The 115,343-nt window shown below is 40.2% G+C and carries 96 protein-coding genes, 2 tRNA genes and 2 pseudogenes (1 of these 100 running past the window's edge); 57 read left to right on the top strand and 43 right to left on the bottom strand.

All coding sequences use genetic code 11. The annotated features are described in order from the left end of the window. The 3 genes in view from H6G73_RS05385 to H6G73_RS05375 are tightly spaced (at most 58 nt apart) and all read right to left on the bottom strand, a layout consistent with a single transcriptional unit that may run on beyond the window. Positions 1-981, bottom strand: partial view of an MFS transporter gene (locus H6G73_RS05385; RefSeq protein ID WP_242034122.1) — the 5' portion only. Its footprint begins 243 nt before the window's first position; the window shows 981 of its 1,224 coding nt (coding positions 1-981); it begins with the start codon at positions 979-981; its stop codon lies off the left edge, out of view. A gap of 47 nt (positions 982-1,028) precedes the next feature. Then, a complete protein-coding gene (locus H6G73_RS05380) occupies positions 1,029-2,042 on the bottom strand; it encodes a glycosyltransferase family 2 protein (protein WP_190602007.1) in 1,014 nt (337 codons plus the stop codon). Between the two features lie 58 nt (positions 2,043-2,100). Beyond that, positions 2,101-2,805, bottom strand: a complete 705-nt coding sequence (locus H6G73_RS05375; RefSeq protein WP_190602005.1) for a C40 family peptidase — start codon at positions 2,803-2,805, stop codon at positions 2,101-2,103. A 9-nt stretch (positions 2,806-2,814) separates the two neighbouring features. On the opposite strand from H6G73_RS05375, the gene H6G73_RS05370 reads away from it, so the two are divergent. Beyond that, entirely contained in the window at positions 2,815-3,753 is a 939-nt protein-coding gene (locus H6G73_RS05370) for a serine hydrolase (RefSeq protein ID WP_190602003.1), read from the top strand. Positions 3,754-4,149: 396 nt separating this feature from the next. Further along, the gene (locus H6G73_RS05365; RefSeq protein WP_190602000.1) at positions 4,150-4,350 is read left to right on the top strand and encodes a hypothetical protein; all 201 of its coding nucleotides are present in this window, start codon (positions 4,150-4,152) and stop codon (positions 4,348-4,350) included. 382 nt (positions 4,351-4,732) lie between these two features. Here H6G73_RS05365 and H6G73_RS05360 read toward each other — a convergent pair whose 3' ends face one another. The 3 genes from H6G73_RS05360 to H6G73_RS05350 form a co-directional block, all read right to left on the bottom strand. Further along, positions 4,733-5,353: a phospholipase D-like domain-containing protein gene (locus H6G73_RS05360; RefSeq protein WP_190601999.1), complete on the bottom strand. Its 621-nt coding sequence runs from the start codon at positions 5,351-5,353 to the stop codon at positions 4,733-4,735. Positions 5,354-5,357: 4 nt separating this feature from the next. After that, positions 5,358-5,606, bottom strand: coding sequence for a hypothetical protein (locus H6G73_RS05355; RefSeq protein WP_190601997.1), 249 nt, complete (start codon positions 5,604-5,606; stop codon positions 5,358-5,360). A gap of 198 nt (positions 5,607-5,804) precedes the next feature. Then, a complete protein-coding gene (locus H6G73_RS05350; protein WP_190601995.1) occupies positions 5,805-6,935 on the bottom strand; it encodes a Rid family detoxifying hydrolase in 1,131 nt (376 codons plus the stop codon). Between the two features lie 375 nt (positions 6,936-7,310). Between H6G73_RS05350 and H6G73_RS05345 the strand changes: the two genes are divergently transcribed. Continuing rightward, a complete protein-coding gene (locus tag H6G73_RS05345; protein WP_190601992.1) occupies positions 7,311-7,733 on the top strand; it encodes a phosphomannose isomerase type II C-terminal cupin domain in 423 nt (140 codons plus the stop codon). A gap of 47 nt (positions 7,734-7,780) precedes the next feature. On the opposite strand, the gene H6G73_RS24725 is transcribed toward H6G73_RS05345, so the two are convergent. Beyond that, complete coding sequence (locus H6G73_RS24725; protein ID WP_256443782.1) at positions 7,781-7,909, bottom strand: hypothetical protein; 129 nt, start codon at positions 7,907-7,909, stop codon at positions 7,781-7,783. Positions 7,910-7,936: 27 nt separating this feature from the next. On the opposite strand from H6G73_RS24725, the gene H6G73_RS05340 reads away from it, so the two are divergent. The 7 genes from H6G73_RS05340 (at position 7,937) to H6G73_RS05310 (ending at position 14,438) form a co-directional block, all read left to right on the top strand. Further along, entirely contained in the window at positions 7,937-8,263 is a 327-nt protein-coding gene (locus H6G73_RS05340) for a HesB/IscA family protein (RefSeq protein WP_190601990.1), read from the top strand. 138 nt (positions 8,264-8,401) lie between these two features. Further along, positions 8,402-8,785 carry a 30S ribosomal protein S12 gene (gene rpsL / locus H6G73_RS05335; protein WP_015140400.1) on the top strand — a complete coding sequence of 128 codons (384 nt, stop codon included), beginning with the start codon at positions 8,402-8,404 and terminating at the stop codon, positions 8,783-8,785. Between the two features lie 360 nt (positions 8,786-9,145). Then, positions 9,146-9,616: a 30S ribosomal protein S7 gene (rpsG, locus tag H6G73_RS05330; protein ID WP_190601988.1), complete on the top strand. Its 471-nt coding sequence runs from the start codon at positions 9,146-9,148 to the stop codon at positions 9,614-9,616. Between the two features lie 139 nt (positions 9,617-9,755). Next, positions 9,756-11,834 carry an elongation factor G gene (gene fusA, locus H6G73_RS05325; protein ID WP_190601986.1) on the top strand — a complete coding sequence of 693 codons (2,079 nt, stop codon included), beginning with the start codon at positions 9,756-9,758 and terminating at the stop codon, positions 11,832-11,834. A 22-nt stretch (positions 11,835-11,856) separates the two neighbouring features. After that, a complete protein-coding gene (gene tuf, locus H6G73_RS05320) occupies positions 11,857-13,086 on the top strand; it encodes an elongation factor Tu (protein ID WP_190601984.1) in 1,230 nt (409 codons plus the stop codon). A gap of 185 nt (positions 13,087-13,271) precedes the next feature. Next, positions 13,272-13,589, top strand: a complete 318-nt coding sequence (gene rpsJ, locus H6G73_RS05315; RefSeq protein ID WP_015117212.1) for a 30S ribosomal protein S10 — start codon at positions 13,272-13,274, stop codon at positions 13,587-13,589. A 198-nt stretch (positions 13,590-13,787) separates the two neighbouring features. Continuing rightward, entirely contained in the window at positions 13,788-14,438 is a 651-nt protein-coding gene (locus H6G73_RS05310) for an LON peptidase substrate-binding domain-containing protein (RefSeq protein ID WP_190601982.1), read from the top strand. A 108-nt stretch (positions 14,439-14,546) separates the two neighbouring features. On the opposite strand, the gene pheA is transcribed toward H6G73_RS05310, so the two are convergent. Continuing rightward, positions 14,547-15,416 carry a prephenate dehydratase gene (gene pheA / locus H6G73_RS05305; RefSeq protein WP_190601980.1) on the bottom strand — a complete coding sequence of 290 codons (870 nt, stop codon included), beginning with the start codon at positions 15,414-15,416 and terminating at the stop codon, positions 14,547-14,549. A 138-nt stretch (positions 15,417-15,554) separates the two neighbouring features. On the opposite strand from pheA, the gene H6G73_RS05300 reads away from it, so the two are divergent. Continuing rightward, positions 15,555-16,139, top strand: coding sequence for a DUF1997 domain-containing protein (locus H6G73_RS05300; protein ID WP_190601978.1), 585 nt, complete (start codon positions 15,555-15,557; stop codon positions 16,137-16,139). A gap of 1 nt (position 16,140) precedes the next feature. Here H6G73_RS05300 and H6G73_RS05295 read toward each other — a convergent pair whose 3' ends face one another. The 4 genes from H6G73_RS05295 to H6G73_RS05280 all read right to left on the bottom strand — a co-directional run bounded on the left by H6G73_RS05295 (position 16,141) and on the right by H6G73_RS05280 (position 22,902). Next, positions 16,141-16,812, bottom strand: a complete 672-nt coding sequence (locus tag H6G73_RS05295; protein WP_190601976.1) for a ribonuclease HII — start codon at positions 16,810-16,812, stop codon at positions 16,141-16,143. A 9-nt stretch (positions 16,813-16,821) separates the two neighbouring features. Continuing rightward, positions 16,822-18,933, bottom strand: a complete 2,112-nt coding sequence (locus H6G73_RS05290; RefSeq protein WP_190601974.1) for an Rne/Rng family ribonuclease — start codon at positions 18,931-18,933, stop codon at positions 16,822-16,824. Between the two features lie 814 nt (positions 18,934-19,747). Beyond that, positions 19,748-22,384, bottom strand: coding sequence for a TIGR03960 family B12-binding radical SAM protein (locus H6G73_RS05285; protein WP_190601972.1), 2,637 nt, complete (start codon positions 22,382-22,384; stop codon positions 19,748-19,750). A gap of 158 nt (positions 22,385-22,542) precedes the next feature. Further along, positions 22,543-22,902: an STAS domain-containing protein gene (locus tag H6G73_RS05280; protein ID WP_190601970.1), complete on the bottom strand. Its 360-nt coding sequence runs from the start codon at positions 22,900-22,902 to the stop codon at positions 22,543-22,545. A gap of 475 nt (positions 22,903-23,377) precedes the next feature. Between H6G73_RS05280 and H6G73_RS05275 the strand changes: the two genes are divergently transcribed. After that, the gene (locus H6G73_RS05275; RefSeq protein ID WP_190601968.1) at positions 23,378-23,569 is read left to right on the top strand and encodes a hypothetical protein; all 192 of its coding nucleotides are present in this window, start codon (positions 23,378-23,380) and stop codon (positions 23,567-23,569) included. 148 nt (positions 23,570-23,717) lie between these two features. Here H6G73_RS05275 and H6G73_RS05270 read toward each other — a convergent pair whose 3' ends face one another. Beyond that, positions 23,718-24,071, bottom strand: coding sequence for a hypothetical protein (locus H6G73_RS05270; protein WP_190601966.1), 354 nt, complete (start codon positions 24,069-24,071; stop codon positions 23,718-23,720). Between the two features lie 177 nt (positions 24,072-24,248). Between H6G73_RS05270 and clpS the strand changes: the two genes are divergently transcribed. The 3 genes from clpS (at position 24,249) to H6G73_RS05255 (ending at position 25,933) form a co-directional block, all read left to right on the top strand. Next, on the top strand, positions 24,249-24,530 hold the full coding sequence (gene clpS / locus H6G73_RS05265) for an ATP-dependent Clp protease adapter ClpS (protein WP_190601964.1): 282 nt from the start codon (positions 24,249-24,251) through the stop codon (positions 24,528-24,530). Between the two features lie 205 nt (positions 24,531-24,735). Beyond that, positions 24,736-25,569, top strand: coding sequence for a CPBP family intramembrane glutamic endopeptidase (locus H6G73_RS05260; RefSeq protein WP_190601962.1), 834 nt, complete (start codon positions 24,736-24,738; stop codon positions 25,567-25,569). A 73-nt stretch (positions 25,570-25,642) separates the two neighbouring features. Next, the gene (locus H6G73_RS05255; protein ID WP_190601960.1) at positions 25,643-25,933 is read left to right on the top strand and encodes a hypothetical protein; all 291 of its coding nucleotides are present in this window, start codon (positions 25,643-25,645) and stop codon (positions 25,931-25,933) included. 153 nt (positions 25,934-26,086) lie between these two features. Here the strand turns inward: H6G73_RS05255 and H6G73_RS05250 are convergent, their stop codons facing one another. The 3 genes from H6G73_RS05250 to H6G73_RS05240 all read right to left on the bottom strand — a co-directional run bounded on the left by H6G73_RS05250 (position 26,087) and on the right by H6G73_RS05240 (position 29,831). Next, a complete protein-coding gene (locus tag H6G73_RS05250) occupies positions 26,087-26,725 on the bottom strand; it encodes a pentapeptide repeat-containing protein (protein ID WP_190601958.1) in 639 nt (212 codons plus the stop codon). Positions 26,726-26,758: 33 nt separating this feature from the next. Then, a complete protein-coding gene (locus tag H6G73_RS05245) occupies positions 26,759-28,141 on the bottom strand; it encodes a DICT sensory domain-containing protein (RefSeq protein WP_190601956.1) in 1,383 nt (460 codons plus the stop codon). A gap of 115 nt (positions 28,142-28,256) precedes the next feature. Next, entirely contained in the window at positions 28,257-29,831 is a 1,575-nt protein-coding gene (locus tag H6G73_RS05240) for a photosystem II high light acclimation radical SAM protein (protein ID WP_390839213.1), read from the bottom strand. 585 nt (positions 29,832-30,416) lie between these two features. On the opposite strand from H6G73_RS05240, the gene H6G73_RS05235 reads away from it, so the two are divergent. The 4 genes from H6G73_RS05235 (at position 30,417) to rppB (ending at position 33,715) form a co-directional block, all read left to right on the top strand. Next, positions 30,417-30,812, top strand: coding sequence for a DUF1830 domain-containing protein (locus H6G73_RS05235; RefSeq protein ID WP_190601953.1), 396 nt, complete (start codon positions 30,417-30,419; stop codon positions 30,810-30,812). A 362-nt stretch (positions 30,813-31,174) separates the two neighbouring features. Further along, complete coding sequence (locus H6G73_RS05230) at positions 31,175-31,624, top strand: DUF4079 domain-containing protein (RefSeq protein WP_190601951.1); 450 nt, start codon at positions 31,175-31,177, stop codon at positions 31,622-31,624. An 85-nt stretch (positions 31,625-31,709) separates the two neighbouring features. Beyond that, entirely contained in the window at positions 31,710-32,396 is a 687-nt protein-coding gene (rppA, locus tag H6G73_RS05225; RefSeq protein WP_190601949.1) for a two-component system response regulator RppA, read from the top strand. Then, a complete protein-coding gene (gene rppB, locus H6G73_RS05220) occupies positions 32,396-33,715 on the top strand; it encodes a two-component system sensor histidine kinase RppB (protein ID WP_190601947.1) in 1,320 nt (439 codons plus the stop codon). Before rppA ends, rppB begins: the two co-directional genes overlap by 1 nt. On the opposite strand, the gene H6G73_RS05215 is transcribed toward rppB, so the two are convergent. Then, positions 33,675-34,979 (bottom strand): hypothetical protein, encoded by a 1,305-nt coding sequence (locus H6G73_RS05215; protein ID WP_190601945.1) that lies wholly within the window; start codon positions 34,977-34,979, stop codon positions 33,675-33,677. The two genes, rppB and H6G73_RS05215, sit on opposite strands and share 41 nt — an antisense overlap. Position 34,980: 1 nt before the next feature. After that, the gene (locus H6G73_RS05210) at positions 34,981-36,066 is read right to left on the bottom strand and encodes a PLP-dependent cysteine synthase family protein (protein ID WP_190601943.1); all 1,086 of its coding nucleotides are present in this window, start codon (positions 36,064-36,066) and stop codon (positions 34,981-34,983) included. 200 nt (positions 36,067-36,266) lie between these two features. Between H6G73_RS05210 and H6G73_RS05205 the strand changes: the two genes are divergently transcribed. Together H6G73_RS05205 and H6G73_RS05200 are read left to right on the top strand one after the other, a co-directional pair. Further along, positions 36,267-36,827, top strand: coding sequence for a hypothetical protein (locus tag H6G73_RS05205; RefSeq protein ID WP_190601941.1), 561 nt, complete (start codon positions 36,267-36,269; stop codon positions 36,825-36,827). Between the two features lie 6 nt (positions 36,828-36,833). Further along, positions 36,834-37,592, top strand: coding sequence for an ABC transporter ATP-binding protein (locus H6G73_RS05200; RefSeq protein ID WP_190601939.1), 759 nt, complete (start codon positions 36,834-36,836; stop codon positions 37,590-37,592). 51 nt (positions 37,593-37,643) lie between these two features. On the opposite strand, the gene H6G73_RS05195 is transcribed toward H6G73_RS05200, so the two are convergent. Then, complete coding sequence (locus H6G73_RS05195) at positions 37,644-38,414, bottom strand: response regulator transcription factor (protein WP_190601937.1); 771 nt, start codon at positions 38,412-38,414, stop codon at positions 37,644-37,646. Positions 38,415-38,973: 559 nt separating this feature from the next. On the opposite strand from H6G73_RS05195, the gene H6G73_RS05190 reads away from it, so the two are divergent. The 3 genes from H6G73_RS05190 to H6G73_RS05180 all read left to right on the top strand — a co-directional run bounded on the left by H6G73_RS05190 (position 38,974) and on the right by H6G73_RS05180 (position 42,922). Beyond that, positions 38,974-39,222, top strand: a complete 249-nt coding sequence (locus tag H6G73_RS05190) for a DUF6761 family protein (RefSeq protein WP_190601935.1) — start codon at positions 38,974-38,976, stop codon at positions 39,220-39,222. An 895-nt stretch (positions 39,223-40,117) separates the two neighbouring features. Next, positions 40,118-41,302, top strand: a complete 1,185-nt coding sequence (locus H6G73_RS05185) for a LeuA family protein (RefSeq protein ID WP_190601933.1) — start codon at positions 40,118-40,120, stop codon at positions 41,300-41,302. 120 nt (positions 41,303-41,422) lie between these two features. Then, positions 41,423-42,922, top strand: coding sequence for an MFS transporter (locus H6G73_RS05180; RefSeq protein WP_190601931.1), 1,500 nt, complete (start codon positions 41,423-41,425; stop codon positions 42,920-42,922). Positions 42,923-42,979: 57 nt separating this feature from the next. Here the strand turns inward: H6G73_RS05180 and grxD are convergent, their stop codons facing one another. From grxD to H6G73_RS05165, 3 genes are all read right to left on the bottom strand, one after another. Further along, positions 42,980-43,303, bottom strand: a complete 324-nt coding sequence (gene grxD, locus H6G73_RS05175; protein ID WP_190601929.1) for a Grx4 family monothiol glutaredoxin — start codon at positions 43,301-43,303, stop codon at positions 42,980-42,982. 94 nt (positions 43,304-43,397) lie between these two features. Then, a complete protein-coding gene (locus tag H6G73_RS05170) occupies positions 43,398-43,649 on the bottom strand; it encodes a BolA family protein (protein ID WP_190601926.1) in 252 nt (83 codons plus the stop codon). 294 nt (positions 43,650-43,943) lie between these two features. After that, complete coding sequence (locus H6G73_RS05165; protein ID WP_190601925.1) at positions 43,944-44,498, bottom strand: hypothetical protein; 555 nt, start codon at positions 44,496-44,498, stop codon at positions 43,944-43,946. Positions 44,499-44,675: 177 nt separating this feature from the next. On the opposite strand from H6G73_RS05165, the gene H6G73_RS05160 reads away from it, so the two are divergent. Next, positions 44,676-46,778 (top strand): S8 family serine peptidase, encoded by a 2,103-nt coding sequence (locus H6G73_RS05160; RefSeq protein ID WP_190601923.1) that lies wholly within the window; start codon positions 44,676-44,678, stop codon positions 46,776-46,778. A gap of 253 nt (positions 46,779-47,031) precedes the next feature. Beyond that, positions 47,032-48,105 carry a class II fructose-bisphosphate aldolase gene (fba, locus tag H6G73_RS05155; RefSeq protein ID WP_190601921.1) on the top strand — a complete coding sequence of 358 codons (1,074 nt, stop codon included), beginning with the start codon at positions 47,032-47,034 and terminating at the stop codon, positions 48,103-48,105. Positions 48,106-48,387: 282 nt separating this feature from the next. Here fba and H6G73_RS05150 read toward each other — a convergent pair whose 3' ends face one another. Together H6G73_RS05150 and H6G73_RS05145 are read right to left on the bottom strand one after the other, a co-directional pair. Beyond that, a complete protein-coding gene (locus tag H6G73_RS05150) occupies positions 48,388-49,200 on the bottom strand; it encodes a carbon-nitrogen hydrolase family protein (RefSeq protein ID WP_190601919.1) in 813 nt (270 codons plus the stop codon). A 224-nt stretch (positions 49,201-49,424) separates the two neighbouring features. Then, entirely contained in the window at positions 49,425-51,206 is a 1,782-nt protein-coding gene (locus H6G73_RS05145; protein WP_244997465.1) for a ShlB/FhaC/HecB family hemolysin secretion/activation protein, read from the bottom strand. A 478-nt stretch (positions 51,207-51,684) separates the two neighbouring features. On the opposite strand from H6G73_RS05145, the gene cobS reads away from it, so the two are divergent. Continuing rightward, on the top strand, positions 51,685-52,473 hold the full coding sequence (cobS, locus tag H6G73_RS05140) for an adenosylcobinamide-GDP ribazoletransferase (RefSeq protein ID WP_190602179.1): 789 nt from the start codon (positions 51,685-51,687) through the stop codon (positions 52,471-52,473). Positions 52,474-52,678: 205 nt separating this feature from the next. Here cobS and H6G73_RS05135 read toward each other — a convergent pair whose 3' ends face one another. From H6G73_RS05135 to H6G73_RS05125, 4 genes and pseudogenes are all read right to left on the bottom strand, one after another. Continuing rightward, positions 52,679-53,134: a PPC domain-containing protein gene (locus tag H6G73_RS05135; RefSeq protein WP_190601917.1), complete on the bottom strand. Its 456-nt coding sequence runs from the start codon at positions 53,132-53,134 to the stop codon at positions 52,679-52,681. Between the two features lie 385 nt (positions 53,135-53,519). Next, a pseudogene (locus H6G73_RS24355) lies at positions 53,520-53,747 on the bottom strand (type II toxin-antitoxin system VapC family toxin); the annotation flags it as partial. 18 nt (positions 53,748-53,765) lie between these two features. Beyond that, the gene (locus tag H6G73_RS24350; protein ID WP_242034121.1) at positions 53,766-53,933 is read right to left on the bottom strand and encodes a hypothetical protein; all 168 of its coding nucleotides are present in this window, start codon (positions 53,931-53,933) and stop codon (positions 53,766-53,768) included. Then, entirely contained in the window at positions 53,926-54,162 is a 237-nt protein-coding gene (locus tag H6G73_RS05125) for a hypothetical protein (RefSeq protein WP_190601915.1), read from the bottom strand. The genes H6G73_RS24350 and H6G73_RS05125 overlap by 8 nt, the downstream gene beginning before the upstream one ends. Here H6G73_RS05125 and H6G73_RS05120 point away from each other — a divergent pair. After that, the gene (locus H6G73_RS05120) at positions 54,154-54,453 is read left to right on the top strand and encodes a hypothetical protein (RefSeq protein WP_190601913.1); all 300 of its coding nucleotides are present in this window, start codon (positions 54,154-54,156) and stop codon (positions 54,451-54,453) included. The genes H6G73_RS05125 and H6G73_RS05120 overlap by 9 nt on opposite strands. Positions 54,454-54,540: 87 nt before the next feature. On the opposite strand, the gene H6G73_RS05115 is transcribed toward H6G73_RS05120, so the two are convergent. Beyond that, positions 54,541-57,441, bottom strand: coding sequence for a Calx-beta domain-containing protein (locus tag H6G73_RS05115; protein WP_190601911.1), 2,901 nt, complete (start codon positions 57,439-57,441; stop codon positions 54,541-54,543). A 385-nt stretch (positions 57,442-57,826) separates the two neighbouring features. Here H6G73_RS05115 and H6G73_RS05110 point away from each other — a divergent pair, with 385 nt between their 5' ends. The 3 genes from H6G73_RS05110 (at position 57,827) to H6G73_RS05100 (ending at position 63,302) form a co-directional block, all read left to right on the top strand. Beyond that, a complete protein-coding gene (locus H6G73_RS05110) occupies positions 57,827-60,712 on the top strand; it encodes a Calx-beta domain-containing protein (RefSeq protein WP_190601909.1) in 2,886 nt (961 codons plus the stop codon). Between the two features lie 397 nt (positions 60,713-61,109). Next, positions 61,110-62,048 carry a phosphoribulokinase gene (locus H6G73_RS05105; protein ID WP_190601907.1) on the top strand — a complete coding sequence of 313 codons (939 nt, stop codon included), beginning with the start codon at positions 61,110-61,112 and terminating at the stop codon, positions 62,046-62,048. 333 nt (positions 62,049-62,381) lie between these two features. Beyond that, positions 62,382-63,302, top strand: a complete 921-nt coding sequence (locus H6G73_RS05100; protein WP_190601905.1) for a bestrophin family protein — start codon at positions 62,382-62,384, stop codon at positions 63,300-63,302. A gap of 206 nt (positions 63,303-63,508) precedes the next feature. Here H6G73_RS05100 and pyk read toward each other — a convergent pair whose 3' ends face one another. Further along, the gene (gene pyk, locus H6G73_RS05095; RefSeq protein WP_190601903.1) at positions 63,509-65,275 is read right to left on the bottom strand and encodes a pyruvate kinase; all 1,767 of its coding nucleotides are present in this window, start codon (positions 65,273-65,275) and stop codon (positions 63,509-63,511) included. Positions 65,276-65,636: 361 nt separating this feature from the next. Between pyk and crtR the strand changes: the two genes are divergently transcribed. Together crtR and H6G73_RS05085 are read left to right on the top strand one after the other, a co-directional pair. Further along, positions 65,637-66,536 (top strand): beta-carotene hydroxylase, encoded by a 900-nt coding sequence (crtR, locus tag H6G73_RS05090; protein WP_190601901.1) that lies wholly within the window; start codon positions 65,637-65,639, stop codon positions 66,534-66,536. Between the two features lie 260 nt (positions 66,537-66,796). Further along, positions 66,797-67,459: a class I SAM-dependent methyltransferase gene (locus tag H6G73_RS05085; RefSeq protein WP_190601900.1), complete on the top strand. Its 663-nt coding sequence runs from the start codon at positions 66,797-66,799 to the stop codon at positions 67,457-67,459. On the opposite strand, the gene H6G73_RS05080 is transcribed toward H6G73_RS05085, so the two are convergent. Further along, positions 67,456-69,630: a sensor histidine kinase gene (locus H6G73_RS05080; protein WP_190601898.1), complete on the bottom strand. Its 2,175-nt coding sequence runs from the start codon at positions 69,628-69,630 to the stop codon at positions 67,456-67,458. The genes H6G73_RS05085 and H6G73_RS05080 overlap by 4 nt on opposite strands. A gap of 485 nt (positions 69,631-70,115) precedes the next feature. Here H6G73_RS05080 and H6G73_RS05075 point away from each other — a divergent pair, with 485 nt between their 5' ends. Continuing rightward, positions 70,116-70,664 carry a late competence development ComFB family protein gene (locus tag H6G73_RS05075; protein ID WP_242034120.1) on the top strand — a complete coding sequence of 183 codons (549 nt, stop codon included), beginning with the start codon at positions 70,116-70,118 and terminating at the stop codon, positions 70,662-70,664. On the opposite strand, the gene H6G73_RS05070 is transcribed toward H6G73_RS05075, so the two are convergent. Continuing rightward, complete coding sequence (locus tag H6G73_RS05070; RefSeq protein ID WP_190601896.1) at positions 70,661-72,769, bottom strand: sensor histidine kinase; 2,109 nt, start codon at positions 72,767-72,769, stop codon at positions 70,661-70,663. The genes H6G73_RS05075 and H6G73_RS05070 overlap by 4 nt on opposite strands. A gap of 781 nt (positions 72,770-73,550) precedes the next feature. On the opposite strand from H6G73_RS05070, the gene pstS reads away from it, so the two are divergent. From pstS to H6G73_RS05030, 8 genes are all read left to right on the top strand, one after another. Beyond that, complete coding sequence (pstS, locus tag H6G73_RS05065) at positions 73,551-74,591, top strand: phosphate ABC transporter substrate-binding protein PstS (protein ID WP_190601887.1); 1,041 nt, start codon at positions 73,551-73,553, stop codon at positions 74,589-74,591. A gap of 84 nt (positions 74,592-74,675) precedes the next feature. Continuing rightward, a complete protein-coding gene (gene pstC, locus H6G73_RS05060) occupies positions 74,676-75,674 on the top strand; it encodes a phosphate ABC transporter permease subunit PstC (protein WP_190601884.1) in 999 nt (332 codons plus the stop codon). A 78-nt stretch (positions 75,675-75,752) separates the two neighbouring features. Next, positions 75,753-76,634 (top strand): phosphate ABC transporter permease PstA, encoded by an 882-nt coding sequence (pstA, locus tag H6G73_RS05055; protein WP_190601882.1) that lies wholly within the window; start codon positions 75,753-75,755, stop codon positions 76,632-76,634. Positions 76,635-76,664: 30 nt separating this feature from the next. Next, the gene (gene pstB / locus H6G73_RS05050) at positions 76,665-77,444 is read left to right on the top strand and encodes a phosphate ABC transporter ATP-binding protein PstB (protein WP_190601881.1); all 780 of its coding nucleotides are present in this window, start codon (positions 76,665-76,667) and stop codon (positions 77,442-77,444) included. A gap of 130 nt (positions 77,445-77,574) precedes the next feature. Then, positions 77,575-78,168, top strand: a complete 594-nt coding sequence (locus tag H6G73_RS05045) for a chromophore lyase CpcT/CpeT (protein ID WP_190601879.1) — start codon at positions 77,575-77,577, stop codon at positions 78,166-78,168. A gap of 135 nt (positions 78,169-78,303) precedes the next feature. After that, positions 78,304-78,375: transfer RNA gene (locus H6G73_RS05040), tRNA-Cys, on the top strand. 315 nt (positions 78,376-78,690) lie between these two features. After that, entirely contained in the window at positions 78,691-79,020 is a 330-nt protein-coding gene (locus H6G73_RS05035; RefSeq protein WP_190601877.1) for a type II toxin-antitoxin system RelE/ParE family toxin, read from the top strand. Further along, entirely contained in the window at positions 79,013-80,107 is a 1,095-nt protein-coding gene (locus H6G73_RS05030; protein ID WP_190601875.1) for a HigA family addiction module antitoxin, read from the top strand. The genes H6G73_RS05035 and H6G73_RS05030 overlap by 8 nt, the downstream gene beginning before the upstream one ends. 75 nt (positions 80,108-80,182) lie before the next feature. Here the strand turns inward: H6G73_RS05030 and H6G73_RS24345 are convergent, their stop codons facing one another. The 4 genes from H6G73_RS24345 to leuS form a co-directional block, all read right to left on the bottom strand. Then, a complete protein-coding gene (locus H6G73_RS24345) occupies positions 80,183-82,558 on the bottom strand; it encodes a diguanylate cyclase domain-containing protein (protein ID WP_190601873.1) in 2,376 nt (791 codons plus the stop codon). Positions 82,559-83,199: 641 nt separating this feature from the next. After that, a complete protein-coding gene (locus H6G73_RS05020; protein ID WP_190601863.1) occupies positions 83,200-84,153 on the bottom strand; it encodes a hypothetical protein in 954 nt (317 codons plus the stop codon). A gap of 20 nt (positions 84,154-84,173) precedes the next feature. Then, positions 84,174-85,862, bottom strand: coding sequence for an AAA family ATPase (locus H6G73_RS05015; RefSeq protein ID WP_190601861.1), 1,689 nt, complete (start codon positions 85,860-85,862; stop codon positions 84,174-84,176). A gap of 23 nt (positions 85,863-85,885) precedes the next feature. Beyond that, a complete protein-coding gene (leuS, locus tag H6G73_RS05010; protein ID WP_190601859.1) occupies positions 85,886-88,453 on the bottom strand; it encodes a leucine--tRNA ligase in 2,568 nt (855 codons plus the stop codon). 213 nt (positions 88,454-88,666) lie between these two features. On the opposite strand from leuS, the gene H6G73_RS05005 reads away from it, so the two are divergent. The 3 genes from H6G73_RS05005 (at position 88,667) to H6G73_RS04995 (ending at position 90,440) form a co-directional block, all read left to right on the top strand. After that, positions 88,667-89,491 (top strand): DNA adenine methylase, encoded by an 825-nt coding sequence (locus H6G73_RS05005; protein ID WP_313947065.1) that lies wholly within the window; start codon positions 88,667-88,669, stop codon positions 89,489-89,491. 28 nt (positions 89,492-89,519) lie between these two features. Then, entirely contained in the window at positions 89,520-90,356 is an 837-nt protein-coding gene (locus tag H6G73_RS05000) for a hypothetical protein (RefSeq protein WP_190601857.1), read from the top strand. Then, positions 90,342-90,440, top strand: a tRNA-OTHER gene (locus H6G73_RS04995). Before H6G73_RS05000 ends, H6G73_RS04995 begins: the two co-directional genes overlap by 15 nt. A 30-nt stretch (positions 90,441-90,470) precedes the next feature. On the opposite strand, the gene H6G73_RS04990 is transcribed toward H6G73_RS04995, so the two are convergent. After that, a complete protein-coding gene (locus H6G73_RS04990; protein WP_190601855.1) occupies positions 90,471-91,604 on the bottom strand; it encodes a TRAP transporter substrate-binding protein in 1,134 nt (377 codons plus the stop codon). 310 nt (positions 91,605-91,914) lie between these two features. Here H6G73_RS04990 and H6G73_RS04985 point away from each other — a divergent pair, with 310 nt between their 5' ends. Continuing rightward, positions 91,915-92,538: a TRAP transporter small permease subunit gene (locus H6G73_RS04985; RefSeq protein WP_190601854.1), complete on the top strand. Its 624-nt coding sequence runs from the start codon at positions 91,915-91,917 to the stop codon at positions 92,536-92,538. A gap of 19 nt (positions 92,539-92,557) precedes the next feature. Then, a complete protein-coding gene (locus tag H6G73_RS04980; RefSeq protein ID WP_190601853.1) occupies positions 92,558-93,901 on the top strand; it encodes a TRAP transporter large permease in 1,344 nt (447 codons plus the stop codon). Positions 93,902-94,030: 129 nt separating this feature from the next. On the opposite strand, the gene aroH is transcribed toward H6G73_RS04980, so the two are convergent. The 3 genes from aroH to H6G73_RS04965 form a co-directional block, all read right to left on the bottom strand. Then, positions 94,031-94,444, bottom strand: coding sequence for a chorismate mutase (aroH, locus tag H6G73_RS04975; protein WP_190601852.1), 414 nt, complete (start codon positions 94,442-94,444; stop codon positions 94,031-94,033). Between the two features lie 66 nt (positions 94,445-94,510). After that, on the bottom strand, positions 94,511-95,332 hold the full coding sequence (gene sppA / locus H6G73_RS04970) for a signal peptide peptidase SppA (RefSeq protein ID WP_190601851.1): 822 nt from the start codon (positions 95,330-95,332) through the stop codon (positions 94,511-94,513). A gap of 310 nt (positions 95,333-95,642) precedes the next feature. Then, positions 95,643-95,939 (bottom strand): hypothetical protein, encoded by a 297-nt coding sequence (locus tag H6G73_RS04965; protein ID WP_190601850.1) that lies wholly within the window; start codon positions 95,937-95,939, stop codon positions 95,643-95,645. 364 nt (positions 95,940-96,303) lie between these two features. On the opposite strand from H6G73_RS04965, the gene H6G73_RS04960 reads away from it, so the two are divergent. From H6G73_RS04960 to plsY, 4 genes are all read left to right on the top strand, one after another. After that, positions 96,304-97,086, top strand: a complete 783-nt coding sequence (locus H6G73_RS04960) for an MlaE family lipid ABC transporter permease subunit (RefSeq protein ID WP_190601849.1) — start codon at positions 96,304-96,306, stop codon at positions 97,084-97,086. Between the two features lie 58 nt (positions 97,087-97,144). Further along, a complete protein-coding gene (locus H6G73_RS04955; protein WP_190601848.1) occupies positions 97,145-97,531 on the top strand; it encodes a DUF3119 family protein in 387 nt (128 codons plus the stop codon). A 72-nt stretch (positions 97,532-97,603) separates the two neighbouring features. After that, the gene (locus tag H6G73_RS04950) at positions 97,604-98,854 is read left to right on the top strand and encodes a DUF3086 domain-containing protein (protein WP_190601847.1); all 1,251 of its coding nucleotides are present in this window, start codon (positions 97,604-97,606) and stop codon (positions 98,852-98,854) included. A 182-nt stretch (positions 98,855-99,036) separates the two neighbouring features. Further along, the gene (gene plsY / locus H6G73_RS04945) at positions 99,037-99,717 is read left to right on the top strand and encodes a glycerol-3-phosphate 1-O-acyltransferase PlsY (protein WP_190601846.1); all 681 of its coding nucleotides are present in this window, start codon (positions 99,037-99,039) and stop codon (positions 99,715-99,717) included. 40 nt (positions 99,718-99,757) lie between these two features. Here the strand turns inward: plsY and H6G73_RS04940 are convergent, their stop codons facing one another. After that, complete coding sequence (locus tag H6G73_RS04940; protein WP_390839193.1) at positions 99,758-100,462, bottom strand: response regulator transcription factor; 705 nt, start codon at positions 100,460-100,462, stop codon at positions 99,758-99,760. 304 nt (positions 100,463-100,766) lie between these two features. Between H6G73_RS04940 and H6G73_RS04935 the strand changes: the two genes are divergently transcribed. After that, positions 100,767-101,222 (top strand): rhodanese-like domain-containing protein, encoded by a 456-nt coding sequence (locus H6G73_RS04935; protein ID WP_190601844.1) that lies wholly within the window; start codon positions 100,767-100,769, stop codon positions 101,220-101,222. Between the two features lie 16 nt (positions 101,223-101,238). On the opposite strand, the gene H6G73_RS04930 is transcribed toward H6G73_RS04935, so the two are convergent. Then, positions 101,239-102,144, bottom strand: a complete 906-nt coding sequence (locus tag H6G73_RS04930; protein WP_190602173.1) for a hypothetical protein — start codon at positions 102,142-102,144, stop codon at positions 101,239-101,241. 492 nt (positions 102,145-102,636) lie between these two features. On the opposite strand from H6G73_RS04930, the gene H6G73_RS04925 reads away from it, so the two are divergent. Together H6G73_RS04925 and H6G73_RS04920 are read left to right on the top strand one after the other, a co-directional pair. Then, the gene (locus H6G73_RS04925) at positions 102,637-102,777 is read left to right on the top strand and encodes a hypothetical protein (RefSeq protein WP_190601843.1); all 141 of its coding nucleotides are present in this window, start codon (positions 102,637-102,639) and stop codon (positions 102,775-102,777) included. Positions 102,778-103,431: 654 nt separating this feature from the next. After that, complete coding sequence (locus H6G73_RS04920; RefSeq protein ID WP_190601842.1) at positions 103,432-106,314, top strand: glycerol-3-phosphate acyltransferase; 2,883 nt, start codon at positions 103,432-103,434, stop codon at positions 106,312-106,314. A 90-nt stretch (positions 106,315-106,404) separates the two neighbouring features. Here H6G73_RS04920 and H6G73_RS04915 read toward each other — a convergent pair whose 3' ends face one another. Continuing rightward, positions 106,405-110,679 (bottom strand): chemotaxis protein CheB, encoded by a 4,275-nt coding sequence (locus H6G73_RS04915; RefSeq protein WP_190601841.1) that lies wholly within the window; start codon positions 110,677-110,679, stop codon positions 106,405-106,407. Between the two features lie 916 nt (positions 110,680-111,595). Here H6G73_RS04915 and H6G73_RS04910 point away from each other — a divergent pair. The 3 genes and pseudogenes from H6G73_RS04910 to H6G73_RS04900 all read left to right on the top strand — a co-directional run. Beyond that, a complete protein-coding gene (locus tag H6G73_RS04910) occupies positions 111,596-112,972 on the top strand; it encodes a CmpA/NrtA family ABC transporter substrate-binding protein (RefSeq protein ID WP_190601840.1) in 1,377 nt (458 codons plus the stop codon). 68 nt (positions 112,973-113,040) lie between these two features. Continuing rightward, positions 113,041-113,871 carry a nitrate ABC transporter permease gene (ntrB, locus tag H6G73_RS04905; protein ID WP_190601839.1) on the top strand — a complete coding sequence of 277 codons (831 nt, stop codon included), beginning with the start codon at positions 113,041-113,043 and terminating at the stop codon, positions 113,869-113,871. A gap of 120 nt (positions 113,872-113,991) precedes the next feature. Beyond that, positions 113,992-115,236: pseudogene (locus tag H6G73_RS04900) on the top strand (nitrate ABC transporter ATP-binding protein); the annotation flags it as partial. Positions 115,237-115,343 lie beyond the last annotated feature (107 nt).

Raw genomic sequence — 115,343 nt, 5'->3', positions numbered from 1 at the left:
TGCTCTATCTGCCATCATTGCTGACATTGTGGGAAAGATGGAACCAGCAGCGGCACCTTCCATGAACCCCCCCAAGAAAAATTGAGCAGGAGTAGTTGCTAAATAGATACAAGCTACAGCCAAGGTGTAAACGATTAAGCTGAGGGTGACAAATAAACCTCGTCCATATTTATCAGAAGCGCGACCAGTAAATAACCTGACACCAAAGCTGGCAATAGCCGCAGCAGTAAAGAATAAACCACCGTTGAAATCCACTCCTGTGGATTTGATAAATAGAGAAATGAAGGTATGCACAGATCCTAAGGATAAGCCCATTAAAAACAAGACAATAGCAGGGACACGGACACGGGGACTAAGTAATAGTTGCCAAAATCTATTGTCTATTTCGTTTTGCGGTGGTTTATTGATGACTGGATTAACAACGGGGAAAAGACAAAGGAACCCTAAACTAGCTGAGGCTGCACAGGATAAAAATAGTGCAGTATAACCATAACTAGCATGTAACAACCCTCCTATAGCTGGGCCAATAGCTGTGCCGATAGGAGTAGTTAAACTCATGTAACCCATGATTTCACCGCGTCGGTGTTCTGGTGAAAAATCTGCGGCTAATGCCGTGTAACCTGTGGCAAAGGCAGCAATAGAAATCCCATGAAAAGCCCGAACAGCCATGAGAGGAATTATGGATTTAGCAAATAAGTAACCCAAGGGTGCGATCGCTGCTACCACCATCCCAATTAACAATACTATTTTTCTGCCCTGGCGATCGGCCAAAAAACCAAATTGCGGACGAAACAGCAACATCCCCACAGCAAAGCTACCCATGACAATGCCAATTTGTTGCTTCGTCGCTCCAGTTTCTTCAATATATAGTGGCAAGGTAGGCAAGAAAGCCGATAACCCTGACCAGAATAATAAACCTGCTGCAAATAGCATCAGCAGATTACGTCGCAGTTCAGGATGCAAACCATCAAAAGCTTTCAAGGCAAATACTTCGTTAATGCTAAGAGAGTAATATTTTTATTGTTACGTTACTTAACATTTTTTGCCACTACTTCCCGCACCCGATAAATAGGTCGTCCCTGGGATTCATGGTAAGTACGCATCAGCAATTCTGCTAACAAACCAAAGCAAAATAACTGTACACCGGTTACCAACAATAAAACTGCTAAAATTAGCAACGGACGATTGCCAATATCCACATGGAAAAATAATTTGACGAAGGTTAAATAAATTCCTATTCCCGACCCAAATATCATTGAAACTAAACCCAACAAACCGAAAACGTGCATTGGTCGGGTGAGAAACTTTTTCATAAATAAAATAGTGAGCAAATCCATTAGCACCCGAAAAGTCCGGGAAATACCATATTTACTCTGACCAAAGCGTCGGGCATGATGACGCACAGGTAATTCTGTAATTCTTGCACCTTCTATATATGCAAGGGCAGGTAAAAAGCGGTGCAGTTCACCGTAAAGATTCATATCAGCAACCAGTTCTGCCCGATAAGCTTTGAGAGAACAACCATAATCATGTATATGTACGCTAGTAGTGCGACGAATCAGCCAATTAGCAATTTTAGAAGGTAATAGCCGATTTATTGCCCCATCTTGCCGATTCTGTCGCCAACCACTGACCAAATCATAACCCTCATCCAACTTGGCCAATAATATAGGTATATCCGTCGGATCATTTTGCAAATCAGCATCTAAAGTCACAACAGCCTTACCTATGGCATAATTAAAACCAGCCGCCATTGCCGCCGTTTGTCCATAGTTGCGCCGCAAAATTACCGCTTTGAGGTCAGTGCGAATTTGTGCCTGTTCCTTGAGAAGTTCCGCAGAACCATCCGTAGAACCATCATCAACACAGATAATTTCATAACTTAACTCACTAGCAATTAAAGTAGAAGAAATTGCCTCTAGTAATAACGGCAAGCTCTCTACTTCATCTCGCACGGGGACAACAACAGAAACATTTGGCACCACTGGTAAAATAACTTCATCTTCTCCCACAACTTGCTGAGAAATTAAACTACTTGGCATAAGCTACTCAAAATTTACTGATGGTTGAAGGGTTCACGGCGAGAGTATTTGTGCTAAATTATCCCCTCTGTGGTTCATAACTTTTTACAACTCTACCAGCCCCTCGTAGTTGTTTATAGTATGACTGACTAACCTCATCTCCCTGTTCAGAAAGTTGGTCTATCCCGATTCCATTTCGTCCTTGGTCTTTACCAGAACTGTGGATATAGCGACCATCTCCCAGATACAATGCCACGTGGGTAGCTTTTTGAGGAGTTCCGAAGAAAATTAAATCTCCTGGTTGTAACTCGTTGATCTCAATAGGGTGAGTAAAACTTTCCTGTTGATAAGCATCCCTTGGTAGCCAAACACCCACAGATTTAAAAGCTGCTTGCATTAAACCAGAACAATCATAATTTGGCCCTACAGTCCCACCCCATAGATAAAAATTAGCTTCCTGCATTGCCTGTTGAGTAAAAGCAATTACCTGTGGTAGGAGTTGTTTAATTTCTGCTGTAGATAATAATTGAGCCTGATAAGCTACAGTAGCAGGTTGGAGATAAGTTAAATCTTTGACTGATACCCAACCTGGATAATCATCTTCACACAAATAAACCTCAATAGCTGCATCTTGATGGTTAGAAGTTAAGTGTAAATTTCGACCAGTAGCGGCTTGAGTTGCCAAGCGCTTACACTCAGGAGAATCATATAAATTTAGATCCACTGTACATTGATATTCTCCCGTTGGGGAATGGGGAATTTGAGAGTTTAAATTATAGGACATTATTCACAAATGGTTTTTTTTAATCACAACGGACAACTGGAAAATCTTGGTAATGAAATTTTAGAAGCAACTTGGTCTGCATTTCCGAGTTTAAATCATAACCAAATTGCTTTGACTTGGATAGTTTATGATCCTCCTGTACCAGTTAATACTGGTGGTGCATTGACACCAAATGCTTTTTGGAAACATTCTGTACGGGGTTATAGTTATCGTGGTGAAGAGAGAATTTACCCTGCTAGTGTGGTGAAGTTGTTTTATGTGGTAGCTGTTCAGGAATGGTTAGCTAAAGGGATGGCCCACTCTTCTCCAGAGTTGGAAAGAGCGATGAAGGATATGATAGTAGATTCCAGTAATGATGCCACTAGCTTAATTGTGGATATCCTCAGTGGTACTACTTCCGGCCCAGAATTACCCACAGGGCCGTTTGAAACCTGGAAATATCAACGGCAAATTATCAACCGCTATTATCAATCTTTAGGATGGGAAGAATTAGCAGCGATAAATGTTTGTCAGAAAACTTGGGGTGACGGGCCCTATGGACGGGAAAGAATTTTTTACGGTGAAATGTTTGAAAACCGAAATATGGTGACTACCAATGCCACTGCCAGATTATTACATAGTATTGTGGGCGGGGTGGCTGTGTCGAGTGAGCGATCGCAATCCATCATGGCATTACTCAAACGCAGTCTGAACCCTGACGATTTACCCAAAGATGTAGAGGAAGACCAAGTTACAGGCTTCTTAGGCGCTGGATTACCAGAAAATAGTCAAATTTGGTCAAAAGCAGGTTGGACAAGCTCAGTACGCCATGATGCTGCTTATATTGAACTATCAGACCAACGTCCTTATTTGTTAATAGTGTTTACAGAAGGAAAAGCCCAAGCTAAAAATCGCGAAATCCTACCTTTTGTTTCTAGAAAAATAGCCACAGCAGTGAGTAATTTATAAATGTAGAATTTATCAGAAAACTGGGTATAAAACCTCTCCCTAAAAGGGGGAGGTGATTTTTGATTCACTTGAATTTACCAAAAACAGGGTTTGAGGTGTAATCCCTGTTCTGTCACTCTCCGAAAACATTTGCCATTTCTGAATTCTAGAGTCTTTGCATAGGAAGCGATCGCACAATTTTTTGCTAATCACAAATGCAACACCCATTTTTTTCTAATAGGATAGCTTGTATGGATGGACTGATAAAGCTTTCAGAGATTGCCCTCCCGGAAAGTGACAGAAGAGGGATAAGGGTTAAAATAAAAACTTCTGCAACTAGCTAGTGATAATAATATATAATGATATCACGGTAAGCGTGTCTACGTAAAAATCAAGTATCGCAGGGAGAAATAAATTGTGGAAGAGATAATGCAGAAAGTATATATATTGATATATGAAGCTTGCCAAGATATTAATAAATCACAAGATATATCTAGTAAAATAGTCGGTTTACCGGAAAAAAGTTTTGATGATATTCTAGCTATTCTTCAAAATGAAGGATTTAATAATATAGGATCTAAAATACTCGCAAAGGAGGTATTAACTCTCTTTAAATAATTCTCAATAACAAAAGTTATCATAAAATTATAGTTGCGTAAAAACTACCACATATCAAAAATTTGAGAGTAATTTATCAATCGTAAAAATTACTTGGTGGTTAGCTACACTAGTTGTGTGTGATTGCAGAAACCACAACTTTGAGTGACCAGAAGTGAAGCAGGAGCAAGTCAAAAAAATGGTTCTTCGGTACTTTTTATGGAGAACCCAGTTCCAAATCATTGAAAACCTTATTGTGTAGGCATTTCATTAAAAATATTACGCATAATAGTTTATAAGCCTTGCACCGTAAGGGTTTTGTGGTAATCAATCTTCAATTACCATAAAATCTACGCAAGAACCAAAAAAATAAGCTGCCATTTCCCTTTAATTCATAATTCAATTAATATGAAAAAAATTGATCCATATCAGTGTAGTAATCAGTATATTCATCAGTCGAATAATTAGGTATATTCCGGCTTAATTCATCAATGCAATCTTCAATCCAATATTCTTGACAGGTTTTTTCTCTATCTACAATAGGCTTTGTATTATCGTAATGCTGTATCAATTCTTGAATAATTTTTTCATCAGTTGTGTAAACTCCTATTTCTTTTATTTTCGTGTTTTTTGAGCTTAAAAAATTGTGACTTCCTATCATTGCAAATTTATCATCACAAATCAAATACTTTTCATGAGTTCCGATAAATTTTAATTGAAAATATGTTTTATATTCGACTTCCAAAGTATAGATATCTTGTAACCCACTATATTCCTTTCTTTTAATCAAATTGTAAAATTCTATTTCAGGTAAAGAATCAGGAATATCTGATGTATATCCACAGGCTATATCAACCCGTATACCACGTTCTAATAAATTTCTTATTGCCTGAACTTTACTGTTATCAACAATCTGCTTCCTTACCCAAAGACAAACCATAATCAATCTATCTTGTACCTGCTGTAATGCTTGATTTAAAACACTCAAACTTTCATTTGTATCATATACGAGTTTGTAAATCATATTTTTATAAAATTTTTTGAATCATTAGTAGCTCAAGGTAGGCATCTTCCATTTTATTACTAACTTTACCTCCTGTATATTTGCTATTTAAAAATCTAATGATTCTAGTAGGGCTGGAAAGTTTATTCTTGACTTGGAATTTACAAACATTACTGACTACAAAATATAGTATTTTAAATTCAACAATAAATTCGCCTATTACATAATAAAGATTAGCAGTTTCGCCTTGGTAAAATTTATTTTCATAGTTCATATTTTTAGTTTTAAAAAACTAGAATTATTTTCTATGGAGTATTACAGATTAGCAACATAATTAAATATTGATAATAGTCAATAATAAAAAAATATAAAACTTACGCATTAAGTAAAAATTGTAGTAGCAATTTGTGAATATAACTACTAGAAACTCTAACTTATTGCGTAAGTCATCAAATATCTAAATATCCAACATTTAAGTATTAGATATCACAGCAATACATTCAATTTCCACTAATACATCTTTAGGTAAACGAGCAGCTTGCACACAAGCACGAGCAGGTGCTGTATCTTCAGGAAAATATTGAGCATAAACCGCATTCATTGCAGCAAAATCCTTCATATCTGCTAAAAATACACTAGTCTTGACAACATCTGCAAATGTTGCTCCTGCTTCAGTCAAGATAGCTTCTAGATTTTTCATTACCTGTTCGGTTTGCTTTGTCACATCATCAGTATAGACAACATCACCCAACCGAGGATCAATGGCAATTTGTCCAGCTACAAACAACATTTGCCCAGAAGCCAGAATTGCTTGATTATACGGCCCCACTGGTGCAGGTGCTTTGTCAGTACGAATTACTTTGCGAGTCATGGATATCTCTGTTCCTAAAATAGTTACTGGTTGTCCGAAATCTAAATCAGTAGATGTCGGTTTGTATACTTCTCCATCAGGCATTATCGCACCAGTTAGGTCAGCACCTTTAAAACTTGCCCCATAAATATTTGCACCGTTTAAATTGGCTTTTCTCAGATTTGCACCATCAAAGTTTGCCAGCATTAAATTAGCATCTGATAAACATGCCCTTTCTAAATTGGCACCTTGTAAATAGGCATATTTAAGATTAGCTTCTCCTAAATATACGCCAACTAGGTCTGCGGCGATAAAATTCAAATTTGATAAATTAAATTTCTCTAAACTAATACCCCGTAGGATAGTTTTATAAAAAATTGCACCTTGAAGGTTTGCACCATTCAACTCTGCTTGAATCAGATTAGCTCTAGTGAAATCTGCACCTTGTAGATTAGCATTAATTAATTTTGCACGGCTTAAATCTGCATTACTTAGATCGGCATAACTTAAATTAGCTGAACCACCTTGGATTCCTGCGAGATTGCTACCTTTTAGAGATACTCTCGCTAGACTCGCTTCCCAAAAGTTGGCTTTTACTAATGTAGCATCACTAAAATCTGAGCCATTCAAGTTTGCTCTATATAAATCTATCTGACTTAAATCTCTTCCCTTCAAATCTATACCTTTAAGATTAATTCCATGAAATTTACGTTCTCCTTGGGCGTATTTTTCTAAAAGTGCTTTAACATCCATAACAGAAAATCAAATAATAGGTTTATTCACGAATATTTCATTAATTGACTGCAATTCTTTTTTAGCTAATATTCATTCAAGGATATAATTGTATCAAAAATAGCAGTAATAAAACATGTTCCTGTTAGCGAAAATTTTGGAAAATATAAATTTTGTAGTTATTTTTTGAAGCTCAGAAAAAGACGGATTGTTTTTGATAAAGACTTGGTATAGATAGGTAAACCGGTATAGCAACCTTTTACACAAACAGATTTGTTTTTGCTATGTTTAGCTAGGTGAAATTACATTTCTGACCATCGGCAGCGTCAAAACGCCCTTGATCCATACATTGTTAAAAATAATCACAGCTTTGTGATGTCTCTACATGAGGTAACTATGGCTAAACTTTCTGAAACCACACTGAACAATTCTCTACCAATGTCTCCAAATATTAGTGCTAATAAGAGTGTTGCTGCAACTGAATTGCGTCCTTGGGGTTCTTTTACGGTTTTGGAAGAAGGGCGGGGATACAAAATTAAGCGCATAGAAGTTAAACCTGGACATCGCCTCAGCTTGCAAATGCACCACCATCGTAGTGAACACTGGATTGTGGTTTCAGGAACAGCTAAGGTAGTTTGTGGCGATCGCGAAATTTTGTTGAGTAATAATCAGTCTACCTATGTTCCGCAATGTACAGTCCATCGTTTAGAAAATCCTGGTGTCATTCCTTTAGTCTTAATTGAAGTCCAAAATGGCGAATATTTAGGCGAAGATGACATTATTCGCTACCAAGATGATTATGCCCGCACCCAGAAGTAGTAATTAGGGCATAGAGAACGGGAGACAGGTAAAAAATTTCTTGCTCTTCATCTTCCTGTCTCCTCTAGTTCACCCCCAGCGATCGCATCTTGAGTCCCAACCCACTCAATGTTGTCACCCCAAGCTATGATCAAAGTGACACTCCTAAACTCCCGAACTCCTGTAACATAAATCATGGAGTTGACCTCTGTCACAAACATTCCATGATTCAATTGAGTCCATCTGCTACCAACGAAATCGGGCGATTAAAATCAAAACAGCCTGCCAATACTCTGCTTCGTCTCCGGGTCAAATCTGGAGGTTGTGCTGATTGGTTTTATGATCTCTGTTTTGATGAAGCAACAACAGTTGAGGATCAAGTTTTTAACTTGCATGGTATTCAAGTTGTTATAGATACCCAGAGCCTAAATTATATTAATGGATTAACATTAGATTATTCTGAGGATCTCATGGGTGGGGGTTTTCGTTTTCATAACCCACAAGCCATCAGCACCTGTAGCTGTGGTAATTCTTTCTCCATTAGTCAGTAGTCAATGGTCGTTTGTCAGTTATAATGGACTGTCAGCCAGTGACAACTGACCACTAGTGATTGACAAAAAATCACAAAAAACGATATAATCAGGATTTGTTAAAACTTAGACCATAAGCAGCTTCACGCGCTGTAACTCATGCCAACCATACAGCAGCTAATACGTAGTGAACGCGAAAAAGCGCGTCAGAAAACCAAGTCCCCGGCTTTGAAACAATGCCCTCAACGTCGCGGTGTTTGTACCAGAGTCTACACGACTACACCTAAAAAACCCAACTCAGCCCTCCGCAAAGTAGCGCGGGTAAGATTGACCTCTGGATTTGAAGTCACCGCTTACATTCCAGGTATCGGTCATAACTTACAAGAACACTCTGTGGTCATGATTCGAGGTGGTCGGGTCAAGGATTTACCTGGCGTGAGATACCACATTATCCGTGGCACCTTAGATACAGCCGGAGTGAAAGATCGGAAGCAAGGTCGTTCCAAATATGGAACTAAGCGTCCGAAAGAAGCGAAAAAATAGGAACAAGGCGATTAATCCTACTTAAATTGATTAATCGTCTTACTTCAACCGCCACTCCCAAAGAACTCAAAGGCGACCTATTTTTGTCAGCAATCAAATTGCACCCCACACTAAGCGAGCAAGTGCCAGGGTGTGAAAAAAAACCTATCCGCGATAGCAGCGCTTTAATCTAAATATTAAAGTTTCTTATGTTGTCGCCTTGTGTATCTGGTAGCGGTTTGGAGGTCAATTCTTTTCGCCTCGCTGCATCTAGAGACAAAAAATAGAGGAAAATCAGCGGGACATTAAACCGCTTTTACTTTCCGGTGTTCTGATAGCATATAATTTCGTTGCCAAATTTCCGAATTTTAAGGATGAAGTATGTCTCGTCGTGGTGTTAGTCAAAGGCGCGCAGTTCCGCCTGACTCAGTTTATAATAGTCGCCTTGTCAGCATGATGATGAGGCGAGTAATGCGTCATGGCAAGAAATCTCTTGCGGCTAGAATAGTTTATGACGCTTTAAAAACTATTGAAGAACGTACTGGTGCAAATGCGCTAGAAACCTTTGAAAGAGCAGTGCGGAACGCCACACCTTTAGTAGAAGTGAAAGCCCGTCGTGTTGGTGGTGCGACCTATCAAGTACCAATGGAAGTACGCTCAGAGCGTGGTACTACCCTAGCATTGCGCTGGTTAGTGCAGTTCTCCCGTCAACGTCCTGGCCGTACCATGGCCAGCAGATTAGCCAACGAGTTAATGGATGCGGCTAATGAAACAGGTAGTGCAATTCGCAAACGTGAAGAAACGCACCGCATGGCCGAAGCTAACAAAGCATTTGCACACTATCGTTACTAAAAAAATCACCGATATATCGCCCAATGGATCGCGGTATATCGCTAATTTTCCCTAAGAAGACGGTTTCCCGTAAAAGTATAGAATCTTAACAAAGAGTAATATACAAGATATCATGAGGCAAAAACTATAGGAGGCTACTGTGGCACGCACAAACCCGCTGGAGAAAGTACGCAATATCGGTATTGCGGCGCACATAGATGCGGGAAAAACAACAACAACAGAGAGAATACTATTTTACTCTGGAATTATTCATAAGATTGGAGAAGTTCACGAAGGAACTGCTGTAACAGACTGGATGGAACAAGAGCGGGAGCGGGGAATTACCATCACCGCGGCTGCCATCAGTACCAGTTGGAAAGATCATCAAATTAACATTATCGATACTCCTGGGCACGTTGACTTCACCATCGAAGTTGAACGCTCCATGCGTGTGCTAGATGGTGTAATTGCCGTCTTTTGTTCAGTAGGTGGTGTGCAACCCCAGTCTGAGACTGTATGGCGGCAAGCAGACCGCTATAAAGTGCCTCGGATTGCCTTTATTAACAAGATGGATCGCACTGGTGCCAACTTCTATAGAGTGCATGAGCAAATGCGCGATCGCCTGCGGGCAAATGCGATCGCCATTCAATTGCCAATCGGTAGCGAAACCGACTTCAAAGGCATTATCGACTTGGTACGGATGTGTGCATACATGTACAACAACGACCAAGGTACCGATATTCAAGAAACAGAAATTCCTGCCGACTTACAAGAACAAGTCGCAGAATACCGCAACAAGCTGATCGAAGCAGTAGCGGAAACCGATGACGATCTGATGAACAAGTACTTCGAGGGTGAAGAACTGACAGAAGAGGAAATTCGGACAGCCCTACGCAAAGGTACAATCGCTGGCACTATCGTCCCAGTGCTGTGCGGTTCAGCATTTAAAAACAAAGGTGTGCAATTAATGCTGGATGCAGTAGTAGATTACCTACCTGCACCCATTGATGTACCAGCTATTCAAGGTACATTACCTAATGGTGAAACAGTAGAGCGTCGTTCCGATGACAACGAACCTCTCGCTGCTCTAGCATTCAAGATTATGGCTGACCCTTACGGTCGCTTAACCTTCATTCGCGTCTATTCTGGCGTACTGAAAAAAGGTAGTTACGTTCTTAACGCTAGCAAAGATAAAAAAGAACGTATTTCTCGCCTAGTGCTCATGAAAGCAGACGAGCGTCAAGATGTTGACGAACTGCGGGCTGGTGATTTAGGAGCAGCAGTAGGATTAAAAGACACATTAACAGGTGATACCCTATGCGATGAAGGATCACCCGTTATTCTTGAATCCCTGTTTATTCCTGAGCCTGTCATCTCGGTTGCGGTTGAACCCAAAACCAAGAACGACATGGACAAATTGTCCAAGGCACTACAAGCCCTCTCTGAAGAAGACCCCACTTTCCGCGTCAGCGTTGACCAGGAAACCAATCAAACCGTAATTGCCGGTATGGGCGAATTACACCTAGAAATCCTGGTAGACCGGATGTTGCGCGAATTTAAAGTGGAAGCCAATGTTGGTGCACCCCAGGTAGCTTACCGTGAAACCATCCGCAAAGCTGTGACTAGAGTTGAAGGTAAGTTCATTCGTCAAAGTGGTGGTAAAGGCCAATACGGTCACGTTGTGATTGATTTGGAACCAGGAGAACCAGGTACAGGCTTTGAATTCGTTTCTAAGATTGTTGGTGGTGTTGTACCTAAAGAGTACATTGGACCAGCAGAGCAAGGAATGAAAGAGTGCTGTGAATCTGGTGTCATTGCTGGATATCCACTCATTGATGTCAAAGCAACACTAGTAGACGGGTCTTACCACGATGTAGACTCTTCGGAAATGGCTTTCAAAATCGCTGGTTCAATGGCGATGAAAGAAGCAGCACATAAAGCTTCTCCCGTACTTCTCGAACCAATGATGAAAGTAGAGGTAGAAGTACCTGAAGACTTCATGGGGACTGTGATCGGTGACTTAGTTTCCCGTCGCGGACAGATTGAAAACCAAACTACGGAAAATGGATTGGCGAAAGTAGCATCAAAAGTGCCATTGGCAGAAATGTTTGGCTACGCCACTGATATCCGGTCTAAAACTCAAGGTCGCGGTATCTTCTCCATGGAGTTTAGCCACTACGATGAAGTGCCTCGCAACGTAGCTGAGGCAATCATAGCTAAAAGTAAAGGGAACGCTTAATTAAAAAAGGAAACGAGCATTAATGGCACGCGCAAAGTTTGAACGGAATAAACCCCACGTTAACATCGGTACTGTTGGACACGTTGACCACGGTAAAACAACTTTAACAGCAGCTATTACCATGACCTTGGCTGCTTTGGGTAAAGCAGAAGCTAAAGCTTACGACCAAATCGACAACGCACCCGAAGAAAAAGCACGGGGTATCACCATCAATACCGCTCACGTTGAGTATGAAACTGAAAAGCGTCACTATGCTCACGTAGATTGTCCAGGCCACGCTGACTATGTAAAAAACATGATCACTGGTGCTGCACAAATGGACGGCGCTATCCTCGTGGTAGCTGCTACCGATGGCCCTATGCCCCAAACCCGTGAACACATCCTCTTAGCACGTCAGGTAGGTGTTCCTAAACTCGTAGTCTTCTTGAATAAAGAAGATATGATGGAAGACGCTGAATTGCTCGAATTAGTAGAACTAGAATTGAGAGAACTACTAACCGAGTATGGCTTTGATGGTGATGAAATCCCCATCGTTAGAGGTTCAGGTCTTCAAGCTTTGGAAGCAATGACCAAGAACAACAAGATCCAAAAGGGAGAAAATCCTTGGGTAGATAAAATCTACGAACTGATGGATGCTGTAGACTCCTACATCCCCGACCCTGAGCGTGACATTGATAAGCCTTTCTTGATGGCTGTAGAAGACGTGTTCTCCATCACTGGTCGTGGTACAGTAGCAACCGGACGGATTGAGCGCGGTAAAGTTAAGGTCGGCGATAACGTTGAATTGGTAGGTATCAGAGATACTCGCGCTACCACCGTCACTGGAATTGAGATGTTTAAGAAGAGTCTTGAAGAAGGTATGGCTGGAGACAACGCAGGTGTATTGCTCCGGGGTATTCAAAAGACCGACATTGAACGGGGTATGGTAATTGCTAAACCCGGTTCTATCACTCCTCACACCCAATTTGAAGGTGAAGTTTACGTACTGACTGAAAAAGAAGGTGGTCGGAAAACACCATTTTTCTCTGGCTACCGTCCTCAGTTCTATGTACGGACAACTGATGTAACTGGTACAATCAAAGCTTTCACCGCTGATGATGGTGGTGCAGCCGAGATGGTGATGCCCGGAGACCGCATTAAAATGACAGTAGAACTGATCAACCCCATTGCGATTGAGCAAGGTATGCGTTTCGCAATTCGTGAAGGTGGTCGCACCATTGGTGCAGGTGTCGTTTCTAAGATTCTTAAATAACACCCACCTTTTTGCTCTCATGAACAAGGAGCGGAGATACTAAAATACATCTCTGCTCCTTTCGCTTCCCCCAACCAAATTTTGGATTCTATATTTTGGATTTGGGATTGTATCTAAAATCTAAAATCTAAAATCTCAAACCTTCAATTTAAAGTCTAAAATTCACAGAACCAGGAAAACTAAAGATGGCAACTCTACAGCAGCAGAAAATTAGAATTCGCTTAAAGGCTTTTGATCGACGTTTATTAGATACATCTTGCGAGAAGATTGTAGACACCGCTAATCGTACCAACGCTACAGCAATTGGGCCTATTCCTCTACCAACCAAAAGACGGATCTACTGTGTGCTGAGATCGCCACACGTTGATAAGGACTCTCGCGAACACTTTGAAACCCGTACCCATCGCCGCATCATTGATATTTATCAACCTTCTTCTAAAACTATTGATGCTTTGATGAAGTTGGATTTACCTTCTGGTGTAGATATTGAAGTCAAACTTTAATTTAGTCATTATTGGTCAGTAGCAAAAAACAATGAACTATTGATTACTGAAGTTTTGGCATTGATTTTTTACTAAGCCCTGGGAAAATTTCTCTCAGGGCTTTTTATTTAGCTGGAAAACAAATGATAAGATGTTAGCAAGTACGGGGAAAATAGGAAAAACCAAATTTTAAGAAGTAAATTTTATACCCAAGTAACAATGACATCATCTTCTAAAATCGCAGTTCGTGAGCTACCCCTGTTCCCCTTACCGGAAGTGGTTCTTTTTCCCTCCAGACCCTTACCTCTGCATATCTTTGAATTTCGCTACAGAATTATGATGAACACGATTTTGGAGAGCGATCGCCGGTTTGGAGTGTTGATGGTTGATCCAGTCAAAGGAACAATTGCCAATGTTGGTTGTTGTGCAGAAATTGTTCACTACCAGCGTTTGCCCGATGATCGGATGAAAATGTTAACTTTAGGGCAGCAAAGGTTTCGTGTTTTAGAGTATGTCAGAGAGAAACCTTATCGTGTTGGTTTAGTAGAGTGGATTGAAGACCAACCTCCCACCAAAGATTTACGTCCTTTGGCAGCGGAAGTACAACAATTATTGCAGGACGTTGTGCGTCTTTCTGCTAAATTAACGGAACAAAAGATTGATTTACCAGAAGATTTGCCGGACTTGCCCACAGAATTGTCTTATTGGGTTGCTAGTAATCTCTACGGTGTGGCTTCAGAACAACAATCTTTACTAGAAATACAAGATACAGTGGCAAGGTTAGAGCGAGAAGCAGAAATTTTAATTTCTACGCGCAACCATTTAGCTGCACGTTCTGTCCTCAAAGACACCTTTAATGAAATGGGTTGAGATACATTGAAAATCACAAATTCAAAATGCTTGTAGTATTTCTAACAAGCATTCTGAATACTCATTTCACTCTCAGTTATTAGCTTCTGATTTTCCACATCAAGGGGTTTAACCGGGAATTGATAAAATATTATAACTACCAAAAATTTTCAAAATTTCCGTAAAATTATTTAACTCAGTTAACGCTGTTTGCATTACAGGTGCATCAGCATCTGCTTCTAAATCGATAAAAAATAAATATTCTCCCAATGACCGCTTGGTGGGACGGGATTCAATCCGGCTGAGATTAATGCCTTGTTGAGCAAACACTTGTAAAGGTTGCACTAAGGCACCTGGGATGTTAGCAGCGACACTAAAAGCTAAAGAGGTACGTCTGGGGTTGTCCAAAAATAGGTGCGGGATATCTGGATTGTCACCTTGAGTGATGACCCAAAACCGAGTACAGTTTTCTGGATAATCATTAATTCCTGTAGCAAGGATAGGCAGATCATAAAGGTTTGCCGCGCGACTAGAAGCGATCGCTCCAATCGTGTCATCTTGAGCAAGTAGCTGTAAAGCTTCTGCTGTAGAGTTAGCGGGAATTAAATTGACATTTGGTAGAAACTCTCCTAACCACTTCTGACATTGGGCTAAACCTTGGGGATGAGAATAAACAGTTTGAATACTTTTTAAGCTAGTTGCACAAGAAATGAGGTTGTGGGTAATAGGTAATACCAGTGCCAGTTGAATTCGCAGATTATCCAACTGCCACAGGGTATCTACAGTCATACTCACACCTCCTTCAATGGAGTTTTCTACAGGAACCACAGCTAAATCAGCCTTTTGGTTAGCTACAGCTTGTAGAGACTGGGCAATGGTGGGATAGGGTTGCAAACCAGCTTCTATACCTTGATGGTTTTTGAGCCAGTTGAGATAGAAAAAAGCTGCTTGTTCTGCATAAGTACCAGGAGGTCCCAAATGTGCAATAGATAGAGTCATGCTTGTCGATGCTAGTGAAAAATTTGATTGATTAATCACCAATTTTGATTGATGATTAATAAAGTTAGTGATTTTTGATGATTCACTCTAGTTTATTAAAAAATATTAAAATTAGAGAATAAATATTGTGATTACCTCATGGCTACCAAGTTTCATGCTTCTCAATCAGTGGTAATTGCTGTCCCCAAGCAGCCTATTCCGATTCAACATTACTTGCGTCAGCCCCAACGTTTAGTTAGTGCCTTGGCTGATAATAGCCGCATTAAACAAATGTCTGAGGACATATTTCGCCTGAAGATGCGCCCCTTAACTTTTATGTCTTTAAGTATACAACCTACTGTTGATATGAGAGTTTGGGCAGATTCCCAAGGTACTATTTATTTACGCTCATTAGGCTGTGAAATTTTGGGCTTTGAATATGTTAACCAAAGATTTGCCCTGAATTTAAAGGGCTATTTGTCTCCCGAACAAACTAGTAGTGGCACAACACTGGAAGGTAGGGCTGATTTAGAAGTACAGATAGATTTGCCAATGCCATTTTCCCTCACCCCTAAGCCAATTTTAGAAACCACAGGTAATGGATTACTCAAAAGTGTCCTGTTAACGATTAAACAGCGATTACAGCATCATCTGCTAGCAGATTATCTTCATTGGGTTAGTCAAACCTATACACAAGGAATCGAAGATGATTCCTCAGAATTAACCATCTTGAATTTTGAGTAATTTAAACTGTGGATATTTCTGATGTGACACAGCAAGGTCTAAAAGATTGACGATGTAGACGTGAGGGGCCATATTTCTGCAACGCCAGCAGATGTTGCTGGCTTCCATAACCCTTGTTTCGCTCTAGATGATACATAGGATATTTAGCAGCTAGCCGCAGGACTAAATCATCGCGCCATACCTTAGCCATGATACTAGCAGCGGCAATATTGAGCGATCGCTCATCTCCTTTAATAATAGTTTGTTGTGGTATGGGTAAATCCCTGACTAACTGATTACCATCCACTAAACACAGTGCTGGCTCCACCTCCAACTTCAAGACAGCCCGCTTCATTGCCAATAAAGTAGCTTGTAAAATATTTAACTGGTCAATTTCCGCCGTAGAGGCATAACCAATCCGCCAATCTAAAGCTAAGTCATCAATTTTCTTAGCTAATTGCTTTCTTCTGGCAGCAGATAACTTTTTACTGTCATTAATTTTTGCTGCCATCAATTCTGGCAAAGCTTGTACCGGCAAAATTACGGCAGCAGCAACTACAGGCCCAAATAATGAGCCTCGTCCTACTTCATCGACACCAGCAACCAACCCCTGAATCTCAGACATTTCTAGCCAAATCGATTCACTTTTCGGTGCTGGTGACGACACAGCAGATATTAGCTTTTTGTTTCCCATAGGGTCAGGCTAAAAGTCTTCCGGTTGAGATGTATCTGATTCTACAGCTGAAGAACGACGACGACGGCGACGATTAATCATGGTCGCTGTGTTAGCCTCAGTTTCATCTCCTACAGGACTCAAGCTTTCCGGTGCAACTGTGGCAGGAAATAAAGACTCTTGTGGTTCTATCGTCTGGGTTTGGATTTTGACTGGTCGAAGATCAGAAATAACTTTTTCTGGGGTAGTTACTTCTGGAGTTGGCTCAGTAAAAGCAGAGGGAGCTTGGCCAGGTTGAATAATGTTAATAATTAAATTCCTGGTGTTCTTCACTTCCCGATCTAACTTGAGTAAGGGAGAAACGCCCATTTCCGCGTACTGGTCTTGTTCTTGATTCGTCATCTCCACAGAGACAATCTCTGGTGGTTCAACGACAGATTTAATGGGGTCTAACTTGACCTTTGTCCGTTCTGGTCTTTCTGTCCAACCAGATTTACCCAATCCAGGAGAGGGAAGTTCTGGAGGTGGTAAATCCACATCATTATCTAAATCTAAATCCTGTTCGTTGATAAAGCCTAAGGAGTTACCACCTAAGCGAGGTTCATCTTTACCATTTACCCCATTAATACCAATACGACTACGACGGGTACGGGTGCGACGCTTGCTACTATCCCCTAATTCCTGATAGCTGGGATGGTTGATTAAGTGCATAGCATTGAAGCCAGTGTCATTTTCAAACACTTCGCCAAAGCCTTCGTAGGTTTCCCGTGGTTCTGGCAGTCGGGTATTGAGGATACGTGGTTCTCTTGCTTCTCTTGCTTCTCTTGGTTCTCTCTCTCTTTGGGGTTGGGGAACTACAAATCTTTCAGGAATATCTGTAGCTGGAATAGGCATTCGGTTTTCTGTCTCTCCTGGTAAGCGGACAGTATGACCTAAACCACCACAAGTGGAGCAAGTTTCTCCAAATAGTTCGTAAATGTTTTGACCTTGACGTTTCCGGGTCAGTTCTACTAATCCCAGTTCGGTCAGTTGAGCGATTTGGGGACGGGCTTTATCAGCTTTGAGGGCTTTATTAAAGTGTTCTAAAACTTGCAATTGGTCACGGCGTGATTCCATATCAATGAAATCCACGACGATTACACCAGCAATGTTTCGCAAACGTAACTGGCGAGCAATTTCTGTGGCAGCTTCACAGTTTGTCCACAGCACGGTTTCTCTCGCGGTTGCCGATCGCGTAAAGGAACCGGAGTTTACGTCAATTACCGTTAATGCTTCCGTTGGCTCGATAATGATATAACCCCCAGAAGGTAGGTCTACTCTGGGTCGGAGAGCTTCCCTAATTGCCGCGTTGATGCGGAAGTATTCTAAAATGGGGGAGCGATCGCGATGGTGATCAATCAGTAATCCCTGTGGTGTTTGACCACCACTCCAGTTTTGTAAATACTGTTTTACCCGCTTCAAGCCGGTACTGGAATCAACCACAATCCGATTGACATCAGCACCATACATATCTCTTAAGACACGCTGGATAAAATCATCATCTCGGTTGAGTAAAGCTGGTGCGCGGGTGGAGACTGCTTCTTGCTGAATGGCTTCCCATTGCCGTTGCAGCACTTCCAAATCTTCAATAATTGCTTCTTCGGGTTTTCCTTCTGCTTCGGTGCGGACTAGTAAGCCCATACCCGCTGGTTTAATCAAAATCGCTAAGGCCCGTAGTCGGTTACGCTCACTTTCACTTTTAATCCGTCGTGATAAATTTACACCCCGACCATAGGGCATTAATACAACATAGCGTCCAGGTAAAGTAATGTTACCAGTGAGCCTTGGGCCTTTGGTTCCCGTTGGCTCCTTCATCACCTGTACCAAAACTTTTTGCTGGGGAGTCAAAAGTTCTGTAATGGCGGCAGAACTGCGTCTTAATCGCAGGGGGCCTAAATCAGTCACATGAATAAAACCATTACGTTCTGGGTCGCCAATATTCACAAAAGCAGCGTCTATCCCAGGCAATACGTTTTCGACTACTCCCAAATAGATATCACCAATTTGGTGATGACCTGTAGCAACAACAAGTTCTTGTATTTGATCTTCCGAAAATACAGCAGCGATTTGATGCTGCTCCGCGATGATAATTTGTTTTGGCATTCAATTTCCTCAAAAACTGGTAGCACCTAAGGGGTTCGTGGAGAAAGCTCTCTGTTATACCTCTCGCCCCTACCGGCAGCCCTACATGGTGCTACGGATCATAAAAATTGCAAATTTGAGCTTCAAAGTTAAGGAGCAATTGACACTGTAATTGCGTTTACACGCCTGATTCTTCCAGAACGGCTGCATATTGTTTAAATAGTTAAATCAACCGTCCTTGGTTGATTTCTGATGCAATACCTTCACCACTTTGGGTAATGGTATTCAGCAGGTATTGTAAAAAGTATAGAGAGAAGCCAGTGCGCTGATATTAGTGATTGATTCACAAAGTAGCTGTAGAGAGCGTGTTTTTAATCTGCCACAGTTTGTCTGGGATACGATCCTAGAGTTTGCTCTCTTCTATTTTTGCTCTTGCTTCCTGAATCTCAGGGTTGCGAATCAGTCCATGCAATGCAGCGCCAGAAAATTTCTCTTCAATTCATTCTAACGCAACCTTGCTAAAAATCAATTCCCGTGATGTCCTACATCAGGATAACTACTAGCAAGTTGCCCTTGACAAATTATTTGCGCTGGATTTGCGCCATCTCAGACTTACTCAAATTAACTGAATAGGGACTGAGTGTTGATTTTTGCTGCTTGCTGCCAAGGACTTAGGAGTCTTCTTGTCTACAAGCATCAAGGTGGGAATAATTTCCCTAGAGAGAAAATTTTGCTAACTCAGCAGTGTAGTCAAATTAGCTGCTGGGGGCTGATTTTAACACTGCTGGATTTTCCTGAATTGAGTCAGGAACGAACAAGTGTCAATTGTTGAGATTTAGACCAACAAAGATGGATTTGGGGCTGACGGCTTTAGCCCTAAAACTAGTTGGCGACGATGGATGTGCAAGAGGTGGAATTCTGCATCAGCCACTGTCTCCAGCATAGACAACATTTGTTCAGGACGCAATATTACACCATCATGACGACAACTGCCTAGATAGCGGCAAACAATTTGAGATTCTGTGGTGGTGATTTGGTGAGAGATGAACTCTAACTCAAATAAGCGATCGCGCAGATTTATCAGTTGCTGTTTCCCAGATTTAGTGGTGTGTTCAGTCCAGATTTCCTTGGTGGCTAAGATGTTCTCCAGCCAGGTTTGCCATTGTTCAGCACTTACCTCTCCTGGTGTGGCAATTGTCAATAAATACTCGGCAGCTTCGAGAGATTGGTTGGCTGCGGGGGATTTTAAATCTATTTCTGCCACATGATACACAGGGATATCTGGAGGTAGCTGACTCAACAATTGGCTGCGAAAATCTGCTACATCCATGGGTTGAGTTAACTCAAAATCCACTATTTCCCCACTACTCGTGGCTCCTAGTGCCAAGGCACTGGCTAAGGAAATGCGGGGAGTGGGATGAAAGCCACCGGTAAAGGCAACTGGTAACGCTGCACGACGTACTACTCGGTCAAACAAGCGCATTAAATCCAGGTGGCTAACTAAAGCCATATCTCCTTGTTTACCAAACCAGACGCGGAGACGTTGGGTTTTGGTGGTATTAGGAACGAATTCCCCAGCAAATTCGGGAATAGGTGGGGGTGGAATGACGATATTGTGACCAAAATCGGTACCGCACACACCACAGTGGGAACATCCTTCAAAGGAGCAATCGGGTACAGTTGCAGCTTCTAGGGCCAGTTTCAAGTCTGCTTGCAGCCACTGTTTTTCAATGCCGGTATCCAGGTGGTCCCAAGGCAGAGGCACATCTAAAGGTGAAATTGTGGTTTGTTCACTGTTGTCTACAGAAAACAGATTCCATTCACCATTTTCCACTTGCCGATATTTCCAGTCTAGTCCAGCTTCGGCGATCGCTTGTCCCCAAGCATTAAAAGCTTTGTCTACACTGTCATACCAAGAGTCCATGCCCGCACCCAATTGCCAAGCACGATGTAAAACTTTCCCTAAAGTGCGATCGCCCCGGCCAATAAAATCTTCCATAGCGGAAATGCGGATATCTGTGAAATTAACCTTCACATTTCGCATTCGCCAAAACTCTTGCCTGAGTAATTCTTGTTTGCGTTGAAACTCAGATGTAGATACTGAATGCCATTGAAAAGGTGTATGGGGCTTAGGTGTAAAGTTAGAAATTGTCAAGTTAAAGTTGATTGGTTTTCTACCTTTACCTCGACATTCTCTTTGTAACCACCGCACGGTTTCCGCGATGCCTAAGACATCGGCATCTGTTTCTCCCGGTAAACCAATCATGAAGTACAGCTTGATTTTATCCCAACCTTGTTCCCAAGCTGTTTTCACGCCCCTGAGCAATTCTTCATTGGTCAACCCTTTATTGACGATATCTCGCATTCTTTGAGTGCCTGCTTCTGGGGCAAAAGTGATACCCCCTTGGCGGATACCTCCAAGAATGTTGGCGATATTCTCATCAAATCTATCTACACGTTGACTAGGCAAGGACAGGGAAATGTTTTCATTTTTTAATCTATTCTTGATTTCCATCCCCACTGCGGGTAGGGCTAAATAATCAGAACAACTCAAAGATAACAAAGAAAACTCATTGTACCCTGTAGCTGCCATACCTCGCTCAATGGCTGTAACCACCTGGTCTGGTTCTACATCCCGTGCTGGTCTGGTTAACATCCCTGGTTGGCAGAAGCGACAGCCACGAGTACAACCACGGCGAATTTCTATGGTCAAGCGATCGTGTACGGTTTGCACATAGGGGACTAGACCAATGGAATAGGCAGGAATAGGAGTAGCAACTCGCCGCAAAATCCGTTTTGGCACATCTGGATAAAGAGGATAGACTGCACCTACAGCTTGCATTTCATAAAACTGGGGGACATAGACACCTGGTATCTGTGCCAAGTCTAGTAAGATTTCTGTCCGACTCTGCCCTGCCTTTTTCCCTTCTTCTAAGACCAAACCAATTTCTGGTAATAATTCTTCACCATCTCCCAAGGCGAAAAAGTCGAAGAAATCGGCATAAGGTTCTGGGTTAGAAGTTGCCGTTTGTCCACCTGCAAAAATCAACGGGTGATTACCTTGTAATCGTTCTGACCATGTGAGTGGAATTCCTGCCAAATCCAACATTTCTAAAATGTTGGTTGCACCTAACTCATAACTGAGACTAAAACCCAGAATATCAAATTCTGTCAGCCAGCGTTTAGATTCGACAGCAAACAATGGTGTATGCGTAGCGCGGAGTTTGGCGGCTAAATCGGTTCCTGGTAAATAAGCGCGATCACACAACTGACGCGGCTGGGCATTCAGGATGTTATAGAGAATGATATGCCCTAAATTTGACGCACCCACTTCATAAACTTCCGGGTAAGTTAACACCCAGCGTATTGTGGCCGAATCCCAAGGCTTGTGTACTGCTAAACGCTCGTTCCCTAGATAACGGGCAGGTTTTAAAATATCTGATGTAATTAATTGTTCAACTAAAACAGCCACCGATGCTCTCTTCTAGCTACCCTAAATTACAGCTAATCACCTCCAACATTAGCATTGATTAGGTCTTTCAACTGCATTGTTCTCGGCAACTTATCACACTTTTACACAAACTTACTCTCTACTGAGGGCAGAAGGCTGTGACTAGGGATTGCTCATAGCTAGTATGAGCACGACACTACTAGATGATTTTTGAGTGTGTCCTCATCTGATCCAGATGCTGATTTTGCAAACACCCTGTCTAGTTGGGTTAATTCCAAAATAATTTTTACAGCCGGAGATACATCACCTAATCGCCAACTCCAGCCTAAACTATCTGCTAGCTTAAACCCAGATACCAATGCCATTAAACCTGCGCTATCGATAGATTCTACTAATGCCAGATCCACTAGTAACATGGTGCGTGGAGCCTTAGTTAGTAATGCCGTTAAATCCCTTTCAAATTCCCAAGCGTTTGTGGCATTCAAGCACCCTGCGGGACGAATTACCGTAATATCGCTATTGTTGAAGATTTTTGGCATATTTACATCCTGATTTTCAGCTTTACAGCCTTAAAGTTGCCGATTATTTGACCATAAATCCTTATGAGCAAATTGACTATAAGTTTATGGTCTCTTTGTGGAATCTTTACTTGTTTAGCACCTCTGTTTAAAGATTGTCAAAACTCCAAGTCAAAATGTGCTGATCTATACTTTTTTTTGCCAGCAGTTACAAAACAATCAACATAGACTGACTAAATGCAGATTAATCATCTGTAACAATGGTGTATACTTCTACTTAAGCCTTAAATTAAGAAGGTTTAAGCAACATTTAGTTGCCATCAAGCCCTAAACTTTCACCCTAAGTCAGGGGAAAAATTAGAGTGATTAGCGATCGCCCATCTACCCAAGACAGTGATGTAGATCACAGCCAATCAGGTATCTTGATCACATTTTATACTGAGTTTGACTTAGATAATAAGTGGAAATCACATTTAGTTTATTCAGTTTATGTCTTATGAAACCTCGCTATGTCATTCGTCAATTAGTAGAGAAAGCCCTCTACATTAAAAAATTAACTCCAGAAATAGAAAATGAAATCAACTCGGAATTAACCAAACTAGGTTACATCTCCGATGTCGATTATGAAGCACTAGAATTATTGATGGCAGAGATGGATGCTGGAAGAGTCCAACTTGTTCCTAGCTGAAAATCATCATCTAGCTATCAAAACTCCTCATCACTCACGTAATAGTCATTACAAAAACCAAATAATTAATAAAATATTGCCAGAGATATTTTCCTTGACAATTGAGAATTTATCCTGATTATTTCCCATGATCAACATAGATTATTGATCATCGTTGACCATGCTGATAGGAATGCCAAATTTGATGGATAAACAGATTAAATTCCCTCTGAGCAACCACATCTGGCTCCCCTTTAAATTCTTTAGGCAATATATGACTCAACAGGGTAATTACTTCTGTATCTAGAGCCGCTCGAAATAAATGTAAAGGCCATAAAATATCTGATACATCTCGCACATCAGTGATTAACGGTTCTTCCTGTGAATAGTCAACTAATAGCCAGGGACGCACCCAGCACAATTGACGAGAAATAACCACTTCAATCACTTCTGCATAAAGAGTTCTGTGGGTATCATCCAAAGATACAATTTGTCCAGATTGAAATTTCATGCTTGTATCCATAATCATTAAGGGGCAAGAATTGTGAATCGGGAACTATTGTCCCTAGTAATGGACAGCAAAATTTCTTCTGTCTGAATCAATAGCACAAAAATGCTATAAGATTAAGTAAACAACTGTTAAGCAAATGCAAAACAGGCATTTTGTGGTAGTAAATTATCGCTAGAACAGCAAAGAACCGTGTCAGTCGAAACTATAGAGAAGCGCTCCACATCCCGCAAGCTCGCCCCTCGGTATCGCGTTTTGCTTCATAACGACGACTACAACTCTATGGAGTATGTAGTTCAGGTACTAATGACCACTGTACCCAGTTTAACCCAACCCCAGGCTGTTAGTATCATGATGGAAGCCCACAGCAATGGATTAGCTTTAGTGATTACTTGTGCACTAGAACACGCTGAATTTTATTGCGAAACTCTAAAAAATCATGGTTTGACTAGTACCATTGAGCCAGAAGAATAGAAAGCTAATTTGAGCATCTCTCCTTTGCTCTCTTGGAGACAGCAAGGGAGGAGAGAAAAATGAGTAAATTAACAATCAAGGAGAGACCAAACAATAAGATTCTCCATTTAATGAGCAGCAGGGTGTTAATAAACCACCTAAACAGGAAATCTTGTTCATTGGCAGTGTTACAAACTGCATTAAAGGCTGGACGAAAAACTAACAAATGAAAATTAATATAAATCAATTAGCCCAACATCCTGCCCCTTTGAGGTTGGGTTATTTTATTTTACTGTTATTACTACTATGGTTGCCGATCGCTGTACCCATTTACTTGCTAGTGCAGGATAGCAATTTAGTTAGTATCATTACACTAGTCATATTATATACAGAATTTATCATTCTCTTGCGATTATGGGGTAAAAAACTCTATCACCTACCGCAGCCATTACGCCATTATGGCTTGGAATTTAGTAGATTCAATGGAGTAGATTTACTTTCTGGCTTGGCTATTGGACTATTAAGCCTGTTGATTGTTTTTGGTCTAGAAGGTGCATTAGGCTGGTTAGTGTGGCAACAACCCCAAACTTCCTTAAGTGGAATCATTTTAGAAGGTTTACTTGTGGGTTTAGGTATTGGCTTTGCTGAAGAATTATTATTTCGGGGATGGTTATTAGATGAGTTGGAACGAGACTACAACCCCCAATTGGCAGCTTGGATAGATGCCATAGTCTTTGCCTTAGCCCATTTTATTAAACCTTTAGAGGCAATTATTCATACATTACCCCAATTTCCAGCTTTAGTATTGTTGGGATTAACTCAGGTTTGGGGTAAGCGCTGGAGACATGGGCGTTTAGGCTTGCCAATTGGCTTACATGGGGGGTTAGTTTGGGGTTACTACATTATCAATGTGGGAGAGCTAACCCAGTATTCTGGTATAGTTCCTGAATGGATAACTGGGTTGAATAATAATCCTCTGCAAGGGGTAATGGGAATTATATTTATGGGTGGATTAGCTTTATGGATGCGGAGTAAAGTGACTCGCACTATGACTGAATAAATGTTTTCTCATTCAGTGTAGATATGGCTAGGAAAACATTTTTACCATGTCTCATCTCATTGGTTAAACAATTATGAAATATCTAATAATTCTAGGTTTATTTTTATTTTCTTTATTTGTCAATGCTCCTGCATTCGCATTGGTATGTCGCCACTATCAAGGACATGAAATTTGTATTTTGAACATTAAACGTAGTGCTAAAAAGTATTGGGAATATCGAGCATCTGTGAGCATAGATGGAGTCAAAACACCCATGGAAGTTTATAACTGTCGCGCCAAATTTAAGTTAAATCAAGATGGAACTGTATCCCAGTTTATACCCCATAGCCCTGGGGAAATGATATGCAGTTATTTTAAGAAATAATTAAGCTTATTCTACTTATTTGAGGACATAAAAACACACCCAATAATAAATAATGTAAATCCTATATAAGCAAACACAGTTAACCATTCTTGAATGCGACTATAGCTATCAATCATTTTGCAATTAGTAAATCTAGAGATAACAATGATGCAATTACAAATTGCCTTCTAATAATGTACCCAAAACGCAAGCACGCTCTAAATTAACTCCTGTTAATTGTGCTGCTAATAATTCTGCACATAATAAGTTGGCCCCAGTTAAATTTGCTCCAGCTAAATTTGCTGATTGCAGGTCAGCTTCTTCCAAATTAGCTTCATGTAATAATGCTCCTTGTAAATCAGCACCACTTAAGTTTGCACCTTTGAGATTGGCACCTTTGAGATTAGCACCTCTTAAGTCTGACCCCCGTAAATCTACACCTTGAAGATTCACGCTCATTAAATTAGCACCGCTTAAAAAAGCACCTGCTAAAGACGCTTCTGTTAAGGTTGCACCCATCAGGTTAGCACCACGCAGGTTACTGCCACGTAAATCTGCTCCTGTTAGGTCTGCTTGCATTAAGTTAGCCCCCATTAAATTGGCTCGCAAGTCTGTTTGTTGGAGGTTAGCACCCATTAAATTCGCACCTTCAAAATGGGCACCTTCTAAGTTAGATTTAGCAAAGTTAGTACCTACTAAGATTGCGCCGGCTAAGTTAATTTGGCGTAAGTCTAGTTGGTCGAGTTCTTCATCTTCTAAATTTGCGCCTGAGAGTTGTTTGAGTTCTCCAAGTTTAATAGATTCTATGTTCATATTGAGATTCCGTAACCTGCCGATGAGTGTCAGTTAATGTAAGCTTTTGATTTCTTCACTGTTTTTGTTGTAGCTGTCCCAGCGTGATTCCAGCAACCACATACTACTAGTAACTTTGGGGGTCATAATTGGCAAATTCAGGCCCTGCTGTAAACCCATGACTAATAATGCTAAGGTATCTACCAGTTGGGGGTCAAAGCGGGTTGATTGTTGCTGCCGACACTCTTCTAAGGCTTGAGTAAATATTTCTGTACTACTTTGTTGTGAGTATCTTTGTTGGTTAATGAGCCATTGATATTCGGCAGTTAAGGCTAAAATTCTGGATTCTAGGGGAATTTCTGCACCTACTAAACCAGCTGGTTCTCCTGTGCCATTCCACCATTCGTTTTGGTGGTTGATGATTTGGGCCACGGCTCGTAATTGGGGCATGGTGCGTAATACTTGCGCCCCTGGTATGAGAGGGCAACTAGACCTATGTTCTTGTGTGGTTCTCGATGTAGGGGAACTATTGTGCGGATCACTGTGTTGTAGTGGGTCTATTCGATGTAATAACCCTGCCAAACGCAGTCTTTTGAGTTGCCATGCAGGTAAATCTAATAACTGACCCATTGTTTCTGCTAGTGCGGCTACTTCTGCGGCAGCCATGGGGTTATCAATGTCTGCTATGTCCATTAGCTGTGCCATTCGTAAACAAGCCTGGACTTCGTTGGCAATCAGGTTCCGATTGAGAGCTTGTTGGCGTTGTGCGGCAGGTATGGATAGGTTTTGTTCTCCAGTTCGCAGGTAGTCAATGACACGGGAGACTACTGCACCTATGTCTTCCGGTGAGGCGATACGCCTGTTGATTGTTTGTGTATAAGTGTTGAGTTTGGCAGCTAAGGAAGGGTTATATTTTTGAATATGAGCGATCGCTAGTTCTGCGGTTTCTTTGACTAAATCTGGTTCAAATGTCCACAAACCATAGAATTTCCGTTCTAGGTCTGAATTAGGTAATCCACCAATGCCATAGTCAGCTTCAGATAATTCTTGACAAATCACCATTGATGTGTATTGAGGTGATAAAATAATTAAGTGCCATTCCTGGGATACTGGGTCAGTTGGTGCTAAAGGCACTAAACCCACATTAGGCCTTTGACTGGTGGGATGTTCTGTAAAACCAGCATCAGCGGTTGCCATAATCACAACTTGTTGGCTACGTTCGGCGATGTCTGCATATCTTTGGGCTTCTTGCAGATACCATTTACCGCGCTGGAACGCAGTAATCATTAAGGGCTGATCATTTTGTGCTAGAATATGGTCTTCTAAAGCATGACACAAAGACACAAGAGTATTTTTATAGTAGACCCCAAAGCGAATGGGTCGATTGCTATGACGATGAGCCGTTTCTAGTTGTTGGAGAATTGAACCTTCTAACATGGGATTACATCAGTGCTGAGTAGTAAATTCTGAGTGCTGAGAAGTGAAAGGGTGAGAAGTTTAGAACTCACGACTCACTACTTGCTACTCTCTACTCAGCACTGGAGTATCTTTTCTATAATACGCCAGCTAACTGCTTTTCCTGCTTTTCTATTGGTGCAGAAAGTGCTGTTTCTAAATCAGCACAGCCTAATCTTTCTTCCAGAATCTTCATTACTTCTCGGCCAAAGTCATTGGGATTTTGTCGCCAAGCTTGTAAGCAGACTTCACCGAAGAAAGAACCAAGGGGTTCAGGGTTCCACAACAGTTTTTTCGCTGTCCAGGGCATCAAACTCATGGGATTATAACCCGGTTGGAGAATACCTTGTTGAAATGCGTATTCTTCCAGGTGGGTATGGGGTTGTAGCCCAATGAAAAAGATAGCAGGTTCAACTTTATCAGCGCCAAAAATCCGTTCTAATTCTCGATGGTAAGCAATAGTTTGGCGGATAGTTTCCGGACGTTCATCAATGACATTAAAGGAGTAGTTGACAGAAACTATGTCATTGAAACCGGCGGCTTTTAAATCTTGGCAGTTTTGCAAAACGGTACGCAGGTTGTAACCCATACGCATTTTGCGAACTAATTCTTGGGAACCACTAGTGATACCGATTTCAAAATAGTTCATCCCGGTTTTCACCATCAACTCACACAGTTCTGGTGTCAAGTTGTCGGCCCGAATATATGCAGCCCAGTGGATATCTGTCATCCCAGAAGCAACGATTTTTTGCAGCAGTTCTACTGCATCATCAATGAACTTCCGCGCGGGGATAAATTGAGCATCAGTAAACCAGAAATTGCGAATGCCGCGATTATACAATTGTCTGATTTCTGCGACTACTTCATCACTAGGATTAATTCGTACCTGCTTACCTTCCACAACGGTATACACACAATAGCAGCAGTTGTGTGGACAACCACGTTTTGTTTGCACACCAATGTAAAAATCTTGTTCTTGCAGGTAATAGTTAAATTCTGGCCAGATAGTTTCGATGTAGTCGTAGTTACAGGCTGTTTTTTCTAAGGGGGTGGGTTGTTCGTGAATTAACCGTTCTCTGGGTTTAGCCTCTCCTACCACATAACAGCGTTCATCTCGAAATTCTTGACCAGATAAAAATTTGGTTAGGAGTGTTTCACCTTCACCAACAGAGATAATGGTGTCCTTAGGTAAGCTTTTACCTAATTGTTCATAAAAAACACTGACTGCACCACCGCCAACTATTGTCCTCGCTTGGGGATGATATGTTTGGGCGCGTTTCAAACCCCGTTTAATTAATCCGGTATTTCGCCATAATTCCACATAGTAAGCGATGAATATTCTCAATCCACCTAATGCACCCCGTAATTTAATCAGGGGGTTTTTAGCATAGTAAAATTCAAAGGCGTTTTGCAGGGGATTTCCACCACGTCCACCTACAGGAGCGTAGATTTGAATATCACGCCAAGAAAATACTAGCAATGTAGGTTGAAATTCATCAATACAGCGATCTAAGGCAGAGGCATAATCTAAGGGTGGAACTGTACCCAAATCAAAGATGCGCTGTTCGATGTTGGGAAATAGTTTGTGAACGTGGTCAGAAAGATAAACAACCCCAATGGGAAAAATGGGGTTACAGGGAAGGCGAACATAGAGAATTTTATTGTCAGTCATAGGTATTTGATCTGCCATCTTGCCTTGGTGGAAATTCAGACGAGTATCTCCGGGGGAAATTCAAAATTCAAAATGGCAAAAGCAAGTAAATCATGCTTTTCAGCAATTTTGAACAGTGGTTTGATTTCGACCACACTCCATTGAGAGAATTATCTAGTGGTGGAGTGTTTGTTGGTTGTGGATTTGCTTGCTCATGATTTAGCTTGACATTGACACCAATAATTGATATGGGTCAGGCTCCTATGAACAAAACCGGGAAAGATGAAGATGGGGTTGCATAAAATTATGCTTGGTTATGGATTGATATATTTTATGAAGAAATTTTTCATATAGATTTACCATAACATCGACTTTATTCATTTAGGGATGGAGATGACCGACAAAATCTCAAAATCTATTGTCTATAATGTATTTTTCTAGAAGATGTTGCTTTCTTTAGCAAAATTTTAGAAAATAAATATCTCTTTGGCTAGAAATAATGCAGAAATTTTCAGTTGGTAGTCGGAGTTACAGCAACTGGGGATCATCGGATGCTAGCGTGGCTTGTGTAATGTAAAATTGTGGCGTAAAAGCTCCTCAGCAGTTATGGCTCAAATATTAGATCCTCTACCACCGGAGCATTCGGGGACAACTCTCTGCTGCTACGTCAATGCCACGAATAAAATCCAGGTGGCTCGCATCTCCAACATTCCTAACTGGTACTTTGAAAGGGTTGTTTTTCCTGGACAAAGGCTGGTTTTTGAAGCTCCAAGAGAGGCACAAATGGAGATTCACACGGGAATGATGGCAAGTGCTATTTTATCGGATACTATACCGTGCGATCGCCTTGCTCTTAGTGAACTGAGCAGTGATGGGGGTGACGAAGACCCAAAGTCAGAAATCAGTCTGAACAACACCAGTATGATGGTGTCTGAAATTAATACAGATATGGAAGATACCACAAAAACTATACAAATCCCTGAATTAGCATCTGTTGAATAACAAAACAATGTTGATTAATATTTGGGTTGCTGAATACAGCAACCTTTTTTATTGATTATGCTGAATTTTGATATTTTGGGTATAAATTTTTGATGTATAAAGTTTGATGATGTTTTTTATCAATTTTGTATGAGTGGTTGTAGATAATTTTTAAATGGACATAGGGCGAATATGATTAAGTTATAGCAGGTGACAGTTAACAGAGGAAGTTACAGAAGCTACAGAAGTTACAGAATAATTAATGCGATTGCTGCTGAATTCTTGCATTTTTCAACTCCTATTTAGTGTTATTTAATGTCCTAACCGCTCTGTCCATTGTTATATATTCACTTAAGTAATTTTCCATTTTTAATGTTCAATTTATGCACCTACCTTCTTTTATCTGGTTGTGGAAAATCGCTGCTTGGTCAATGGGATTATCCCTGCTAGCATATCTATTTTTAGCAATTACTGGGATTTGGATGGGAAGAATGAGAACTACAGGACAAAGTTCTGTCATCAGCAATCGAGATGAAGTGAGGTTGTTCCACTATATCATCGGCATTAGTATGGTGAGTTTAGTGTTGTTACTTTTAGCTATTGGTATTATTGGCACTCTCGGTCATTTTGGTTCTTTAGGGCATTCATCCCATTTAGCTGCTGGCTTAATAGTTGTTATCTTGGTATTAATATCTGCTGTTTGTGCTACCCAAATTAGTGCCAGCAAACCTTGGGTAAAATCGGTACATATTGGTTGTAATATTCTCCTATTTGTCGGTTTTACTTGGGTATCTCTCACTGGTTGGACTGTAGTGCAGAAATATTTACCTTAATTTGCTGATGAGTGAGGATAATGGCAATAATTGACCGCAGATAGACGCAGATAAACACAGATAAATATGGATAATTGTTTGAATTATGCGTTTGCTATTAGTCGAAGATGAACATGATTTAGGAAATACTATTTACCATGCTCTAATGCAGCGGGATTATATAGCAGATTGGGTAGAAGATGGAGAAACTGCTTGGGAATATTTAAACGCCGTACCGTTGAGGTATGAAGTGGCGATTTTAGATTGGATGTTACCAAAGTTATCAGGATTAGAATTATGTAAAAGATTAAGGTCTCAAAAAAATCAATTACCAGTCATGCTATTGACAGCAAGAGATAGCATGAATGACCGTGTAACTGGTTTAGATGCTGGTGCAGATGATTATCTTGTTAAACCCTTTGGGATGGAGGAGTTATTAGCAAGAGTAAGAGCTTTACAAAGGAGATCACCTAATTTTCAACCACCTCAATTAAAAATAGGTTCTTTAATGTTAGATTATGGTAGTTTTTCAGTGATTAATGTAGCTGGGAAAAACTATGCACCAATTGTCCTCACAGCTAAAGAATTTCAATTACTAGAATATTTCATGCAGCATCCGCAACAAATTCTCACCCATGACCAAATTCGTGCCAGACTATGGGATTTTGAAAGTGATAATGTGAGTAATGTTGTGGCTGCACAAATAAGATTACTCAGACGCAAATTGTTAGAATGTGGTTTTCCCAATGCAATTGAAACTATCAGGGGTTTTGGTTATCGTTTTTGTGGATAATGACCAATAATTCACTATTTCATCATTCTAGATTAAAATTAGCCCTTGCCTATGCTGGAGTGATGGGTTCAACTTTACTTCTGTGTGGTTATATTGCTCACATTGTGATGGTAAAAGCTTTTACTCGCACAGTTGATCGAGAATTGCAAATTTTTGGCAAGGTATTTGAGGTCAAACTCCAGCAAGATTTAAAAACTCCTGGAGAATTATCTATTAATACTCAAAAATCTCTACCTGGACTTTGTTTCCAGAAACAAGTTTGTTTACCCATCAAATCAGAGTCAGAGTTATCTGATTTATTAACCCAAGGATATTATCTCCGGTTTTTAAAACCATCGGGGGAAGTAATTGCAGCGATTGGCAATAATCCTGATGAATTTCCCTCTAATGTTTACCTAAATCATTCTTATGATATCAGAAATCGCCAAGGTGAGCTTTACCATTTACATTTAATACCTATAAAAATCAAAAATGGGCAATTGTGGGGTTATTTAGAAGTAGGACGCTCAATTCAAAAATTAAATGATTATATGAATAGTTTACATTTATTGTTAGGATTGGGTATTCCCTTTTCGATGATCATGATTGGTGGTACTGGTTGGTGGTTAGCAGGTTTAGCTATGCAGCCAATTGAAAAGTCATATCAACAATTACAACAATTTACGGCTGATGCAGCCCATGAGTTAAGAACGCCAATTGCATCTTTACAAACAATTGTCGAAACAAATTCTATTCCGCAAGCGACTCAACAATCACTTCAGAGGCAAGTAACAAGATTAGTGACATTGATACAAGATTTATTATTATTGTCTAAGCTAGAAAGTGGGACACAAGCAGCTAAATGGCAACAAATTTGTTTAAATGATTTGGTGACAGATGTAGAAGAAGAATTAATGCCAATGGCAATGGAAAAAGCCGTGACATTATCTATTAACGTTGCCGAAGAAAATTATTGTTATATTCAAGGTAATGAAAGTCAAATTTATAGAATGTTATTAAATTTAGTGAGTAACGCTATTAAATATACAGCCGCTGGTGGGCAAGTGCAAATTAATCTCACAACCAAGGATAAACAAGGAATTATTACCATCAAAGATACGGGTATGGGTATTCCTGTTGCTGATATTCCCCACATTTTTGAGCGTTTTTATCGAGTCAATGCAGATCGTTCTCGCAATACAGGTGGTTCGGGTTTAGGTTTAGCTATTGCTTTAGCCATTACCCAAACTCACAAGGGTAAATTAGAAGTCCAAAGTCAAATTGATCAAGGTAGTACATTTACTGTGACGTTGCCACTCGTTGCCACATTAAATAAATAACTTCTACTAACATAGATGTAATCATTGCTATAGCAGCTGCTATTGCTCCATTCAGACCTTGATTAATAGCAAAAGTAGCAACTATTAATAAAATTCCTGTTCCTAACAATGTAGAGAAGTTAACGTGACTGGTACGACTTTCGCTCACTAAAAAACCCTGTGTCGCATTTTGTAATGCTACAAATAATGGCACAATTATACAAATTGTCAGCACAGGTTTAATACTTTGAGCTAGGGTCAAATCATTACCGATAAAACTTTCAATGATGCGATCGCCCGCTGGTGTTACACTCATCAATAACAGTAAGCTCGAACAAACTGCACCTACACTGGCAGCAAAGGTTAACAGTTGGCGATCGCTAACTTGATGACGATATTTAATCACCATTTGTTGTACCATCCGGGTAGAATTGGCAATTACCAACACTAGTCCCCAAGCCGCAGACCAAGCTGCAATGGCAATTGTCCCATCTTCAGCACGCGCGAGGATACTAATTAATATAGCTCTACCTCCCCATACCACCATCATGGAATTAGCTAGGGGTAAATAGAATTTCCATACCTGGGGTAAATTGCGGGGTAAATTAGGTTTTGAGGCTGTTTCTGGTGGTAAGGTTGCACCAGACCATCTGGCAAAAATTGTCACCACAATAGCTTCCACTATCACTCCAGTGATGAGGGCAATTCCTGCTAGTACACCTCCAGAAATTTTGCAGAAAAAGCCGATTGTAAGCACTACAGCTAATGTGAATAACCGACAAATACTAGCTTTGGCGATAGCGTGGGACTGACCATGATAGATTAATAGTCCTTGAAAATAACGTCGCCAGGCGATCGCGAAAGGCCAACCACCCATGAGTAATAATACTTGACTAACTGTAGCTAACATAGCTGATGGAATGCCTAACAGTGTGACACCCACCACATTAAAAATCATTGGTAGTCCCAACAAACTTAATAAAAAAGTCAGTCCTCCACCTACCAACAATGTAAACTGCCACAATGCTTTACGTGAATCTTGAGTAGCAGCTAACGCATTAGCCGCATGGAGAATCATAATAATCGGACTCTCAAAAAATATCGCTAAGGATTTGGCCGTACCCACCGCTGCTAAATTAATTTGAGCATCAGGAAGATGAGCTAATGTAGTGGTCATCATCGGGTCACCACAAGCCATAGTCACATCACTCAGGGATAAAGGCAAAAACTCCCGCCATAAAGTCCCTAAATTCACTTTTGGAGATTGGGGTGCTTGTAATTTCACTTTACTTCTTGCTTACGATATTTAACGGTACAGGTGATAGATCACAAATAGCTGTAATGAGATTGGCATTGTTGAGAATATGGATATTTTGGGCTGTTAACCAATCGGCATTGTAAACTGTTTCTAAATAGCGATCGCCCCGGTCAGGATTAAGCAAGAGCATGGTTTGAGGTTGAGTAAACCTTTGGGCATCCGCTAAAGCAGCAGCCACAATTGCACCAGTGGAAGCGCCTAACAACATTCCTTCCTGTTTAGCTAAAGCATGACAAACTGAAAACGCCAACCTATCATCCACGCTATAAGCAGCATCTAACACTTGGGGGTCAAAATTGGGGGGAACAAAGGATAAACCCAGTCCAGTCATCTTATAGGGGTGTCTGGGTGTACCAAAAATTGCCGAACCAGCCACATCTACACCAATAATTCTGGTTTGGGGATAATGTTGTTTAAAATAGCGACTAATACCACCCAATTGTCCCGCAGTGCTGACTCCAATTGCGATCGCATCCGGTGCACCATGAAAAGCAGCTTCAATTTCTCGCGCTGTCCACAGTTCATGGGCAACCGTATTACTAGGATTTTTGTGTTGACAAGGATACCAAGCCCCAGGAATACTCGTTGCTAACTCCTGGGCCTTTGCCATTCTGGCCACCTGCATCGAACCTTGGGCATCAGCAGCAGTTAATGGCACTTCCACAAGTTCTGCACCATAAGCAGTGAGCATTCTTCGCATAGTTACAGGGGTTTTGGCATCAATCACAATCATTACCCTGTAACCTTTAGTTGCACCAACAATTGCTAACCCGATTCCAAAGTTACCAGAACTAGATTCAACAATTGTGCCTCCAGGGCTTAATAAACCTTGTTTTTCAGCTTCTGCCACCAGATAAGCGGCATTTTTTTCTTTAATACTGCCACCAGGATTACAAGATTCTAATTTTAAATATAAATGGTGATGCTGACAAATTGGATGGATTTTATTTAACTGGACAATGGGAACTTGACCTAATGCTTCTGTCACATTTGTCAATAGGGATGATGTTGGTAAGCCATTGCTGAGGGTTGGTTCTGGAGAGTAAATAAGCATTTTTATTAGCTCAATACTATTCATTTACCAACATGCCTACCCTAAATGAAATCAAGATGAAATAACTCCCCAGTCCCCATGACTTAATTGCTGATTAAAGCAATAGCATTGGTGTCATTATCCAATTTCCACCTACCGTCATTGGGTGATCAATACTTTTGTGTTTAGAATTAAAAAATAACTAGTATGAAAATCGAGCCGTGACCGTAAACTTAGCTGAAACTTCAACTACGACTTTTCGTCTATCACCCTTAATTCGCATCACCTTGTTGAGTTTATACTTAGCACTGACAATTCCTTTACCTTTTCTAGCCTCATTTACTGCTGCACCTACTCCCCCCAATTTGTTATGGGTAGGAATTAGTATTGGTTTTGTGGCTTTGTATGCAGTGTTGACAGAAAGAGTCATAGTTGATGAACAAACAATTCAAGTCACATACCCTAATTGGGTGCCGAAATTCTTTCGTAAAGGTTGGTCTTTGTCTTGGTCTGAGGTAAAAGAGTTAAAACCCCGGACTACAGGACAAGGTGGCATGGTTTATTATTTCTTGAGTCGAGAAGGAAAAGCTTATTTATTACCGATGCGTGTAGCTGGGTTTGCGCGATTAGTAAATATTGTTCAAGCCAAAACAGGGATTAACACTACAGATGTTCGTCCTTTAGCACAACCTTGGATGTATATGATTCTCTTTGGTTTTACTCTGCTGTTGCTATTAGTAGATGCTTGGACTATTAATGTAGCTGTTAATGGTAATTGGTAAACAGCTATGCTCAGGCTAGAGCAAGTTAATCTATACACACGCCTGAAATCTCAAAACCAGGGTAATCTGCCAGGATATCCGATTTTGCAGGATATTTCCTTGCAAGTCTCCCCAGGAGACCGACTGAATATTGTTGGTGCCTCTGGTGCAGGTAAAACTTCCCTCTTACGTCTAATTAATCGCTTAACTGAACCCACCAGTGGCAAAATTTATCTAGATAATCAGGAATATAGCCGCATCCCCATTCTGGAGTTACGTCAAGCGGTGACAATGGTGATGCAGGAACCAAAATTATTGGGGATGATGGTGGGGGAAGCCTTAGCTTATCCTTTGGTATTGCGGGGTATATCTAAGCAAATTATCCAAGAAAGAGTTAATTATTGGCGAGAACAATTACATATTCCCGAAGCTTGGTTAAACAAGACAGAGGTACATTTATCTTCTGGGGAAAGACAACTTGTAGCGATCGCTCGTGCCTTAGTCATCCAACCTCAGATTTTACTACTAGATGAACCCACATCAGCCTTAGATATCGGTACTGCTGCTCACCTCATCCACATCCTCACCCAACTACCTCACACCCACTCCATCACCATTGTGATGGTCAATCACCAACTAGAGTTAGCCGCAGAATTTTCTACCCGATTATTACACCTTCATCAAGGTCAAATATTCACAAATCAACCAGCTACAGAAATTAATTGGCAACAGCTAAAAACCCATCTTAGCCAGGTAGAAGCACAAGCAACAGCCGAATGGATCTAAAGCAGGTGTAGGGGAACCCTGGAAAGTCTCTCCCCTCCCACCTGTGTCCCGTTAACTGGTTTGGGTTGTTAAAGTAGAGCGCTGATTAGTAAATCTCTCCTTCACTAGCTTGGTTGGTGATGGAGGAATATTAGAATTCAAAATTTCCATGTTAAATCGGTATCCCACATTGCGAATCGTCTGGATTAAGCTGGGTTGACGCGGATCTAGTTCCACCTTTTTCCGCAGCGATAATACATGAGTATCAATGGTACGGGGATTATCAATTGCGTCCGGCCAAGCACGACGCAACAACTCTGACCTACTCAAAGGTACTCCACCAGCTTGCGCTAAAACGTACAGCAAACTAAATTCCTGGGGTGTCAAATCAATAAATTCCCCTTGAAACCTCACACGGCGCTGTACCAAATCAATTTGCAAGGTGCCATAATCTAAATAAGCAGGGGCAGTCGGTGTCCGCTTACGGCGAATTAGTGCCTCTACTCTAGCTAAAAACTCTTGCATTCCAAAAGGTTTGCTTAAGTAATCATCTGCTCCCGCTTTTAAGCCGGCAACAACATCAGCTTCATTACTACGAGCAGATAGCATTAAAATCAAAGGTTGCTGCTGGCGGTGCAACCAACGGCAAAATTCAATGCCATCGCCATCTGGCAAGTCAGCATCCAGAATGACTAGAGTTGGTTGATGGCTTAGAAATACTTCCCTTGCTTGATAAATACTGGCGGCTTGATGCACTCGGTATTCCAGTTGTTGCAAGTGCCAACCCAGCAACGACCTCAGATGGGGATTCCCCTCAACGATTTCAATACAAACCGAACCCACAGTGGTAAGACCCCTTAGCGTCGATGAATTTCAAATTAACAAGCTCATGCTCTATGTTTTGTAGCTTTTGTTACTTGAGAGGGCAATAACTTTACATTCATTCCTACAAAAACTTGCAGAAAATTTAATTTATCCTTTACCTACAGCGTAAATAAAAATTTCCTTAAATTTTTGTTAGACTTTATCCAGGAGCAGATTGATCATGCTATTTGCTTCTAGACTGTTGTTAAGCTGTTAAATGAGACAAATTGAGCAAGCTGTAACTGACAACTATTGTACGCCCGATTCCTTAGCTGATCGGATTTTGAACAGCTTGTACTCCGTAGCCGTAAACAATTCAACTGAGTAGGAAACTGAAGGAATTATAAAAATAGCATACGGAAACTATAATATTTCCAGTTTTATGCAATAGGATCTAATTAAGTTTCTAGACTATGGGGGGTCTAGCCCAAAGTAACAATCTTGACTTAGGCGTTCATACTTAAAAAGGGAAGTTATACTTCACTTTTTAAAGTGAATAATTTACAATTCTCATTCCAAAGAGACTAATACAGCAGTTATGCTTCAAGACACACAAACCATTCGCTATTACCAAAGACTCACCGACGCCTTCGTCGAGCTATGGAATCGCGGTTATCGTATGGATGATATGCGGATGTATTTGGATGGATATCTAGCCGCACTGCGACATAGTAATGCCATTGAACCTTATCTGATCCATCGTCTAGAGGAAGAAGCTAGCCGTTACTTGTACGATGCTTCTAATTTTGCAATGGTACAACCTGAACCACAACCAGACTACTACTAGATACCCTCACAGGGATGAAAGGTGACAACCGTTAATACCGCAGGTCATTATAGCATATTTTCTGTATTGGTCAACGGGGTATAGCGGCATAAAATTTTGGGAATAGTGCATATCGATTTTGTCCCCTCAGTTGTTTGACACTGAGGGACTTTTGATTAGTGGGTAAATCAACAATTGCGGGGTGATGGTTTGGCTAAAAACTTTCAGGATATTGATGAGCACCCTAACGCTGTTTTTCCATCCTATTGCCTAAGGAAAAATAGTCAAGATGAAATATCTTTCCAGTCCCTAAATATGTTTTAATTGCAGCAATTTTGAACAATGGTTTGGGTCGTTGCTCAGAATTTTGTGCAAAATTTGGTAAACTACTGTTAATTTTCTGTTTGCAGTTATATTTTTATTAATGTAATTTATGTGTTATGTCATGAAACATTAAATAAATAAAAGATTTTCATTTTAATTGGTATCCAGTTTTACTGAAAAATCTTGGTATAATCTAGACTAATGTGATTTCATGAAGATTCTATACAAGTTGTTTTAATTATTTTATCGGTTTCAATTATTCGTTTTTTCTATACATACATATTCCAATAGGTAATTGAGCTATTAATTGTTTCTTAATATTAAGTTCAGTAAATAGATTAGTTAATAATTCACTTAGGAGGAGACGGGATTGATCTATTTTCGCGTCTTAATTAAATATTGTAACTGGAAACATCTAATCCCTATTTGAAATTTGATAGTCATAGCTGGCTGTTGCAAGAAAGCTAATATATCAAGTTTTTGTCAGACCAGAATTGCAATTTCTCCATCAACATGGTGGCTATCCATCGCCCAGCTAACCATGATTGATATGAGTATTTCTTCCCATAAATTTATTCATTAATTATAGAGTATGATTAAAATTCTTGACTCCACGTTGAGAGAAGGAGAACAAACTCCCGGAGTGTATTTCTCTCCAGAAGCCAAGTTGACTATCGCCGAATTTTTAGATGGCATCGGTGTGGATATTATCGAAGTGGGAAATCCAGCAGTAGATGTAGAAATTCATAAATCAATTACTCGCATTGCCAAAGCTGGATTCAAAGCCAAAATAGGTGCTCATTCATTATGCCGCATTGATAATGTCCAAAAAGCTATTGATTGTGGAGTTGATTTTTTAGGCGTATTTTTTAGTGTTTCTACTGCTAGATTGCAGAAAGATTATGATATCAGTTTAGAAGCAGCTACTGACAAAATAGCTCATGTGATTAGTCATGCTAGAGAGCAAAGAAAAGATTTATTAATTCGTTATACACCAGAAGACACGGTGCGATCGCCTATTGAGAATGTGGTGAAAGCTGCAAGTGCAGCTATTCAAGCAGGGGCCAACATCATCAGTATTGCTGACACAACAGGTTATACCAGTCCTTTCCATCCCCAACGCAGCATTTATAATATTGTCAAAGTCCTCAAACAAGAACTAGCACAACTGGATTTACATCCCCAAATAGAGGTGCATTGTCACAATGACAGAGGTTTAGCCTTAGCTAATGCCCTGGATGCCTACAGAGCAGGTGCTGATATTATTGATGTCACAGTCATGGGTTTAGGTGAAAGAGCAGGTATTGTTGACCTAGCAGAACTGCTCATTAATTTAATTGATATGGTAGGAGAACAAACCCACTGGCAATTGAATTACTTAAAAGATTTATATGATTTCGTTAGTGATCATGCCCATATTCCTATTCCCCCTCACCATCCAGTAGTTGGGAAGAATGCGTTTACCCATTATGCCGGAGTCCATGTCAAAGCTATTGCTAAAGATGAAAAACTCTACCAAAGTTTAAATCCAGAAATTCTCGGTCTCAAAAATAACTTAGCATTAGGAATGCAATCAGGTTATACAGCAGTGGAACTAGCTATTAAGCAGATTGGCAGAGAAGAACTGGCTGAAAATAAAGAGTTAGTAGCCAATATTCTCCAAGAAATTAAAGTCATTGCTAAACGAGGAACACCAATTGATATCGAAACAGAATTACCAGAAATTATAGACCGTTGTACAATTAAACACCTAATTACTAATATGATGTCTGGCTAATTATGGGAAATTACCGAGAGGCAATTGATGAGAATAGAGGCGAATATGCAGCTAGGAGGCAGAAACATTTAAGATATAAAGACTGCAATCGCAAAAATTTAATTGGTTCATCTAGATGACATGGTATTAACATCAAAAAACCAGGAAGAACAAGCTCCAAAAATTCAACAAAATCCCAAAAATTCAGGTAAATGGTGGGCAATCCTGGGAATTAGTATAGGTGTATTCATTTTTGCTTTAGATGTATACATAGTCAATCTTGCCCTACCAATTATGGTGGACTCGCTCCACACCGACTTTACATCGATTCAGTGGGTGGTTTTAAGCTATTTGCTAGCGATCGCTATTTTTGTCATGAGTGCGGCAAAATTAGGTGATATGTGCAGCAAAAAGTATCTGTACATGATTGGTATGATACTTTTTAGCATTAGTTCACTCTTGTGCGGACTTGCACCTAGTATAGGCTTTTTAATCGTTTGTCGTGTACTTCAGGGAATTGGTGCGGCTTTCCTCTCTGGACTAGGAACAGCAATGATAGTCGAAGTCTTTCCCCCAGAAGAACGAGGACTAGGACTAGGAATTAGAGCAGGTGTATTTGGCTTGGGTATCATGTTAGGCCCTAGTGCTGGTGGGCTATTAATTGGTTTGGGAGGTTGGCCATTAATCTTCCTAATTAATGTCCCCATTGGGATTATCGGCACCTTAATTATTGCTTATCTAGTTCCTGCGACCACTGTAAACAGCAGCAAAAACAGCTTTGATGTCTTGGGAACAATCATTCTCACCATCACCTTAACTGCTTTTACCTTGGGTATTACCTTATTTCAGAGGGAAGGATTCAATTCTTTCTCAGCCATGATTTTATTGATTTTAGCTGGTATCTCCTTAGCTGCTTTCTTAGTGGTAGAAGCTCATTCTTCAGAACCAATGCTAGATTTGCGAATCTTCAAATCTTTAGAATTTAGCTTGGGTTTAGGATTGCGATTTTTAGGCAATTTTGTCATGGCAGGAGTAATTTTTATTCTTCCTTTTTTTCTCAACTTAGTTCAACACTATTCTACAGAACAAGCAGGTTTATTATTAGCTTTACCACCGATTTTGATTGTCATGACGGCTCCTGTAGCAGGTCTTCTCTCAGACCGCTTTGGTCCCCGCATCATTAGCCTCATCGGACTGGTATTAATGGCCATTGGTTGTTTCTTCTTCAGTACCTTTGATACTAATTTCACCTTAGTGAGCTATATCATTGCCATTATTCCCTATGGTTTGGGAGTAGGTATGTTTCAATCTCCCAACAACAGCGCCATTATGGGGGCTGCACCTAAAGATAGACTAGGAATTGCCTCAGGATTATTGTCATTATCCCGGATATTAGGACAGACCGCAGGTGTACCTTTGGTAGGTGCATTATTTTCCTTTGTCACCATTACCACCGCCCATCTTGCAGTTAATATTGATGTTACCAATGCACCTGTAGAAGCATTAGTTTTTGGTTCACAAATGACCTTTCGTTTCGTTGCGGGTTTGTTATTAATGGCAACAGTGATGACGCTGAGTTTGTGGTGGTTACAGGAGACTAAGTTACCCATTTTAAAATTAAGAAAAGCCCCTGAAAATTAGTTGTAAATTAATTGACAAGGGCCATAGAACCAGAAAAACTTTTATCGCTTGTGGTGATTAGGAAGCTAAAGCAACTTCTACCTTTTCTTGTAGCTCACCTTTTTGATATAACTCGATCAAAATATCAGAACCGCCAATAAATTCACCATTAATATAAACTTGGGGAATTGTTGGCCAATTAGAATATTCTTTAATGCCTTGGCGAATTTCATAATCATCCAAAACGTTGACGGTCTCAAAGGGAATGCCTAAAGAGTTGAGAATCTGTACCACATTATTAGAAAAACCGCATTGAGGCATTAATTTAGTGCCCTTCATGAACACTAAAATTTTATTGGTTTTCACCAAGTTATCAATTTTGGTTTGGAGTTCTGGTGTCATGACTGTTTATTTCCTTGTTGCTGATAGTAAATACAGTTTTTAGAGTTTGATCTGTGAATGAGAGATGATGACTATTCAATCTCCAATCGAAAAATCACTTTGTTGCTTCCCACACTTCGGGAGTATATGTTTTGAGAGCCAAGGCATGAATGGCTTCGGTGGACATAGCTTGTCGCAAGGCACCATAAACTAACTGGTGTTGTTGTACCAGTCCTTTGCCTGCAAACTGCGATGAAACTACTGTCACCTGATAGTGGTCTCCACCACCAGTCAAGTCTTGTACTTGAACCTGAGCATCTGGCAGTTCTGCCTTGATCATTGCCTCAACTTGCCCCGGACTAATCATCGCAATTCCTAAAAACTCACTTCTCTATTATTAGCAAAGATGTGGCAGGTACAGATTCTTGCTAGAGTTACCATAGATTGCCAATAAATATAGCAGGTGACAGTTAACAGGTGACAGGTGACAGAAAGAGAGGAGAAGATGGGGAGAGGGGGAGGAAAAAGAAGATATTTCTCCTTGTCTTCCTTTTAGGCTGGAAGAGAATAAGGTATAAGTGTAATGGAACACCAACGGTAAGGCATATGTACCATTGGTGGGGGGTATTTGTTCGTAACAAGGGAATGAGACTAGATATTATTATTGGGATGAAGTAGAAGAACTGCTAGTTTGTCGGGGGTAGGGTGCATCAACAAAACCTAATTCCAACAATTGTTGATATGCTTTTTTCCCTAATTCCCTAGTGGGGTTTTGGCTTTTGATAATTTGCACTAACAAAGGAACTGCAAATTCAGGTTGATTGAGTGCCCGGTGTACTAAAGCTAGTCGATAGGTGGCTTCATCACGAAGTTGGGCAGTTTCTAAAGCTTTTTTGCGTTGAGAATCGGAAACTCTGTTATCAATGCCGGAAAAGCTAGAGTTAAGGTCTTGATAAAAATTAGATAGCTGATTAAACAACTGACGTGCTTCTTGCAGTTTTTTCGCAGCTACATCATATTTTTGTCCAGCTACAGCATCGTCAGACTCTTTGAGGAGACGTTGACCACCTTCAATGCTTAAAATACTGTTGCTGGGAGTAGAAGGGCGAAGAGTGTTATCAGCAGGCTGACCTTGAGCATGGACAGGAGACAGGAGTCCTAACAAGGTAATAATTGACAAGCAAGTGTAGCGAATGACGGGAGAAGCAACGTTCATGGGATTAATTAATGCAATGATCTCAAAATGTGTGGAAACTTCGGGTATCTTAACTCTGTTTGTGCATCAGATAAAGCAAAGTTTTAAATCATCAGTTTATCTGGTTTCTCTGATTTAGACTGGAAGTTTGTTAAATAGAGTTCCCATTGCCCCTGCATAATCTTCTCATCATTCCCTATGAGCGATCGCATCACTTCCTCGGATTTTCCCAACTCTGGTGTTTCCATCAGTAAGCAAGGATTGGTTTTGCAACGTGGTGGTGAAGAGTTGATGTTAGAAAAGACCGCAAATCGGTTTACTATCCGCCCCAGTCGTCAGCTGTCTTCTGCCCAGCTATCTCAGATTACTTGGGGTGTGTGGCGACAAACTGTTCCCCAAGCCCAATTAGAAATATTTACCACGGCTCCGGCTCAATTGGAAATGGCGATGGAACAGGCCCGGGCCGATGGGAGGGTGGCTTTTGCCAGTCATGCCTATCAACTCCAGAATCATCCCAGCACATTTGTGTATCTGGGTGATGAAATTACAATTCAATTTGCTACTTGGGTGGATGGCAATAAAATCAATGCCATCGCCTCTATGCACAATTTAACCCAACAGCAACCCGTTTTGGGGTTAACAAATACTTTTGTCTTTTTGGTAACTAAACAGGCAATAGAAAATCCCATCAAAATCACCAATCAGTTACAAAGATTGCCAGAGGTTTTAGCGGCAGAACCGAATATCCTCATTCAACAGGAACCCCACTACAAACCCAGTGATTCCCTCTATACCCAACAGTGGTATCTCAACAATAACGGTGGTCATCAATTAGGTGTCAGTTCCCATATTTCTGTAGAAGGTGCTTGGGACATTACTCGTGGTGTCCGTTCTGTGGTGGTGGCAGTGGTTGATGATTCCTTTGACCTCAATCACCCAGATTTTCAAGGTAATGGCAAAGTAGTAGCCCCCAGAGATTTAAAGGAAAACGATTTTTTACCTTTACCCAAGGAAAAGGAAAGTAGCCACGGTACAGCTTGTGCGGGATTAGCTGTAGCGGAGGAAAATGGTCAGGGTATCGTAGGAGTTGCCCCTGGTTGCGCGTTGATGCCCATTCGCACCACAGGCTTTTTAGATGATAAATCCATTGAATTGATATTTGATTGGGCGATAGCTAAGGGTGCCAGTGTAATTTCCTGTAGCTGGAGTGCATCTTCTGTCAAATTTCCTTTATCTTTACGCCAGAATGCAGCCATTACCCGCGCTGCCACCCAAGGTAGAAATGGAAAAGGTTGTGTAATTGTCTTTGCCGCAGGTAACGCTAACCGTCCCGTTAACGGCGTTGTCAATGAGCAAAATTGGCCCAAAAACATAGTTAATGGTAATACAACCTGGTTAAATGGCTTTGCTGTCCATCCTGATGTGATTGCTGTAGCTGCTTCCACCAGTTTGAATAAAAAAGCCGCTTATAGTAACTGGGGCGAAAATATTTCTGTGTGTGCTCCCAGTAATAATGCTTCACCAGCTATGTGGTTTCAAGAAGTTGGGTTTGTGCAAAGTCAACCAGCGATCGCTTCCCGTCTCTACGGATTAGGTATGTTAACTACTGATCAAATCGGGGCAGCTGGTTATCATCCTGGCAACTTTACCAATAACTTTGGTGGGACTTCCAGTGCTACACCCATTGTCGCCGGAGTTGCGGCCCTAGTCTTATCTGCCAATCCTAATTTGACTGCCAAACAAGTAAAACGCATCCTGGAAGAAACAGCAGACAAAATCGTTGACTATGACCCAGACCCCCAACTAGGGATGCGTGGCGGCACTTACAATCAAAATGGTCATAGTATCTGGTTTGGTTATGGAAAGGTCAATGCCGCGAAGGCAGTGCAAGCTGGACGCAATTTACAAACCGCCAATGCCAGCATCAGCAACCAAATACAAGGCCAAAATGACAATGCCCTAGCCATTCCCGACTATAATCTCCAGGGAGTCAAAAGTGCGATCGCCATTAATGAAACAGTCAGCGTTGCAGATATTCAAGTCAGTGTCAATATCACCCATGATTTTTTAGGTGATTTAGAAATTTATTTAATTGCCCCCAATAATCAACAAGTTTTATTACAAAATCGCACCTTAGGGCGACGGACAAAATTACAAACAACATACACCATGCGATCGCACCCCGTCCTCAAACAATTATTATCTGTATCTACAAGAGGTCGTTGGCAATTAAAAATCATCGATTATTCGCCCCAAGATATTGGTAAACTCAACCGTTGGTCATTAGTGATTAATTACTAAACCAGCACCATCAGACACAATCATCAAAGGCATCACTAACTACCAAATTCACTCTGTTTGAGAGTAGCTAAAATCACAACAGTATGCCAAAAGCATAGATTACTGTCGATATAGTGAGGCCGTAAACTTTTTCAACATAAACACCCCATACTAGATATAATTTCCTATAAGTTGAAAAAACTCTAAAGATTTAGCGTAAACATTACGCCTGTCTAAAACTGACTAGCTGACAAACACATTAGGAGGACTATCTATGGCGCTTGTACCCATGCGGCTGCTTTTGGATCACGCTGCTGAAAACGGTTACGGCATCCCCGCTTTTAACGTTAACAACCTAGAGCAGATTCAAGCCATCATGAAGGCGGCGGCTGAGACAGATAGCCCCGTAATCTTACAAGCCTCTCGCGGTGCTCGTTCTTATGCAGGGGAAAACTTCCTGCGCCACTTGATTTTGGCTGCGGTAGAAACCTACCCTCAGATTCCTATCGTTATGCACCAAGATCATGGTAATGCTCCTTCTACCTGCTATTCAGCAATCAAGAACAACTTCACCAGCGTGATGATGGACGGTTCTCTAGAAGCTGATGCTAAGACCCCTGCTAGCTTTGAATATAACGTTGCAGTTACCAAGGAAGTTGTTAACGTAGCTCACTCTTTAGGTGTCAGCGTTGAAGGTGAACTAGGTTGTTTAGGTTCCTTGGAAACCGGTGCAGGTGAAGCTGAAGACGGTCACGGTTTTGAAGGTACACTTGACCACTCCCAACTGTTAACCGACCCCGACCAAGCAGTTGAATTCGTAGAAGCAACTCAAGTAGACGCTTTAGCTGTTGCTATTGGTACCAGCCACGGTGCTTACAAATTTACCCGTAAGCCTACAGGCGAAATTTTGGCTATCAGCCGGATTGAAGAAATTCACCGCCGCTTACCCAACACCCACTTGGTAATGCACGGTTCTTCTTCCGTACCCGAAGATTTGATTGCCCTAATTAACGAATTTGGTGGTGCAATTCCTGAAACCTACGGTGTACCAGTAGAAGAAATTCAAAAAGGTATCAAGAGCGGTGTACGTAAGGTAAATATCGACACCGACAACCGTTTGGCTATCACCGCTGCCGTTCGTGAAGCTTTAGCAAAAGCTCCCAAGGAATTCGATCCTCGTCACTTCCTCAAGCCTTCTATTAAATACATGCAGAAGGTTTGTGCTGACCGCTATGAGCAATTTGGCACTGCTGGTAACGCAAGCAAGATTAAGCAAGTTTCTTTAGAAGATTTTGCTGCTAAATATGCTAAAGGCGAATTAGTAATGAAAGCTGCTGCTAAAGTTTAATTTTTTAAATTTTTCTCAGTAATAAACAGGGTGTAGCTATACTATACCCATATATAAAGAAGCCGGGAGCGTTTTAGTTTCCCGGTTTTTTGTTGTTAGCAAATAGTGAGTTTAATTTCAGCGATCGCTACTCCTGGTTTTCCCCTGCATCTGCTAAAATCATGCCCCGGTCAATAATCATGATATTTTCGCGGGTTTGCCGTCGTCATAGTTAGTTCCAGGTGTGATGCGGTAATTCAGTAAAAGGAGAAACCCCACATACATGGGTATTCTCCATAGTCTCTAAAATACGCGATGTTGTAAGGATGGCATTTGTCTACGGACTTGTTCTAATCTGGTGGGTTTAATTTCGGCGATCGCTACTCCTGGTTTTTCTCCAGCATCTGCTAAAATTGTGCCCCAGGGGTCGATAATCATGGCGTGTCCATGAGTTTGACGACGCGCGTAGTTGGTTCCAGTTTGCGCTGGTGCAATGACGTAACAGGTATTTTCTATGGCTCTAGCTTGTAATAATACTTGCCAATGGTCTTTGCCTGTAAATGCAGTGAAAGCAGCAGGAATAAACACCACATCACAGCCTTTATCTGCAAGATGGCGGTAAAGTTCTGGGAAGCGCACATCATAACAAATGGAAACGCCAATATTACCCAAATCACTGGACGGATAGATAGATGGTAATTCTTTACCAGCCATCACAGTGCTTGATTCTTGATAAGTATTACCGTCGGGAACGTTAACGTCAAACAGGTGAACTTTTTGGTAACGGATGAGTTCTTGACCGTTGGGGTCTACTAAAATACTAGTGTTATAAACCTTGCCAGTATCGGGTACGGGGACAGGAAAGCTACCACCAAGAATGGTAATTTGAAAGCGTTGTGCCATAATCTTGATGAACTGCTCACTTTTTTGGGCTATGACATCTCCTTGAGCTAGTTTTTCTTTCTCGTCTCCCATAAAGGAGAAATTTTCTGGTAACCCCACTAACTCTGCACCTTGACGCACGGCCAAATCAATTAATTCTTCCGCTTGTGCCAAATTTTTCTCTAAATTCGGCACGCTGGTCATTTGAATAGCAGCAGCTAAATAAGACTTCATAGATTCAACAACAAAAAAATGGATATAAGTGGGATAGATTCTTAAATATATCGTTACTTCTAGATTGGTTAAGCCTAGTTAAAATTGCCTAATTTGCAATTTTTTGGCAGATACTAACTATCCCTTGGGTCTTATCTTAATATTCCTGTTGGTTCTAGGAAACAGAAAATTTTGGTTCCTATTTCCTGTTTGCTGGGGTAATGGGATAAATACTGAGTTTTTTGTCAAAAAGGCGTGTATTCCACAGAAAAATAAATCCCATTTTCTTGGAGAGTATTGCCACTTCTGTTAACTTCCACCAAGGGAATACCCCAGTCTATTCTGGCATTGAATCTATCCCCAACGAGTAAGCGCAAACCTACACCGAAGGAAGATAAGGTACTTTTTGAGGGGCTGTCTTCTCCTCCAGAACTATTCCAAACAGTACCAAAATCAAAAAATGGTGTTAGTTGTACAGTAGTTTGCCATTGAGGAATTTTCACAATGGACGTGCGTATTTCTGCTGAAGCAAATAGACCATTATCTGCTAACAAGGTATCTTGACGATAGCCACGGACGCTGAGTTGTCCACCGACGCTGAATTGTTCCAGGGGGACTAGGGGGCGATCGCTAATTTGCAGATCAGACCTTAATAATAGAGTAGTATCTGGAGTTAACAGACGCAAGTATTGGGCTTGTCCCCGCCATGTAAAAAATTCACCGTCTGGAGATTCATTATTAATAGTCGCTCCAAAGGCATCAATGCCGATGCTAAATTGAGAACGGAGAGCAAATAACTGCTGACTATTCCGTTCAGTGTATTCTTGAAAAAACCGCAAGGCTGAAATTCTCGTTTCTCCCCTTGCATTGGCACCAGCAGATAAGGGATAAGGTTCATTGAGGAGAGATGTTTCTGATTCTTGCCGAGAAGCAGTTAATCCCACTGCAAACTCTTGATTAGGGGTTTGGTAAATGGGTTGTCGGTAGGTCAGCTGATAGCTGCGAGATTGGGATTGAATATCTAGTGCAGTAAAAGGTTTTTCAATAACGTTACTGTGGGTTTGACTGTAACTAAAACCGATAGTGCCGTTGTAGGGGTTAATGGGAACGGTGTAACTGAGGTCATCAATGGAGTTACTACCATCGGTGTTGACGTAACCAATATGGAAGCGATCGCCAAATCCCAGTAAGTTGTTATGATTAATTTTTACCTGACGACGCATACTACCCACACTAGGCGATCGCTGGTTATCTATACTAAATTGAGTGGAAAAAGCATCAGCTTCTCGCACTTTTATCTCTAATACACTCACCCCAGGCCGAGTACCTGCGGACAGTTCAGCAGATAAATTGCCAATCAGCGGGTCTAACTGCAACATCTGTAACGCTGTCAGCAACCGATTTTGATTTAAAGGTGCTTTACTCGCTAAAGCTAATCTACTGCGAACATAACCTGGATTGAGTCTTTGTAAACCTGTAACAGAAATCGACTCTACTTCCCCTTCAATTACCTGGATTTTCACCACACCATTTTGCAATTCTTGGGGAGGAATAAATGCTCCAGAGGTGATGTAACCTGATTTAAGATACAGTTGGGTGACGGCTTCCTGGGCCTGAAGTAACTCTGCAAAGGAAATGGGTTGATTGGTGAATGGTTGCAGTACCTTGATTAATTCCTCCTGGCTAAAAACAGTGCTACCAATGACTTCAAATTGTCTGACTGTGATTTTACCGGGTATTTGCTCTAAGGAAGGTTGGGGAACTGATGGGGTAGTTTCTGGTTTTGGTAATAATTCTTCCAGGGGTGGTAAAGGTTGCGGTTCTGGTAACGGCTGGGGAGTAGGTAAAATGGGAGTCTGGGGTAGTGCCTCTGGAAGTGTCTGCGCTGGGGTCACATTTTGGGTGACAACTTGGGCATGAGCAGGCAATAAATTATAGAAGATAAGCAAGTCAAAAAATAAACAGAAAACATTAAATATTCCGGTACGGGAAGTATTATTTGTATTGTCTCTGGATTTACTGTTCACTGTGATTAAATACACTTGGTTTTTAAATACTTAAATAACAAAATTGCTCATTCAAGCTGAAAAAGCAGGAAAATTGAGACTATCTAGCGATATTTGGTATATTTAAGTAATACATTTGCATTATCTTTGAGTTAAAATGATACATCTAGTCTTCATTATTCAAGATATCAATGTTTGGTCAGAATTATACAAACCTCATACAAATTAAAGATTAAAAGTTCAAAATTAAATAAGTATGTTTTCATAGGTATTCATTCTTGTTTCATATGGGTATGAATTTTTGACCTCTTCAACATCACAACAGGGAAGATGAGTAGCTGTGAAGATGAGAAAAACTTCAATTTCTGCTTTTAGGGTGTTAATAACCAATTAATCCCCTTTCTCCGTTCACAGTGAGGAGTGGGAGTGAAGCTCATAAATTTTACGTATTATTGCTACCAAAAAGGTTAGAAAATTGTCAGATAATCAAACAGAAAAAATCACAGAATTTGCCGTTCAGCCTTTCCCATGGTGGAAGCAACAACTTCTAAATTTTGCAGCATCTATAATATTTTATACTATTATTCCCTTACCTTATTTCCCTGGTTTAGATTTTCAAAAGGTCGCATACTTTACACCAATTATCGGCTTGATGATTGGGGGAATCCTGTGTGCTTTGGATATAGGGATGAATTATTTAGGTGTTCCAGTATTAACTCGCAGTGTTGCGGTAGTCTTAGTTTGGCTGTGGCTGACGGGAGGTTTACATTTAGATGGGGCAATGGATACAGCGGATGGGTTAGCGGTCACTGATCCCAAAAGACGGTTAGAGGTGATGGTAGATAGTGCTACTGGGGCATTTGGGGCTATGGCAGCGATCGCTATTTTATTATTAAAAACCACTGCTCTCACAGATATCAGCACAAATCGAGATTTAGCAATTATAGCTGCTTGTGGTTGGGGAAGGTGGGGACAACAGGTAGCGATCGCTTTTTATCCCTATCTCAAACCTACAGGTAAAGGCGCAATTCATAAACAAGCAATTCGTACCTACCGCGATTTATTGCCAGGATGGTTGTTGCTGGTTGGTTGGAGTGGGATAGTTTGGTGGATAAATGGTGATAATTTCAGTTTAGCAATAGGGATGGTAATTATTGGTAGTGCGATCGCTTGCATCATCCCTGCTTGGTTTCATCATCAATTAGGTGGACACACAGGAGATACCTATGGTGCAGTAGTCGAGTGGAGTGAAGCCTTATTTCTCTGTATTCTCACCATTTTTCATTAAAGCTGGTTAAACCTCTCTGTTCTATCAACCTTGTAGAGAAGTTCCATGGAACCTCTCTACATTTTGTTTCTGCCGTTGCTGAATCAGAGTATGAAATGCAAAAATTACCTTTGTTTTTCCTCGTACCTTTGCACCTTCGCATCTATGGGTGAGACAAATTCATATTCTCAATCAGCAACGCTCTTTTTCTCTACCTGCGCTGACTTCATTTCATCGGTTGCAACTTCGTCACCTTGAGTTTAAAGTTACCTACACCAGTTTCACCAAATGAGCGCACACGGATAATATAAGTTCCCGTTTCTGTAATTCGGGTAAACAACAAAGAATTACTTGTACCATCAGGGCCATCATCATTTTCTGCCAAGGTAGAACCATCAGGAGCCAGCAAGGTAATCATACTATCAAAATTGTCCGATGATAAATCCACAGCCAGATTATCACCCTTGCTTAACTTAACAATATAATCCCGTGCAAATCCCCCTTGACCTGTGGGGATATCCTTGTCGGATAGAGTATCAGAAATTTCTGTGCTATTAGCGAGAGGAATGGGGCTATACAATTTATTTTGAGCTAATGCCGTACTCATACCTATGCCTAAACTCAGCAAGGTAGTTGGAAAGAGGATAATTCGGATTAAACTTACAGCCAAAAATTTATTCATAAAATATGAACCGCATTCCCACAAACACAGGATCAACAGTGAAATGAGCAGTATTGCCGCCAAATTGATGATGACTGCTCCCTACCACTAGGCCAATTATAGATTTTTCAAATCTAGGTTGCCCAAAAAATTTGCCTGAAGAAGATTGCTGACTGAGATTCAATCTCTGGGAATACGGAATAAATTTACATACTTGTGAATTCGCAGTATAAATAAATTTCTATCTCCCCACATCCCCAAAAATCGCTATCATCCAAAAGAACGGGAAAGCGATCGCACTACCCATATTTTTCCCAAATGCGATCACATCCCATCATCCCAAACAGCGCTCTCCCATCATTCCCAAACAGCGATTCCTACGGACTGCTTCCCTATTCCTGTTTCATTAATTTCTTAGTAACGCCCGAAATCCCATTTGATTAAAATGATCATCGGCAGTTAGAGCATCAGTAATTCCTCGATTTTGCATCAAAATACATGATATGCAGTCAACCAATCCCCATTCTTTATCTTGACGACTTCTGAATAGTTGAAAAGCAGCATTGTACAGTTCATTAGTTAGAGGAACTATTTCAACGTTTGGGTCTGATTTCAGGGATTCAAGAAGTTGGACTGCGGCGGTTCTATATCTTTACTTAGAAAGAGCATTGCCAATTTCTAGTAAAATCGCTTGAGTTGTAACGAGATGAGAATTTTGAGCTTCAATTTGTTCAGCAAGCTCAACTGCTCTGGCATGATTTTGATCTGTAATTGCAGATAATGCTATCGCAAAAGATGTATCTAAAAAAAATTCATTCATTTTCTGAGGTATTTTCCTCATGCAAATACTGGTCTATATTGGTTGACCAGTCTGGTTTACCTCGTAAATTTAAAGATTTGGCAGTTTGCAAGAATGTTTTTGGTTTTGGTTTTTTATCTGGTAACACACTTTCAACAATAATCCGAACACGCGTACCTGATTTGATGTTTAAAGGTACTTCAGGAAGAAGGGCTGCACCATCGAACAGAGCATCTAAGGTTTGAATCATAACTGTTTCCCATACTGCATTACTGCCATTATATCGCCTTCAATTTTTTCATTAAACAGCGATCGCTCTCCCACTATTCCCAAACAGCGATCACCCTCCCATATCCCCACAAAAGCGATCGCACATCCTCACATCCCCAAACAGCGATCGCTCTCCCATCATTCCCAGAATAGCGATCGCACCTCCCCACATCTCCCTAAAAGTGATCGCACTCCCACCATTCCCAAACAGCGATCGCCCTCCCATCATTCCCAGAATAGCGATCGCTCTCCGCACATCCCCAAGATGTAGGGGTTTAGCAATGCTAAACCCCTACCGCCATTGTTCATAGAAATGAGATCAAACTGGATCGAACTGAACTATATCTATAGATATAGATTAAGCTTTAGGAACTCTAATATATCTATTAGGATTACTTGCATAGTAATCAACAATACGATGTAGTGTTCCAGCTCCTCCACCGTCATAATTTGCACTATAGTGGGACTCTGAAAGTACAACTCTTTTAGCACCTGAACTATCAATATAAACCTTCTCAACTACGGCTACATGACCTGCTGTACCAGATATCCATTGTGCAATATCACCAACTTGTACGTCATTAATACCTACAATGGTCGCTCCATTAGAAAGCTGATTATGCCATTGATTAGCATTACCAGACATCGAGTTAAGTGCAGCAGTGCTGCCACCCAGTTCTTTCACACGACCGTGAGCGTACCAAGTACAATTTCCTTCTGTATAACCAGTACCATTAATAAGACTCGAACCATACATTGATTGAGCAAAAATGTTTCCAGTCGTATAGAACTGAGGGCGGTCTTTAAAATATTGTGCACTTTGTTGAGTCAGTAGAGGGGTAAATGGATCTGATGAAGGCGGTGATGCAATAATACTGAAATTACGATTACTTACATCATAAACATTACCATTATTAATACTTGTAATCTTAATTGAGTAATCTGAACCTGCTGGTAAATTATTACCTAATATCCAATTTTCACTCCCGTCTGAAGGGGTATTACTAAATAAAGTTACGTAAAAATTGCCACCTTTGTAGAGATCGATATTGACATTTTCAGCAATATTATCAGTCCAAGTTATATTCAAACTTGATCCTGCTTGTAAGGATTCGCTACCATTGGGTGAATTGATTGTAATATAGAATGAAAAATCAATATCTTTTATATAACTTGTAGATATATTAACATCTCCATTAAAATCGCCAGTTTTAAAGTTATAGTTATTAGCGCTCATGGCATAACCACTACGAGGAGTATAGGGCTGACCAGCATTAAATGTTCCATCTCCATTGGATAACCAGACAACTACAGATTCATTATTGACGAAATGAATTAAATCAGTTTTATTATCTCCATTAAAATCGCCAGTTTTAAAGTTATAGTTATTAGCACTCATGGCATAACCACTACGAGGAGTGTAGGGCTGACCAGCATTAAATGTTCCATCTCCATTGGATAACCAGACAACTACAGATTCATTATTGACGAAATGAATTAAATCAGTTTTATTATCTCCATTAAAATCGCCAGTTTTAAAGTTATAGTTATTAGCACTCATGGCATAACCACTACGAGGAGTGTAGGGCTGACCAGCATTAAATGTTCCATCTCCATTGGATAACCAGACAACTACAGATTCATTATTGACGAAATGAATTAAATCAGTTGTTTCAACCGATTGATCATTATCGCCAATTTTCACAGTGGCAGTTTTCGCGGTGCCTAAACTGTAACCTGTTCCGGTGGCTAAGTTGAGGGTGACTGTTTCTGTGGGTTCGGAAATGCTGTCGTTGATGGGTGCGACATTAATGGTAGCTGTGGATGCGCCGGCAGCAAAGGTGACTGTCCCCGGTAAACTGGTGTAATCTGTTCCCTTAGTAGCTGTGCCTGTAATTGTGTAATTAATGGTTTGAGATGAAGCTAAATTACCGATGCGGGTGAGGGTAAATCTTCCAGGATTTGTAGTTTGTCCTGTTACTGTTTCCCCCGCAGTGGCATCTGTAGCGGCAATGGTAATGACGGGGATATCATTATCGGTAATTTTCACAGTGGCAGTTTTCGCGGTGCCCAAACTGTAACCTGTCCCTGCGGCTAAGTTGAGGGTGACTGTTTCTGTGGGTTCGGAAATGCTGTCGTTGATGGGTGCAACATTAATTGTGGCGGTGGATGCACCGGCAGCAAAGGTGACTGTCCCCGGTAAACTGGTGTAATCTGTTCCCTTGGTGGCTGTGCCTGTAATTGTGTAATTAATGGTTTGGGATGCAGCTAAATTGCCGATGCGGGTGAGGGTAAATCTTCCAGGATTTGTAGTTTGTCCTGTGATTGTTTCTCTGGCAGTGGCATCTGTAGCGGCAATGGTAATTATTGGTAGTGTTGATTGCTCAACGTTTAAAGATTGGCCATCTACGAAAATGGTAGTTGAGTCATCTTCAGTCTGAATTGCTGCAATTTGTTCATTATTGAGGTGTTGACCTGTAATGATGGCTGTCAACAATTGTCCTTCATCACCAGGTGTGTCATGCCGATTCAATTGGTTGTCAAGCCAATGCCCAATCTCTTCTAGTATGGTATCGGCAATTTTTCGACTTTCACTGTGAGTGATTAATTCTTGTGAAAGATAAATCTTTCCTATCTCTCCTGCAAAAGCACCCATTGTGTTTGTGGGGAATACAAATTCCTCTCTGACTTCAATGAGTGGCAAAGTGCTGAATTCACCTATTTGCCAGTTATTACCTATTTCATGTAGTTTTTCAATGTTGATATGATTTCCGAAGATAGATTGGATTAATTGTTGAAAATGAGGGGCTGTTGCAATCTGTTGTAGTTTTGGGTATACCTCCTGTTGGAGGATAGTAGAAATACTTTGATATGGTAGCTGTATGCTGCTAGGGTCTATATTCTCTGTATTCCCCACTAAAGAGCCATCTCTATCACTGATGGAAAATATGGGTGATGAATTGTTAGTGTTCCTCTCACCAAGTGATGCTAGTGGAAATGGGTAATTGACTGGGTAATCTATTTGATGGTCAAACTGCCACCCAAAAACACTGTTCCATCTAGCAGTCGGAATAACAGCATTAAAAATTGCTTGATTTTCATGAATAACTGGTAATTGCTGTGGATAAGCCCCAAAATTGTGCAGATGTGCTGGAAGGGGATCAACAGATGTCGCCATACCATTGTCAGCACCTTTTTGCTCTAGTTCAGAAGCTGAATTAAAAAGGTTATGGTTCCCGTATAAATGTTGCTCATCCATAGCTATATTAATACACAGTTAGTCGATGTGCTAATTATATCAATGTTAATTTTTTTCGACGTAAAGCAATTAATAATTTTAAATAGCTAGGAATAAGCTTTAATAAAGAGCAATGCTTAATATCTAAGGGATATTACTTAAATTAACAGATTAAGATAGAGGACTAAAGGAAACATGTTTAGCAGAAATACAATCACTATGTGACCTTTATCCATAGATGGGATTTTGTTGGAAATTTACAGTAGTTTCATGACAAATTTATCCAGAAATTGATATTTTTGCGTAATTTTTCCACTTGGTTAATTACCGTATAATCTCGCTCACAAGAAACCAGTTTATTTTTTTATGCTGAATTTGTTATCTTACAAACACCAGAAAGATTGTTATGGCGCAACCAACCGCACTTGAGCAAGAAATGCTGGAATTGATGAACCGATTTCGGCTAAATCCTGCGGCAGAACTATCTTTGCTGCTGAATAGTTCAGATGCTGACGTTAAAAATGCTTTGGCTTATTTTAACGTGCGTCTAACAGAACTTACCAATCAGTGGAGTAGTTTGGTTGCGGCCCAACCTTTAGCTTGGTCGAGTTTACTCAACGAAGCTGCCGCTGGTCACAATCAATTTATGATTAATCAAGATCAGCAATCCCATCAGCTACCAGGAGAACCAAGTTTAGGCGATCGCGTTAATAATGTAGGATATACTAACTGGACAGGATTAGCAGAAAACGTCTTTGCCTACGGAAAATCTGTATTTCATGGCTACGCAGCCTTTGCCATCAACTGGGGACTCACATCTACAGGTATTCAAAACCCAGCCGCACATCGTGGCAACATGATAAATAATAATTTTCGAGAAGTAGGATTATCCATCACTCCAGAAAATAATCCTGCGACCTCCGTTGGGTCTTTAGTCGTCACACAAAACTTTGCTAATAATAATACCCTGACTAACAAAGGATATTTGTTAGGAGTAGCATTTCGAGATTTTGACCGAGATAATTTCTATGATGCTGGGGAAGGACTAGGAGATGTGCAAATTAATGTCACCAGACTCAATAGCACTCCTTTTCGGCAAAACTTAGGAACCATGAACGCTGGGGGTTATCAAACCCTGTTAGACCCAGGACAATATTTAGTCAGGTTTTTCCGTAACGGGAGTTTGGTGAGAAGTCAGACCACGACTATCAATGCTACCAATACCAGTAATGTTAAACTTGATTTGCAGCTAGATGTTGGCACAGCCCCTAACGCTGGTTTAGGAAAAATAGTTGGTACCCTGTTTAACGATTTAAATGGTAATGGTGTTTGGAATCAGTGGGAACCAGTCCTCAGTGGTTGGCAAGTATTTCTCGATAGTAACGGTAACAAAAAACTAGATAGTGGAGAAACTTCTGTTGTTACAGATGCCAACGGAGAATATAGCTTTAACAACTTAGCACCAGGAACTTACAACGTTGCGGAATTATTACCCTCTGGTTGGCAACAGACCGCACCTAACACTAACAGTCCCATTGGCTTAGAAACATACAAATTAGATGATGGGGTATTGGATGGAGCGATCACCTACACTTCTGGCGATACAATGATATTTAATGCCTTCACTGCCAAATCTGCAACAGAAACTCTCAACTCCATCACCGTTGGTTTATCCAGTTATGGAAATCCCCGCGCACTTTTCCTCTATCGAGATTTAAACGGTAATAATACCCCTGATAGCAACGAAAAAGTTCTCGAACTAGCAACAAATTTTACAGGTAACACTGGATTTGCTAACCTAGCCATCACACCCACCACCGTTAGCGGTACTTTCTTTGTTGCCGCTTTGTATCGAGGTAACGGTTCTAATAGCACCTGGATACCCAGAGATACAAATAACCCTAGTGGCAAATCATGGTTAGCCTTTAGTGCTGCTAATAGTTTCAACTCAGCTAACTTTTCTGCCGTGAATGTCACAGGTACTAATTGGTTATTACGAGCAAACACATCTGGCCCCCTATCTCAAGCTATCACCCTTAGTGCCAATCAAACTCTTGCCCAAGTTAATTTTGGTAATCAAAACGTTAATAATAATCAACCCCATATTTTCATTAATAATGTTCTAGCGACAGAAGGTAATAGCGGTAGCAGCAACGCCATATTTACCGTCAACCTTTCTCGTGCTAGCAGTCAAGTCGTTACAGTCAACTACGCAACTGCCAACCAAACTGCCAGCGCAGGTAGCGACTACAGTCGCACCACTGGTACACTCACCTTCAACCCAGGAGAAACCCAAAAAACCATCAATGTCGCGGTGCTAGGAGATACAGCATCAGAAGCTGATGAAAACTTTTTGGTCAATCTTGCTAACCCTACCAATGGCATGATTGGTGATAGTCAAGGTGTGGGGACAATTCTCAGCGATGACATTGCCACTATCTCGATTCAAAATCTGACAGTGGTGGAAGGGAGAGATAATCAAGCAGTCGTCAATGTTACCCTCAATGCACCCTCAACCCAAGCAGTTAGCGTCACCTATACAACCTCTGCTGGTACTGCCACAACCAATACTGACTTTACACCTATCACTGGTACACTCACCTTTAACCCTGGACAAACCCAAAGAACTCTCAATATTCCCATAGTCAATGATGCCCTGAATGAAGCTGATGAAACCTTTACTGTCACCTTAGCTAGTCCCAGTAACACACTTTTAGGCACATCTACAGCTACAGTCACAATTACGGATACCCTTCAATCTAGTGCGACTGCTATTCTCCCTAGCAATGTAGAAAATTTGACTTTAACAGGAACAACAGCCATTAACGGCACAGGTAATGCTGGGCACAACCGAATCACAGGGAACAGTGGCAATAACATACTTACTGGCTTAGATGGTAATGATATCTTCACAGGTGGAGGAGGAAAAGATACATTAACTGGAGGATTAGGACAAGATAGATTTAATTATCAAACCCTTACCCATTCTTTATTAAATAACTTTGATCGCATCACCGACTTTAACGCTAATGCAGGTCAAGATTTATTTCAATTATCCACCCAACGTAGTGGATTTATTAATGTGGGTGCAGTAGCAACCTTAGATAATGCAGGTATCACAGCCAAATTAACTACCACTAACTTTGGTACTAATTTTGCCGCACAATTTACTTTTGGGAGTAGAACTTTTGTGGCTATTAATGATGGTATAGCAGGATTCAATGCCACGACCGATGGCATTGTGGAAGTGACTGGATTCACAGGTACAATCAACATTAATGATTTTATTTAATCCCAAAGCTGCTGACATCAACATCATCATTCCATCAAAATCACTCTACCTACTCTCAACTTGATTAACTTTCCCAAATTAATTAACTCAACCAAATGTGATGAAGTAGACTTCAGTTCAACCCAAAAATCAACCAACAGAGGAAGACCGGTGAAGGTTGTGAAAGTGACGGTAATTCAATAATTAAAGGAAATTAGTGACATTATATACATTGAATTTTTCTCTATGACTTACTGAGATGATCAAAAATCTTCATTGAGAGAGAGGAAAAACATTCTATGTGTAGAGATGTTGCGTAGATTCTTAAGACTTGAAATAATTGACGACTTGCCTTCTAAAATTGAAACTATTCTGTCCGAACCTTATTAATAAATCTGATCGTGTCAGAGGGGGTAAAATGAGCCGTCCAATCATTCTTGGTATTGTCGGTGATAGTGCTGCTGGAAAAACAACACTAACCAGAGGAATTGCTCAGGTACTTGGGCCGGAAAATGTTACCCTCATCTGTACAGATGATTATCATCGGTATGATCGTCAACAACGAGCAGAAATTGGCATTACAGCGCTCCATCCTGACTGCAATTATTTAGATATTATGCAGCAGCATTTATCACTATTACGCACAGGACAGGCAATTCTCAAACCAGTTTACAGCCACAGTACAGGAACCTTCGAGCCACCAAAATATATCAAACCCAATAAGTTTGTAATTATTGAAGGACTGCTTGGTTATTCTACTCGTGCGGCCCGTGACGCTTACGATGTGAAAGTCTATCTTGCTCCTCCAGAAGAACTACGCGCTAAATGGAAAATTAAGCGAGATACCCAAAAACGGGGTTATACAGAAGAACAAGTGAGAGCAGAACTAGACAAACGTGAACCAGACTCCGAACACTATATTCGTCCGCAAAGACAATGGTCTGATATCGTTGTCACCTTTTATCCACCCCAGGATGCTGAAGATGAAGCTAATGGGCATTTAAATGTCAGGTTGGTCTTGCGTCCTACCATTCCCCATCCAGATTTTACCCAAATTGTTCACTCTAGTGATGGTGATGCTCATGCAGCTGTGCGGTTAGGACTAGGCCGAGATATGGGTAAACCAGTGGATGTATTAGAAGTAGATGGACACGCAACCTTAGAACAGGTGAATAAAATAGAGCATGTCATGTGTTCAGATATGCCTTATCTGCAAAATGTATGCGATCGCGAAATTAACCCCGAATTAGGTAAAATAGCTGGTACAACAGGGGAAACACTTCAAAGCTATCCCCTAGCTATCACCCAATTAATCATTACTTACCATATGTTGAAGGCTACACAAATTTATCAGTAGTGAATTCAATTCCCTCTGGCAAATAATCCAAAGCCGTAGAAACATGATTAGACATCTGGTGAAAATGAATGTAGAGAGGTTCCGGTGGAACGTCTCTACAAGGGTTTTACCTTTAATTACCACCGGATATCTATTAGTTATGTTTTTACATAATTAAATATATTTAAATTGATATAATTTGTGCCACAGATTGCGAGTAACTGCACCGACGCTTAAATCTATATCCCCATCTACAGGAACTCGGATAATCAGATTAACCTTTTCCTTTCAATCTTGTCATGGTGCTGTTTTCGCTTTATATCTATATAGATACTATGCAATTTCTTGAACAACATGACAACGGAAAAGCTAACTTGGTTTCGCTTGGCCTTACAACTTAAAGGTTCTGTTATTACAGCGATTTACCAAAGAGTTCTCTGGTGTGGAGTATTTGGGTTATTAATTTCTATACTTTATTACTATAAATTACCAGTTTCTCAACCTGTCTTAGGCAGTGTTATTCCCAGTATAGTTTTAGGTTTATTATTAGTATTTCGCACTAATACAGCTTACGAACGCTTTTGGGAAGGGAGAAAATGCTGGGGTGCTATAGTCAATACAACCCGCAACTTAGCCAGACAAATTTGGGTATGTGTAGATGAAAAAATACCAGAGGATAAAGACAATAAAATTGCCGCATTAAACTTGTTAGTTGCTTTTTCTGTAGCTACTAAATTGCATTTACGTTCCGAACCTATGAACGGTGATTTAGAAGAGTTAATGCAATATTCCCAGTATATCAAACTTAAAATTATGAATAATCCACCCTTAGAGGTGGCATTTTGGATTAGTGATTATTTACAACAACAATACAATCGTAAATGCCTCAATAGCTACCAGTTGACATCCATGGAAGAGTTATTGAACATTTTAGTAGATAATTTAGGGGCTTGTGAACGAATTTTAAGAACACCAATGCCTTTAGCTTATGCAATTCATCTCAAGCAGCTATTGTTATTATATTGTTTATTATTACCCTTTCAAATTGTTCAAAGTCTAGGCTGGTGGACAGGTTTAATTACTGCTTTAGTTAGCTTCACTTTATTAGGTATTGAAGCTATAGGTTTAGAAATCGAAAACCCCTTCGGTTATGATGCTAACGATTTACCCTTGGATACAATTTGTCAAACTATGAAACGGAATATTGATGATTTAATTAGCTTGACTCCTAGCGTGCATTCTCACAAAGAAACTGTCTCTGAATCGAATAATTAGGAATTTGTCGATTTTCTCTGAGCGACTAGGCTTTAAACAATTACCTATTAATATAATCTGACGAGGAAAATGGCGTTTCCATCGGGTCTTTAGCAAACTACCAAATTCCCCATTGCCAGATTGATAAACGAGTTAATTTTGATTAAGTTGCAAAAATTAACAACTGAAAATGATTTTGTTTGTAGGAATCTTGAAATCGGTAATTCTTAAGTTCCCACTGCACCAGAGTAAATTAAACCCCGTTGCATATCCAAAGTTAAAATTGCCCCATCTCTAATGACTTGTGTGGCTTGTTTTACACCAACAATTACAGGCACACCAAGACGTAACCCAATAACAGCAGCATGACTCGTTAAACTTTCTTCTTCTGTAATAATTCCACCTGCTTTGCGAATTGCTTCAACATAATCAGCACCAGTACGAGGTGCAACTAAAATATCACCTTGGTTAAAGTTACTGACATCAAGGGCATTATGTGCTACTCTAGCGCGGCCACTTACAGAACCTTGACCTAAGCCAATTCCTTGACCTAGTACCGCAGTTACTACTTCAACTTTAATTAAATCTGTAGACCCAGACACACCTTGAAGTGTGCCCGCAGTCATGACAACTAAATCGCCTTCAGAAAGTAAACTTTTCTCTTGGGCAACATTAATAGCTGCTTGAAATGTTTGTCCTGTAGAAGGTAATTCTAATACCAACAAAGGCTTCACGCCCCAAACTAACTGTAACTGTCGAGCGACATTAACATGGGGTGTAACGGCTAAAATCGGTGTGGTGGGGCGGAATTTAGAGACGTTGCGTGCAGTGGCACCGGTTTGGGTCAAAGTCATAATTGCAGCTGCACCTAAGTTCTCAGCTATTTGACCCACAGCTTGGCTGATAGCATTGGGAATGGAACGGCGGTTATCTCGTCCATGACGGGAGGTGTAATTTTGAGATACTTCCTGTTCAATCCGTTCTGCGATTCTCGCCATTGTGGCTACAGCTTCCACTGGATAGCTACCCACAGCAGTTTCGTTGGAAAGCATGACTGCATCTGTACCATCTAAAATGGCGTTGGCTACGTCGGATACTTCCGCACGGGTGGGTCGAGGATTACTCACCATGCTATCTAGCATTTGAGTAGCGGTGATGATGGGAATTCCCAAACGGTTGGCGGTAGCAATTAGACGCTTTTGCAAGACCGGAACATCCTCTGCTGGTAGTTCTACACCTAAGTCGCCTCTAGCCACCATCACACCGTCACACAAAGACAGCACAGACTCCATTTGTTCTATGGCTTCGTGTTTTTCGATTTTGGCGACTACAGGCACATTTTTACCTGTGCTGGAGATTAGTTCTTTAATTTCGATTAAGTCTTGGGGGTTGCGAACAAAGGAAAGTGCTACCCAATCTACACCTTGGTCAAGACCAAACATCAGATCCTCGCGGTCTTTGTCGGTCATGGCTTTGATGGATAGGTAAACTCCTGGAAAGTTTACCCCTTTGTTGTTGGAGAGTTTACCGGCAACTGTGACTCGACAGTATAAATCACCTTTTTCTCGGTTGATATCCTCCACAACCATTTCTACTCTTCCATCATCCAGGAGGATTTTTGCGCCGACGGGGACTTCATCTGCTAGGTAATCATAGGTGACGCAGCTAATTTCCTGTGTACCCGCGACGGGACGATTTGTTAAAGTAAAGCGATCGCCTTTTGCTAAAACTATAGAGCCATTTTCAAACTTACCCAAACGAATTTTTGGCCCTTGCAAGTCTTGCAAAATTGCCACAGGTTGATTAAGTTCAAAAGCAGTTTGGCGAATCAGGCGAATATTGCGTTGATGGTCAGCGTGAGTACCATGAGAAAAATTGAGCCGCAACGTTGTTGCACCAGCTTCAATAATTGCCTTCAGCATTTCTGGACTGCTAGTGGCAGGCCCTATGGTAGCAACAATTTTAGTTCGGCGCAGAGAATCTCTTAATTGCATAAGGACTGAATTTCAGGGTCTATCTGGGAATTAATGGTAAATTGAGTAGCATTTCCTTTTCAGTCACTGCTATAGCAATGTCAGCAGTTAGGAAAAGCAAGCTCATTTGATTTGCTTCTATGTCTATTTCTGGGTGAGAGTTGAGAAATAAGTATTTTTTACTTTTTTATACATCGCACCCCATACCTGCCTCAAGGAGGCTATGAGCAAAGACAAAGGTATAGTCTGGAATCATAGCGTTATTCTTATACTGATCGGCAATGAGATGAATAAATCTTGCTTTACATAACTTTACATATCTTTATTATTCACTAAGGATTTATCATATGATTTGTAATGTTTGATGAAGAAGGAGTTAATAATGCTCACGTCGGAGGCAAAAAAGCCACTGACAATCCCGCCTAAAGAACTGTTAGAGCCTCCTGGTGATTTCAATCCCACACTACTCATGTTTTTAGTAGTAGTGACAATGTTAGTTTTATCTAACTTTGGATATTGGGTTTGGGAATGGCCCCATTGGTTATGCTTTAGCATTAATACTTTAGCCTTACATTGCTCTGGGACAGTAATTCACGATGCTTGTCACCAGTCAGCCCATCGCAACCGAATTATTAATGCCATGTTAGGACATGGCAGTGCATTAATCTTAGCTTTTGCCTTTCCTGTCTTTACAAGGGTTCATTTACAGCATCATGGCCATGTGAATCATCCCAAAGACGACCCCGACCATTATGTGTCTACAGGTGGGCCATTGTGGCTCATAGCGGTGCGGTTTTTGTACCATGAGGTATTTTTCTTCCAACGGCGACTGTGGCGTAAATACGAGCTACTGGAATGGTTTATTAGCCGTTTGATTGTTGGTTCTATCGTTTATATTTCTGTCCAATATCATTTCTTGGGATATATTCTCAACTTTTGGTTTATTCCTGCCTTTATTGTGGGAATTGCCTTAGGGTTATTTTTTGATTATTTACCCCATCGTCCATTTGTGGAGCGCGATCGCTGGAAAAATGCCCGCGTCTATCCTGGTAAACTGTTGAATATCCTCATTTTGGGGCAGAATTACCACTTAATTCATCATCTGTGGCCTTCTATTCCTTGGTATAACTACCAGCCAGCTTACTATCTGATGAAACCACTATTGGATGAAAAAGGTAGTCCGCAAACTTCAGGGCTGTTACAGAAAAAGGATTTCTTTGAGTTTGTTTATGATATTTTCATTGGTATTCGCTTTCATCACCACACAGATATAAGAAATTAGCTACAGCGTAACTTTTGTCTAATCTCAAAATGGTGCACCTGCAAGCATTGACAGTGCTTTGCGCTACGCGACAACACACCCTACATCACCGTTTCTCTACATAGAGTTTAGATACTTAGCATCGACTTACTTAATCTGACTGTGGTTGCTGGTGATTAAGTTAATACGGTAAATTGGTCGAAATACCGTATTTTACTCATTGGTAAACAGCGTCAATTATTATCAAGCAACAAGTTGCAGGTTATAGGGGAAAATAGCTCATGTCAAGAAAAACCTTAGGTTTAGAACCACAGTTGTACGATTATTTACTTGCCATTTCTTTGCGCGAACCAGAAATTTTAACTCAGTTGCGTGAAGAAACAGCCAACCACAGACTTTCTCAGATGCAAATATCTCCTGAACAGGGTCAATTCATGGCTTTGTTGGTGCAGTTAATTGGTGCTAAAAAAACTTTAGAAGTAGGGGTTTTTACTGGCTATAGTTCTTTATCTGTTGCCTTGGCTTTACCAGCGGATGGTAAGGTGGTAGCCTGTGATGTTAGTGAAGAGTTTACAAGTATTGCTCGTCGTTATTGGGAAAAGGCGGGAATAGCCGATAAAATTGATTTACGGATTGCCCCAGCTGTAGAGACATTAGATCATTTGTTGGCCGCAGGGGAAGCAGAAACTTTTGATTTTGCCTTTATAGATGCTGATAAAGGTAACTATGAAAACTATTATGAGCGATCGCTTCAATTAGTGCGACCCGGTGGCTTAATTGCAATTGATAATGTCCTGTGGTCAGGTAGAGTCGCAGACCCAGAAAATCAAGAAAATAGTACCAATGTGATTCGTGCTTTTAATCAAAAGTTACATCAAGACCAGCGTGTGACTCTCAGTTTAGTTCCCATTGGGGACGGCTTGACTTTGGCCAGGAAGAATTAATGTACAGGTAACGTAAACCAAAAAGTTGAACCTGCTTGTGGTGCTGTGTGTACACCAATTTCACCACCATGAGCAGAAATAATTTGCTTACATAAATATAGTCCTAGTCCCAAACTGAGGGAATAGCGAATATTGGTACTGTGATAGTACAAATCAAATAATCTTTGGGTTTGTTGAGGATTAATACCTACACCGTTATCAGCCACAGAACAATAAATTTTATCTCCTTGATAAATGGCTTCAATTCTTAATAATAGTCCCGGTGGGTTGTGTTTAATGGCGTTGACAATTAAATTAGAAAAAACCCGCCACAGTTGGGTAGGGTCAGCTTGAATTATGGGTAGTTCGTTGGTGACTAAGTTGGTGAGGGTGGCTTGATTTGCAGTCAGCATTGGTTGTAAATCTGCGATCGCATCTTCTATCACCTCAGATAATTGTATAGGTTGGCGTTGCAGTACCATACCTTGGGTTTCGCTGACATGGGCTTCCATGAGAGAATTAATCAAGCTCAACTGGCGATCGCTACTTTGCAGCATCCGTTCTAAAATTGAACGAGATAGAGCAATATTTTTATCTGGTTGTGACAGCAGATTTTGCAACACCATCACCGTCCCCTGCACCGGGTTGCGTAAATCATGAGAAACCGCATGGATAAAGACTCTTAATGCTTCCTCTGTTCGTTTTCGTTCACTAATATCTAAAATTACACCAACTAAACCGCAAATAGTGCCATCAGCTTTCGCAAAAGCAGCCTTGTAAAATATCACATCATGGGCCGTACAATCTGCAAAGATGACCGAACTTTCATAGCTATGTACTTGTTGAGAAACTAATAATTCCCTGTCAGCGGTTTGATACTGGTCTGCTAACTCCTTGGGTGCTAAGTCATAATCCGTTTTGCCCAGAATATCTTCCTTAGATAGCCCTAAGGCTAACTCAAAAGCTTTATTACAGCCTAAATATATACCGCAACTATTTTTATAGTAGACAGGGGTGGGAATAGTATCTATTAAAACTTGTAAAAAATTCAATTGTTCTTGTAATGCTTCTTCCGCTTGCTTGCGTTGTGTGATATCTTCAATCCATCCTTCATAGTAAAGCACTTTACCTTTCTCATCACGCACACCATAAGCTTTCTCGGAAATCCAGACAATGCTGCCATCACAGCGATAAATCTGGGATTCAAAGCCAGATACAATACCTTTTTCTTCAATTAAGCGGATAAATTCTGCACGACGATTGGGGTCAACATATAATTGACTTTCGATGTTAGTGAAATTTGCGGTTACTTCTTCCGGTGAAGAAAAACCGTAAATTTTGGCTAAGGCTCGGTTGGCAGTAATATAATGTCCATCCAGACTGCTTTGAAAGATGCCTTCCACAGCGTTTTCAAAAATACTCCGATATTTAACTTCGGCTACTTTCAATTGTTGACAAGCAGATTCGAGTTCACGTCGAGCATAAAATTCTGAGCGTTGCAGTCGATCATATAGATAAATACTAATATCGCAAATAGCACAAAACCAAAAAATATATAAAATAAATGTGACACTATACAGTTCTGGATGATGAGGTAATCCAGTGTTCAGTTTTAGTATAGTATTGATACCAAAATAATAACCAAGAACACCCAATTGGGATATTAAATGGAGTTGCCAACACACAGGCATAATTGTTGCCTGACTTAAGAATAATAAAGTCCAACCAAAGGTGTCAGGGAGTGCTACACCCTTGAAGGTAGCAAATAGTTGAGTTGATAAACTCAGAGATAGGGATGATCCCAAAAAGAGCCACCCTGGATAATGGCGACCAAATTTAGTTTTATGCAAACCAAAGCAGATTATTAAAATTAATAATAAAAAAGCATTAATTACTATTCCCTGATTTTTGATCACTGGTGATACTTGACTTAGCTCTTGTAAAGGAAAGAAAAAGTCATAAATATTTCGTAAACTGAAAGTCAATAAACAACCCAAAGCTAGCCATAACCATAAATTGAGACGTTTCCACAAAAAACTATGTCTAAAAGCCAACCATTCCTGTTCCTGGGGACAAGGAGCATATATAGCTAAGATTGCTTCTGTACTTGTGGGAGTTCTAAAAGCAGTTCTCCAGACCTTTTTAACTTTTCTCCATCCAATTGCTATGACCCGAATACCAAATTTATTCATAAGCTAGAAGATGTGGTGATATTTCCAGATTGCCACAACAACCTAGACCCAGGTAGTTAAATAAAAACCTTTTGACTAGACCATGAGATGGCTAATAGTGATAAATAAAAAGTTGCATCTGTAAATATTCGATAGCGGGGATTTTTTTAATACTACGTTGGCTGGCGAATGATATTAATATTTTCTGAAATTTACGGTTAGAGTTTTAAAGTTTTGATAAACTACATTGATTCCTAGAAGATAGCAACAAAAGATACTTACGGGCAGTTAATAAAAGGACACCACAGCATTGTTTATTGGTAATAAATTTAAAGATTTCAAAAATATATATACGTAAGGTTTAAAGTAATAAAATCCGTAAAATCCACATTTACATAGAAGTAACAAAATAGATATATTGAGGGTTGATAAAAAAAAATAAAAATGGTATGTAACAAATTTACTATTCAGGGTTTCTTACAAACTCTCTTTAGTCTTAAGTAATTATGCCAATCCTTAATTCATCAACTTCTGCTCGGTTATCACGTCCTCAAGAGTATAAGTTCTCCAAGAACTCACGCAATGTCATGGAATTGCTAGTAGTTGAGGAGGTAGACAGACAAATCCAATCTCTGCCATTGAAAATTGCTCGATACATCACACCATCAGAGGTGGTGGCCTATGCCTTAAATCGTCTTCCTCCCCTCTATGCCACGAGTAAAAGAGGATGGCAAAGGCAGTTGCATCGAGGGAGAACAGAGTTTTATCAAAAAATTGCCACAGCCGTGCGTCAGGGAATTATTGCTGTACAACGAGATCCTCTCCGCGCTAATGATGCCCTCAGTTTTGCAGAAGATAACAATAACGGTTCAGGAATTGCCCTGCAAGAACTGAGACAACTGCTGCAACGAGATGATTTATCTTGGGATAACCTGTCAGATATAGTTGAGCAAGCCTTACTGAATACCTTGAGAGGAAAGGTTACGTGGCGTAGAAGTAGCCTAGCTCACAATGGTGAACATGCTAACGTTGATTGGGAACGTTATCGCATTTAAGCCTGTTCAGACATTAAAGGTAAGGTAAACCAAAAGCTAATTCCTTGCTGTTGGCTTCTGTTGACACCAATTTCTCCACCATGGGCTTGGATGATTTGCCGACATAGGTACATTTTTAGACCATGGCTAGTAGAACCAGGCCCTTGGGGATCACGTACATATAAATCAAAGAGGCGATCGCATTCTAGTTTACTCAAGGCAGTACCATTATCTTGAATTTGGATACGAATTACACCTCCGGTCATTTTAGCTTTGAGGGTGAAATTCAGTCCGGGAGGATTGTGCTGTAAGCTGTAATCAAATAAATTAGTCATTACACGCTGCAACCTGGCTGCATCTACCATGACTGTGGGTAAATCTGTGGTAATGAGATTGGTAATGGTAGCTTGGTTTTGTGAAAATAATGGTTGCAGTTCCGTTAAGATATCTCCTATTAATGTGTTAAATTTGACTGGCTCTCGTTCTAAAGCCACACCTTGCTGTTGACTAGAATGAATTTCTAAGAGTAAATCTATCATTCCCAATTGCCGCTCATTACCTTGCAGCATCCGTTCCAGAATGGAGTATGAGACGGGAACCATCACAGGGTCGGAGTTGTTAGTTGCTCTTAATTCCCGACTATTGATTAAATGCTTAAATACCATTAAGTTACCCATGACAGAAGTGCGTAAATCATGGGCAACTGTATGTAGAACGACATCTTTCACTCGGTGCAGTTCTTCCAATTCTTGCATTTTTTGTTGTAACTGCCCTGTGCGTTCTGCTACCTGACGTTCTAAATTAGAATTGAGAGTAGCCAGTTTTTGGTAAATTAAACTTTGTTGAATAGCGATCGCTAATTGCTCAGATAATTGTTGGAGTAAGTCAATTTCCATACTTTGCCAATGACGAATACTCGAACATTGATTAGCAATTAACGCCCCTAATAATTCATCTTCCAAAATAATCGGTACAGCCAAAGAAGCTTTGGTTTGGGTTTTTTGGTAATGGGACTTTAACTTAGGAGAAACTGCAATCTTGGCTGTATCTTCCACTACCCGCACACGATTAGTCGCAAACAGACTTTTGATTTCACTGTAATAGTTTTTTTCATGTTCAGACCAGCCCAATATAGATGGATATTTGGGATTAACTGACTCAGCAACAGTTTTAGCACCACCATGGGCATCATTCAAGCCAATGAAAACTCGATCTACCCTTAGAAATTGGCGTACCTCCGTCACAGTCACTTGCAAAATCTCATCTAAATTCAGGGAAGAACGAATTCTCGCGAGAGTTTCTGTGAGCAAGCGATCGCGTTGGGCAGATAATTGTAATTGAGCCGCCGCATATTTATATTCTGTAATATCCCGAACTATAGCCAACACCTCATCTTTGCCATTAGCCACCAACCGCGCTTGATAATCGCGCATTCCCAAGGGTGTGAGCATTTGATATTCCCAGGTTTGCCAAGTCCCAGAACTCAAAGTGCGGGCGATCGCTTTTTGTCCAACTGTAGCCACATCACTTGGTAAAATATCATGTAAATTCTTGCCCAGAATTTCTGCATGTAGCAGCGGACAATTACTACTATCCCGCTTCATTTCTAAATAGTTACCATCCCGACTAATGCGAAACATTAAATCAGGAATAGCCGCTAACAACGCTTGATATCGCGCTTCCGTTGCCTGTAATTTCGTCTCTGCTTGTTTTTTGTCAGTGATATCTATTAACAACCCTTCCCACAAAATAGTCCCATTAGTTGAAGGTTGAACTTGAGAACTACCTTGTACCCACTTCAGTTGACCACTAGGAGTAACAATTCTACCCTCCCAATTCCAAGGTTTTAGAGTCGCCATGGCCACAGCAGTTGACTCAATAAAACTTTCTAAATCTTGAGGCAGAATCAGCTTGTGGATAATAGAAAAATCAGCTTGAAATACTTCTGGTTCTATTTCGCACAGTTCCCGACAGCCGGAACTAACATATACAAAAGTCTGGGAACCATCATGACATTGGTGGAGTTGGAAAAACATCCCCGTGATGTGAGCGGCAACCTTTGGTAGCAGAGTGATAGCCTCTTGTGGATAATCTGATTGATGAAGCAATTTTACAGTTTCAACCACTCTCTAAGCCTTGAAAAAATCAATAGATGATAACAATGGAGCTTTGCTAGCTGGGCAGATTTTATTTTGTAAGCATAAACACCAACCAGATTACACAAGGTTCTGTTTTCAGGTTATATTCCCTGCCTGAACATTGCATTCACCCAATCAGGTGAATCAGACTTACCAGCAAATTGTACAAAAATTCAATAGCCAGATTAGTTTTAATAGCAACTTAACCAATCACCTAATTGTTCTTAACCGAGAATGACACCTGATATAGTTATGCTACTGCTAGGGTATACGCAATTATCCAGTCATAATCAGCGTTCATCCCCTCAAACATGGCCAAAATATGCAACATATTCCTAGCAGGCAGTCGTGTGAGATGACCCTGCTAGGGTTTATTTATGAATATGGGGTGATAGTACCAATCAATCATCCTCATCAACAATTATTTTTTAGTTGATACCAATTTCTTCTGAAGATGCACATAATAACACCCCCTGTAGTCCCCCTTGGCAACGGGAATGGCGAAGCTGGGGGTAAATATATGCAGATGCAAAAAGAAACGATATGGGTAAAATACACTAGCTGAAAATTATCAATATTTTTGATACTTAATATTGCCTGATTCAGAGTAAAAAATATGCAAAATTTATGCTTTTTAAGCATAAAAGTATAGTTTTAAACAAATTTTAATTAGTCTTTGATATTTCGTTAAATTTTTCTTAATCATAGCCAATGAACGTTATTTAAGGCTGTAATTCCGGCAGGAAAATAACCTTAAATCCGAGGCAGTATGATTTTTTCAACCACCATTTTGAATCGCTTCGTTACCACTTCTATGGTGACGGCAGCTGTTATACTTAGTCCAGTTTTGACAGCAGTTGCGAAAGCTGAAACCCTGAACGGTGCAGGAGCAACCTTTCCTGCTCCCCTTTACGAACGTTATGCTCGTGAAGTGAAAAAGAAACATCCAGATTTGCAAGTGAATTACCAAGCAATTGGTAGTGGTGGTGGTATTCGTCAAGTCATGGCAGGCACAGTTGACTTTGGTGCTAGTGATGCGGCAATGAAAGACAGTGAAATTGCCAAGGTCAAAAACGGTGTGATTTTAGTACCCACAGCAGGTGGTGCTGTTTCTGTGGTTTACAATGTTCCTGGTGTTAACAACTTAAGATTATCTCGCGCTACACTACCAGCCATTTTTTCTGGTCAAATTACCAATTGGAATGATTCCAGAATTAAAGCTGATAACCCAGGGGTAAACTTACCAAATCAACCAATTAAGTTTGTAGTTCGTGCCGATGGTAGTGGTACAACCTTCATTTTTACCAACCATTTAAGTTCTATTAGCCCTTATTTCAAAGGTAGAATTGGTGCCAATACTGCACCACGCTGGACTCTACCTAACGCACTCAAAGGAAAAGGGAATCCCGGTGTAGCTGCTTTAGTAGCTCGTACTCCTGGGTCTATTGGTTATGTCGAATATGCCTACGCTACTGAAAATAGGCTCAAATCTGCTCAAATTCAAAATAAAAAAGGAGAGTTTGTTGCTCCTTCCTTGCAATCGGCTAATGCGGCTTTATCAACTGTGAGGTTTCCTGATAATTTTCGGGTATTTGTAGGAGATCCAGCACAAGGTTATCCCATCGTTGGTTTGACTTGGATGATGATTTATAGAGATTATCCCAATAATTCTAAAGCTAACGCAATTAAGAAATGGATTAATTGGGTACTCAGAGATGGTCAACAATTTAATGATGACCTGAACTATACGAGAATTCCTGCTGATGTGGTCAACAGAGTATTACAGACAGTGAATAGCAGCGTCAAGTAATCTCTGGCTTTTCTCAAATTGTGTGTGTAGGGTGAGGAAGACTCACTCTACTTTTATCACTGGATGAATATTAATCAAGCAATTATGAATAATCCATTAGACTCAAACCGCCATAATTTAACAACAAATAATCATGATGAAAAAGTTGATTTAATTACTAAAAGTGGTCATAACTTCATCGCTGATCAAATATTTACTTGGTTAGTGTATCTATTTGCAACTACTACAGTAATTATCCTCTTTTTCATGAGTTGGATAATTTTTAAAGAAGCTCAACCAGCCATTAGCACCTTTGGCTTAGGATTTTTATGGAGTCAAGAGTGGGATACAGGAAATCAGCTATTTGGTGCATTACCGTATATTTACGGCACTGTCACCAGTAGTGCGATCGCGATTTTTTTCGCCCTACCCATTGGTGTATCAGTCGCTCTAGTTACTAGCGAAAATTTTTTACCTGTATCCATCAGGAATGGTCTGGCATTTATTGTTGAATTGATAGCAGCAATTCCTAGCGTGATTATTGGCTTGTGGGGGATTTTTATCTTTATTCCCCTAGTGGAACCCCTACAAAAATGGCTAGCTAGTACATGTAATTTTATACCCATCTTCAATACCGTAGATCCAGTCGGCACCAACTTATTCACAGCCGGCATGATTTTAGCAATCATGATTTTGCCAACCATTGCCTCTATTTTCCGCGATGTTTTATTAGTTATTCCCAAAGAATTGCGAAGTGCATCTATGGCTTTGGGTAGTACCCGTTGGGAAACCATTTTTCGCGTTTTACTCCCAGCCGGATTTTCTGGATTAGTGAGCGCCACAATGTTAGCACTAGGTCGCGCACTTGGTGAAACAATGGCAGTCACTATGGTGATTGGTAACTCTGCTCAAATTAGTTTTTCGTTTCTTGACCCTAGTTATACAATTCCTTCTGTCATCGCTAATGAATTTGCCGAAGCCGAACCAGGATTACACATTGGTGCTTTGAGTTATTTAGGCTTAATTTTGTTTGGTTTAACCCTAGCTATTAATATGGGTGCAGCATTTTTAGTGCAATGGATTGGGAATAAAAATAATCGTTGAAAAATTAAATTATAAAAGTTTATCCCTCATCAGTATCAATATTTATCCTCTTGTCCCCTGAGCAAATACCCAATTACTATGAGTAGTTATCTCAATTCCGAAATAGACAAATCAATAGTGACACAGTTACGCCAGCCCCTACCAGCTAATCGCCAATTATTCACCTATTTGATGAATGCGATCGCTTTTGGGTTGACGGGATTAGCTTTGATTCCTCTTGTGTCTATCCTCTGGGAAATTATGAATAGAGGATTGGCTGGTTTCAAACCAGAAATGTTGATGAATACAGTCATTGACAATGGATTTGCCAATGCCATCGTTGGCACTATCGTCATGGTGCTCATTGGCTCCCTCATGAGTTTACCTGTAGGCATCATGACTGGGATTTTTTTAGCAGAATTTGGTCAAACAAATTCCATTGCCCATTTTGTCAGATTTATTACTAATATTCTCACAGGAGTTCCTTCCATTGTTGTTGGCATGTTCGCCTATGGTGTGATTGTTTTAGTCACTAAAGGATTTAGTGCTGTAGCTGGAGGATTTGCTTTAGCAGTTATCATGTTACCCGTGATTATTCTCACGACAGAAGAGGCTTTGAAATTAATTCCTATGCACCAACGTCTAGCCTCTGCTGCCTTAGGAGGAACTCGTTTTCAAACCATAGTACGGGTGGTCATTAGTGCAGCTTTACCCAGCATTACAACTGGCGTTCTCTTAGCTGTAGCTCGTGCAGCAGGTGAAACAGCACCTTTAGTATTTACAGCTTTATTTAGCTTGGATTGGTCAAAAGGATTATTCAATCCTACTGCTTCTTTACCGGTATTAATTTTTAATCTTTACAATGACCCTGCACCAGAAAAAAGCCAATTAGTATGGACTACTTCCATTGTTTTACTCACCCTAGTCCTGTGTTTTAGTCTCTTTTCTCGCTTTGTGACTACCAAAAGAAAAATAAATTGACAACATCTTCATTGTGTACATTTGCTAAACATGAGTAACCTAATTCCCGCCATCAAAGTTAAAAGTTTGAGTTTTTATTATGGAACTGCTAAAGCCATTGAAAAAGTTTCCCTCGATATCTATAAAAATTATGTAACCGCAATTATTGGCCCTAGTGGTTGTGGTAAATCAACTTTTATCAAAACCCTCAATCGTATTAGTGAATTAGAAGGAAAAGTGACAGTAGAGGGTAGTATCGAATTTTTAGGACAAAATATCTACGATGCCCGTGTGAATATTAACCGTCTGCGGCGAGAAATTGGTATGGTGTTTCAAAAGCCTAATCCTTTTCCCATGAGTATTTATGAAAACGTGGCCTATGGAGTGAGAATAGCCAACCGTTCTTCAAAAGCAGAATTAGATGAAGTGGTAGAATTTGCCCTCAAAGGGGCAGCTTTGTGGGATGAAGTAAAAGATAAACTAGATAAATCTGCCTTGGGTCTTTCTGGTGGTCAACAACAACGTCTGTGTATTGCTCGCGCTTTAGCAGTTAAACCAAAAGTGTTGCTGATGGATGAACCTTGTTCAGCCCTAGACCCAATTGCAACTATGAAGGTTGAAGAATTAATTCATAGTCTGCGTCAAGAGTTAACAATTGTCATCGTCACTCATAACATGCAGCAAGCGACCCGCGTCTCTGATTTCACTGCTTTCTTTAGCACCGATGAAACTCGTATTGGTCAAATGGTGGAATTTGGTGCAACAGAGCAAATATTTAGCAACCCCTTGGATGAACGCACTCGCGACTATGTGTCTGGACGCTTCGGTTAAGCGGTCAATTCTCCCCTGAGAACTGGTGTGGTTCCAGAAACTTCGACCAAGAGTCAACATCCAGGAGTACCATCAAAGTTTAAGATCATCCCAGATGACGTTTTCACAATTGGTGAGCTAGTTTCTTGTAATGACCCATTCTACTGATATTGCTACCTTAGCTCGATGGATGGCTGCTGATTTTAGCAATCAAGCTCAAGTGTTTGAAAATCCAGCCTTTTTTGCCCATATTCGGGTATGTATGCGTCCCCTACCTTATTCAGTTTTATCTGGGGTGGGTTTGTTTGTGGAGCAAGCTTATGACTATCTACTCAATGACCCCTATCGAGTGCGGGTTCTGAAGTTAATTAGTAGTGGGGAGAATATTCTGATTGAAAATTACACCGTTAAAGATGAAAAAGACTTTTATGGTGCTTCCCGTGATTTAACACGTCTTTATAATTTAACAAGCGATCGCCTGGAAAAATTACCTGGCTGTAACATGATTGTAGAGTGGACTGGTAGTGGCTTCAAAGGTAAAGTAGAGCCAGGAAAAGCCTGTATGGTCGTCCGCAAAGGTCAAACAACCTATTTAGACAGCGAATTTGAAATTGACGCAGACAAATTTATTAGTCGTGACCGAGGACGAGACCCAGAAACAGATGAGCATGTTTGGGGTTCAGTCGCTGGGCCATTTTACTTTGTCCGCTGGAACAGTTTTGCAGATGAGGTGAAACTATCCTGAGTCTGGAGGTACGAGAAAGGGGTTTAGGGTTGAGTAAAATCAATTCTGCCCTCCCCTCTTGGCAACTACAAAAAAATTTCTGCCAGAGGATAGCATTGATGCTATGATTATGATATTATGATTAATGGTGAATGCGGCGACATAGCCAAGCGGTAAGGCAGAGGTCTGCAAAACCTCCATTCCCCGGTTCAAATCCGGGTGTCGCCTTGAAGAGAAAACAGCCAAAATCAGGTAATCCAAGGCTTTGAGTAATAAGCATGGGGACGGGTTTAACGCTCGTCCTTAATTTTTTAGGGTAATTTTGGCTAGAAATGGATGCTTTAGTTGATATGCTGGATTCGTTAGAGACATAAAAAAACTATTTACCAATATGGTAAAGTATTATTTAATACAAATTCTTTGAGGATATAACAAATTTCTTTACCAAAACGGTAAAGGATTACATTAATTGATATGATATCTTCTCTGGAATATAAAAAATTTCTTTACCAAAGTGGTAAACTTGTATTAGTCTACTAACGCATGGAAATTACCTTCGCTAACAGCAAACTGCAAGACCTATGTGAGCAGCCAAAACTAGCACAAAGGAAATTAGGTGCAAAATGTGCTAAGAAATTGCAAACCCAGTTAACTTTTATTAGTGTTGTTAGCTGTGTCACAGAATTAGAAATAGGTCATCCCCATCCCTTAAAAGGAGATCGGGCAGGTGAATTTGCAGTAAATCTAGAAGGTGGTAAACGACTTGTATTTAAGCCTGATAACGACCCCATTCCCTTGACAGAGGATGGAAGCATTGATTGGTCGAAAGTTATTGCTGTTTGCATTGTTTTCATTGGAGATTACCATGACTAAGACAACCCGACCCTTTACTCCAGATTGGGTATCTTCCCCTGGTGATGCCATTGCTGAATTTTTAGAAGAGCGTGATTGGACACAAGTAGAATTAGCAGAGCGTTTAGGCTACACCACAAAACACATTAGTTTGCTGCTTAATGGCAAAGCACCTGTTAATGAAGAAACAGCTTTGAAGCTAGAACGGGTTTTAGGTATGACAGCAGCATTTTGGCTCAGATATGAAGCCCAATATCGTGCTGCTTTAGCGAGAAAGGATGAGGAGAACCGTTTAAAGGAGTGGACATCTTGGTTAGATAAGTTACCAGTCAGAGAATTGATGAACCAAGGTAAAATTCCCAAGTGCAATTTAATTGCCAAGAATAAACCAGAAGTAGTAAAAAAGTTGTTGCAGTTTTTCGGTGTTGCTTCACCAGAAGAGTGGGAGAAATGCTACGGAAGTTTAGAAGTTAATTTTCGTCGCACTCGCAAAGAACAAAGTGATGTTGGTGCTATTTCTGCATGGTTACGTTTAGGTGAAATAGAAGCAGAAAAATTAGATTGTCCTAAATACAGTAAACCCAAGTTTGAAAAAGCAGTGCGGGAAATTCGCTCTTTGATTGTGTTACCACCAGAGGAATTTGAACCACGGATGCAACAATTATGCCGAGAATCTGGGGTTGTGTTGGTTTTAGTACCATCAATTAAAGGAGCGCACGTTAGTGGTGTAGCGCGATGGTTAAATCCCCATAAGGCACTAATTCAACTTTCACTTTACGGTACAACCAATGATCGCTTCTGGTTTAATTTCTTCCATGAAGCAGCACATATCCTATTACATAACAAGGAAAATATTTTTCTTGATGAATGGGATAGTGGGGAAAGTTTGGAATCTGAACAAGAACGGGAAGCAGATCAATGGTCACGGGAATTTTTAATACCTTCTGAGTATGAAGGAGAATTAGCACAACTTAAATCTAAAAATGATGTTGTTGATTTTGCAGCGCGTATTGGTATACATCCTGCTATTGTTGTAGGACGGCTGCAACATGATAATTTAATTCCTCTTTCTTGGATGAATGATTTCAAGGAAAGTATTGGTTTTTAGTGGGTAGACTTATCTCCTACACCTAACTTAAACGAGAAAATTGTATGCAAATGATAGGCTTTTTAGCTGATAAAACTATAAATCAATAAAAAAGCGATCGCGTCCCTGTTGTTTCGCTATGTATAATGCTGTATCTGCGGCGTTGATCAAGTTTTCTGGTAACAAATTTAGGTTGGGAATCATCGTAGCTGCACCCAAGCTGACGGTTACATAATTGGAAACTTTGGACTTGGAATGAGGAATTGCCAATCTATGTACAGTATTTTGAATAGTTTTGGCAATGTAGATAGCCCCTTGACTATCGGTTCTAGAAAGGATTACAGCAAATTCTTCACCACCGTAACGGGCAACTAAATCACCTGCTCGTCTGACAAGATTTTTCACAGCATCAGCAATTTGTTGTAGGCAATCATCACCTGCTTGATGACCGTATGTATCATTATACATTTTGAAAAAATCTACATCAAATAAAATTAAAGAGATAGGCGATTTATCACGTCTTAGCCGCATCCATTCACAATGGATATGTTCATCAAATCGACGACGATTAGCGATTTGGGTTAAACCATCCAGATTAGCCAGTCGTTCTAGTTCTTGATTAGCAGTTTGCACCTGTTGATAGAGTTGTGACTGATGAATAGCGATCGCTACCTGGTTGGCTAATTGTTGTAATAAGTTCACCTCAAATGACTTCCAATGCCGAGAAAAACCGCATTGGTGAGCAGCCAGCAAACCCCATAAACAGTTATTATTTAAAATAGGCACTATAATCAGCGCCTTGACTTGAAAAAGTTGCAAAAATTCAAATATCTCCGTTGTTAATTGAGACTTTTGAATCTCATTGATTACTGTTGTTACACCCCGATTATATTGGTTGTAAAATTTTTTGATATAAGTAGAGGGAATTTTTTGATTCAATAACGGTGAATATCCCTCATGGACTGACTCCGCTACAAAAACTCCATCATCATCAGATTCCATTTTATAGATTGCTACGCGATCAGCCATTAAACAATCCCGAATCCGTTTGACTGTCGTGGATAAAACTACTTGTAAATCTAAAGATTGCCGAATTTGTTGGCTAACTTTAGTAATTAATTTTTCTATTTTTGCCTGTTGTCGCAGGAATTTTTCCGACTGTTTCCGTTCAGTTACATCTCGTAAAATTGCCGTAAATATTTTTTCTTTTCCTAGTTCTAACTTAGAAATAGAAGCTTCTACAGGCACTTCAGAACCATCTTTACGACAAGCAAATACTTCTCTCCGTTCTCCCATTTGTTTAGTGGGTTGAGGAGAGTCAGCAAATTTATGAATATGTTGACAATGGATATTGACAAATCGCATCGGTAACAGCTTATCCAGGGATTGACCAATAATTTCTCCAGATGTATAGCCAAATAACTTTTCCGCACCTTGATTAAATAAGGTAATTTTTTGATTACTATCTACAGCGATAATCGCATCTTGGGCAATTGCCAACATCCCTGCAAAGCGAGCTTCAGAAAATCGTAGCGCCTCCTCTGCTTTTTTCCGTTGAATCATCCCTCCCACTTGACTAGCAACTGCGGTGACTAGTTGACGCGATCGCTCATCCAGTATCATAGCCTGGTTATGGAAAAATACTAAAATCGCCAAAACCTGCTGATTAAAAATAATAGGAATTCCCATCACCCCTTTAATTCCCGCAGTCATAGCTATTTTCTGCCGCTTAAAACTTGTATAGCAATCCTGACTAATATCCTCCACCAATTCCAACTGTTGGGACAACCAAATTCGTCCCACCAATCCATCACCCAACCCAAAAGTTAACTTTTGACTTTGCTCACAAAATTTATCTAAACGCTCATCTTGAATATGCCAACCACGGCAATATTCCAACACATTTAACTCCGAATTAGGCATCCAAGCCTCTCCCATATTCCAACCCAAAGTTTCACAAATATTTTTCACAATAATTGCTAAAGCTTCTTCCACATCTAACGCTGATCCAACAGCTTGGGTTGTGCTAAGTAACAGTTGTAATTGGTCATTTTGAATCTGTAATTCCAACTGAAACCTTCGCAATCGTAATTGATTTTCAATTCTTGCCAAAACCTCTATAGGTTCCACCGGTTTTGTAATATAATCTGCTCCACCCACCTCAAAAGCACTGATTTTATCATTAGTTTCATCCAATGCACTAATAAAAATAATTGGTATGTTTGCAGTTCTTTCCACTGCCTTGAGTTGTTTACATACCTCATAACCGTCAATAATAGGAATTTTAATATCTAATAAAAGTAAATCTGGGGGATTAGCATTAACAGACTGCACAGCTAATCTCCCATTAGTAGCTACTCGCACCTTATAGCCCTGCTTTGACAAAATCTTAGTTAACAAACTAATATTGTCTAAATTATCATCAACAACTAAAATGTTGCCCTTATATTTGGAATACAGCTGTTGATTCATAAATCGTCTGAATTTGCCATCAAAACTCATAATGGCTCAAATTGGTGCTAATACATCACATATTTAATACTTGTTCTCAAATTGGATTGATTCCCCAAACTGCTGAAGACTGACACAACTCTTTCCCTTAACTCGGAAATAAGCATAGAGAAAGCATCATCACATCATAAGTCTTTGTCAGTTTGCGGTCATGAAACATAGACACCAAGGTACTGGTCACATAACAGCTATTTCACAAAGGTGAAAATTGACTCCTTACCCTCAGAATCATTTTCCTGGACACAGACACAAGTCAAAGCTTTGATGATGTATTTGGTCATGAAGCGCAAAAAAGGACTTGATACACTATTTAGGGGGATTATTAGGAGAAAGCGAAAGCAAAACCTATTCTCTGTGGAAAATAACACTTTATGACTAAATAACCAAAGATTACATTAATTTATAACAGACACACATTCCATTCTAGGTGTAGCAGCGTTGAGTTCAAGATTCACAAGATTATCTAATATCAATTTGTAATTCTGTGGGAAATGAATTTCCTTGATCTCTCGCTGTTATCCATACAATTATCAGAAAATAATTCGTCTGGGAATTAATTCCCATTCTAATAACAAAAATCGGCTGAAGCCGACTAGAAAAGGTTATTTTTCAATTAATTTGTATAGCGTCTTAAAGAAAAAAGGAATATGATTTGCAACATTTCCATCTTGTTTTGAATAAAATTTACCAATTTCCAGTGATAACTGCTCTCTAAATTTATGTTCCGAATGAGGCCAATTCTCATCAGGTAAAATTTGCCGCCAATATTCTTTAGATTTTACAAGCATTAACAAGGTATTGATTAATTTATGCTTATTATCTAAACTTAGGTTATTACAATACTCTTGATTCCAAGAATATTGAAATTTATCTATTTCCACACCATCCAAACTAGAAAGATAACTAATTCTCTGGAATACTTTTGACCAATGATTTTGTAAATCTTTATCATTAGTCATATCATCAACCATATCTAAATAAATATTTTCTAAATTCACAGTATTTTCTTTATATAACGGATAACTAACATAATGATTATCAAAAACTTCCTGAATACCAGGTAATAAAAAATAAGCCTCTTTATGAATTAATCCAGTCACCCATACACGATGATGATGTGTGTTAGATTCATTGATATTTCCTTGATGATAAAGACTATAAAAAATATCTTCTGTATTTTTAAAACTGTAATTTTCCTGAATTTCAGCAAATTGAATATCTAAATCTACAATAGCAAAAAGTAAGTCAGGATTTAAAAATGACTGACTGCTATCAGCATTATGCAAATCTAAAATTTTAAAATATGTATTCAAAACATCATTTCTATCACCACAATTAAAAAATTGCGGTCTATATTGAGTCCACCATGTAGGTACACAAGCATCATAAAAATTAGCATCTGGCATCTTTTCCATTTGCTTGTAAGATTGTGGTGAAGGTCTACCTTGTAATTTGGGAATAGAACCTTCACATAAAACAACAATTTTATCTCTAATTCTTGCAGAATTAAGAATAGTTAAACAATGTTTTTTTAGTTCTGTTTCATTTAAACTCATATTTTGTTTTAGGTTAATTATTAAATTGTTTTTGATCGTAATTTCGGTTCTAATTCTTTAACATGAGCAGGTGTAACCGCTTGACAAATCTCATAGGAATGAGTAGCTAAAATATATTGATTAGTCGCACCCCATTCTTCTAAATCTCTAACTATTTGATATTGCCAATCTGGATGAAATGATATTTCTAATTCATCCATTAGAACAATTGCATCTTTAATGTTATTATATTTTAACCACATATAAATACATAATCTTTTCAATTCTCCATGACTTAAATCTTCTGGATAAAGTTCTGTTTCATCACCATCAATTCTAAAATTAATTCCAGATAAATCTGTTTGTACATTAATTTTTTTATTATTCAAAAGACTGTTAAGTTCAGCTAATAGTTTTACATAATTATTACCATAATTTCCACCTTGTTCTACAGCTTGTTTAAAATCTTCATCCCGTGCTTTTTTGAATGCTTCAATCAGAATATCTATTGCTAGAAAGTCATAGGTAAAAAATCCAGGTAATTTAGAGTTAGCTGTTTTAATCTGTTGATAATAGTTAGCTTGATTATTTTTCTGTTTTTTAAATAGTGATTTTCTATCATCGGATGATAGAAATAAAAATATCTGAGAAACATGAGCAGTTAGAAATATTTGATTTGATAATCTACTTAAAAATTCATTGGTTTTATCTATATTTATCTGACTTACCTTACACAGTAAAGCTTGTTGATTAGGTTCATTTTCACTTGAAAATAATTCACAAATGTGTATTAATTTTTTTTTCTCGCAAAGGTCGTAGTAGCTATTTAATAAATTGTTAAGCCGCTCATATTTATAACGCTCCTGTCCCAATTCAACTCTATATTTCTCTATTCTTTTTTCAATTATATTTGACATTCTACGAGTAAAATCATCAAATGATATTATATTATCTATATGTGTAATATCAAGTCTGTCGAAAATAAAATTAAATGCAAATTCTTTCTCTAAATCATTATATTCTTTTTCTAACATAAATTTTCTAGTTTCATATTTTCCCAGATTAGCTAATCTGGTATTGGATGTTTCGAGGGTAGTAATTTTTCTCTCTAAATAGGAAATTTTTTTTCTCTTGACTTTAATTTCTGTAGAGATGGATAAATTAAAATCTGAAATGAGATCGATTTCCTGATTTTCGACCAATAATTTTAAAATATAAGATTCATTACAAGTTAAAAAATCAATTCTTACAGTTTTACTACCATCCCAAATATCAATGATAGCTAAAGTCCTTTTCCCAGATTCATCATTAACCTCAAAACCATAGAGTAAATTTTGAATAAACTGCACTCTATCAGGATTACCAGCACAATGTAACAACACGAAAATCAACTGTAACAATGTACTTTTACCACCTCCATTTTGACTACCGAGGGGAAAAATACGGGGAGTGAATTCCTTCTCAAAACTAATATCTACATTTTTCAAAGCCCGAAAATCAGGTACTTGGATTCTTTGTATGTGCATAAATAAATAATACTGTTTTAACTGTATAAAGGGATTATACCTATAATAATCTCTTGCAGATGTAAGATCACTTATCTTCTTCTTTCTTTCTTTCTTCCTTCCTTCGTGTCCTTCGTGTCTTCGTGGTTCAATCACTCCGTAGGTTGGGTTGACGTAAGGAAACCCAACATCAACCAATAATAAATGTGTTGGGTTGCATTTCATTTAACCCAACCTACAAACAAAACCTAACCCAAAACGAAATTCACCAACTTACCAGGAACGACAATCACCTTCTTAACTTCCTTCCCTTCAATATAACGTTGTGCCACCTCAGACTCCCGCGCATATTTCTCCAACTCAGCCTTATCTAACTGCGAAGGTACTTGAATTGCACCGCGAGTTTTACCCATAATTTGAATTACCAAAGTAATCTCATCAGCTATCAAAGCCGCAGGGTCAAAACTTGGCCAAGTTTCGGTATGGACAGAACCCTTATTACCCAACAATTGCCATAATTCATCAGCAATATGGGGGGCAAAAGGTGCTAACAAAATCACCAAAGCTTTAATCCCTTCCGCATAAATTGGCGAATTATTGCAACTGGCATCAGTCAAGGCATTACTTAACTTCATCAATTCGGAAATAGCGGTGTTGAATTGATATTCATCTTCCACATCTTCTGTAATTGCTTGAATCGCTAAATGAATTGCCCGACGCAAATCTTTTTCCGCCTTACTTAATTTATCCAGTTCAGCTTTTTGCTTACAAACTCCCGCCGCAGCGTAATCTGTCACCAACCGCCAAACCCGATTTAAAAAGCGGAATTGCCCTTCCACATCAGCTTCATCCCATTCCAAATCCTTTTCTGGAGGCGCTTTAAATAAGATGAACATCCGGGCTGTATCTACACCATATTTAGCAATTACATCTTCTGGTGCTACACCATTGCCTTTTGATTTAGACATGGTGGCATAGAGGCGTTGTAAAGGTTCTCCAGTTTGCGGGTCTACAGGATTATTAGCATCAACTAAATGAGAAGGAATCCATTTATCCTTACCACCTTTATTGGGGTTCATGTAAGTTAAACCCTGTACCATTCCCTGAGTTAATAACTTTTGGAATGGTTCATCAAAATTTAGTAAACCTCTATCTCGCAATACTTTGGTGAAGAAGCGGGAATACAATAAGTGTAAAATTGCGTGTTCAATCCCACCTACATACTGTTCCACAGGCATCCAGTCATTAACTTTGCTGGCATCAAACACCTGATTTTCGTTTTTCGCATCAGTAAAACGCAAGAAATACCATGATGAATCAATAAAAGTATCCATCGTGTCTGTTTCCCGCTTGGCTGGAGTACCGCAGGTAGGACAAGGCACATTCACCCAGCTTTCTAACTGTGCCAAAGGTGAACCACCCCGACCTGTAAATTCCACTTCGTCTGGTAATTTCACAGGTAAATCTTGATCAGGGACTGGAACAATACCACATTCAGGACAGTGAATCACTGGGATAGGTGCGCCCCAATAACGTTGACGGGAAATCAACCAATCTCTGAGACGATACTGCACTCGCAGTTTCCCATAACCTTTTTTTTCTGCATATTCCACAATGGCTGCTTTCCCATCTGGGGAACTCATACCATTGAAATCACCAGAATTAACTAAAATGCCTGGTTCTGTGTAGGCTGCTGTTAAAGTTTCCTCTGCACCAGCTTCTGGAACAATTACCACTTTGATAACTAAATTCTGTTCTTTAGCAAATTTGAAATCTCGCGCATCATGGGCAGGTACACCCATCACCGCCCCTGTACCATATTCATACAGGACGTAATCAGCTATCCAAATGGGTACTTCTTCCCCTGTAAATGGATTAATTGCTGTGCCACCGGTGGGGATACCCCGTTTGGGTTTATCTTCCGCAGTCCTCTCTAATTCGCTTTGGTTGGTAACTTCAGTAATAAAGGCTTCTACTGCTGCTTTTTGTTCTGAAGTGGTTACAAGTTGAGTTAAGGGGTGTTCTGGGGCTAATACCACATAGCTAACACCAAAAACAGTGTCTGGGCGAGTAGTATAGACACCAATTTTCTCATCTCTACCAACTATGGGAAATTCTAAATAAGCACCTGTGGATTTACCTATCCAGTTAGCTTGCATTAATTTGACTCGTTCCGGCCAACCAGGCAGTTTATCCAAGTCATTGAGTAATTCTTCTGCGTAGTCGGTAATCTTTAAAAACCATTGTCTTAATAATTTCCGTTCGACTTTTGCCCCACTACGCCAAGAACGTCCTTCGCTGTCAACCTGTTCGTTGGCTAATACTGTTTGGTCGATGGGGTCCCAGTTAACTGCGGCTTCTTTTTGATAAGCTAAACCCGCTTGCAAAAATTGCAAGAAAATCCACTGTGTCCATTTGTAATAGTCAGGAGAACAGGTAGCAAGTTCAGCTTCCCAATCTAAAGATAAACCCAGACGCTGTAATTGTTGCCGCATCTGGTCGATATTTTGATATGTCCATTTAGCAGGGGGTACACCTCTATCAATGGCGGCGTTTTCTGCGGGAAGTCCAAAGGCATCCCAACCCATAGGATGTAGTACCCGATACCCTTGCATTCGTTTGAGGCGGGCTATCACATCAGTAATTGTGTAGTTACGGACGTGACCCATGTGCAGGCTACCGGATGGGTAAGGGAACATGGATAAGGCGTAGAATTTCGGCTTGTCTTTTGTTTGGGGTGTTTTATCTAAGCCAAGTTCTAACCATGTTTTTTGCCATTTTTCCTCAATTGTGGCTGGGTTATATCGGGAATCCACAAATAAAACTCCTAATGCTGTTTTAGCTATTGCTCTTCGCTATTGTGGCATACTATAGACTACCCCTGAAGCCATTCAGCCAGTTGGTAAGAATTTTAGATTTTAGATTGATTAGATATACTGGTGTGATGTTTTGCGTGTTCCAAAATGATGATGAAAATATTAATCGAATGCAGATAAACGCGGATGAAGTATAGATAATTTTTATTAGTGATGATGAATAAATTAATAAAAAGTCCGCTTCGATATCCTGGGGGAAAATCTAGAGTAGTTAAATTTATCTTGCCCCATATTCCTTTAGATACACTTGAGTTTCGAGAACCATTTATTGGTGGTGGTTCGGTTTTTCTGGGTGCCAAAACTTTCTTGGCTGACAGTATTAGGAAATATTGGATTAATGATATTTATTTTGATTTATATGCTTTCTGGCAATATGCCAAAGATGATATTGAAAATTTAGTGTCAAAGATTAGACATTTAAAAGCAAGCTTTCCAGACGGGAGAGAATTATATAATTTTTTTAAAAATCCAGAAAATTTATATAGTGATTTTGATAGAGCAGTGCGTTTTTTTATTATGAATCGCATTACTTTTTCAGGGATTATGGACTCTGGTGGATATTCTCAAGAAGCTTATGAGAAAAGATTCACGTTATCGTCTATTTCTAGATTAGAAAATCTGAGTCAGCATTTATCAGATGTGGAAATTACTTGTGGTGATTATGAAAAACTTTTGAGGGCTGAGGGAGATAATGTCTTTATTTTTCTCGACCCTCCTTATTATCAACCCACAAAATCAAAACTCTATGGGGTAAAAGGCAATTTACATACTAGTTTTGATCATCACAGATTTGCAGAAAATTTAAAGCAATGTCACCACAAGTGGTTACTGACCTATGATGACTGTGCAGAAATTAGAGATTTATTTGACTTTGCTCAAATTAAGGAATTTGAGGTACAGTATGGCATGAATAATTATAAGCAAAAGAAGGCAGAAAAGGGAAAGGAGTTATTAATTAGTAATTATTTATACATATAACATATAGCAAATCTAATTTATATCTATTATGGAAAATAAAAACTTTGCTTTTCGTTGTTACTTCAAGTTAAAAAATAATTTAGGAAGATTTGATGCGATTGTAGAATGTAATGAATTAGCAATTAGAGAATTGACAGCAATAGGAAATCAAAGTCTTAGCCAAGAGGAATATATTAAGAATCTATCTGAAAAGCATGGTGTTAAAGTAGATATAATAGAACTAGATATATTTCGTGTTCGTATATCTCAATGGTACATTTTATCAGTCTATCAACAAGCAGAAGAGTTTATCAGGGAATTTATAAGTGAACATCCACGAAGCAGTGAATGGACTCAAAAGAGTGATAAGGAGAGTCAACTACAATATTTATTAACAAGACTGAATATTACACCATATGATTTAGATGAAACAGGAAAAGGAATACGATGTGAAATATTTGAATATTATCGTTTAATAAGAAATACATTTATGCACAGTTCTTCCAAAGAAGACAAGAAGGTTTTAAACCTTTTGAAAAAAATTAACGAAAATAAAGCAAGTGTGGTTGAGCAATATCGGGTTGAAGCTCCTAATGAATATAGTAAACTCGGTTTCGATGATTTTATTCTTTTTTCGCGCGTTACTAAAGATATTGCTCAAGAACTTTGCCGACTTGCTAAACCTAGTCCTTCAGAAATAGCTCAAATTTTAATCGCGAGGGACGAGGAAAAAGAAATCAACTTAAAAAGTTTTAAGAAATTTTCTAACAATGTAGAAAGACAAAGGAAATTTATGAAAAATCTCCTAAAAAGTCAATACAACTTGCAAGAAGAAGATGTTGATCCTATAATACAAGAGTTGAAAGGAAAAGGGCTGTTAGATTAGTGGTCAAATCACCCCCTCCAAAAGCATATCTTTTTTTCGATTGTTCTCGAAGGGGAAAGAGAGGTTCAATTCCTCTACAGTCCATCTTTAAAAACGGTTTTAGTTTAATGCTGACTATACTTTCAATTTTCCATATATATAACGGCTAAAACTGCCTTCATTGAGATTGTTCCATGTGTACATCCGGTCTCTAAATGCTTTCCACTGTTCATAAACTGCTTTAAAATCTGCGTCTTTAGCAGCAAAATCGTCATACAAAGCGAAAGATTCTTTTTCGGCTGCGGCTAAAATTTCGTCACTATAAGCACGAACTTGAGTACCTGTTTTTAACAATCTTTCTAATGCCTCATTATTGCGAGCATCATAACGAGCAAGCATGGTTGTATTTGACTCATATGCTGCTGTTTCTAAAGCTGCTTGATATGTCGGTGGCAGCTTTTTCCATTCGTCTAGATTAATTTGTACTTCTAAGGTTGGGCCGGGTTCCCACCAACCAGGATAATAGTAAAATTTAGCAACTTTATTTAAGCCTAATTTTTCATCATCGTAGGGGCCTACCCACTCAGCAGCATCAATGGCCCCTGTTTGTAAGGCTTGGAAGATTTCTCCTCCTGGGAGTGTTTGGACTGTCACCCCTAATTTGGCCATTACCTGTCCCCCCAAACCGGGAATACGCATTTTTAAACCCTTGAGGTCGTTGAGTGTTTTGATTTCATTGCGAAACCATCCCCCCATCTGTGCACCTGTATTCCCTGCTGGAAATTGAATGACATTGAATTTCTGGGCATAGATTTCTTGTAGTTTGGCTAAACCACCGCCTTGATATAACCAAGCGTTTTGTTGCTGGGCATTCAGTCCAAAAGGTACTGATGTACCAAAAGCTAGGGCAGGACTTTTACCGATGTAGTAATAAGAGGCTGTATGTCCAGCTTGAACTGCACCTTGAGAAACGACGTTGAGAACTTCTAAACCAGGGGCAATTTCTCCTGCTGCACGAGGTTCAATGATAAATTTACCGTTGGTGAGGGCTTTGACTCGTTCTGCTAAAACCTGTGCACCACCGAAAATAGTTTCTAGGGATAAGGGCCAACTGGTGGCCATTTGCCATCTAATGGTTGGTAGGTTGCTGGTGTCTGCTGAGGCTTTTGGGGCTTGATTTTGCGCCTTTTGACAACCTCCAACTATAGCCAACCCTGTAGCAGCGATCGCACTTTGAGATAATCTGTTAACAATAGCTCGACGTTTCATAACAATTTATAACTATATCAACATTAAAGATATGGGAATGAAATTACACCACTTCACTCACTTCATAACTGAATTTATGAAGATACACATAATAACACCCCTATAGTCCCACCTTGGCAAGGAGGGGACTGCGAAGTTGGGGGGTAAATATATGTAGCCACACAAATAAACGGTATTAGCCACAAGCTTCTGTAATTACATGAGGTTGACTCACTCACTATTAATCAACCATCAGGTTTATCCAGAATATCATACAATGATGCAACAACTTAGATAAAATAAAGTGATTTAATTTTTATAGTTCTTATCTATGCGTAGCTCAAAACAAACGACCATTATTAGTAAACTGCTACAGGTTTCCCAAATCATTGACAACTTTACCGATAAATTGGGATGGTTATCTAATTGGCTAGTTTTGCTGACCATTGGAGTGGGCTTCTTTAATGTGATAGCCCGTTATCTAGGGCGTTTTTTGGGGGTGCAATTATCGTCTAATGCCTGGTTAGAGTTGCAATGGTATTTATTTGCTGTCACTTTTTTATTAGGTTTTGCTTATATTTTGCGTCACGGAGAAAATGTCAGAGTTGATTTTCTCTACACCAATATGAGTGATAAACAACGAGCATTAATTGATTTTTTAGGAACAATTTTATTTTTAATTCCCTTTTGTTTAATTGGTATTTGGGTAACATTCAACCCAGTTTTGCAATCCTGGGGCAGATTAAGTGATGGTAGTTGGGGAAATTGGGAGGTTTCTGCTGATGCCAATGGCTTACCTCGCGCACCAATAAAAACTATGCTGCCTATAGGATTATTTTTTTTGCTGTTACAAAGTGTCTCTCAAGCAATTAAATATTTAGCAGTATTGTTAGGCTATCAGCAAGTAGTAGATAAAATTCGCTTAGAAACTTCAGAAAATATTAATATTGAATAGCAAATACATAGGATAAATTATGGGTTCTGAATGGTTAGCCATTTTCATGTTTGTTGGCTTTTTTCTAATTTTAATGAGTGGCTATCCTGTCGCCTTTTCTTTCGCAGGCACAGCCATCATTTTTGGATTAATTGGGATGACAGTAGGGGCTTTCAATCCTGCCCGTCTCTTACTATTAGCCAATAGTTGGTTCGGCACAATGTCGAATTTTACTTTACTTGCTATTCCCTTTTTTGTATTCCTAGGTGCTGTTTTAGAAAAATCAGGATTAGCAGAAGAGTTATTAGAAACTGTGGGCATGGTTTTCAGCCGTTTACGAGGAGGAATAGCATTAGCAGTTGTCATAGTGGGAACCGTTTTAGCTGCCACAACTGGTGTGGTAGCTGCTACTGTCATTGTCATGGGAATGTTATCATTACCTGTAATGTTACGCTATGGCTATGATAAAAAATTAGCGGCTGGAGTCATAGTTGCTTCCGGTACTTTAGCTCAATTAATTCCTCCCAGTTTAGTATTAGTAATTCTCAGTGATCAAATTGGTGTTTCTGTCGGTGACTTATTTTTAGGGGCATTAATTCCCGGTTTAATGTTATCGGGTTCTTATATTCTCTATATTTTGGGACTGGCTTTTTTTCAACCTGAAAAAGTTCCATCTATCCCTGCGGATGTGGAAATTCCTCAAGGGACTAAGCTGTTAAAAAAAGTTATTAAAGCTGTTGTTCCTCCAGTCATCTTAATTTTTGCCATATTAGGGAGTATTTTCTTTGGTATAGCTACACCTACAGAAGCAGGTGCAGTTGGTGCAGTAGGGGCTTGTATATTAGCAGCATTTAATAAACGCTTAACACCACAACTAATTCGTGATTCTGCTCACTCTACAGCCGTAATTACAGCTTTAGTGGTGATGATTTTATTCTGTTCTGCGATGTTTAGTTTAGTATTTGATGCCTTAGGTGGAAAAGGTCTGATTACTGATTTATTAACTAGTTTACCTGGAGGTTATTGGGGATTTGTGATTGTCAGTAATTTAGCAATTTTCGCTCTAGGGGTGTTTCTAGAATTTATGGAAATTTGCTTTATTGCTATGCCTTTATTTGTACCAGCAGCCCAAGCCTTGAATATTGATATGGTATGGTTTGGGGTGGTAATGGCTATTAATTTACAAACGGCTTTTATTTCTCCACCTGTAGGATTTTCTTTGTTCTATTTACAAAGTGTTGCCCCGAAAGAGGTGAGTACATTTGATATTCACAAGAGTGCTATCCCTTTTATGGTGTTACAGTTTATTGTGTTGTTAATTGTGATTAATTTTCCGCAAACTGTACGCTGGTTAATTGATATTTCTGCGACAACTGGCACTTGAACAAGAGGCATTTATAATTTTTGCATGAGAATTCTTACCAATACCCCAAGACTTGGCAGGAAACACAAAATATTGATGCCAGATGTCTATGGTACATCCAGACCAGAGAAGCTAAATCAACAATGTAGTTCACACTTTTGTCTCTACTGCTTGGGGTGAAGTTTGTAATGTTTGCGGTAAACTCCAGTCGGGGCGCAATTTAGCAGCTTGACGTAAATAAATGTGGTGGATGGGAGTGGAAGTTGGTAAATTAGCGTGGATCAAAAAGCGGATACAGCGTGGTAAGCTGCCTTCAACGTGCATTTGCTGAACATCCAACATGGCCACGCTATCCCAATGAGGACGGGTTCTAGCAATGGCTGCGGGGAAAATAGCGTCTAAGTCGCGTGTGACGGAAAATGTCACGCTAATCATATTTGATGGATGGAGTTGATTACGTTGTTCCAGTTCATCAAGTAATTCTGTCACCGCTTCACGAATTGCTTCTACACTATTTTCTGCAACGGTTGTTGCACCACGAATAGCCCGCATTTGCCATTCCACTCCTAAATCCTCCTTAGATTAAGTTGGTAGGTACGGGTTGGCCCCTCCCTACTATTGATAATGAGTTTATGGTCGATATAACCACAGGGGTAAACCGCTGGTAGACATTTCAAATTCTAGCCAGTCGATACCTGCACCTAGACCTGATTTTACTTGACGACTTCCTGGTAGAAGACGACTCAATAATGGTTTCCGTTCTTCTAGCGTATAACAAGGCGTTTTTTCTGGATCAAGACCGACTAATTCTGCTGTCCAACGACGAGCATCTTCTTCTGTGCCCAATCGGTCTACTACTCCCAATTCTACTGCTTGCTGTCCTGTGAAAATCCTACCGTCAGCAAAACTTTTGACGGTTTCTACCGCTAAAGAACGGCCTTCAGCTACTGTTTGCACAAATTGTTGATAGCTGGTGTCAATTAAATCTTGCAAGATTTCGGCTTCTGGCTGGGTTAGTTCGCGGTCAAAGGCCAAAATATCTTTGTATGGGCCAGATTTAATCACTTTAAAGGAGACACCAATTTTATCCAGGAGGCGTTCTAGATTATTACCCCGTAAAATTACACCAATGCTACCTGTAATTGTACCAGGATTGGCCATGATATGCTCGGCTCCCATGCCAATATACACGCCACCAGAAGCGGAAATGTTACCAAAACTAGCAACGATTTTGGTTTTTTCTCGCAACCGCTTGAGGGCGCTATAAATCTCTTGGGAATCGCCGACTGTACCACCAGGACTATCAATGCGTAGTAGTAACGCTGGAAATTTTTTCTCTTCTACTGTTTTGAGAGCTTCTAGTACGCGCTTGCGAGTTGCAGATGCGATCGCACCAGTAATTTCAATCCGAGCAATTTGTTTACGAAACTTGGACTTAAACGGCCAAACCATGAGTAGTCAAATAACTTCATTAATAAACTTAATCATAAAATGCCCATTGTCATGGTGAACAGGGTTTTGGGCTAATCAATATTGTAATAATAATTTGCTATGGCTTGAATATTGTGAATTGACCGTGGTTTAGCCTGGTTTTTGGTCATATATGCCTAATTTCGTTTTGCCCCAGATTTCAACTGCGGTGATGGTAAAATTTCTGCCCTAAACAATCCTTAATAATTTGGCCTGTGTTAAGTTTATGGTCATAGGCTAGTTAGAAATTTTGATAGTTAATCAGCCTGCACACCAAAAAGATTAATTATGCTTAAGAATCTAACCGCAAAATCTGACAACGGTAATAAACGTAAATATCGAATAATACACCCACAAAGCTCCAGGTCAAGCAAATAACCAATAGACCGTGAACAGAACTACCGCTACCAAATGTGGCGAGGAAATGCAAAATAGGACTAGCAATGTTCTCGGTGATGACTTGTAAGCCAGGAATGTAGCCCACCAGGGTTAAACACAGCAAGAAACCACCGACCAGGAAAATAGGAGCAATAAAACTGAACAGGGCAGTCAATAGTAGGGAGCGAATAAAATTAGTAAACATAGTCATTATCTGACAAGCTCCAAGGTAAAGGAGGAATTGGTAAGAAAATATCTGTTACTTTCTACAATACGTGCGATCGCCCCTCAACTTTCATTCTGTCAAAAATCTTAAGTTTTCATTAAAAGATACGGGTAATGCTTATCCTCTATGCTTTAACTTCACCACATTCCTGGCAGGACTCAAAGCATTGCAGAATAAGGATTTTTTATTCAGTGTATCATTTGAGGGTAGTAACAATGCAGTTAGAAGCTGCTTAACTTTATGAGAGTTTCTTTAAACTAAGTTAATGTTTGACCCAATCATAAGGAGATAAGGAGAGATTATATCTATAACAGCTGTAAAATGCCCAATGGCTAATCACCAATGACCAATGACTAAAGAATTAAAAATATGGAGTCAGCGACTGCTGGCGGCTGTTTTCTTAGGTGGACAGATATTAATTCATCTGATTCAAGGTAAGATACACCGTCGCAATACCTTAGAGCAACTAGCCGCAGTGGGGCCAGATTCCCTCTTTATCGCCTTGTTAACGGCTATTTTCGTGGGTGCGGTGTTTACAATTCAGGTAGCACGGGAGTTTATTAACTTTGGTGCAGGTAATCTTGTGGGGGGAGTGTTAGCGGTAGCTTTAACCAGAGAACTTTCCCCTGTACTGACAGCAGTAATTTTAGCTGGTAGAGTCGGTTCAGCCTTCGCGGCAGAAATTGGGACAATGCGCGTCACAGAACAAATAGATGCGTTGTTAATGCTAAAGACTGACCCCATTGATTATCTAGTCATCCCTCGGCTTCTAGCTTGTCTAATTATGTTACCTATCTTAACCCTGCTGTCTTTGATTACAGGGATGTTAGGAGGGTTAATCATTGCTACTAATATTTACAATCTTTCCAATACAGTGTTTTTAAACTCAGCCCGAAACTTTCTTCACTTGTGGGATATTTGCAGTTGTTTAATTAAAGCCGGGTGTTTTGGCGTTTTAATAGCTGTGATTGGTTGTAGTTGGGGTTTGACAACCACAGGAGGCGCTAAAGGTGTGGGACAATCAACTACTACGGCAGTTGTCACAGCTTTGTTAGTCATATTTATCAGTAACTTCTTCTTGTCTTGGTTGATGTTTCAGGGAACAGGTAGCGCATTCATGCAAGGATTCTAAACACTTCACCTTTTAGAATAAAAATGATTGTTGATGTATCAAGGGAGGAGTTGCAATCATGAACAGTTCAGTTGTACCTAATTCCACAACTACAGTGGAACTCAAGCCAAGTTACAATATTCCTGTGTTCTTAGTAGTAGCAGCTATTCCCTTACTACTGGTACAACCTTGGTTAGGAGGATTGTTGGGAATACTGGGATTATTTTTAATGTTGCAAGCAGTTAGCCTGCGATTTTTGTTTACCGATACAGCTTTTGATTTGTACCGAGGAGACAAGCTAATTCGGCGGTTTCCCTACCAAGAGTGGCAAAACTGGCGTATATTTTGGGATAAAGTGCCAATCCTGTTTTACTTTAAGGAAATTAACAGCATTCACTTTTTACCAATTTTATTTGACCCTAAAACCTTAAAATCTTGTTTAGAACAGCGTTGTCCACGAATTTAAGAATAGGTTATAGGTGATAGGCAGTTCTATTTCCACCATTTATTTGTGTCATTAGGAATTTAGTATTATTTTATGAATCCAGAGGAACCTCAAACTCCAGCATCATTTGATGAGTGGTTAGAGCAAACCGAAGAACAAGAACCGACAGCAGAACCAGCAGAAAAGCCTGCTTCTGAGTTAATGCTGGAAACAGAAGCACCAATTTTGGCAGATGAACCCCAAGTAGAAGTAGCTACAGTTGTACAAACTAGTGTTGAAGCAGAAATTTCCGCAGAAGATGTTGTGGCAGAATTAGCAGTAGAAACTGTGGTGGTGGAGTCAAATATCCTCTTACAGTCAGAAGCAGAATCGAGATTGACGGAACTACAACAAACTGAAGCCCAACTGAAGGCAGAAATTGACCAGCTTCAAGCCACATATCAAACTCTTCAGTCCCAGGTAAGTGAAACTCAAACTGCACTTAGTAAAATTGTGCAGGAGTCTTTGGAACAACTAGAACAACGTAAACAAGCACTGCAAATTTCCGTTGAACAGCTAGAACGTCGTCAAGAACGAATTCGCAATGAAATGCGGACTACTTTCGCTGGCACATCTCAAGATTTGGCAATTCGGGTACAGGGTTTTAAAGACTATCTCACAGGTAGTTTACAAGATTTAGCCTCTGCGGCAGAGCAATTACAGCTGGTACCACCAGTGGTGAAGGAAAGGGAAAAACCAGTAGCTAAGGAAGCTAAACCCGCCGAACCACAACAAAGTACACCTCAATTTGCTCAACAGCAATTTCAAGACACTAATAAACAAGTCCGCCGTTTAATTGACCAGTTTCGCAACCAGCCTGATTATTATGGCCCAGCTTGGCAATTACGCCGTACCTTTGAACCAATTCACGCTGAACGAGTATCAAATTGGTTTTTTAATTTGGGAGGACGGGGTGCTTTACGGACAATGGGTAGCCGCTTACAAAATATTTTGGTGGCTTCCGCGGCAATTTCGATTTTACACAAACTATATGGCGATCGCGTCCGTACCCTCATCTTAGCCAACACACCAGAGCGTTTAGGGGAATGGCGACGCGGTTTACAAGATTGTTTAGGCATAGGCCGCCCAGAATTTGGCCCTGACCGTGGGGTAACATTATTTGAAGCACCTACGGCTTTAGCACAGAAGGCTGACAGATTGGTCAAAGCTAATCAATTACCTCTCATTATCATTGATGATTCTGAGGAACAAATTAGCTTAGGATTATTACAATTCCCCCTGTGGCTAGCTTTTGCTCCTGACCCGAAAGTTATGCGAGATAGAGACTTTGATGATGATTTTTAATTAGCTTCAGGAGTTACAGGAGTTTAGAAGTATAGCTGATTGATGGTAAAGACAAAATACTTTAATGGCGGCTTTTAGCCTCAGTGCAAATTCGCTCAGAGATTAATTACTCAACGGTGCTAACTTCTAACTCCTTCTACTTAATTTTTTAACTGTTAATTTTTACTTTTTAATGATTAACTATGGCTATTTGGTTAAGTTTGTGTGGGGTAGTTGTTATATTATCTTACCTGTTGGGTTCCTTTCCGACAGGATATATTGCTGGTAAGGTGTTAAAGGGAATTGATATTCGGGAAGTCGGGTCTGGTTCAACGGGAGCAACTAATGTTCTGAGAACCTTGGGTAAAGTACCGGGGGGATTTGTCTTATTAGTTGATTGCTTAAAGGGCGTTTTCGCAATTATTCTAGTTTACGTCTTATTCAAATTTGCACCCAATCAAGGCTTACTACCACCAACAGTAGACGTGATAATTTGGCAACCTTGGTTAGTCACTTTATCCGGCTTATCTGCAATTTTAGGACATAGTAAATCGATTTTTTTGGGTTTTACTGGTGGTAAATCGGTAGCTACTAGTTTGGGAATTTTGTTAGCCATGAATTGGCAGGTCGGTTTAGCAACTTTAGGTGTATTTGCAGTTGTAGTCGCCATTTCCAAAATAGTCTCTTTGAGTTCAATTTCTGGTGCTGTGTTTGTTACCATTTTCATGGTAATTTTTCAACAGCCTTTACCCTATATTCTCTTTAGTTTGGCTGGTGGTTTGTATGTAATTATCCGCCATCGCGGTAATATTGAACGACTGTTAGCAGGTACAGAACCGAAAATTGGACAAAAGTTAGAGACTGAACCGGAACAAGTGGCTTAAAATGGCGATTACCATTAATTTCCCATCAAAAATATTGCCATTATATTTTGTTATTTCCCGGTGGATCGAACTTATAGCCATATCCCCGCACAGTCTTAATTAATTTCGGTAAACTGGGGTCGATTTCCATTTTTTTACGTAGTTGTCCTATATGTACATCTACAACTCTGCCATCTCCTACATATTCACAACCCCAAATTTTTTGAATAAGTTGGGTACGACTCCAAGCTTGACCAGGATGGCTAGCTAAAAAATGTAAAATATTAAATTCTAATGCTGTTAGGGCTATAGGTATATCATTAACCGTTACTTCCCTACCTTCTGGATTAATTGCTAATTGTTTAAATACCAATCGATGAGATTGATGAGGGTGTAAATAGCGGATACGTCTTAGTAAAGCTTCTACTCTGACTTCCACTTCGGCAAGACTAAAAGGCTTGGTCATGAAGTCATCTGCACCTGCTGCTAGAATTTTAATTTTATCTGCTTCATCATTGCGGCTAGTGAGAATCATCACTAACACATTAGTTCGGCTTTGCATGTCTTGACAAATTTGATAACCACTGGCATCAGGTAAATTCCAATCTAAAATGACTAAGGCAGGATTTAATTCAGCAAATAAGTTGATGGCTGTTTTTCCATCTAGTGCTGATTCCACTTGATATTTTCGACCTAAAAACCGACAAATCAGATTACAAATACTGTAATCATCATCGACAACCAAAATTTTATGATTATTATTCATTACATCCATAGCTTCATGTATTTTTTAAACTTTACAAACAGTATCTAAATGAATAGATGTATCTATCACTCAAGAAATATTTAAAGACGAAAATATGATTATTCTGTGAATAAAATCTATAAAATTAATCAGTTTGTAGATAGATTTTTTTAGAGTGTAATTTGGCTAGGTTATGTGCTGTGCTAGCTTTAAGTTTGCTGCTGTATATCCAAAGCATGAATATGACGGGATTCATTCCCCAGAAAGATAAATTACACAATATATTCAATTAGATTACTGTTACCGTAATTACCTCAAAAAAATTATGGATAACAATCTAGTAGGTGGGATAATTCCACCACAACCACCTGTCACCGCAGAGTCTGATGTCCATGTAGTTAAATCTCGTCTGGAATGGGGAGAACCAGCCTTTACAATCCTCGATGTGCGCGATCGCTCTATTTATAATGAGGGACATATACTAGGTGCTATGTCCATGCCGATAGAGGAATTGGTAGAACGGGCCGTACCCACCTTAGAAAAAAGCCGCGATATTTACGTTTACGGTACTAATGACCAAGAAAGTGCCTCATCGGCGCAAATTTTGCGTTCCGCAGGGTTTTATCATGTTTCTCAACTTAAGGGCGGTTTAGCTGCGTGGAAGGCTATTGGCGGACCCACAGAGGGAATCATTGAATCCAGAACTCCTCCCGGTGCCGATGATTACAATGTGGTTGATAGGTTAAAAACCCACGTAGAAACCCAGCAAAAAGACGTATGACCAGAAATTGCCAAGTCTACAAAGACTTGCGCTTTTCTGCTTCTTTTTGAGCAGTTTCGCTATATTCCTTGTATAATTTAGTTCTAATTAGAGCTTCTTGATAACGGCTATGGCTGGGTGGAACTTTACCCATTAAATCAGAAGCTCTTTGCCACCTTGCAGCTATTTCTAGCCACTGTGCAGGGTTGATGGCAGTCTTACCGGCATCAGAAGCCTGATTAGCTAGTCTCACAGCAGCGGCAAAATAATCATCAGTTGCTGCTTCTCCTGACTTCACAGCATTGGTCTTGACTGAATTGTTGGCAACTTGTGTAGTTGTTTGCTCACTCTCTTCCTCGGTGGAGGAAATATTCACAGGGATAAAACTTTTCAAAGTATTACCAAACAATGAATCAACTACCCAGGCAAATAAAATCAGTGATAACAAGCCCGCACAAACTAATAACCACTGTTGAACTGGATTTTTGTAATAATCTTTGTTATTTAGTAAAAATTTGGTCTTTGGTAAAATCGGTTTAGCTGATTCAATAGAAGCTTCAGTAAAATATTGAGTAACTTGGTATATAATATTACCTTTACTTAGAATTATTTCCTGTGACCACAGTAATTGATTTTCGCGATCGCGATTAATTTCATCAAGCCATAGTAACTGCTGTTCTCTGACAATTCTACTGTTAATATTCACCCGCCGAATATTTCTCGGTGCAATAGAGTTGAGAATCTGCTGAATTTGTTCTACTAATGTAGACTGTTCAAGTTGTTCCGCCGTAGCAGCTTCACACAAAAGTTGTAGTATACCATCAGCGAAAATGGCTCTTGTTCTTACCCCAGAATCAGCCAGCTTTTCGTTCAATAACTGAATAATAGCAGCTACACTGCCTTGATGAGCTTGCCAAGCAATATCGTTAATCCGATCTACCATTTGCCATTGAGAGATAGTTGTTCTACCCCGAATTTGTAACCTGCTCACTAAAAATAAGACTAATTGGGAGAAAAATCAGTCTTGTCTCAAATTGTATAAGTAAACAGATGAGGTTGCCATATAATATCACCTATTTCCGCCAGGAGGCTCCCACTATACCCTTCGAGGAATTGCGAGGTGAGAGCAAAATATCCTTGGACTACATCCCAACAGCAGGTTTGACCAGGAAAGGTGAGTAGGGGCCCGTTTATTTGGATCACCATACAAGAACGAGAATATTGGTGAACCCGCCCCAACTTTTTACTAAATTTTCTGGCAATGAGCTATGTAACTATTTTTTGCAAATACTTGACAAAATCATATACACCTTAAATCAATCAAGACTTTTTTTGATCCAGAAAATAATCATGTAAATTTTGCATTATTGCCATAGAGAAAGACTAAAATCAAAACGGACAGATTAGCACTGTAACAAAGGAGGCTTACAAAGCTATGTCCGATTTAAATCGAGGAATTATGAAATTTGAAGGTGCAGACTCCCCAAAAGTCGTCACTGTATCCACTGTGTTGCTTTTGGGATCAATCGCTGCACTGATCCTGTGGGCGCTACAAGCTGCCTATGCACTTAACTAACTAAAACTTTTTATCCCCCAGGGCACTAGCAAGATATAAATATTTATATATTTATATATTTAAATGTCTATATATTTATTTACTTGTTCAGTGTCCTGTACTCACCAATTATTTCTCCTCAGGGAAGACCAAAAAGTCACACATCCATCTTGGTCATAAAAGCGTGACAGAAAACCTATTTAACACAATTAAATAAGAAATAAATTTGATTGACAGCAGATTGCAAATCAATGAGGTGCAAACTGAAAACTAAAACTGAAACAGTAACTGTGTTTCACCTGCTGCCTCCTGCCTTCTGCTGCATTAGCATCAAGCGTTAATAAAAATCCTTATTCTTGCCTGCTTTTATATAATTTCCGACTTCAGGCAGTCATACATTCTCCAGATTATCCTGGAAGATGGTAGTTGCTTGTACAACTTTACTCCTGTTTAGTGGCAAGATGCTTGTAAAAACAAAGTGTGTGTAGTTTCAAAATGGATTTTGAGGCAGGAAAGCACAGTGAATAGCTTTCCTGTGGTTGTGTTACTTTTCATCTGGAGAGATTGAGGCTACAATCTGTGCGTTTATTTCTAGTCCTAGCTGGGGTGTAAATCGCCCTTGGTGTTGGGAATAGTCAGGCAGTATATAAATCTAACATCTGAAATCAATAAATAATGTTTGAGCTTTGGGGTCTATTAGTTATTTTAATTTTTTGCCCACTCTTAGGGGCAATACCAGTAATTGGCTGGATTACTTACGCCCTTAAGGGTAAAAGATTGGCACAAGTTGGTACAGGCAATATCAGTGTTGCTGCCGCTTTTTATCACGGAGGCAAAGTTGTAGGGATTCTGGCAGTAGTGTCAGAAGCACTGAAAGGGATAGCGGCTGTTTCCTTAGCCCGGATTTTCTTTCCTACTAGTTCCTTTTGGGAGTTAGTAGCCCTAATTGCTTTGGTAGTGGGTAGATATGCTGCGGGTAGAGGTGCAGGTACAACAAATGTGGTGTGGGGCTTTGTGTTACATGACCCCTTAGTGACAGGATTTGTTTCCTTGGTGGCTGGCATTAGTTTTTTGATTTTTCGGTCAAAAGACACAATCAAATATGGGGTTTTGGTGATGTTTCCCCTATTTGTTGCCATTCTTCATGCTGAAGATGTACCGAGAATTTTGGCAGCTTTTTTCTTAGCTGGGTTAATTTTTTGGATTTACAAACAAATTCCTGATGACCTGGAACTACCTGTACAGGAAGCGGAAGGAGAATCCCAGCAGGTGATGCAGTATCTCCGCAATGAATCGACGATTATCAGCTTGGATGAAGAATTAGACGCTGAATTTGCAGGTGGAAAAGCGGCAACATTATCACAAATCAAGCGTTGGGGTTATCCAGTTCCTAAGGGTTGGATTCTCCCTGCATACTATGATCCAGTACAGTTGATTGATTTACTTCAACCATCGGAATTATCTCCTTTAGTAGTCCGTTCTTCAGCCATTGGGGAAGACTCAGAACAAGCTTCAGCGGCAGGACTTTATAAAACAGTTTTAAATGTCACCAGTAAAGAAAAGTTAGAGGAAGCGATCGCTAAAGTCCAAGCCTCCTATAATCATCCTGCGGCGGTGAAATATCGCAGCGATCGCAAAGCTAAGGATGGGGCCATGGCGGTCTTGATTCAACAGCAAGTCCAGAGTGTCTATTCTGGCGTTGCTTTCAGCCGCGACCCTATTTCCCAGCAAGGTGATGCAGTAGTAATTGAAGCGGTGTCTGGCAACCCCACACAAGTGGTTTCTGGCAAAGTCACACCAGAACAATATCGGGTCATGGTGGTGGGTGATGATAAATTGTCCTGTGTGCAGTTTGAAGGCACGGGCAAAGTGCCCCAAGCCTTAATCAAGCAGGTGGCATATTTAGCCCGTCGCTTGGAAATGCGGTACCATGGTGTACCCCAGGATATTGAATGGAGTTACGACGGACAAACTCTCTGGGTCTTACAAACCAGAACGATTACGACTCTTTTACCCATCTGGACTAGGAAAATTGCGGCTGAGGTGATTCCTGGTGTAATTCACCCCTTAACTTGGTCAATTAATCGACCTTTGACTTGTGGTGTGTGGGGAGAAATTTTTACTTTGGTTTTGGGCGATCGCGCTACCAATTTAGATTTTACTGCTACGGCTACCTTACACTACTCTAGAGCTTACTTTAATGCTTCCTTCATTGGGGAAATTTTCACCAGAATGGGTTTACCTCCAGAAAGTCTGGACTTTTTAACCAGAGGTGCCCACATGAGTAAGCCTCCTCTCGATTCTACCTGGGCTAATTTACCGGGACTAGCCAAGCTACTAGGGCGAGAAATGGGTTTAGAGAAGGAATTTAAGCGAGATTATCGCCAAAAATTTATTCCTGGATTGACGAAGCTATCCAATATCGTGCTGGATGAATTAGGCCCATCAGAACTATTAAGCAGAGTAGATTTAATTCTCGAATTGCTGCATTTGAGTACCCACTACAGCATTTTAGCCCCTATCAGTGCGGCTTTGCGCCAGTCTATTTTAGGGATTAAGGATGAGCAAATTGATCACAGTGTGACTCCAGAGGTGGCATCTTTGCGATCGCTACGCATTCTGGCCGCTGATGCTAAACAAATTTTACAGGAATGTCCAGCCGAAGAAGTTTTTGCCCAGTTAGCGAAACTCCCAGATGGGAAAAAGGTGTTGGCAGAATTTGATGAATTACTGGAAGATTACGGTTATTTAAGCGATGTAGCTACGGATATTGCTGTTCCTACCTGGAAAGAACAACCGGATCTGGTCAAACAATTATTTGCCCAACTCGTTCAAGATAAGGAATTAGCAAGTATAGAAGATGGGCAAAACCGTCAGCAGGGTTTTGTCCAAAGACGTGTAGATTTGAAAGGTAGAGTCACAGAAGTATATTCTCGACTGCTAGCGGAACTACGTTGGACATTTGTCAGTCTAGAAAAGATATGGCTCAAGCAGGGGCTATTACAGCAACCAGAAGATATCTTCTTTTTAGAACTATCAGAAATTCGGCGGTTGGTTGATAATTCAGACTCACGACTCCAAAATCAAATCGGCCAATTAATTCAAAACAGGCGATCGCAATATCTCCAAGATAGCCAAATTCAGCAAGTACCACCCCTCGTCTACGGCTTCAATCCACCCCATCCCATCACACCGGTGATTGACCTGAAAGATAATTGCCTCCAAGGCATTCCCGCTAGTCATGGTCAAGTGCAAGGGCGAGTCAAGGTGTTAAAGAATTTACAAGGCTTTGGCACCATCAACAAAGATACAATCCTGGTTGTTCCTTACACAGATTCAGGCTGGGCACCCCTTCTCGTCAGGGCTGGAGGCTTAATTGCTGAAGCTGGTGGTAAACTTTCCCATGGAGCGATCGTTGCCCGTGAATACGGAATTCCCGCAGTCATGGATGTACGCGGGGCAACTTCTCTCCTCAAAGACGGTCAGCAAGTCAGGATTGATGGATCTAGGGGAATTGTCGAATTACAACAGGTTGTGGTTGAAGAAGGAGTTTCCTAGACATAAAGTGTTCTACCTGATGGGGTTGGTATCATACCAGCCCAAATTCCTGAGAAACTCCCAAGTTCTTGGATATTGCCTCTTCATTCCTCATTCATGTCTCACCCGTCCTGCCAAGGAAGCGATTACAGATATCAATTGAGGAGCTTCGATGGGTTTAGTCAGATGCATTTGAAATCCAGCGGCCACAGCCTCTGCTTCTTCTGTATCCCCAGCATAGGCAGTTAGTGCCGCAGCGGGAATTTGTCCTCCTGCTTCAGGACTGAGCGATCGCACTTGCCGAATCAATGCGTAACCATCCTCCAACGGTAGACCGATATCAGATAAGAGTACATCAAAACTACCAGGGTTAGCTGTGAGTATTGATAGTGCTTCCCTTGCAGATCCAGCCTCTGTTACTTCTACTGCACACTCTTCCAGCACAATGTGGAATAAGGTGCGGATATCTGGTTCATCATCGACAATCAGCACCCGCAGACCTGCCAAGGATGGGCAAGAGGTTGGGGAAGGTGGGGGAGTCAGGGAAGTGGAGGTGGCAGTAGGTTCTATAGTAGGTTCTATAGCAGGTTCTATTCCTACTTCACTTACTTGGAGGTTAGTTTGCAGAGGTAGTTTGACAGTAAAAGTTGTACCTTGCCCCACACCTGGACTTTCTACCGTCACTGTGCCTCCGTGGAGTTCTACCAAATGACGCACAATCGACAAGCCCAGTCCCAATCCCGGATTTGATTTGCTTCTGCTGCCATCAGTTTGACGGAACCGTTCAAACACAAAGGGGAGAAAGTCTGCACCGATGCCTATTCCAGTGTCCTTTACTTGAATCTCTGCTTGGAAATCAGTGTAGTCTAAGGTAACATCAATTCTGCCCCCCCGTGGCGTAAATTTAATCGAGTTAGAAAGTAAATTCCACATTACCTGCTGGATGCGAATTGGATCTCCGACTAAAGTTCTGGGTGAAGAATCTAATCTTGATTCAATGTGAATATTTTTCGCTGCTGCGGCCAGATGCACAATTTCCATGGCGGCCTCAATCACAGGCACAAGTTCAATGGTTTGGGCATCCAAATGAAACCTACCGGTGCTAATGCGCGAAATATCCAACAAATCCCCAATCAGTAGGTTTTGAGCCTTAGCACCACGCTCAATTGCTGCCAATGCCTGATGAGTTGTAGCTTCATCTAGTTGTTTATTCAGTAGCAACTGAGTCCACCCCATTAGAGAATTCAGCGGATTTCGCAACTCATGGGAGAGAATCGATAAAAATTCATCCTTAGCGCGGTTGGCTGTTTCTGCCGCAGCACGGGCTGACTGCTCTTGACCGAGAAGATGAGTACGTTCTGCTTCTAACTGCTTCTGCTGAGTGATATCCTCAATTGCCAAAAGAATCAGTGAGCGATCGCTTATTTGTGGCATTTTCCGCGCATTGAGGCGCATGATTTTGTGACCGATTTGCTCAAATGTATGCTCCACTTCCAAATCTTGAAACTGGGATTGGCGGGGAAGAATGTCTTCTAAGAGCGATCGCAACTGGGGAATATTCCACTGCCCATTCCCAATTTCATAAATCAGGCAATTTTCTGTTTCTTCTCGCACCACCATAAAGGTGTCATAGAAAAATTGATTAGCTGTCACCACCCGTAAATTGAGATCCAGCACCACTAAAGATTGCCGTACAGTACCCACAATCGCTTCTGCATAATCACGGGATTCTCTGAGTTCCTCGGCACTTTGCTTCAGGGCATGAATGTCCACTAAAACTACCACAGCACCATCAATTTTGTGATCTATGGTCCGATAGGGGCGGATTCGCAGATCATACCAGTGGCCATCTTGGTCTTGAACTTCCTGAGTTTTCAAATTTAGGGTGCTAATCACCTCTAAGATTTGTGCTTCTAAATCAGGGATATTTAATTTATGCTTAATATCACTTAACGACCGCCCCACATCCGTGGGAATCAGATTGAAAATGTCCCCAGATGCTGGAGTAAAGCGGCGAATCTGTAACTCACCTCCTACCATCAGAATCGGAATATTGATACTACTGAGGAGATTTTGCAAGTCATTGCTCACCTGAGTTGATTCCAGATTCCGTCTTTGTAATTCGTCGTTAATCGTGCTTAATTCTTCATTCGTAGCCTGAATTTCTTCCTTTGCAGTTTCTAGTTCCTCATTCGTACTTTGTAATTCTTCGTTACTAGAGAGAATTTCTTCGTTGGCTGCTCTCAAGTCTTGATTAGTAGATTGCTGCTCCTCAATAATAGATTGCAGATAGTCCCTAGTGCTGGCTAAATCCTGTTGAAGTAAGGATATTTCTTTCTGATAACTAGCTTTTTGTCTCTGCTCAAACTCATTTAAATTCACACCTTCACTTTCCAACTCTGCACCGTCTCTAATGACCTCTGGTACAGGAGTGACTAACTCCAAACTTTCCTCAAACAGAACTAAAAAGTAGTATTCCTCTGCCCCTTGGGGTTTAAATGGAATTACATCAAAACTAACCAGCCTCACCTGATTATCCCGTCTAACTTCTATACCTTCCCTTTTGACTACTGACTCTTGCCTTTTAGCTTGATGAATAGCAGTGCGTAACTCCAGACGCAATTCTTCCTTAGCCATTTTCAGCAAATTAAAACTGGGTCTGCCCGGTGCAGGTTCTAGATAGGAACTGGTCTGTCCGCGAAACTGCAAAATCTCTAGGTCGCTATTAACAATCACACCCACAGGGGCGTATTGGTTGATTACAATCTGGTCAGCCTGTTTCTGTATTTCTAAACCATCCCTACTAACCTCACTAACTGGCAGTTGCCGTTTTATCGTTTCCAAAGGATAGTTGCTGGTTACTAGCTCAATGACCAGCCTTCCAGGTGCCATTTTCCGGGAATAAATCTTGTATTTTTTATCTAGCAGTGTAAATAAGTCAGAAAACTCGCCTACTGTTTCAGAAGTACCTAACATCAAAAAGCCAATGGGCTTGAGTCCATAATGGAAGATAGGCATTACTTTCTTCTGTACCGCAGAACTTAAATAAATAAGTACATTGCGACAAGTAATTAGATCCAGTCGAGAAAAAGGCGGATCACTAATGAGGTTTTGTCTGGCAAAAACACACAGTTCCCGCACTGGCTTGCTAATTTGGTAACCACCCTCTACCTGCACAAAGAAACGCCCTAAACGTTCAGGAGAGATATCTGCAACTTGGCTGGGCTTATAGATACCGCTTCTGGCTTTCTCAATCGCCACCTCATTGATATCCGTGGCAAAAATCTGGATGGGGATATTGATCCCCTGCTTGCTCAAAAATTCCAGTAAGCAGATGGCAATTGAGTAAGCTTCCTCACCTGTTGAACATCCTGCTACCCAAATGCGGAAGGGTGAATCCGGCCTGCGTCCCTCAGCCAGAACCGGAAATACTTTGGTTTTCAAAGCTTCAAATGCTTCCCAGTCTCGGAAAAAACTGGTGACAGTAATCAGCACATCCTGATATAGCGCCGTCACTTCCGCTGGGTTATTCTGGAGATACTGAGCGTAATCCTCTAGCTTATCTAACCGATACAAAACCATTCGTCGCAGAATCCGCCGCTTCAGAGTAGTCTGCTTGTAATGGCTAAAGTCAACACCTGTAGCCGCCCGCAGCAGATGAAAAATTGTTGATAGCGCATCTGTGCTTTGTGGCATCACTTCCGCTGCTTTGATCAGTATGGGGTGGTTGACGTAGGGATGACGGCTGATGTTTGCTAGTTCTTGGGCAATTTGTTGGGGGGTGAGGATAAAGTCTACATAACCAGAGGCTACAGCAGTATTCGGCATACTACTAACTTTTGCTGATTCCTCACATTGGGCAAAGGTAATACCTCCTGCGGCCTTGATGGTTTCTAAACCTCTAGCACCATCTCCATCACCACCCGATAGGACAACACCAATAGCTTTACTTCCCATCGCTTCCGCCAAGGAAAAAAAGAAACTATCAACAGTCATTGATATCCCGTAAGTCTTCTCACGCGGCTTAAGTTTCAGTTTCCCTGCTGCTATGGTCATTGTGGCATTGGGCGGAATCACATACACATGATTCGGTTGCACTTGCATCCCATCTTCGGCTTCAGTTACCGGCATCTGGGTTGTCCGGGAAAGTATTTCTGTCAACATACTTTTTTGCCGGGGATTCATATGTTGTACTAACACAAATCCCATACCAGTATCAGTTGGCAAATGGCTCAATAGCTGTGTGAAAGCCTCCAATCCACCAGCAGAAGCGCCTATGCCGACAATTGGAAATAATTCCTTCTCTTTATTCTGCTGCGCTGGGGTGGCTACTTTGGACAAAGAGTCATTGTCTGGAGATTCCCCATCAGACGGACTAGAGTTCATGACATGCACCTGAGTTTAAATGTCAAGGTGTTACGTTTGACAATATACAAATCTTGACTTGATGCCTATAGTCTAATGAAAATCAAGGGCTAATTTAGGCCAATAAATCTTTCTTCACCTTTGATAACAAAACCCCTATGTCTTTAGGCATAGAACACTGTCCCAATTAATGCCAGATGGTGGTAACTCTACTACCCACATCTGGAACAAAAAATATTGATAGGTTTTTGCAAACCCTTTAATCAATAGTCTGAGTCTGAATTCAAGTTGATCCCTAGCTGTTTTCCAAGGTAAAGGTAGATATTTATCAATTTAAACGATAGTTACTATGATTTTTATCTATATTTATTGCCTTGATTAAGTCTATTACATTGGATTTTATCTATATATTGCATTTGATCAATACTAAATTCACCTAAAAAACCTATCAACCATTATCTCGAATAATGTTGATGATAGAGTTAAGTCAATCCATCAATAAAGTGGGCTAATTTTTCCGGTCTTATATAAGTTTTTACTTATATGTCTAATCCAATATTTATTTAATATTTACTGATTGAGAATGAACCAATTTCTCTCGAAAGACTGTAAACTTATTTCAACTACTTAAGTGGTGCTGCTTCATCACACTGAGTTAGTCAAATCATCTATAGCAGGCAAAAGGAAAACAACAAACAGTCTGATAAGTCTGTAGCTAGGTTTTATCGTGCCTACACCGCTATGATGCAAACAGGTGATTTCCTAAATTACCTAAAATTAATGTCAATTTTGTTCCCATAGAGAAATCAGCCATTTTCTTTCAGAAAATGCGATTTTGCTGCTCTAAATATAGTTAATGAAATGGCAAGCATTATCTAATTAATCTTGCTCTCTTTTTCATGCCTAAAAAATAAAATTGCCAACTTAAGGAGATTTTATGACTGAATTTTTTAACCAAATTTCTCGCCGTAAATTCATTCTAACAGCTGGAGTTTCTGCTAGTGCCGTATTACTAAAAGGGTGTTTAGGTAATCCACCAGAAGCAGGTGGTGGCAGTTCTACACAGCCAGCTGCCCAACCAGTCGCTAATCTGAGTGCCGATCAACAACCAGAAATTACCAAAGCTAAATTGGGATATATTCCCATTGTTGAATCTGCACCTTTAATTATTGCGAAAGAAAAAGGTTTCTTTGCCAAATATGGCATGACCGATGTTGATCTCTCTAAACAAGCTTCTTGGGGTTCTGCACGGGATAACGTCGAAATTGGTTCTGCTGGTGGTGGTATTGATGGTGGACAATGGCAAATGCCCATGCCACACCTGATTACAGAAGGTAAGATTACCAAAGGGAATAAACCAATTCCCATGTATGTGTTGGCTCAACTAATTACCCATGGTAATGGTATAGCGATCGCTAATAAACACCAAGGTAAAGGTATAAGTTTACAACTGGCTGGTGCTAAATCTCTATTCAGTCAACTCAAATCTTCCACACCATTTACCGCAGCCTTCACCTTCCCCCACGTTAACCAAGATTTGTGGATTCGTTACTGGTTAGCAGCAGGTGGCATCGACCCTGACGCAGATGTCAAACTATTAACCGTACCTGCGGCCCAAACCGTCGCCAACATGAAAACAGGTACAATGGATGCTTTCAGTACCGGCGACCCCTGGCCTTATCGCTTGGTAACAGACAAAATTGGCTTCATGGCGGCATTAACCGCAGAGATTTGGAAAAATCATCCAGAAGAATATTTTGCTATGCGTGGTGACTGGGTTGATCAACATCCCAAAGCCACCAAAGCCCTACTTAAAGGCATCATGGAAGCCCAGCAATGGTTAGATAACTTTGAAAACCGCAAGGAAGCGGCACAAATTCTCGCAGGTAGAAATTATTTTGGTTTATCTTCACCAGAAATTTTAGCCGACCCCTTCCAAGGCAAGTATGACATGGGTGATGGACGGAAAATAGATGATAAATCCATGGCTGCTTACTATTGGAAAGACAGCAAAGGTAGTGTTTCCTACCCATATCAAAGCCATGATTTGTGGTTCATCACAGAAAACGTGCGTTGGGGATTCTTGCCACAAGATTACATTGCCAATGGTGCAGCTAAAGCGAAGGAATTAATCAAGAAAGTCAACCGGGAAGATATTTGGAGAGAAGCAGCTAAGGAATTAGGAGTTCCTGCGGCTGATATTCCTACTAACACTTCTCGTGGTGTGGAAGAATTTTTTGATGGCATCAAGTTTGACCCAGAGAAACCAGAAGAATATCTCAAGAGTTTGAAAATCAAAAAAGTCAGCGTTTAAGAAACACAATTTGCCGTTGAATTTCTAACCCAATTATTCACAAATAATCATCAGAGGAGTGAAAAAACATGACAATAGCGCAGAAAAGACCTAGTTTTGACAATAGTTTCCTGAACAATCTACAAAAACAATTTCCTAATCTAGTTCCCCCAGCAATTGCCATACTTATATTTTTAGCTGTCTGGCAATTGTTTGCCTGGACTCCTGGCGCTACTTTACCGGGACCAATACAAGTAGTTCAAGATACTTGGATTCTAATCCTTTATCCTTTCTATGACAAAGGTGGTACAGACAAAGGGCTATTCTGGCAAATTTTTGCTAGTCTCCAACGTGTTGCTATTAGTTACACTCTGGCGGCAATTGTTGGGATTGCATTAGGCATTTTGATTGGGATTAACCAAACTATGTCTAAGGCTTTAGACCCAATTTTCCAATTGCTGAGAACAGTTCCACCTTTGGCTTGGGTGCCCATTTCCTTGGCAGCCTTACGCCAAAACGAACCAGCAGCTTTATTCGTAATTTTCATCACTGCCATTTGGCCAATTTTAATTAACACTGCGGTAGGTGTTACCCAAATTCCCCAGGACTACAACAACGTTGCTAAAGTTCTGCAACTCAATCGCAAAGAATACTTTATTAACATTCTTATTCCTGCTGCCTTACCCTACATTTTCACCGGTTTAAGAATTGCCATTGGTTTGGCTTGGTTGGCGATTATTGCGGCAGAAATTGTGATGTCCGGTATCGTTGGCATTGGCTTCTTCATCTGGAATGCTTACCAAAATAATAGCGTCAGTGAAGTTATTTTGGCTCTAGTGTATATCGGTGTTGTGGGTCTGCTGTTAGATAAATTAATGGCTTGGATTCAAACTTTGATTTTACCTGCTGAACAAAGATAAGTGAAACAGCGGTTAATTGGTGGCATGGAGATGGATAATTGCCAACTCATAACCACCAATTACCAATTACCAATTACCAATTACTAATTACTAAATACCATTTACCAATCACTAAAAATTATGTCTGTATTTGTTGCTGTTGATCAAATTGATAAAGTTTTTGAATTAACCGGTGGTGGTCAATATATTGCTCTTAAAGGTATTGATCTACAAATTAAAAAAGGTGAATTTGTTTCCTTAATCGGTCACTCTGGTTGTGGTAAATCGACACTGTTAAATATGATTGCTGGGTTAGATTTACCGACAGATGGTTTGGTGACTTTGGAAGGACAAAGAATTACCAGACCAGGGCCAGATAGAATGGTGGTTTTCCAAAACTATTCTCTTTTACCTTGGCGGACTGTCAGAGAAAATATTGCCTTGGCTGTAGACTCTGTTTTAAACGGTATGCCGGCGGGAGAGAGGAAGGCTATTGTTGAAAAACATATAGATATGGTGGGCTTACGTCCCCATGCTGACAAACAACCAGGGATGTTATCTGGTGGTCAAAAACAACGGGTAGCGATCGCTCGTGCCTTAGCCATTCGTCCTAAACTATTACTATTAGATGAACCCTTCGGTGCTTTGGATGCTTTAACTCGTGGTAATTTGCAAGAACAATTAATGCAAATCTGCGAAGAAAATCAAGTCACCGCAGTCATGGTAACTCATGATGTGGATGAAGCGGTGCTGTTGTCTGACAGAATTGTCATGTTGACCAATGGCCCAGAATCCAAAATTGGTGATATTCTCGAAGTTGATATTCCCCGACCCCGGAAGCGGATGGAAGTTGTAGAACACCCCAGCTACTACAGCTTGCGGAGTGAAATGATTTACTTCCTCAACCAGCAAAAACGCATCAAGAAAATCCGGGCCCGGAAAACCGCAGCTATTTCCCGTCATGGTTTAGAAAAAGTCAACCTAGAAATAGGTTTTCTCCCCCTCACCGCTTGCGCCCCTCTAGCTATCGCCAAAGAAAAAGGCTTTTTCACCAAGCATGGTTTAGATGAGGTGAATCTCGTCCGGGAAAGCAGCTGGCGCGGTATTGTTGATGGTATGAGTGGCGGTTATTTAGATGCAGCCCAAATGCCTTCTGGTATGCCCATGTGGTTATCTCTGGGTGGGAATAAAAACCAACCCCTACCAGTGGTGACATCCTTAACTATGACCAGAAATGGTAACGCCATCACCTTAGCCAAACGCTTCTACGACGAAGGTGTTCGTACCTTATCTGATTTCAAACAATACCTGCTACGCACCCGTGACCAACGTCACACTATGGGGGTAGTTCACCCTGCATCCATGCACAACTTATTACTACGTTATTAGACATCTCCGAAAAAGAATAAAATTATGATATAACCAGATAAAATCGCATATGTAACCTGGTATTATGAGCAACATAGTCGAGTATATTCATAACAATCCTGAAG

Source organism: Richelia sinica FACHB-800 (assembly GCF_014698825.1).
Taxonomy (GTDB): domain Bacteria; phylum Cyanobacteriota; class Cyanobacteriia; order Cyanobacteriales; family Nostocaceae; genus FACHB-800.
The sequence above is the reverse complement of the archived record's forward strand: the minus strand, read 5'-3'. Positions and strand labels throughout refer to the sequence as shown.

Excerpts from the sequence above, each read along its gene's own strand:
- H6G73_RS05360 (WP_190601999.1), bottom strand. The coding sequence starts at position 5,353 with ATGATTTACAAACTCGTATATGATACAAATGAAAGTTTGAGTGTTTTA.
- rpsL (WP_015140400.1), top strand. The coding sequence starts at position 8,402 with ATGCCAACCATACAGCAGCTAATACGTAGTGAACGCGAAAAAGCGCGT.
- pyk (WP_190601903.1), bottom strand. The coding sequence starts at position 65,275 with ATGCAATTAAGAGATTCTCTGCGCCGAACTAAAATTGTTGCTACCATA.
- H6G73_RS05045 (WP_190601879.1), top strand. The coding sequence starts at position 77,575 with ATGACCCATTCTACTGATATTGCTACCTTAGCTCGATGGATGGCTGCT.
- H6G73_RS05340 (WP_190601990.1), top strand. The coding sequence starts at position 7,937 with ATGATTCAATTGAGTCCATCTGCTACCAACGAAATCGGGCGATTAAAA.
- H6G73_RS05115 (WP_190601911.1), bottom strand. The coding sequence starts at position 57,441 with ATGGATGAGCAACATTTATACGGGAACCATAACCTTTTTAATTCAGCT.
- H6G73_RS05355 (WP_190601997.1), bottom strand. The coding sequence starts at position 5,606 with ATGAACTATGAAAATAAATTTTACCAAGGCGAAACTGCTAATCTTTAT.
- rpsG (WP_190601988.1), top strand. The coding sequence starts at position 9,146 with ATGTCTCGTCGTGGTGTTAGTCAAAGGCGCGCAGTTCCGCCTGACTCA.
- pstC (WP_190601884.1), top strand. The coding sequence starts at position 74,676 with ATGAATAATCCATTAGACTCAAACCGCCATAATTTAACAACAAATAAT.
- H6G73_RS05180 (WP_190601931.1), top strand. The coding sequence starts at position 41,423 with ATGGTATTAACATCAAAAAACCAGGAAGAACAAGCTCCAAAAATTCAA.
- H6G73_RS05150 (WP_190601919.1), bottom strand. The coding sequence starts at position 49,200 with ATGAAGTCTTATTTAGCTGCTGCTATTCAAATGACCAGCGTGCCGAAT.
- H6G73_RS05160 (WP_190601923.1), top strand. The coding sequence starts at position 44,676 with ATGAGCGATCGCATCACTTCCTCGGATTTTCCCAACTCTGGTGTTTCC.
- H6G73_RS05300 (WP_190601978.1), top strand. The coding sequence starts at position 15,555 with ATGGCTACCAAGTTTCATGCTTCTCAATCAGTGGTAATTGCTGTCCCC.
- H6G73_RS05210 (WP_190601943.1), bottom strand. The coding sequence starts at position 36,066 with ATGCTTATTTACTCTCCAGAACCAACCCTCAGCAATGGCTTACCAACA.
- H6G73_RS04940 (WP_390839193.1), bottom strand. The coding sequence starts at position 100,462 with ATGAATAATAATCATAAAATTTTGGTTGTCGATGATGATTACAGTATT.
- H6G73_RS05240 (WP_390839213.1), bottom strand. The coding sequence starts at position 29,831 with ATGACTGACAATAAAATTCTCTATGTTCGCCTTCCCTGTAACCCCATT.
- rpsJ (WP_015117212.1), top strand. The coding sequence starts at position 13,272 with ATGGCAACTCTACAGCAGCAGAAAATTAGAATTCGCTTAAAGGCTTTT.
- H6G73_RS04980 (WP_190601853.1), top strand. The coding sequence starts at position 92,558 with ATGGGTTCTGAATGGTTAGCCATTTTCATGTTTGTTGGCTTTTTTCTA.
- H6G73_RS04920 (WP_190601842.1), top strand. The coding sequence starts at position 103,432 with ATGTTTGAGCTTTGGGGTCTATTAGTTATTTTAATTTTTTGCCCACTC.
- H6G73_RS05260 (WP_190601962.1), top strand. The coding sequence starts at position 24,736 with ATGAAAATTAATATAAATCAATTAGCCCAACATCCTGCCCCTTTGAGG.
- H6G73_RS05110 (WP_190601909.1), top strand. The coding sequence starts at position 57,827 with ATGGCGCAACCAACCGCACTTGAGCAAGAAATGCTGGAATTGATGAAC.
- pstS (WP_190601887.1), top strand. The coding sequence starts at position 73,551 with ATGATTTTTTCAACCACCATTTTGAATCGCTTCGTTACCACTTCTATG.
- H6G73_RS24350 (WP_242034121.1), bottom strand. The coding sequence starts at position 53,933 with ATGAATGAATTTTTTTTAGATACATCTTTTGCGATAGCATTATCTGCA.
- ntrB (WP_190601839.1), top strand. The coding sequence starts at position 113,041 with ATGACAATAGCGCAGAAAAGACCTAGTTTTGACAATAGTTTCCTGAAC.
- H6G73_RS04960 (WP_190601849.1), top strand. The coding sequence starts at position 96,304 with ATGACTAAAGAATTAAAAATATGGAGTCAGCGACTGCTGGCGGCTGTT.
- H6G73_RS05200 (WP_190601939.1), top strand. The coding sequence starts at position 36,834 with ATGCTCAGGCTAGAGCAAGTTAATCTATACACACGCCTGAAATCTCAA.
- H6G73_RS05290 (WP_190601974.1), bottom strand. The coding sequence starts at position 18,933 with ATGCCAAAACAAATTATCATCGCGGAGCAGCATCAAATCGCTGCTGTA.
- H6G73_RS05000 (WP_190601857.1), top strand. The coding sequence starts at position 89,520 with ATGGAAAATAAAAACTTTGCTTTTCGTTGTTACTTCAAGTTAAAAAAT.
- H6G73_RS05185 (WP_190601933.1), top strand. The coding sequence starts at position 40,118 with ATGATTAAAATTCTTGACTCCACGTTGAGAGAAGGAGAACAAACTCCC.
- rppA (WP_190601949.1), top strand. The coding sequence starts at position 31,710 with ATGCGTTTGCTATTAGTCGAAGATGAACATGATTTAGGAAATACTATT.
- pstB (WP_190601881.1), top strand. The coding sequence starts at position 76,665 with ATGAGTAACCTAATTCCCGCCATCAAAGTTAAAAGTTTGAGTTTTTAT.
- H6G73_RS05085 (WP_190601900.1), top strand. The coding sequence starts at position 66,797 with ATGTCAAGAAAAACCTTAGGTTTAGAACCACAGTTGTACGATTATTTA.
- rppB (WP_190601947.1), top strand. The coding sequence starts at position 32,396 with ATGACCAATAATTCACTATTTCATCATTCTAGATTAAAATTAGCCCTT.
- H6G73_RS05345 (WP_190601992.1), top strand. The coding sequence starts at position 7,311 with ATGGCTAAACTTTCTGAAACCACACTGAACAATTCTCTACCAATGTCT.
- H6G73_RS05235 (WP_190601953.1), top strand. The coding sequence starts at position 30,417 with ATGGCTCAAATATTAGATCCTCTACCACCGGAGCATTCGGGGACAACT.
- pheA (WP_190601980.1), bottom strand. The coding sequence starts at position 15,416 with ATGACTCTATCTATTGCACATTTGGGACCTCCTGGTACTTATGCAGAA.
- H6G73_RS24725 (WP_256443782.1), bottom strand. The coding sequence starts at position 7,909 with ATGATTTATGTTACAGGAGTTCGGGAGTTTAGGAGTGTCACTTTGATC.
- H6G73_RS04990 (WP_190601855.1), bottom strand. The coding sequence starts at position 91,604 with ATGAAACGTCGAGCTATTGTTAACAGATTATCTCAAAGTGCGATCGCT.
- H6G73_RS05170 (WP_190601926.1), bottom strand. The coding sequence starts at position 43,649 with ATGATTAGTCCGGGGCAAGTTGAGGCAATGATCAAGGCAGAACTGCCA.
- crtR (WP_190601901.1), top strand. The coding sequence starts at position 65,637 with ATGCTCACGTCGGAGGCAAAAAAGCCACTGACAATCCCGCCTAAAGAA.
- sppA (WP_190601851.1), bottom strand. The coding sequence starts at position 95,332 with ATGGTTTGGCCGTTTAAGTCCAAGTTTCGTAAACAAATTGCTCGGATT.
- H6G73_RS05250 (WP_190601958.1), bottom strand. The coding sequence starts at position 26,725 with ATGAACATAGAATCTATTAAACTTGGAGAACTCAAACAACTCTCAGGC.
- H6G73_RS05005 (WP_313947065.1), top strand. The coding sequence starts at position 88,667 with ATGATGAATAAATTAATAAAAAGTCCGCTTCGATATCCTGGGGGAAAA.
- H6G73_RS05370 (WP_190602003.1), top strand. The coding sequence starts at position 2,815 with ATGGTTTTTTTTAATCACAACGGACAACTGGAAAATCTTGGTAATGAA.
- H6G73_RS04910 (WP_190601840.1), top strand. The coding sequence starts at position 111,596 with ATGACTGAATTTTTTAACCAAATTTCTCGCCGTAAATTCATTCTAACA.
- H6G73_RS05350 (WP_190601995.1), bottom strand. The coding sequence starts at position 6,935 with ATGGATGTTAAAGCACTTTTAGAAAAATACGCCCAAGGAGAACGTAAA.
- H6G73_RS05270 (WP_190601966.1), bottom strand. The coding sequence starts at position 24,071 with ATGGATACAAGCATGAAATTTCAATCTGGACAAATTGTATCTTTGGAT.
- H6G73_RS04950 (WP_190601847.1), top strand. The coding sequence starts at position 97,604 with ATGAATCCAGAGGAACCTCAAACTCCAGCATCATTTGATGAGTGGTTA.
- H6G73_RS04925 (WP_190601843.1), top strand. The coding sequence starts at position 102,637 with ATGTCCGATTTAAATCGAGGAATTATGAAATTTGAAGGTGCAGACTCC.
- H6G73_RS05100 (WP_190601905.1), top strand. The coding sequence starts at position 62,382 with ATGACAACGGAAAAGCTAACTTGGTTTCGCTTGGCCTTACAACTTAAA.
- H6G73_RS04965 (WP_190601850.1), bottom strand. The coding sequence starts at position 95,939 with ATGACTATGTTTACTAATTTTATTCGCTCCCTACTATTGACTGCCCTG.
- H6G73_RS24345 (WP_190601873.1), bottom strand. The coding sequence starts at position 82,558 with ATGAATCAACAGCTGTATTCCAAATATAAGGGCAACATTTTAGTTGTT.
- H6G73_RS05275 (WP_190601968.1), top strand. The coding sequence starts at position 23,378 with ATGAAACCTCGCTATGTCATTCGTCAATTAGTAGAGAAAGCCCTCTAC.
- H6G73_RS04985 (WP_190601854.1), top strand. The coding sequence starts at position 91,915 with ATGCGTAGCTCAAAACAAACGACCATTATTAGTAAACTGCTACAGGTT.
- H6G73_RS05135 (WP_190601917.1), bottom strand. The coding sequence starts at position 53,134 with ATGAATAAATTTTTGGCTGTAAGTTTAATCCGAATTATCCTCTTTCCA.
- H6G73_RS05280 (WP_190601970.1), bottom strand. The coding sequence starts at position 22,902 with ATGCCAAAAATCTTCAACAATAGCGATATTACGGTAATTCGTCCCGCA.
- H6G73_RS05380 (WP_190602007.1), bottom strand. The coding sequence starts at position 2,042 with ATGCCAAGTAGTTTAATTTCTCAGCAAGTTGTGGGAGAAGATGAAGTT.
- H6G73_RS05015 (WP_190601861.1), bottom strand. The coding sequence starts at position 85,862 with ATGAAATGCAACCCAACACATTTATTATTGGTTGATGTTGGGTTTCCT.
- H6G73_RS05165 (WP_190601925.1), bottom strand. The coding sequence starts at position 44,498 with ATGAACGTTGCTTCTCCCGTCATTCGCTACACTTGCTTGTCAATTATT.
- plsY (WP_190601846.1), top strand. The coding sequence starts at position 99,037 with ATGGCTATTTGGTTAAGTTTGTGTGGGGTAGTTGTTATATTATCTTAC.
- pstA (WP_190601882.1), top strand. The coding sequence starts at position 75,753 with ATGAGTAGTTATCTCAATTCCGAAATAGACAAATCAATAGTGACACAG.
- H6G73_RS05295 (WP_190601976.1), bottom strand. The coding sequence starts at position 16,812 with ATGGGAAACAAAAAGCTAATATCTGCTGTGTCGTCACCAGCACCGAAA.
- fba (WP_190601921.1), top strand. The coding sequence starts at position 47,032 with ATGGCGCTTGTACCCATGCGGCTGCTTTTGGATCACGCTGCTGAAAAC.
- H6G73_RS05310 (WP_190601982.1), top strand. The coding sequence starts at position 13,788 with ATGACATCATCTTCTAAAATCGCAGTTCGTGAGCTACCCCTGTTCCCC.
- grxD (WP_190601929.1), bottom strand. The coding sequence starts at position 43,303 with ATGACACCAGAACTCCAAACCAAAATTGATAACTTGGTGAAAACCAAT.
- H6G73_RS05080 (WP_190601898.1), bottom strand. The coding sequence starts at position 69,630 with ATGAATAAATTTGGTATTCGGGTCATAGCAATTGGATGGAGAAAAGTT.
- H6G73_RS04915 (WP_190601841.1), bottom strand. The coding sequence starts at position 110,679 with ATGAACTCTAGTCCGTCTGATGGGGAATCTCCAGACAATGACTCTTTG.
- H6G73_RS04935 (WP_190601844.1), top strand. The coding sequence starts at position 100,767 with ATGGATAACAATCTAGTAGGTGGGATAATTCCACCACAACCACCTGTC.
- H6G73_RS05035 (WP_190601877.1), top strand. The coding sequence starts at position 78,691 with ATGGAAATTACCTTCGCTAACAGCAAACTGCAAGACCTATGTGAGCAG.
- tuf (WP_190601984.1), top strand. The coding sequence starts at position 11,857 with ATGGCACGCGCAAAGTTTGAACGGAATAAACCCCACGTTAACATCGGT.
- H6G73_RS05375 (WP_190602005.1), bottom strand. The coding sequence starts at position 2,805 with ATGTCCTATAATTTAAACTCTCAAATTCCCCATTCCCCAACGGGAGAA.
- H6G73_RS05255 (WP_190601960.1), top strand. The coding sequence starts at position 25,643 with ATGAAATATCTAATAATTCTAGGTTTATTTTTATTTTCTTTATTTGTC.
- H6G73_RS04955 (WP_190601848.1), top strand. The coding sequence starts at position 97,145 with ATGAACAGTTCAGTTGTACCTAATTCCACAACTACAGTGGAACTCAAG.
- H6G73_RS05230 (WP_190601951.1), top strand. The coding sequence starts at position 31,175 with ATGCACCTACCTTCTTTTATCTGGTTGTGGAAAATCGCTGCTTGGTCA.
- H6G73_RS05075 (WP_242034120.1), top strand. The coding sequence starts at position 70,116 with ATGCCAATCCTTAATTCATCAACTTCTGCTCGGTTATCACGTCCTCAA.
- H6G73_RS04930 (WP_190602173.1), bottom strand. The coding sequence starts at position 102,144 with ATGGTAGATCGGATTAACGATATTGCTTGGCAAGCTCATCAAGGCAGT.
- H6G73_RS05190 (WP_190601935.1), top strand. The coding sequence starts at position 38,974 with ATGCTTCAAGACACACAAACCATTCGCTATTACCAAAGACTCACCGAC.
- H6G73_RS05105 (WP_190601907.1), top strand. The coding sequence starts at position 61,110 with ATGAGCCGTCCAATCATTCTTGGTATTGTCGGTGATAGTGCTGCTGGA.
- H6G73_RS05020 (WP_190601863.1), bottom strand. The coding sequence starts at position 84,153 with ATGAGTTTAAATGAAACAGAACTAAAAAAACATTGTTTAACTATTCTT.
- H6G73_RS05030 (WP_190601875.1), top strand. The coding sequence starts at position 79,013 with ATGACTAAGACAACCCGACCCTTTACTCCAGATTGGGTATCTTCCCCT.
- H6G73_RS05245 (WP_190601956.1), bottom strand. The coding sequence starts at position 28,141 with ATGTTAGAAGGTTCAATTCTCCAACAACTAGAAACGGCTCATCGTCAT.
- H6G73_RS05125 (WP_190601915.1), bottom strand. The coding sequence starts at position 54,162 with ATGATTCAAACCTTAGATGCTCTGTTCGATGGTGCAGCCCTTCTTCCT.